This window comes from Thermotoga sp. Cell2 (genome assembly GCF_000789375.1).
Taxonomy (GTDB): domain Bacteria; phylum Thermotogota; class Thermotogae; order Thermotogales; family Thermotogaceae; genus Thermotoga; species Thermotoga petrophila.
Genome location: NZ_CP003409.1, coordinates 1547370 through 1662712, shown reverse-complemented (window position 1 = coordinate 1662712; position 115343 = coordinate 1547370). Strand labels below are relative to the sequence as shown.

Annotated in this window: 116 protein-coding genes, 1 other RNA gene and 3 pseudogenes (2 of these 120 cut by a window edge); 70 read left to right on the top strand and 50 right to left on the bottom strand. The window is 46.9% G+C overall.

Annotated features, from left to right (window positions below; genetic code table 11):
* The 6 genes from CELL2_RS08585 to CELL2_RS08570 all read right to left on the bottom strand — a co-directional run.
* Positions 1 to 1119: the 5' portion of a DUF4038 domain-containing protein gene (locus CELL2_RS08585; protein ID WP_235231226.1), read on the bottom strand. It extends 54 nt beyond the left edge of the window; only the first 1119 of its 1173 coding nucleotides appear in the window; the start codon lies at positions 1117 to 1119; its stop codon lies beyond the left edge, outside the window.
* A 66-nt stretch (positions 1120 to 1185) separates the two neighbouring features.
* The gene (locus tag CELL2_RS09725) at positions 1186 to 1395 is read right to left on the bottom strand and encodes a hypothetical protein (RefSeq protein WP_241208659.1); all 210 of its coding nucleotides are present in this window, start codon (positions 1393 to 1395) and stop codon (positions 1186 to 1188) included.
* A complete protein-coding gene (locus CELL2_RS09720) occupies positions 1382 to 2416 on the bottom strand; it encodes an ABC transporter substrate-binding protein (protein ID WP_241208658.1) in 1035 nt (344 codons plus the stop codon). The genes CELL2_RS09725 and CELL2_RS09720 overlap by 14 nt, the downstream gene beginning before the upstream one ends.
* Positions 2403 to 3149, bottom strand: a complete 747-nt coding sequence (locus CELL2_RS09715) for an ABC transporter substrate-binding protein (RefSeq protein WP_235231224.1) — start codon at positions 3147 to 3149, stop codon at positions 2403 to 2405. The genes CELL2_RS09720 and CELL2_RS09715 overlap by 14 nt, the downstream gene beginning before the upstream one ends.
* A 265-nt stretch (positions 3150 to 3414) precedes the next feature.
* Entirely contained in the window at positions 3415 to 4815 is a 1401-nt protein-coding gene (gene aglA / locus CELL2_RS08575; RefSeq protein WP_039446242.1) for an alpha-glucosidase AglA, read from the bottom strand.
* A gap of 24 nt (positions 4816 to 4839) precedes the next feature.
* Positions 4840 to 5598: a DeoR/GlpR family DNA-binding transcription regulator gene (locus CELL2_RS08570; protein WP_038034182.1), complete on the bottom strand. Its 759-nt coding sequence runs from the start codon at positions 5596 to 5598 to the stop codon at positions 4840 to 4842.
* A gap of 107 nt (positions 5599 to 5705) precedes the next feature.
* Between CELL2_RS08570 and CELL2_RS08565 the strand changes: the two genes are divergently transcribed.
* The 5 genes from CELL2_RS08565 to CELL2_RS08545 are packed head-to-tail and all read left to right on the top strand — an operon-like array spanning position 5706 to position 12283.
* The gene (locus CELL2_RS08565; protein WP_038034185.1) at positions 5706 to 6050 is read left to right on the top strand and encodes a sensory rhodopsin transducer; all 345 of its coding nucleotides are present in this window, start codon (positions 5706 to 5708) and stop codon (positions 6048 to 6050) included.
* 5 nt (positions 6051 to 6055) lie between these two features.
* Positions 6056 to 7198, top strand: coding sequence for an L-rhamnose isomerase (gene rhaI / locus CELL2_RS08560; RefSeq protein ID WP_029682933.1), 1143 nt, complete (start codon positions 6056 to 6058; stop codon positions 7196 to 7198).
* Positions 7195 to 7905, top strand: a complete 711-nt coding sequence (gene rhaD / locus CELL2_RS08555; RefSeq protein ID WP_015919962.1) for a rhamnulose-1-phosphate aldolase — start codon at positions 7195 to 7197, stop codon at positions 7903 to 7905. The genes rhaI and rhaD overlap by 4 nt, the downstream gene beginning before the upstream one ends.
* Positions 7896 to 9326, top strand: a complete 1431-nt coding sequence (locus tag CELL2_RS08550; protein WP_038034187.1) for a rhamnulokinase family protein — start codon at positions 7896 to 7898, stop codon at positions 9324 to 9326. Before rhaD ends, CELL2_RS08550 begins: the two co-directional genes overlap by 10 nt.
* A complete protein-coding gene (locus tag CELL2_RS08545) occupies positions 9323 to 12283 on the top strand; it encodes an alpha-L-rhamnosidase (RefSeq protein WP_038034188.1) in 2961 nt (986 codons plus the stop codon). The genes CELL2_RS08550 and CELL2_RS08545 overlap by 4 nt, the downstream gene beginning before the upstream one ends.
* Before the next feature lie 71 nt (positions 12284 to 12354).
* Here CELL2_RS08545 and CELL2_RS08540 read toward each other — a convergent pair whose 3' ends face one another.
* The 12 genes and pseudogenes from CELL2_RS08540 to metG form a co-directional block, all read right to left on the bottom strand.
* On the bottom strand, positions 12355 to 13266 hold the full coding sequence (locus CELL2_RS08540) for an ATP-dependent sacrificial sulfur transferase LarE (protein WP_011944081.1): 912 nt from the start codon (positions 13264 to 13266) through the stop codon (positions 12355 to 12357).
* A gap of 29 nt (positions 13267 to 13295) precedes the next feature.
* A pseudogene (locus CELL2_RS08535) lies at positions 13296 to 13769 on the bottom strand (metallophosphoesterase family protein).
* A 4-nt stretch (positions 13770 to 13773) separates the two neighbouring features.
* Positions 13774 to 14616 carry a pantoate--beta-alanine ligase gene (gene panC, locus CELL2_RS08530; RefSeq protein ID WP_012311315.1) on the bottom strand — a complete coding sequence of 281 codons (843 nt, stop codon included), beginning with the start codon at positions 14614 to 14616 and terminating at the stop codon, positions 13774 to 13776.
* Positions 14613 to 15125, bottom strand: coding sequence for a DUF501 domain-containing protein (locus CELL2_RS08525; protein ID WP_012311314.1), 513 nt, complete (start codon positions 15123 to 15125; stop codon positions 14613 to 14615). Before CELL2_RS08525 ends, panC begins: the two co-directional genes overlap by 4 nt.
* Complete coding sequence (locus CELL2_RS08520; RefSeq protein WP_012311313.1) at positions 15095 to 15889, bottom strand: 50S ribosomal protein L11 methyltransferase; 795 nt, start codon at positions 15887 to 15889, stop codon at positions 15095 to 15097. The genes CELL2_RS08525 and CELL2_RS08520 overlap by 31 nt, the downstream gene beginning before the upstream one ends.
* Positions 15879 to 16310, bottom strand: a complete 432-nt coding sequence (gene rpiB, locus CELL2_RS08515; protein WP_004080405.1) for a ribose 5-phosphate isomerase B — start codon at positions 16308 to 16310, stop codon at positions 15879 to 15881. The genes CELL2_RS08520 and rpiB overlap by 11 nt, the downstream gene beginning before the upstream one ends.
* On the bottom strand, positions 16307 to 16648 hold the full coding sequence (locus CELL2_RS08510) for an anti-sigma factor antagonist (RefSeq protein ID WP_039446238.1): 342 nt from the start codon (positions 16646 to 16648) through the stop codon (positions 16307 to 16309). Before CELL2_RS08510 ends, rpiB begins: the two co-directional genes overlap by 4 nt.
* Before the next feature lie 11 nt (positions 16649 to 16659).
* Complete coding sequence (lexA, locus tag CELL2_RS08505; protein WP_012311311.1) at positions 16660 to 17253, bottom strand: transcriptional repressor LexA; 594 nt, start codon at positions 17251 to 17253, stop codon at positions 16660 to 16662.
* On the bottom strand, positions 17250 to 17330 hold the full coding sequence (locus CELL2_RS09710; RefSeq protein ID WP_241208702.1) for a hypothetical protein: 81 nt from the start codon (positions 17328 to 17330) through the stop codon (positions 17250 to 17252). The genes lexA and CELL2_RS09710 overlap by 4 nt, the downstream gene beginning before the upstream one ends.
* Positions 17327 to 17623, bottom strand: a complete 297-nt coding sequence (locus tag CELL2_RS08500) for an archease (RefSeq protein WP_241208657.1) — start codon at positions 17621 to 17623, stop codon at positions 17327 to 17329. The genes CELL2_RS09710 and CELL2_RS08500 overlap by 4 nt, the downstream gene beginning before the upstream one ends.
* Positions 17620 to 20034, bottom strand: coding sequence for a DNA gyrase subunit A (gene gyrA / locus CELL2_RS08495; RefSeq protein ID WP_012311309.1), 2415 nt, complete (start codon positions 20032 to 20034; stop codon positions 17620 to 17622). The genes CELL2_RS08500 and gyrA overlap by 4 nt, the downstream gene beginning before the upstream one ends.
* Positions 20035 to 20047: 13 nt before the next feature.
* Positions 20048 to 21937, bottom strand: a complete 1890-nt coding sequence (metG, locus tag CELL2_RS08490; protein WP_038034214.1) for a methionine--tRNA ligase — start codon at positions 21935 to 21937, stop codon at positions 20048 to 20050.
* 60 nt (positions 21938 to 21997) lie between these two features.
* On the opposite strand from metG, the gene CELL2_RS08485 reads away from it, so the two are divergent.
* The 25 genes and pseudogenes from CELL2_RS08485 to CELL2_RS09705 all read left to right on the top strand — a co-directional run bounded on the left by CELL2_RS08485 (position 21998) and on the right by CELL2_RS09705 (position 43868).
* The gene (locus tag CELL2_RS08485; RefSeq protein ID WP_038034216.1) at positions 21998 to 22846 is read left to right on the top strand and encodes a DUF4438 domain-containing protein; all 849 of its coding nucleotides are present in this window, start codon (positions 21998 to 22000) and stop codon (positions 22844 to 22846) included.
* 4 nt (positions 22847 to 22850) lie between these two features.
* A complete protein-coding gene (locus CELL2_RS08480) occupies positions 22851 to 23519 on the top strand; it encodes a rhomboid family intramembrane serine protease (protein WP_038034218.1) in 669 nt (222 codons plus the stop codon).
* Positions 23520 to 23538: 19 nt separating this feature from the next.
* Positions 23539 to 23970 (top strand): TrkA family potassium uptake protein, encoded by a 432-nt coding sequence (locus tag CELL2_RS08475; RefSeq protein ID WP_004080386.1) that lies wholly within the window; start codon positions 23539 to 23541, stop codon positions 23968 to 23970.
* Positions 23967 to 24623, top strand: coding sequence for a TrkA family potassium uptake protein (locus CELL2_RS08470; RefSeq protein ID WP_038034220.1), 657 nt, complete (start codon positions 23967 to 23969; stop codon positions 24621 to 24623). The genes CELL2_RS08475 and CELL2_RS08470 overlap by 4 nt, the downstream gene beginning before the upstream one ends.
* An 18-nt stretch (positions 24624 to 24641) precedes the next feature.
* Positions 24642 to 26129 (top strand): TrkH family potassium uptake protein, encoded by a 1488-nt coding sequence (locus tag CELL2_RS08465; RefSeq protein ID WP_004080375.1) that lies wholly within the window; start codon positions 24642 to 24644, stop codon positions 26127 to 26129.
* Positions 26126 to 27388, top strand: a complete 1263-nt coding sequence (gene hisS, locus CELL2_RS08460; RefSeq protein ID WP_012896599.1) for a histidine--tRNA ligase — start codon at positions 26126 to 26128, stop codon at positions 27386 to 27388. The genes CELL2_RS08465 and hisS overlap by 4 nt, the downstream gene beginning before the upstream one ends.
* Before the next feature lie 27 nt (positions 27389 to 27415).
* Positions 27416 to 27937, top strand: coding sequence for a hypothetical protein (locus CELL2_RS08455; protein ID WP_004080370.1), 522 nt, complete (start codon positions 27416 to 27418; stop codon positions 27935 to 27937).
* A complete protein-coding gene (locus CELL2_RS08450; RefSeq protein WP_038034223.1) occupies positions 27930 to 28760 on the top strand; it encodes a hypothetical protein in 831 nt (276 codons plus the stop codon). The genes CELL2_RS08455 and CELL2_RS08450 overlap by 8 nt, the downstream gene beginning before the upstream one ends.
* 37 nt (positions 28761 to 28797) lie before the next feature.
* On the top strand, positions 28798 to 30438 hold the full coding sequence (gene argS, locus CELL2_RS08445) for an arginine--tRNA ligase (protein ID WP_012311301.1): 1641 nt from the start codon (positions 28798 to 28800) through the stop codon (positions 30436 to 30438).
* A 3-nt stretch (positions 30439 to 30441) separates the two neighbouring features.
* Positions 30442 to 31761, top strand: a complete 1320-nt coding sequence (rlmD, locus tag CELL2_RS08440) for a 23S rRNA (uracil(1939)-C(5))-methyltransferase RlmD (RefSeq protein WP_038034225.1) — start codon at positions 30442 to 30444, stop codon at positions 31759 to 31761.
* 414 nt (positions 31762 to 32175) lie between these two features.
* Positions 32176 to 33471, top strand: coding sequence for an adenylosuccinate lyase (gene purB / locus CELL2_RS08435; RefSeq protein WP_029682909.1), 1296 nt, complete (start codon positions 32176 to 32178; stop codon positions 33469 to 33471).
* 5 nt (positions 33472 to 33476) lie between these two features.
* Positions 33477 to 34670: an adenylosuccinate synthase gene (locus CELL2_RS08430; RefSeq protein ID WP_012311298.1), complete on the top strand. Its 1194-nt coding sequence runs from the start codon at positions 33477 to 33479 to the stop codon at positions 34668 to 34670.
* A 3-nt stretch (positions 34671 to 34673) separates the two neighbouring features.
* Entirely contained in the window at positions 34674 to 35615 is a 942-nt protein-coding gene (gene argF, locus CELL2_RS08425; protein WP_038034227.1) for an ornithine carbamoyltransferase, read from the top strand.
* A gap of 57 nt (positions 35616 to 35672) precedes the next feature.
* A pseudogene (locus CELL2_RS08420) lies at positions 35673 to 36106 on the top strand (type II CAAX prenyl endopeptidase Rce1 family protein); the annotation flags it as partial.
* A 91-nt stretch (positions 36107 to 36197) separates the two neighbouring features.
* Complete coding sequence (tmk, locus tag CELL2_RS08415) at positions 36198 to 36791, top strand: dTMP kinase (RefSeq protein WP_012311296.1); 594 nt, start codon at positions 36198 to 36200, stop codon at positions 36789 to 36791.
* Positions 36784 to 37884, top strand: coding sequence for an ABC transporter permease (locus CELL2_RS08410; protein ID WP_038034230.1), 1101 nt, complete (start codon positions 36784 to 36786; stop codon positions 37882 to 37884). The genes tmk and CELL2_RS08410 overlap by 8 nt, the downstream gene beginning before the upstream one ends.
* A gap of 2 nt (positions 37885 to 37886) precedes the next feature.
* Positions 37887 to 38450 carry a phosphodiesterase gene (gene yfcE / locus CELL2_RS08405; RefSeq protein ID WP_012311294.1) on the top strand — a complete coding sequence of 188 codons (564 nt, stop codon included), beginning with the start codon at positions 37887 to 37889 and terminating at the stop codon, positions 38448 to 38450.
* A complete protein-coding gene (rnc, locus tag CELL2_RS08400) occupies positions 38437 to 39159 on the top strand; it encodes a ribonuclease III (RefSeq protein ID WP_012311293.1) in 723 nt (240 codons plus the stop codon). Before yfcE ends, rnc begins: the two co-directional genes overlap by 14 nt.
* Positions 39156 to 40109 carry an elongator complex protein 3 gene (locus CELL2_RS08395; RefSeq protein WP_012311292.1) on the top strand — a complete coding sequence of 318 codons (954 nt, stop codon included), beginning with the start codon at positions 39156 to 39158 and terminating at the stop codon, positions 40107 to 40109. Before rnc ends, CELL2_RS08395 begins: the two co-directional genes overlap by 4 nt.
* Positions 40094 to 40426: a Na+/H+ antiporter subunit C gene (locus CELL2_RS08390; protein WP_010865264.1), complete on the top strand. Its 333-nt coding sequence runs from the start codon at positions 40094 to 40096 to the stop codon at positions 40424 to 40426. Before CELL2_RS08395 ends, CELL2_RS08390 begins: the two co-directional genes overlap by 16 nt.
* Positions 40423 to 41781, top strand: a complete 1359-nt coding sequence (locus tag CELL2_RS08385) for a cation:proton antiporter (protein WP_012311291.1) — start codon at positions 40423 to 40425, stop codon at positions 41779 to 41781. Before CELL2_RS08390 ends, CELL2_RS08385 begins: the two co-directional genes overlap by 4 nt.
* The gene (locus CELL2_RS08380; protein WP_012311290.1) at positions 41760 to 42131 is read left to right on the top strand and encodes a Na+/H+ antiporter subunit E; all 372 of its coding nucleotides are present in this window, start codon (positions 41760 to 41762) and stop codon (positions 42129 to 42131) included. The genes CELL2_RS08385 and CELL2_RS08380 overlap by 22 nt, the downstream gene beginning before the upstream one ends.
* Entirely contained in the window at positions 42128 to 42370 is a 243-nt protein-coding gene (locus tag CELL2_RS08375; RefSeq protein WP_029682904.1) for a hypothetical protein, read from the top strand. The genes CELL2_RS08380 and CELL2_RS08375 overlap by 4 nt, the downstream gene beginning before the upstream one ends.
* Positions 42367 to 42603: a monovalent cation/H(+) antiporter subunit G gene (locus CELL2_RS08370; protein WP_004080319.1), complete on the top strand. Its 237-nt coding sequence runs from the start codon at positions 42367 to 42369 to the stop codon at positions 42601 to 42603. Before CELL2_RS08375 ends, CELL2_RS08370 begins: the two co-directional genes overlap by 4 nt.
* Entirely contained in the window at positions 42600 to 43868 is a 1269-nt protein-coding gene (locus tag CELL2_RS09705) for an MnhB domain-containing protein (protein ID WP_241208656.1), read from the top strand. The genes CELL2_RS08370 and CELL2_RS09705 overlap by 4 nt, the downstream gene beginning before the upstream one ends.
* Before the next feature lie 32 nt (positions 43869 to 43900).
* On the opposite strand, the gene CELL2_RS08355 is transcribed toward CELL2_RS09705, so the two are convergent.
* The 3 genes from CELL2_RS08355 to CELL2_RS08350 all read right to left on the bottom strand — a co-directional run bounded on the left by CELL2_RS08355 (position 43901) and on the right by CELL2_RS08350 (position 44880).
* Entirely contained in the window at positions 43901 to 44305 is a 405-nt protein-coding gene (locus tag CELL2_RS08355) for a hypothetical protein (RefSeq protein WP_241208655.1), read from the bottom strand.
* Positions 44305 to 44570: signal recognition particle sRNA large type (ffs, locus tag CELL2_RS09190), an RNA gene on the bottom strand. Before ffs ends, CELL2_RS08355 begins: the two co-directional genes overlap by 1 nt.
* Positions 44571 to 44610: 40 nt before the next feature.
* A complete protein-coding gene (locus tag CELL2_RS08350; protein ID WP_012311288.1) occupies positions 44611 to 44880 on the bottom strand; it encodes a cupin domain-containing protein in 270 nt (89 codons plus the stop codon).
* A 129-nt stretch (positions 44881 to 45009) separates the two neighbouring features.
* Between CELL2_RS08350 and CELL2_RS08345 the strand changes: the two genes are divergently transcribed.
* The 6 genes from CELL2_RS08345 to CELL2_RS08320 all read left to right on the top strand — a co-directional run bounded on the left by CELL2_RS08345 (position 45010) and on the right by CELL2_RS08320 (position 51312).
* Positions 45010 to 45948, top strand: coding sequence for a hypothetical protein (locus CELL2_RS08345; RefSeq protein WP_038034234.1), 939 nt, complete (start codon positions 45010 to 45012; stop codon positions 45946 to 45948).
* Between the two features lie 19 nt (positions 45949 to 45967).
* Positions 45968 to 46645 (top strand): hypothetical protein, encoded by a 678-nt coding sequence (locus CELL2_RS08340; RefSeq protein WP_038034236.1) that lies wholly within the window; start codon positions 45968 to 45970, stop codon positions 46643 to 46645.
* A 62-nt stretch (positions 46646 to 46707) separates the two neighbouring features.
* On the top strand, positions 46708 to 47355 hold the full coding sequence (locus tag CELL2_RS08335; protein WP_038034238.1) for a hypothetical protein: 648 nt from the start codon (positions 46708 to 46710) through the stop codon (positions 47353 to 47355).
* A 59-nt stretch (positions 47356 to 47414) separates the two neighbouring features.
* Complete coding sequence (locus CELL2_RS08330; RefSeq protein ID WP_029682896.1) at positions 47415 to 49046, top strand: DUF916 domain-containing protein; 1632 nt, start codon at positions 47415 to 47417, stop codon at positions 49044 to 49046.
* On the top strand, positions 49043 to 50206 hold the full coding sequence (locus CELL2_RS08325) for a type II secretion system protein GspD (protein ID WP_038034240.1): 1164 nt from the start codon (positions 49043 to 49045) through the stop codon (positions 50204 to 50206). The genes CELL2_RS08330 and CELL2_RS08325 overlap by 4 nt, the downstream gene beginning before the upstream one ends.
* Positions 50207 to 50208: 2 nt before the next feature.
* Positions 50209 to 51312, top strand: coding sequence for a hypothetical protein (locus CELL2_RS08320; protein ID WP_038034242.1), 1104 nt, complete (start codon positions 50209 to 50211; stop codon positions 51310 to 51312).
* A 103-nt stretch (positions 51313 to 51415) separates the two neighbouring features.
* Here the strand turns inward: CELL2_RS08320 and CELL2_RS08315 are convergent, their stop codons facing one another.
* A complete protein-coding gene (locus CELL2_RS08315; RefSeq protein WP_012311281.1) occupies positions 51416 to 52465 on the bottom strand; it encodes a BTAD domain-containing putative transcriptional regulator in 1050 nt (349 codons plus the stop codon).
* Positions 52466 to 52697: 232 nt separating this feature from the next.
* Between CELL2_RS08315 and CELL2_RS08310 the strand changes: the two genes are divergently transcribed.
* Genes CELL2_RS08310 through CELL2_RS08300 form a run of 3 tightly spaced genes read left to right on the top strand, consistent with a single transcriptional unit; the run spans position 52698 to position 55764 of the window.
* A complete protein-coding gene (locus tag CELL2_RS08310; RefSeq protein WP_012311280.1) occupies positions 52698 to 54008 on the top strand; it encodes an ABC transporter substrate-binding protein in 1311 nt (436 codons plus the stop codon).
* A gap of 45 nt (positions 54009 to 54053) precedes the next feature.
* Complete coding sequence (locus tag CELL2_RS08305; RefSeq protein WP_012311279.1) at positions 54054 to 54920, top strand: carbohydrate ABC transporter permease; 867 nt, start codon at positions 54054 to 54056, stop codon at positions 54918 to 54920.
* Positions 54921 to 54933: 13 nt separating this feature from the next.
* On the top strand, positions 54934 to 55764 hold the full coding sequence (locus CELL2_RS08300) for a carbohydrate ABC transporter permease (protein WP_012311278.1): 831 nt from the start codon (positions 54934 to 54936) through the stop codon (positions 55762 to 55764).
* On the opposite strand, the gene fliD is transcribed toward CELL2_RS08300, so the two are convergent.
* From fliD to CELL2_RS08275, 5 genes are read right to left on the bottom strand one after another with little or no spacing between them, the layout of a single operon-like run.
* Positions 55765 to 57591 (bottom strand): flagellar filament capping protein FliD, encoded by a 1827-nt coding sequence (fliD, locus tag CELL2_RS08295; protein WP_038034245.1) that lies wholly within the window; start codon positions 57589 to 57591, stop codon positions 55765 to 55767.
* 4 nt (positions 57592 to 57595) lie between these two features.
* Positions 57596 to 57946, bottom strand: coding sequence for a flagellar protein FlaG (locus CELL2_RS08290; protein WP_038034247.1), 351 nt, complete (start codon positions 57944 to 57946; stop codon positions 57596 to 57598).
* A gap of 60 nt (positions 57947 to 58006) precedes the next feature.
* Positions 58007 to 58417, bottom strand: a complete 411-nt coding sequence (locus CELL2_RS08285; protein ID WP_038034250.1) for a hypothetical protein — start codon at positions 58415 to 58417, stop codon at positions 58007 to 58009.
* Position 58418: 1 nt separating this feature from the next.
* Positions 58419 to 60200 carry a hypothetical protein gene (locus tag CELL2_RS08280; RefSeq protein ID WP_038034252.1) on the bottom strand — a complete coding sequence of 594 codons (1782 nt, stop codon included), beginning with the start codon at positions 60198 to 60200 and terminating at the stop codon, positions 58419 to 58421.
* Positions 60201 to 60213: 13 nt separating this feature from the next.
* Positions 60214 to 60714 carry a prepilin-type N-terminal cleavage/methylation domain-containing protein gene (locus tag CELL2_RS08275; RefSeq protein ID WP_012896576.1) on the bottom strand — a complete coding sequence of 167 codons (501 nt, stop codon included), beginning with the start codon at positions 60712 to 60714 and terminating at the stop codon, positions 60214 to 60216.
* 84 nt (positions 60715 to 60798) lie between these two features.
* Here CELL2_RS08275 and CELL2_RS08270 point away from each other — a divergent pair, with 84 nt between their 5' ends.
* Together CELL2_RS08270 and mtnN are read left to right on the top strand one after the other, a co-directional pair.
* Positions 60799 to 61290, top strand: a complete 492-nt coding sequence (locus CELL2_RS08270; protein WP_038034255.1) for a ferritin — start codon at positions 60799 to 60801, stop codon at positions 61288 to 61290.
* 40 nt (positions 61291 to 61330) lie between these two features.
* Complete coding sequence (mtnN, locus tag CELL2_RS08265) at positions 61331 to 61984, top strand: 5'-methylthioadenosine/S-adenosylhomocysteine nucleosidase (protein ID WP_012311267.1); 654 nt, start codon at positions 61331 to 61333, stop codon at positions 61982 to 61984.
* Here mtnN and CELL2_RS08260 read toward each other — a convergent pair.
* Both CELL2_RS08260 and CELL2_RS08255 read right to left on the bottom strand, forming a co-directional pair.
* Entirely contained in the window at positions 61981 to 62865 is an 885-nt protein-coding gene (locus tag CELL2_RS08260; RefSeq protein ID WP_038034257.1) for a phosphate acetyltransferase, read from the bottom strand. The two genes, mtnN and CELL2_RS08260, sit on opposite strands and share 4 nt — an antisense overlap.
* A gap of 11 nt (positions 62866 to 62876) precedes the next feature.
* A complete protein-coding gene (locus CELL2_RS08255; protein ID WP_038034259.1) occupies positions 62877 to 64112 on the bottom strand; it encodes a PLP-dependent aminotransferase family protein in 1236 nt (411 codons plus the stop codon).
* Positions 64113 to 64271: 159 nt separating this feature from the next.
* Here CELL2_RS08255 and CELL2_RS08250 point away from each other — a divergent pair, with 159 nt between their 5' ends.
* The 13 genes from CELL2_RS08250 (at position 64272) to CELL2_RS08195 (ending at position 75915) form a co-directional block, all read left to right on the top strand.
* Positions 64272 to 65189, top strand: a complete 918-nt coding sequence (locus CELL2_RS08250; protein ID WP_012311264.1) for a MoxR family ATPase — start codon at positions 64272 to 64274, stop codon at positions 65187 to 65189.
* A complete protein-coding gene (locus CELL2_RS08245) occupies positions 65186 to 66424 on the top strand; it encodes a DUF58 domain-containing protein (RefSeq protein WP_038034260.1) in 1239 nt (412 codons plus the stop codon). Before CELL2_RS08250 ends, CELL2_RS08245 begins: the two co-directional genes overlap by 4 nt.
* Entirely contained in the window at positions 66414 to 66602 is a 189-nt protein-coding gene (locus tag CELL2_RS09700; protein ID WP_241208654.1) for a hypothetical protein, read from the top strand. Before CELL2_RS08245 ends, CELL2_RS09700 begins: the two co-directional genes overlap by 11 nt.
* A 146-nt stretch (positions 66603 to 66748) precedes the next feature.
* Positions 66749 to 67669 (top strand): hypothetical protein, encoded by a 921-nt coding sequence (locus CELL2_RS08240; RefSeq protein ID WP_241208653.1) that lies wholly within the window; start codon positions 66749 to 66751, stop codon positions 67667 to 67669.
* An 83-nt stretch (positions 67670 to 67752) separates the two neighbouring features.
* The gene (locus CELL2_RS08235; protein WP_038034265.1) at positions 67753 to 68865 is read left to right on the top strand and encodes an ABC transporter substrate-binding protein; all 1113 of its coding nucleotides are present in this window, start codon (positions 67753 to 67755) and stop codon (positions 68863 to 68865) included.
* A 78-nt stretch (positions 68866 to 68943) separates the two neighbouring features.
* On the top strand, positions 68944 to 69843 hold the full coding sequence (locus CELL2_RS08230; protein ID WP_038034267.1) for a branched-chain amino acid ABC transporter permease: 900 nt from the start codon (positions 68944 to 68946) through the stop codon (positions 69841 to 69843).
* Entirely contained in the window at positions 69843 to 70919 is a 1077-nt protein-coding gene (locus CELL2_RS08225) for a branched-chain amino acid ABC transporter permease (protein WP_012311259.1), read from the top strand. Before CELL2_RS08230 ends, CELL2_RS08225 begins: the two co-directional genes overlap by 1 nt.
* Positions 70916 to 71770, top strand: coding sequence for an ABC transporter ATP-binding protein (locus tag CELL2_RS08220; protein WP_038034268.1), 855 nt, complete (start codon positions 70916 to 70918; stop codon positions 71768 to 71770). The genes CELL2_RS08225 and CELL2_RS08220 overlap by 4 nt, the downstream gene beginning before the upstream one ends.
* Entirely contained in the window at positions 71763 to 72482 is a 720-nt protein-coding gene (locus CELL2_RS08215; RefSeq protein ID WP_038034270.1) for an ABC transporter ATP-binding protein, read from the top strand. Before CELL2_RS08220 ends, CELL2_RS08215 begins: the two co-directional genes overlap by 8 nt.
* A gap of 12 nt (positions 72483 to 72494) precedes the next feature.
* Positions 72495 to 73142 carry a CBS and ACT domain-containing protein gene (locus tag CELL2_RS08210; RefSeq protein WP_012311257.1) on the top strand — a complete coding sequence of 216 codons (648 nt, stop codon included), beginning with the start codon at positions 72495 to 72497 and terminating at the stop codon, positions 73140 to 73142.
* 88 nt (positions 73143 to 73230) lie between these two features.
* A complete protein-coding gene (locus tag CELL2_RS08205; RefSeq protein WP_011944019.1) occupies positions 73231 to 73881 on the top strand; it encodes a cytochrome c biogenesis CcdA family protein in 651 nt (216 codons plus the stop codon).
* Between the two features lie 15 nt (positions 73882 to 73896).
* The gene (locus CELL2_RS08200) at positions 73897 to 74556 is read left to right on the top strand and encodes a thioredoxin fold domain-containing protein (RefSeq protein ID WP_011944018.1); all 660 of its coding nucleotides are present in this window, start codon (positions 73897 to 73899) and stop codon (positions 74554 to 74556) included.
* Positions 74557 to 74715: 159 nt separating this feature from the next.
* The gene (locus CELL2_RS08195) at positions 74716 to 75915 is read left to right on the top strand and encodes an NADP-dependent isocitrate dehydrogenase (protein ID WP_012311256.1); all 1200 of its coding nucleotides are present in this window, start codon (positions 74716 to 74718) and stop codon (positions 75913 to 75915) included.
* Between the two features lie 20 nt (positions 75916 to 75935).
* Here CELL2_RS08195 and CELL2_RS08190 read toward each other — a convergent pair whose 3' ends face one another.
* From CELL2_RS08190 to zwf, 7 genes are read right to left on the bottom strand one after another with little or no spacing between them, the layout of a single operon-like run.
* Positions 75936 to 76943, bottom strand: coding sequence for an ABC transporter permease (locus tag CELL2_RS08190; protein WP_011944016.1), 1008 nt, complete (start codon positions 76941 to 76943; stop codon positions 75936 to 75938).
* 42 nt (positions 76944 to 76985) lie between these two features.
* Positions 76986 to 78491, bottom strand: coding sequence for an ABC transporter substrate-binding protein (locus tag CELL2_RS08185; protein ID WP_038034271.1), 1506 nt, complete (start codon positions 78489 to 78491; stop codon positions 76986 to 76988).
* Between the two features lie 15 nt (positions 78492 to 78506).
* Entirely contained in the window at positions 78507 to 79484 is a 978-nt protein-coding gene (locus tag CELL2_RS08180) for an ABC transporter ATP-binding protein (protein ID WP_029682877.1), read from the bottom strand.
* Positions 79471 to 80442: an ABC transporter ATP-binding protein gene (locus tag CELL2_RS08175; RefSeq protein WP_029682876.1), complete on the bottom strand. Its 972-nt coding sequence runs from the start codon at positions 80440 to 80442 to the stop codon at positions 79471 to 79473. Before CELL2_RS08175 ends, CELL2_RS08180 begins: the two co-directional genes overlap by 14 nt.
* A complete protein-coding gene (locus tag CELL2_RS08170) occupies positions 80439 to 81344 on the bottom strand; it encodes an ABC transporter permease (RefSeq protein WP_049749669.1) in 906 nt (301 codons plus the stop codon). The genes CELL2_RS08175 and CELL2_RS08170 overlap by 4 nt, the downstream gene beginning before the upstream one ends.
* A gap of 25 nt (positions 81345 to 81369) precedes the next feature.
* Positions 81370 to 82032, bottom strand: a complete 663-nt coding sequence (gene pgl, locus CELL2_RS08165; protein WP_012311250.1) for a 6-phosphogluconolactonase — start codon at positions 82030 to 82032, stop codon at positions 81370 to 81372.
* Entirely contained in the window at positions 82017 to 83507 is a 1491-nt protein-coding gene (gene zwf / locus CELL2_RS08160; protein ID WP_012311249.1) for a glucose-6-phosphate dehydrogenase, read from the bottom strand. The genes pgl and zwf overlap by 16 nt, the downstream gene beginning before the upstream one ends.
* Positions 83508 to 83595: 88 nt before the next feature.
* Here zwf and CELL2_RS08155 point away from each other — a divergent pair, with 88 nt between their 5' ends.
* The 4 genes from CELL2_RS08155 to CELL2_RS08140 are packed head-to-tail and all read left to right on the top strand — an operon-like array spanning position 83596 to position 86193.
* Positions 83596 to 83979 (top strand): PspC domain-containing protein, encoded by a 384-nt coding sequence (locus CELL2_RS08155; protein WP_004080225.1) that lies wholly within the window; start codon positions 83596 to 83598, stop codon positions 83977 to 83979.
* A complete protein-coding gene (locus tag CELL2_RS08150) occupies positions 83976 to 84773 on the top strand; it encodes a hypothetical protein (protein WP_012311248.1) in 798 nt (265 codons plus the stop codon). Before CELL2_RS08155 ends, CELL2_RS08150 begins: the two co-directional genes overlap by 4 nt.
* 1 nt (position 84774) lies before the next feature.
* Positions 84775 to 85458, top strand: coding sequence for a type 1 glutamine amidotransferase (locus CELL2_RS08145; RefSeq protein ID WP_038034275.1), 684 nt, complete (start codon positions 84775 to 84777; stop codon positions 85456 to 85458).
* 12 nt (positions 85459 to 85470) lie between these two features.
* On the top strand, positions 85471 to 86193 hold the full coding sequence (locus tag CELL2_RS08140) for an arginase family protein (protein ID WP_038034277.1): 723 nt from the start codon (positions 85471 to 85473) through the stop codon (positions 86191 to 86193).
* Here CELL2_RS08140 and CELL2_RS08135 read toward each other — a convergent pair.
* The 3 genes from CELL2_RS08135 to mgtE are packed head-to-tail and all read right to left on the bottom strand — an operon-like array spanning position 86113 to position 89335.
* Positions 86113 to 87057 (bottom strand): hypothetical protein, encoded by a 945-nt coding sequence (locus tag CELL2_RS08135; RefSeq protein ID WP_038034279.1) that lies wholly within the window; start codon positions 87055 to 87057, stop codon positions 86113 to 86115. The two genes, CELL2_RS08140 and CELL2_RS08135, sit on opposite strands and share 81 nt — an antisense overlap.
* 4 nt (positions 87058 to 87061) lie before the next feature.
* On the bottom strand, positions 87062 to 87982 hold the full coding sequence (locus CELL2_RS08130) for an alpha/beta hydrolase (RefSeq protein WP_029682874.1): 921 nt from the start codon (positions 87980 to 87982) through the stop codon (positions 87062 to 87064).
* Between the two features lie 12 nt (positions 87983 to 87994).
* Complete coding sequence (mgtE, locus tag CELL2_RS08125; protein ID WP_038034280.1) at positions 87995 to 89335, bottom strand: magnesium transporter; 1341 nt, start codon at positions 89333 to 89335, stop codon at positions 87995 to 87997.
* 207 nt (positions 89336 to 89542) lie between these two features.
* On the opposite strand from mgtE, the gene CELL2_RS08120 reads away from it, so the two are divergent.
* From CELL2_RS08120 to malP, 7 genes and pseudogenes are all read left to right on the top strand, one after another.
* Positions 89543 to 90223, top strand: a complete 681-nt coding sequence (locus CELL2_RS08120) for a metal-dependent hydrolase (RefSeq protein WP_004080208.1) — start codon at positions 89543 to 89545, stop codon at positions 90221 to 90223.
* A gap of 12 nt (positions 90224 to 90235) precedes the next feature.
* The gene (locus tag CELL2_RS08115; RefSeq protein WP_038034283.1) at positions 90236 to 91708 is read left to right on the top strand and encodes a sensor domain-containing diguanylate cyclase; all 1473 of its coding nucleotides are present in this window, start codon (positions 90236 to 90238) and stop codon (positions 91706 to 91708) included.
* Positions 91705 to 93381 (top strand): annotated as a pseudogene (locus CELL2_RS08110) (2-oxoacid:acceptor oxidoreductase subunit alpha). Before CELL2_RS08115 ends, CELL2_RS08110 begins: the two are co-directional and overlap by 4 nt.
* Positions 93382 to 94230 carry a thiamine pyrophosphate-dependent enzyme gene (locus tag CELL2_RS08105; RefSeq protein ID WP_004080204.1) on the top strand — a complete coding sequence of 283 codons (849 nt, stop codon included), beginning with the start codon at positions 93382 to 93384 and terminating at the stop codon, positions 94228 to 94230.
* Positions 94227 to 95351 carry a radical SAM family heme chaperone HemW gene (gene hemW, locus CELL2_RS08100; RefSeq protein ID WP_038034285.1) on the top strand — a complete coding sequence of 375 codons (1125 nt, stop codon included), beginning with the start codon at positions 94227 to 94229 and terminating at the stop codon, positions 95349 to 95351. Before CELL2_RS08105 ends, hemW begins: the two co-directional genes overlap by 4 nt.
* Complete coding sequence (locus tag CELL2_RS08095; RefSeq protein ID WP_004080202.1) at positions 95348 to 95920, top strand: hypothetical protein; 573 nt, start codon at positions 95348 to 95350, stop codon at positions 95918 to 95920. The genes hemW and CELL2_RS08095 overlap by 4 nt, the downstream gene beginning before the upstream one ends.
* A 160-nt stretch (positions 95921 to 96080) precedes the next feature.
* The gene (gene malP / locus CELL2_RS08090) at positions 96081 to 98549 is read left to right on the top strand and encodes a maltodextrin phosphorylase (protein ID WP_004080201.1); all 2469 of its coding nucleotides are present in this window, start codon (positions 96081 to 96083) and stop codon (positions 98547 to 98549) included.
* 26 nt (positions 98550 to 98575) lie between these two features.
* Here the strand turns inward: malP and CELL2_RS08085 are convergent, their stop codons facing one another.
* The 3 genes from CELL2_RS08085 to CELL2_RS08075 are packed head-to-tail and all read right to left on the bottom strand — an operon-like array spanning position 98576 to position 101740.
* Positions 98576 to 99289, bottom strand: coding sequence for an SDR family oxidoreductase (locus CELL2_RS08085; protein ID WP_004080200.1), 714 nt, complete (start codon positions 99287 to 99289; stop codon positions 98576 to 98578).
* Positions 99267 to 101123, bottom strand: coding sequence for an HD domain-containing phosphohydrolase (locus CELL2_RS08080; protein ID WP_038034288.1), 1857 nt, complete (start codon positions 101121 to 101123; stop codon positions 99267 to 99269). The genes CELL2_RS08085 and CELL2_RS08080 overlap by 23 nt, the downstream gene beginning before the upstream one ends.
* 11 nt (positions 101124 to 101134) lie before the next feature.
* On the bottom strand, positions 101135 to 101740 hold the full coding sequence (locus CELL2_RS08075; RefSeq protein WP_038034290.1) for a Crp/Fnr family transcriptional regulator: 606 nt from the start codon (positions 101738 to 101740) through the stop codon (positions 101135 to 101137).
* An 89-nt stretch (positions 101741 to 101829) separates the two neighbouring features.
* Here CELL2_RS08075 and hcp point away from each other — a divergent pair, with 89 nt between their 5' ends.
* Positions 101830 to 103125, top strand: coding sequence for a hydroxylamine reductase (hcp, locus tag CELL2_RS08070; protein WP_038034293.1), 1296 nt, complete (start codon positions 101830 to 101832; stop codon positions 103123 to 103125).
* A gap of 39 nt (positions 103126 to 103164) precedes the next feature.
* Here the strand turns inward: hcp and CELL2_RS08065 are convergent, their stop codons facing one another.
* Genes CELL2_RS08065 through smc form a run of 6 tightly spaced genes read right to left on the bottom strand, consistent with a single transcriptional unit; the run spans position 103165 to position 109744 of the window.
* The gene (locus CELL2_RS08065; RefSeq protein ID WP_038034295.1) at positions 103165 to 103842 is read right to left on the bottom strand and encodes a YjjG family noncanonical pyrimidine nucleotidase; all 678 of its coding nucleotides are present in this window, start codon (positions 103840 to 103842) and stop codon (positions 103165 to 103167) included.
* Positions 103839 to 104678, bottom strand: a complete 840-nt coding sequence (locus CELL2_RS08060) for an N-acetyltransferase (RefSeq protein ID WP_011943994.1) — start codon at positions 104676 to 104678, stop codon at positions 103839 to 103841. The genes CELL2_RS08065 and CELL2_RS08060 overlap by 4 nt, the downstream gene beginning before the upstream one ends.
* Entirely contained in the window at positions 104675 to 105088 is a 414-nt protein-coding gene (fliS, locus tag CELL2_RS08055; protein ID WP_012311235.1) for a flagellar export chaperone FliS, read from the bottom strand. Before fliS ends, CELL2_RS08060 begins: the two co-directional genes overlap by 4 nt.
* Positions 105089 to 105099: 11 nt before the next feature.
* On the bottom strand, positions 105100 to 105693 hold the full coding sequence (locus CELL2_RS08050) for a hypothetical protein (protein WP_012311234.1): 594 nt from the start codon (positions 105691 to 105693) through the stop codon (positions 105100 to 105102).
* A complete protein-coding gene (locus tag CELL2_RS08045; RefSeq protein ID WP_012311233.1) occupies positions 105690 to 106229 on the bottom strand; it encodes an NUDIX hydrolase in 540 nt (179 codons plus the stop codon). The genes CELL2_RS08050 and CELL2_RS08045 overlap by 4 nt, the downstream gene beginning before the upstream one ends.
* Positions 106230 to 106231: 2 nt before the next feature.
* Positions 106232 to 109744 (bottom strand): chromosome segregation protein SMC, encoded by a 3513-nt coding sequence (gene smc, locus CELL2_RS08040; protein WP_012311232.1) that lies wholly within the window; start codon positions 109742 to 109744, stop codon positions 106232 to 106234.
* Between the two features lie 73 nt (positions 109745 to 109817).
* Between smc and CELL2_RS08035 the strand changes: the two genes are divergently transcribed.
* The 3 genes from CELL2_RS08035 to CELL2_RS08025 are packed head-to-tail and all read left to right on the top strand — an operon-like array spanning position 109818 to position 113378.
* The gene (locus tag CELL2_RS08035; RefSeq protein ID WP_012311231.1) at positions 109818 to 110957 is read left to right on the top strand and encodes an aldo/keto reductase; all 1140 of its coding nucleotides are present in this window, start codon (positions 109818 to 109820) and stop codon (positions 110955 to 110957) included.
* Entirely contained in the window at positions 110954 to 112885 is a 1932-nt protein-coding gene (locus CELL2_RS08030) for a sensor domain-containing diguanylate cyclase (protein WP_038034298.1), read from the top strand. Before CELL2_RS08035 ends, CELL2_RS08030 begins: the two co-directional genes overlap by 4 nt.
* Entirely contained in the window at positions 112878 to 113378 is a 501-nt protein-coding gene (locus tag CELL2_RS08025) for a methylglyoxal synthase (protein WP_004080162.1), read from the top strand. The genes CELL2_RS08030 and CELL2_RS08025 overlap by 8 nt, the downstream gene beginning before the upstream one ends.
* On the opposite strand, the gene CELL2_RS08020 is transcribed toward CELL2_RS08025, so the two are convergent.
* On the bottom strand, positions 113375 to 113581 hold the full coding sequence (locus CELL2_RS08020; RefSeq protein WP_011943987.1) for a zinc ribbon domain-containing protein: 207 nt from the start codon (positions 113579 to 113581) through the stop codon (positions 113375 to 113377). The two genes, CELL2_RS08025 and CELL2_RS08020, sit on opposite strands and share 4 nt — an antisense overlap.
* A gap of 4 nt (positions 113582 to 113585) precedes the next feature.
* The gene (locus CELL2_RS08015) at positions 113586 to 114551 is read right to left on the bottom strand and encodes an AI-2E family transporter (protein WP_011943986.1); all 966 of its coding nucleotides are present in this window, start codon (positions 114549 to 114551) and stop codon (positions 113586 to 113588) included.
* A 43-nt stretch (positions 114552 to 114594) separates the two neighbouring features.
* On the opposite strand from CELL2_RS08015, the gene CELL2_RS08010 reads away from it, so the two are divergent.
* Positions 114595 to 115343, top strand: partial view of an acyltransferase family protein gene (locus tag CELL2_RS08010; protein ID WP_011943985.1) — the 5' portion only. Its footprint extends 262 nt past the window's final position; the window shows 749 of its 1011 coding nt (coding positions 1–749); the start codon lies at positions 114595 to 114597; the stop codon falls past the right edge of the window.

Below are 115343 nucleotides of genomic sequence, written 5' to 3'. Positions count from 1 at the left end.
TGTGTGATTATCTTTCAAATCAACTTTGGGAACGAACAGGTCTCGAGTCTCCATATTTATTCCCCAAACATCCTTTGGACTGATATCAAGAACTATCTTGGTGGCGTATGGGACATAGAGGACACAGTTTCTTTCGTTCTTTGCGACTCGAATCTCAGGATTTTCTGGACTCAGAAGAACTCCCTGAGATGGTTTCAAACCGAAGAAATTGAACTTCTCTATCAACCATCTTGCAAAACAGACATCGTTTGCTCCCTTCATTTTGAGAGCTTCTTTCCATGTAAAAGATGAAAGATGTCTTTCGGTTTCTTCTCCAGCTACTTCACACCAGTTCCAGATTCCGTGAGCCCCATAACCGATTCCAAAAAAAGAACCAGAAAGGAAGCTCTGCCAGAAAGCCTTTCTTACATCGAATGGATTGAACCTGTATCCATCTTTCTTGTACCCAATTCCTTCATAACAGATCTCGGCGTTGATAACGGGTTTTCCTCTTTTGTAAAACTCTTGAGCGAGTTTCCAGGTGAGTTCCTGGTGATGCCTGTCGTGACCAGACTGATATGCGTAAAAATCTATGTACTGATCTATTTCCCTGGGTACATCCGTCCATCCCCTAGCAAGATGTATAGAGACTGGACGGTTTGTGTTTTCTTTTATTGTCTTAGTGATGAGCGAATAGTATTCTATTGCTTCGCCGGACCTGAAATCGACATCTCCGCCTGAAAGGAAGATGGGATTGTACTTGTTGAATCTTCTCACCACTTCCTTGGCAAAATCCTCAAGTATTCGTATTGGTAAAACGTTCGAGGTGTCAGAAACTGTGGCCCATGTTCCGGGAACACAACCACACCAGACAACGACTATAACAGGTGTCATTCCGAGCTCAAAAACCACTCTGACTTTTTCTTCGAGCTGATCGAGAAAGTTGTCTTTCAATATCATTCCGTAATCTTCCCAGGGGGTGAAATTCATCTGAATGGCGTTGAATCCCTGATTCTTTCTTGTTTGAAGATACTCGACCCAATCATCGAAACAAGACTTATAGACCCCTCTCCAGGCGGTATCAGCCAGATAAAGTGTCTTTTTACCGTTGAGAACAAAACAATCCTTGGAAATTTCCATATTGGTCCCTCCCATTTAAAAGGGGGTGGGAAACCCCACCCCCTCCGATTTTCACTGATGATTCCATCATTTGTCCATGTAGTACTGCTCTGCGTGCTGGCCATCTCCTTCGTTTTCCCAGACGTATTCAGGAGAATCAGGCACGTTTTTGAAGTATTCTTTTACAACCACAGGCCAGATCGGTTCTCCAACGGTTCCTATGAAGAAGATGTTCTTCTTGTGGATGTTTATGATTTCTCTGAAGAGCCTGTCTCTTTCTTTCTCATCGACTGTCATTTTGACCTTTTTCCCAGAGTTCGTATATTCTTCTGATGTCGGATCCTTCGGGTGGTTCTTCACCTGCTTTTCCACCAGAGATATACCATCTCGCGTAAAGTGGTGCCCATGGTCCATCCCAGACGGTTCCAAGTAATCTTCCAGGATCACTTAAAACGGCAGCACATCTATCAAAAGACCACACACCTATTTCAGGTTCCCCTGCTTCGCACCTTGTCATGTAGAGTGATCGTTCTTCTGGTTTTAGAATCACTTTGATCCCCAATTTTTCCCAATATTGCTTTACCATCTCCAAAACATCGACGACTGTATCTGTTACAGAATACTCCACTATTAACTCAAATCTTTTACCATCCGGCCTCAACCTATAACCTTCTTCATCGCGTTTTGTGAGACCCATTTCATCCAATAACTTATTTGCTCTTTCTAGATCGTACTCTGCAAATGCCTTTTCCCATTCCGGATCATAAAAAGCAACACCACTTATTAGTGAAGCTTGGCGTGGTTCTCCTAGATTATGGAAAACCAGGGATGCTATTTCTTCACGATTTATTGCCAGCGAAAGGGCATACCTGAATTTCGGGTTTTGGAATATTTCCCTGAGGACCGGGTCCTGGACATTTTGATTCACATAGAAGGTCACAATACTACCAACACCCCAGATCCATCTCAGTACTCTGTAACCTCCTTTCTCTCTGTTTTCGAGCAGTATAGTAAAGTGTTCTGTTCCAAAATGTCTGGTCTGCATATCTATCTCTCCTGCCATGGCCTTCATCAAAGCCATTTGCTTGTCCTGTATTCTATAAAATACAATTTCATCTATGTATGGAAGTTGATTCCCTTCAGGATCTACTTTGAAGTAATACGGATTTCTTTCAATAATGAGCTGTGTATCTGAATACTTTTTCAGCTTCCACGGGTAGAGAACTGGTAACTCTGGATTTGTAATCCATGAATTTGTATTTGAACCCATCGCACCAAACAACTGCCACCAGTGCTCGTATCCTTCATCTTTTGCCATTTTCGCTTAGTTTTTCAAGGGAAACGTATTTCGGATGGTAATTCTTCAAGTAGTGAGATGGAACAACGAAAACATACCCAGCCTGTCCCTGATATGCCAGCTGGTAAAGAAACAGAGGATAAGGTGCTTCAAAGATGACTTTAAACGTGTATTTGTCGATAATCTCTATCTTCAGAGGTTTTCCTCCAGCTGTTAGCCATGTAGGAATTGTAGGAGTCAATTCTTTGTTCATTAATATATCTTCGTACCAGAATCTCACGTCTTCTGTGGTAACCGGTACACCGTCGGACCATTTTAACCCTTCCCTTATCTTGAATGTGAATGTTCTACCATCATTACTGATCTCCCATCTTTCAAAAACATTTGGGAGAATGACTCCTCCCGTTTTATCGAACATTACCAGTTTTTCAACGGCTATTTTGTCAACATTGGGTTGATCTGGTAAACCAAACCACACCCGCCTCCACGTTCCACCGTACTGTCCTATTTCCTCATAGGGTGTCACCACAACAGGATTTTTCGGCAATCTCTTTTCAACAGGAGGCAACAATCCCTTCTCGACCATCTCTTTCAACATGGGAGCCTCGTTGAACTTCGTGATCTTCTTTCCCGTCAGACGTTCGTAATCAGTGAGGTTGTAATACTCTCCGGGAACGATCTCGTTGAGTCCAATGGCAAGAATCTGAACTACAAAGATCACCATGATAAAACCCCACAGGACCTTCCTAAACATCGTACCACCACCTCCCAGTTTTGAAATTGATATCGCTAAAGATCACAAAAAGCAAACTAAAATTATCCAAAGTCTATCAATATGGTATCAATAAATGTGCAATTAAGTCAAACGATTTTGACACCAAATAATTCTGATATCTATCAATTGGAATCGATTTTTCACAATTACATTTGATTATTTTACGTTTCTTCCTTTTTACAACCTCTTACAACAAAAAAGCGCCCCGCTGAAAGGGGCGCTGGGGTTTTTCGAGAGGAAAAACTCATCCTGAATAATGCTTTTTCATTTCCTCGTTAAAAGGCAGGTTGAGGATATCATCGATGACAGCAACGGCCTGTTCGTAAGATCTGGTTCTTGGATCCCTGACGAGGATCTCCTCCAGAACCCTCCTGTCACCAGATATGAACGCCTCAAGTGCCCACTCCATCCTGAGTATCCTTGGAAGAAGATAGAACTTCTTGATCCTGTCTGTAAGATCAGGCTCTATCTTCTCCGGATGTATCCCCTCTTTATCAACTACCACCGGCACCTCCACCACTACATCGTCCGGTATCCCCTTTATCACCCCTCTGTTCTCTACGTTCAATACAAGCCTCGCCTTCTTGTCGTTCACAAGCGCGTTGATGAAAGGTATGTGCTGTTCTACACTCTCACTGCCTGTTGTGAACACCTCAGGCCACACCTTCGTCAGCTCTATCGTCGGATCTTTCTCCACTTCTTTCGCAAGTTCCATCAGCCTCTTCCTCTGCTCCCTCAAACTCTCGTAGAACTTCGGCCTTTCCACTTCGTTGTCTATCCCCCCAAACTTCCCGTACCATCTCTTCTTCGTCTCAAGATCGTAGTGGTATTTCCATGTCCCACTCCTCACCGTGTCCCCTATCGGGTACATCCCGTAGAACCTGTACATGTCTATCGCTGCAGGTGAAAAGTCCACGTCCCATGGATTCTTCGATTCCCACTTCGATGCGTTCTCCTCTATCCATTCGTCCAGCTTCGGATAGAGATCTTCCCCTCTGCATCTGAACCTGTTCATCCATATCGCATGGTTCACCCCTGCTACCTGCCAGTCTAATTCCTCTGGCTCCACACCGAGTACCTTCGCAAGGTGAAACACGTGCGCATATCCGTGACAGAAACCCACTATCCTCGCCTTCGTAAGCCTCTTCACAAGCTGGGTGATCTCAAAAACGGGATTGGCCGTCTGCAGCATCCACGCATTCGGTGCTATCTTCTCCACTGCCTTTGCTATATCAAGACTCATCTTCAGGTGGTTGTAGTTGCTGAGTGTGTAGTAGTCCGAGACCATGTTCAGCTCCTGGCTGTCTATCCCTCTGTAGTAGCCATGCCTTTCCCCTACTTCCCTCATGATCTCGTAGTGTACGTATCCGTCTTCGTGCCCTGGTGCCCTGTAGAGGGCTGTGTTGATGACAAAGTCTGCCCCTTCAAGTGCCTCCTCAAGGCTTGTCGTCTGTTCCACTGTGTACTCTGCATTCAGTTCCCTGAGGTACTTCGTGACGAGAATGTACGTTGCTTTCAACCTTTCTTCGTCGATGTCCATCAATACCAGTCTCGACCCATACAAATCCGGTGCCTTCGCCAGGTCCCCTACCAGCTTGATCGTGTACCTCACACTCCCCGCTCCTACAAATACTATGTTCGACATGTGTGCACCTCCCTGTTGAATTAATCAATAAACAATTTCCACACCTTTTTCCCTGAATATTTCATACTGATTTTCTGGAGGTTTTCTGTCGGTGATGAGATGATCGATTTTTTCTGCGGGTATCAGATGTGCCAGCGATCTTTTTCCTATTTTGCTGAAGTCAGCGAGTACGAAGATCTCTTCCGCTCTTTCCACGAAAATACCCTTTATTCCCATCTCCATTGTGTTTATCTCGTAAGTTCCCTCTTCCGCGGTCACCCCTCTGCAGGAAACGAAGGCCTTTTTCACAGAGAATTTTTTTCCACACTCTATCGTCAAAGAGCCTTCCACAGCCAGGTTCTCCGGATTCACCTTTCCTGTGAGCAGAACAACGCTTATATCGGAGTTCTTCGAGAGCTCCATTGCAGTGAGCAGGTTGTTTGTGATGACATGAACGGACTTTTGAGACGAGGCCAGGTGTTTGGCAAAGATATGCGCAGTGGTGCTTGCGTCCAGAAAGATGATGTCGTTGTCCTCCACAAAGTCCAGTGCGAGCTGGGCGATCTTCTCTTTTGCCTCCCTGTTTATCGAAAGCCTTCTCATGAAATCTGTTTCCTTCTCGAAGTAGTTCACCTTTCTGATACCGCCGTGTACCTTCCTCACCAGATTCCTTTTCACCAGTTCTGCCACGTCTCTTCTCACGGTGATCATCGAAACGCCGAGTTGTTCCTGAAGATCCTTCATGCTGATGAAACCGTTTCTGTCAACGATATCGAGGATTTCCTTCAATCTTTCCTCTTTCATATCAACACCTCCTTTCCTTTCGAAAAATTTTATCACAAACATCGTTGACTTTTGTGATTAATTTATGATAACTTTATGTATGAATTCGTACCCAGAGGTGATGAATAATGAACGGTGCCAGAAAATGGTTCTTTCCAGATGGTTACATTCCAAATGGGAAAAGAGGATATCTTGCTTCCCATGAATCTCTGTGTATCATGAATACGGGTGATGAAACAGCAAAAATAAGGATCACGTTCCTCTTCGAAGACTCTGAACCAGTTGTTCATGAAGTAGAAATTTCACCAATGAAGAGTTTGCACCTGAGACTGGACAAACTTGGTATACCAAAATGTAAGCCTTACAGCATAATGGCGGAAAGCAGTGTGCCGGTTGTTATGCAACTTTCACGCCTTGACGCTGGAAAGGATCACTACACTCTTATGACAACCATCGGTTATTGGGAGGAGTGATGAATATGGAAAAGATTTTTGAAGAACTCGACGAGCTGATGTTCGAACTTCCCTCCTGGGCGTTCAGCGATGCAGGAACGAGGTTTGCCGTCTTCCACGAAGAAGGAGCCGCCCGGAACGTTTTCGAACGAATAGAAGACGCCGCTCTCGTTCATCGTCTCACAGGTTGTTGTCCTTCCGTTGCCCTTCACATTCCCTGGGACAAAGTGGAAAACTGGGAGGAACTGAGAGAGTTTGCTGAAGAGAAAGGCTTGAAGATAGGTGCAATCAACCCGAATCTGTTTCAGGATCCTGATTATAAGTACGGAAGCCTCACGAATCCCAGCGAAAAGATCAGAAAAAAAGCGATCGCTCACGTGATGGAGTGCGTGGACATAGCCGAAAAAACTGGTTCAAAGGTGATCAGTCTGTGGCTCGCGGACGGAACGGACTATCCCGGTCAGGACGATTTCCGCTCCAGGAAGAAAAGGCTCGAAGAGTCCCTGAGGTACATCTACGAGAACATGCCGGCCGACATGTATCTCCTCATAGAGTACAAGTTCTTCGAGCCCGCTTTTTATCACACAGACATTCCAGACTGGGGAATGAGCTATCTCCTTTCGGAAAAATTGGGAGAACGTGCTCTTGTACTCGTCGACCTAGGGCATCATCCCCAAGGAACGAACATAGAGTACATCGTTGCAACACTTCTGTCTGAGAAGAAACTCGGAGGCTTTCATCTGAACAACAGGAAATACGCAGATGACGATCTCACGATCGCCTCCATAAATCCGTACGAGGTGTTTTTGATCTTCAAGGAGATCGTCTTTGCATGGAGAGATCCTGAACTCTCTGATTCTGCAAAGAAGGTGGTTCTCATGTTCGATCAGGCCCACATCACAAAACCGAAGATCCTCGCAACGGTACAATCCGTCGTGATGGCCCAGGAACTCTTTGCGAAGGCACTTCTCATAGATGAAAATCGACTGAGAGAAGCTCAAAAAAAGTGCGATGTGGTGGAGGCCGAGGAGGCTCTGATGGATGCCTTCCGAACGGATGTGAGGCCACTTCTTAGGGAGTACAGAAGACGAAAGAACCTTCCAGAAGATCCGATAAAGGTGTTCAGGGAAGGAAATTACATGGAGAAAAGAAGGAGAGAGAGAAGATGAAGGAGATCGTGAAGGAAATTCAAAAGGTTGCTTACTGGCTCGCTGTAAAGGGTCTTTCTGAGGCGAACGCGGGAAACATCTCTGTCAGGATCGATGAAGTACCATCCAGTTATGAAGTGAAATCCATGGAGGCGTACGGTTTCGAGTACGACGGCCCTGAGATGTACCTTCTGATCACGGCTACAGGGTCGAGAATGAGGGAGATCTTCGAAGATGAAAGTAAGATCTGTCTTCTTCACATCCTTCCTGGAAGGTACTATGAAATCCTGCACGGTGAAGGAAAACCCACCAGTGAATTTCCAACACATCTCATGATCCACGCACGGTTCAAGGAGATGAACTCAGAGAAAAGAGCGATCGTTCACACACACCCGCTAAACCTCCTCACTCTGATGAACTTGAAGGACTTTCAGGACCTTCTTCCAAAGATGATGAAGATTCACCCTGAGGTTCTCATCTTCTTTCCCCAGGGGATTTCCGTTGTCGAGTTTGAAAAACCAGGGAGCGTGGAACTCGGTTTGAAAACCGTCGAAAAAGCTCGGGGAAAGGATGCCGTCCTGTGGGACAAACATGGAGTTGTAGCGTTTGGAAAGGACGTAGCAGAAGCCTACGACAGGGTTGAGATTCTGGAGAAAGCAGCAGAGATCCTTCTGAGGGTGCTCAGCCTTGGAAGGGATCCAACGGGTGTTCCGGAGGGATGGTTGTGAAGGTGCTCGCCGTGGATCTTGGTGCAACGAACGGGAAGATCTACGAGGTGGAACTGAGGGAAAAGTTGACGGTGAGGGAGCTGAAGAGGTTTCGAACGGAGGGGATTTTCCTTCCGGGAAGAGACAGAGATCACTTTTTGTGGAATCTTCCGAAATTCTATGAGGAAATAGAGAGTGTTCTTGAGACCTCCGACACGCAGTCGGTGGGAGTGGACACGTGGGGTGTGGACTTTGCGCTGTTTGACGAGAGGGGAAGGCTCATCTCCCTTCCGTACCATTACAGAGACATAAGAACAGAGGGAGTTATGGAAAAAGTCTTCGATATCATCCCAAAGAAGTACATATTCGAGCGAACGGGGATACAGTTCATGGAGATAAACACCCTCTATCAGCTCTACTCGATGGTTCTTTCGAAAGATCCTTTCCTGAAAGTGGCAAAGAAGATCCTGATGATACCAGACGTGTTCAACTTCTGGCTTTCCGGTGAGGTGGTGAGTGAGTACACGATCGCAAGCACTTCCCAGTGCTACAGTGTGCCGGAGAAAAGATGGGCGTTCGATCTTCTCGAAAAACTTTCCATTCCCACTGAAATCTTCCCGGAGGTGGTCTCACCGGGTACCGTCCTGGGAAAATGCAGGGTAAAAAGGGAAATGAACGTGATCGCCACCACCTGCCACGATACCGCATCCGCCGTTGTGGCCGTGCCGTTCGAAGAGGAAGGGATCTACATCAGTTCTGGAACATGGTTTCTTGTGGGAACGGAACTGGAGGAACCTCTTCTGACGGAAGAGGCGATGGAAAGAAACTTCACAAACGAAGGTGGATACGGAAAGATCAGGTTTCTCAAGAACGCAACCGGTATGTGGCTTCTTGAAGAGTGCAACAGGATGTGGAAAAAGAACTACTCAGAGATCGTGGAGATGGCAGAGAACGCACCTTCTTTCCAGGCGTTTCTCGACCCGGACAGAGAAGAGTTTCTTCACCCCGGGAACATGCTGGAGAGAATCAGATCTTATCTTGAAAAGACAGGACAGAGAACACTGGGGAGAATCGGAGAAATTTCCCGCCTCATCTTCGAGTCCCTTGCGTTCAACAGCAGGTGGATCGTGGATCAGATCGAAGAACTCACCGGCAGAAGGTACGAAAAGATCCACATAGTGGGTGGAGCCGTGAAGAACGATCTTTTGATGGGTTTCATTGCCGATGCAACAGGAAAGATCGTGGTGGCAGGCCCTGTGGATGCAACGCCCATCGGAAACGCCCTCGTTCAGTTCATCGCCATGGGTGAGATAAAAGATCTCGACGAGGCAAGAGAAGTTGTGAGAAAGTCCTTTGAGTTGAAAATCTTCGAGCCGAAGAATCCGGAGTTGTGGAGCGAAAAGTACGAAGAATGGAGAAGGTACAAGGAGATGAGAGTGTGAACCTGAAGGATCTGGAAAACCCTGGAGTGTGGTACAGGCCCGCACCTTTCTGGAGCTGGAACGACAAACTGTGCGAAGAAGAACTCCTGAGACAGATAGACGAGATGCACAAGAAAGGATACGGTGGTTTCTTCATGCATTCGAGAGTAGGGCTTGTGACGGAGTACCTCTCCGATGAATGGATGGCCCTTGTGAAAAGGTGTGCTGAGCATGCTAGAAAACTTGGAATGCTGGCCTGGCTTTACGACGAGGACAAGTGGCCTTCTGGATTTGCCGGTGGAATCGTTCCTCTCGAAAGTGATGAATACCGCCACAGGTTTCTTGTACTTTTGAAGAAAGAGCAGATCGAACCAGGCGACGAGATCTTGAAAAGGATAGAAAGAGGAAATGAAGAACTTTTCGTTGTGAAGCGCACGATGAAACTGGGAGATCCCTGGTTCAACGGGACCTGCTACGTGGATCTTCTCTCGAAGAAGGTCACTGAAGCCTTCATCAGATCGACCCACGAGAAGTACAGAAAGGTGTGTGGTGAGTTCTTTGGCTCTTCGATCCCTGGGATCTTCACTGACGAACCCACCTATCTGAGAGTTCATTACCCGGAAATTCCTACCCTTCCCTGGACGGATCGATTCCCGGAGGAGTTCTTGAAAAGAAAGGGATACGACATCAGGGAACACTTTGAAGAGCTATTTTTCAACACGAAGGACTACATGAAGGTGCGGTACGACTTCTTCGATGTTGCAACTGAACTCTTCATCGAAAATTTCACGATACCATATGCGAAGTGGTGCGAGGAAAACGGTATCTCCATGACGGGCCACTACATGGCCGAAGACACGCTCAGGGGCCAGGTCGAATGGATAGGGGCTGCGATGCCACACTACGAATACATGCAGATACCGGGAGTTGACAAACTCGCACGTCATCTTGAACAGGTGATCACGATAAAGCAGGTCTCATCGGTGGCGGAACAGTTGAGAAAGAAATGGGTGCTCTGTGAAACGTTCGGAACCACGGGTCAGCACGTGAGTTTCCTCCACAGAAAGTGGATTGCAGACTGGCAGGCTGTCCTTGGGATCACCTACATAAATCCACACCTCAGCCTCTACTCGATGAGGGGAGAAAGAAAAAGAGACTACCCACCGAACCTGTTCTATCAACAACCCTGGTGGAAGAATGAAAGATTCCTGTCGGATTACTTTGCAAGACTGAACCACATCGTCACACAGGGAAAGAGAGAGGTCAAAGTGCTCATGATACATCCCATCTCCTCGGCGTGGTGTGTGTATTCTAAGTTCGATGACGAGATCGATAAGCTCAACGAGCTCTTCGATACGATCACAAAGGAACTCGTTGCGAACAAGATAGACTTCCACTTCGGCGACGAGATGATCCTCTCAAAACATGGAAGAGTGAAAGAGGCAAAACTGAGAGTAGGAGAGTACGAATACGAAGTCGTGGTGCTGCCACCGCTCCTGAATCTGAAAAGTTCTACTGTGGAACTTTTGAACTCACTGGCAGAAAACGGTGGTAAGGTCTTTGTTTTGAAGGATTTCAGGTACGGCAGGTTCTTCCCGGAAAGAGTGGAAGGAAAGAAGGGAAGAATCGAATTCCTCAAAAAGGCTCGTGTTTTTGAAACGCTCGAAGATCTCATCGAAGAACTCAAACCCTTCTTTTCTGTGGATGTTCTGGATACGAAAACGAAAGAGAATGCAAAAGCGGTGATCGCGCAGAAGAGAGTGCTGGAAGACGGATCTTATCTTCTCTTTCTTGCGAACACGGACATCGACCGGGAAGTGCACTGCCATCTGGAACTGAAGGAAAAGAGAAAACACACGTACGCGATAGACCTGTTCAATTTCAAATTGGTGGAGCTGAAGGAAAACGAGTTTGTCATGTTCCCAGCGTCGAGTGTTTGTATCTGGGTAACGGACGAGGAGGTTCCTGCGGAAGATGAGAAAGTGGTTTCAACAGGAGTTCTTCTGGAGAAAGAATTCGATTTCGAGACGGCACTGAACGATTTCGAAGTGAAGATGAACTCTTTCAACGTTCTTCCAGTGGACAGGGTGGAGTATTTTGAAGCGGGTGGAAGGGTTTTCAGGAACGAGTTCGTCTCGAAGATCTGGTACGAGTTCTACAGGTTACCGGATGGTACACCGTTCAGGGTGGAGTACTCTTTCGAGGTCAGGAAAAAGCCTCAAAAACTCTTTCTCGTCGTTGAGTGCGCGGAAAATCTTGACAGAATCACGGTGAACGGCCACGAAGCGGTGTTCAAAAAGAAGGGTTGCACTTTCACCGAGGAGGAGTGTTTCCTGGATGTGAACTTCGGAAAGATGGACATTACAGAACTTGTTCAGGTGGGGAAAAACATTGTCGTTCTGGAGGGAAGAAAAGAAAACAACATCACAGGCCCGGGGTGTCACACGAGGGTGAAAGATCCAGAGAATCACAGGCCAACAGAGGTGGAGACGATATATCTTGTGGGAGATTTTTCACTTGTGAACGTGGACGAGACGAGGTACGTGATCGATGCACCCAAGGTACCGGATCACAGGGACATCACACGGGACGGGTACCCGTTCTATGTGGGATCCTTCACGCTCAAAAAGATATTTGAGTGTAAAAAAGACCCGGGGAAAAGATACTTCCTCAAGCTGAACGGTGTGGAGGCGGCCTCGGTCGAGGTGATTCTGAACGGGAAGTTCCTGGGCGTTCTTTTCTGGAGACCTTTCATGATAGATATTACAGATGCTCTGAGAAATGGAAAAAACGAACTCCAACTCGTCCTCACAAACACACTGTTCAACCTCATAGAGGCGAACCACAAGGCAGACGTTCTCGAGGAGACCTTCAGAAGACCGAAGAGCTTCATAGATTTCGAGCACCACACGGACAGATACATCCTGCTGCCCTTCGGCCTGGAAAACGTCGCCGTTCTCAGCTCTTCTTCACGATGAACTTCGGTTTTCTTCTGAACTTGAATATCTTTCTCAGAAAGAGCAGAAGGGGACATCTGAAGGCCATAGTCTCACTCCTTTCTGGCATCGACCACCTGAAAGGTGCGAAGTTTGTTGTTCTTCGATTCTCTCCACTCGATCTCGATGGGGAAGGCGAACTCCGGTTGAAGCCTTCCCTCCTTTATCCACTTTCTTGACTCTTCGTTCCTGTAGATCGCGGGACTGGCCAGAACCACGAGTTTCATAGGGCCATCGACCACGATGACCCCGTCTATCGTCTCTTCTGCGGAGAGCTTTTCGACGATCTCGTTCATCACCTTTTCTGGTGGAAGAGGTTTCACATTCACGAGGGCGATGTTTCTTGAAAGCGGCCCGATGATCTTCACGTTGGCGAGTTCCGGCTTGAAGCCATGTTCTTCGAGAACTCTGAGAAGGATCTCGTTTGCAGTAGAAACAGCTTTTCCGTGGTAATCCGGGTTTATGAGCATCTTCAGAAGGTGTTTCAGTTTGCATCCTTCTCTTCCCGCAGACTCACCGATCTTCTTCACTTCCAGTCCGAGGAACTTCAGCATCTCGTTTATCTCTTCTTTACCGACCCTGCAGAGTGGTGAGTAGACACCGTCGAAGACCTTCAGGCCCGTTTTTCCCCAGCTGTCGGAGGCGTTTGCACCGCTCGCAACGAGGTGACCCTGAGCGTATCTTTTCACCAAAACGGTCTTCACGTCGCGGGTGCAGGCGTTGCAGGATGGACCGTGTCTCCAGACCTTCTCCTGCATCCTGTTGGAAGGAATGAAAGTGTGTTTCAAGCCGTGTTTTTCTGCGAAGTTTCGAACAATCTCTCTCGATCTCTCGTAGGTGTAAGGGCTCCAGTCCACGGTGACGAGCTCCACCCTTTCTTCTCCGAGGGCCATCTTCGCCAGGATTGCCACCAGCGAACTGTCCTTTCCCCCGGAGAAGGCAACGTAGAGCTTTCCGTCTTTCACGGTTTCTCTTATGTCCTCGACGATCTCTTTTACAAGGTCTTCAACTCGAATCGTACTTCACCCCCGTCCAGTTCAAGGACGGCGTAAGAGCCTTCAGCGAGGCTTCCCGGGTTCAGAAATCTCACACCCGCTTTCACCGTGTCCTCCGGTTCGTGGGTGTGTCCGAAGAGTATCACCTAAGGTTTTTCGTTGAAGACCTTCAAAAGACGGTCTTTCAGATCCCACGGGGCACCCCACCCGTGACACATTCCTATGGTGACACCCTCTACAAGCAGGACTTTCGAGAACGGAAGGTGTTCTTTCACGTCTGGATAATCCATGTTTCCGTGAACTCCGTAGAATTCCTTAGAAAATTTCTCAAGAAGGATCACCGTGTCCAGATCCACATAGTCTCCAAGGCCTATCACGCCATCGTACTCTTTCAAAGAGTTCAGTATCTCATCCGGAAGACTGGCCATGCGCACGGGAACGTGTGAGTCGGAGATCAAAAGGAACCTCTTCACGTTCTCACCCCAGGATCGTGTTATCTATGAGTCTTGCATTTCCAACCCAGGCAGCCACCGCGACGATCACCTTTCGATCGATCTTCTCAACCGGCTCCAGAGTCTCCTCGTCCACGATCTCCACGTAGTCTATCTTCACCTTATCGAACCTGGAAAGGTGTTTTATCATCTCTTCTTTTATCTTTTCTGCGTCTCTTTCACCGTTCAGATAGAGATTCTCCGCTATTTTCAGAGACTGATAGAGCGAAAGCGCCTGCTGCCTTTCTTCGGGCGACAGATACACGTTCCTTGAGCTCATCGCGAGGCCATCCGGTTCTCTCACGATGGGACACTCGATCATTTCCACGTCCATGTTCAGATCTCTCACCATCCTCCTCAGAACCCTGAACTGCTGTGCATCTTTTTGACCGAAGTACGCCCTGTGAGGTTTCACGATGTTGAAGAGCTTCGTGACCACGGTGCACACTCCACGGAAGTGTCCAGGACGGGATCTACCACACAGATTTTTTGAAAGCTTCGTTTCTTCAACGTAGGTGGAAAAATCGGGAGGATACATCTCCTCGACTGACGGATGGAAGATGCAGTCCACGTTTTCTTTTTCGAGAAGTTTTCGGTCTCTTTCGAAATCTCTTGGGTACCTCTCGTAGTCTTCGTTGGGACCGAACTGGGTAGGATTCACGAAAATACTCACCACGACCACATCGTTTTCATCCCTTGCTCTTCTCACAAGAGACAGGTGCCCTTCGTGGAGGTATCCCATGGTGGGGACGAATCCTATCGTTTTTTTCTTCTCTCTCATTTCCTCGGAGAATTTCTTCATTTCCTCTATGGTTTCTATGATCTTCATTCTCTCGCCTCCCCGATTTTGCAGAAAACATCATCACAGAATTTCTTTTCGATGAGATTCCACACGGTTTCTCCAACAGGATTTCCAACATCTGCCAGGTAATCCGCCAGGTGAAGGTGGAGGCACTTCACTTTCGAGAAATCTCGAATACCACCTGTTCCTACCTTTTCCAGAATTTCGCGGAAGGGATGTTCCCCGGTGAGGAGCCTTTTTCTTCTCTCTATCACTTCTAAGTGTGCCTTCCTCATCTTTTCTCGAAACGCCACATCGGACGCTATTCGATCTTCGAGTTTCTTTATGAACCCTTCGCTCTCGAGTTTGGATACTTCTCTTCTCAAGTGGGGACAGGTGAGCCAGTAGAGAGTTGGAAAGGGCTTTCCATTCTTGATGGGCAGACTTTCGATCACAACCGGATAGCCGTATGGACAGCGATAAGCCACCCGATTCATGTTCGTGATCTTTCTTCCAATCTGCCACTCTACGATCTTTTCATCACGAGAGTTACCCATTCTCTCTCCTGCTTTCTCTCCAAAACGTTCCATCCGTGTTCACTGGCCTTCCTTTTCACCATGTCTTCTTTCTTGTCAACGATCCCTGAGAGTATGAGCATGGAATCTCTGTGTGTGACACGATTCACATCTTCGAGTAGCTTCACGTGAATCTCAGCCAGAATATTGGACACCACAATATCGAAAGTACCCTCCACATCTGAGAGAAGATCCGACCATTTCACCAGTACGTCGACGTCGTTCTTTCGAACGTTCTCTTCAGCCACCTCGACGGCCTGCTCATCCACATCGACCGCTACCACCTGAGACGCACCGAGTTTTTTGGCAGCGATGGCGAGTATTCCCGTTCCACATCCAACGTCGAGCACAGTGTTTCCTTCCTTCAGATACTTTTTCAGGAAGAAGACGCTCATTCTCGTGGTGGGATGGAGACCTGTGCCAAACGCCACACCGGGAGACAGTTTTATCACGATCGCATCTCTTCTGTTTATCTTTTCAGTTGGATCTATGAATATTCCCTCGACGATTTCAAAGGGTTCGAGCTCGACTATCCAGTCTTTGGGAGTGGTGATCTTCTCATCAACAATCTCCCAATCTTTCAAAAAATCAGGAAGGGGTTCACCCTCCCTAAGGTAGATCTTCAACACCCTCTTTCCCTTTTCATCTTCCTCTATCGCGAAATTGAAGAATCCCTCTTCGTAAAATTTTTCTACGAGTTCTTCCTCTTCGACTCTCAAAGGAAAGATCAGCTCTTTAAACCTCATCGATCTTTCTGATTCTCCTTTCGTGCCTTCCTCCATCGAAGGGTGTTGAGAGGAAGGTATCCACTATCCAGAAAGCGAGCTCTGCTCCGATGAGCCTTCCCGGAAGAACGAGGATGTTTGCATTGTTGTGCGATCTCGCGAGTCTTGCCATGTCCGGGAAAAGACAGAGAGCCGCTCTTATGCCCCTGTACCTGTTTGCGGCGATCGACATCCCGAGTCCTGTACCACACAAAAGGATTCCAAAATCCGCTTCGTTCGACAGAATGGATTGAACGACTTTTTTCGCATAGTCCGGATAATCAACGGATTCCTCGGAGTAGGTACCGTGATCTTCCACTTCTATTCCCTTGCCCAGAAGGTAGTTTTTCACCTTCTCTTTCAGTTCAAAGGCTGCGTGGTCCGATGCAATAGCGATCTTCACTTTCTTCGCACCTCCTCCATGGCCTCCGATATCGTATCGTATATCTTCACTATGCGATCCAGATTCGTCAGAGAGAGGACTCGCTCTACTTTCTCATTTGGAGATATCAGTGCAAAGAAGCCGCCACTGCTGCTGACACTCTTCAAAATGTTTACAATGACACCCAGACTGAAGCTGTCTATGCTCTCCACATCCGAAAGGACCAGAAATATCTTGTTGTAACCATTGTTCAAAAACTCGTCAAAGACCCATTTTTTGAACAGATGTGCGTTCTCTATGTTGAGCTCTTTGTTCGGCATCAATATCACCACATCATCCACAATCTTGTAGGGAAACATCCTATCCCCCCTTAGAGTTTTCTGAAAACTCCCACCACTTTACCCAGGATTTTCACCTTTTCCGCCTTGAAAAACATCGACGACATCTCTCTGTTAGCGGGCCTCAACTCTACCGTATCACCTCTCTGATAGAACTTTTTTAGCGTCACCTCTCCGTCAACCATCGCCGCCACGATATCCCCGTTCTGCGCCCAATCCTGTCTTCTCACAAGAACGAGGTCCCCATCACAGATGTGTTCTTCTATCATGCTTTCTCCTTTTACTTTCAACAAAAAGTGATCGTAACCGCTCGAAAGAAAGCTCTCGGGAATTTCTATGTAATCTTCCAGATATTCGATGGCTTCTCTTTTTTCACCTGCACGAATCTCTCCAATCAGAGGTATTTTGTTCCTTATGCTTTTCGAAACCCTCAGTGCCCGCGGTTTGCCGTTTTTCCTTTCGATGTAACCCTTCTTCTCCAGAGCAATTAGATGGAGAAGAGCGCCGCGCGGGGTGATTCTGAAGCGCCGCGCAATCTCCCTCACCGAGGGGGGATATCCATTTTTCTCTATGAACTCTTCTATGAACAGAAGTACCTTTCTCTGCCTTTCAGTGAGATCTTTCAAGTGTCGAACACCACCTTCGTTTTCAGAACATCGCCATCGTGCTCGAACTTCAGAAGATGGTATGTGAGGGCTTTTATTTCGGTCCCCTCTTTTTTCTGATCTTCCTGAAAGTTACTTTTAGCTCGTTTCCTTCCCTTTTAATCCTCCAGGGAGCCCATCCTTTCGATATCTCAAGAATCCAGTCGTTCACCGTGTCAAAGAAAACGTCTTCCATCTCTTCAAGAGGATAAGTTTTCTCTTTCTCTTCGTTATCGAGGACAATCCCTTCTTCTTCGAAAAGGATGTTCCTCGCTTCTTCCAGAAGTTCTTCGTAAGAGTTCCCGGATATCTCGTAAGCAATGTCAGCAGTGTGCTCTATGGGTTTCCTCAATCTTTCACCACCGCCACCTTCGATATGGTATCGTCTCCAAGTTCGATGAGTTTCACGCCTTTTGTCACACGACCGATGACACCGATTTCAGACACGGGAAATCTGATCATCATGCCGTTTCTTGTGACCACCACTATCTCTTCGTCGCCCCTCACGTATCTCACGGCTACTACGTACCCTGTTTTGTTCACATCGGAGATGTTTCTGAGACCCGTTCCTCCTCTTCTCTGAATCCTGTACAGCTGAACGGGTGTTCTCTTGCCGAATCCCTTCTCTGTCACGGTGAGAATCTCTCCTTCGTCACCTGGAGGTATCACGTCCACACTCACCACTTCGTCTCCTGGCTGAAGTTTTATCGCCTGAACTCCGGCTGCATTTCTTCCCATCCTGCGAACATCGCTCACCGGGAATCTGACGGCCATACCCATCTTCGTTGCCACTATGAGTGTTTCTTTTTCGCTGTTAACAACCCTGGCGCTGACGATCTCATCTCCAGGTTCTATCTTTATGGCTCTGACACCGCGGTTGCTGGTGGCGTTTTCAAACTCTTTGAGAGCGGTTCTTTTGATCTTCCCAGATTTTGTAACGATCACAAGATCATTTCCATCACCGTTCAGAGAAGCGAGTGCTACGATCTTTTCTGTGTCTTCGAGATTCAGAAACGCGGTGATGTGCCTTCCTCTCGTGTTTCTTCCGGTGGTTTCCAGCTGATAATTCTTGAGAACATACGCCCGTCCGAGGTTCGTTATAAACAGGGTCGATGCGGTGTTTTTCGCGACCACAACGAACTCGACCTCGTCATCTTCAGTGAGTTTCGAGACGGTGATTCCTTTACCCCCGCGCTTCTGCGATCTGTAGCTGTTCAGCGGTGTGCTCTTTAAATAGCCGTTATGACTCAATGTTATCACCACGTCTTCTTCGACAATGAGTTCCTCTTCGTTGTACTGGATACTTTGATCTGTTATTTCTGTTCTTCTGGGATCCCCGTATTGTTGCTTCAAGTAGAGGAATTCTTCTTTCATTATCTCCTTTACTTTTTCGTCCTTCTCGAGTATTTCCTTCACTTCTGAGATCTTCCTGACCAGATCGGAGTATTCGTTTTGAAGGTTCTCTATTTCGAGGGAAGTCAGCCTCGAAAGTCTCATGTCGAGAATGGCTTTTGCCTGTTCTTCGGTGATTTCGAGTGTTTCCATGAGTGATTGCTTCGCACTTTCCACATCCTTGCTGTTCCTCACGATGTCCACAACAACACCTATCGCTCTTGCCGCCTTCAGGAGACCCTCGACAACGTGTGCCCTCCTTGTGTACTGTTCGTATTCGTACCTTGCTCTTCTTCTGATGACTTCAAAGCGGTGCTCAAGGAAAGCCTCCATCAATCCTTTCAAATTCATCAACCTGGGTCTTTTGTGTTTGTCTATGACCAGCATCTGAACGTTGAAGTAATCCTGAAGAGCAGTTCTCTTGTAGAGATTGTTTATTATGACCTCTTCGCTGGTGTCCTTCGGGATCTCTATAACTATCCTCATTCCGCGTTTATCGGATTCATCTCTTATGTTCCTGATTGGGAGTGATTCGTCGTCTTTCGCTATTTTTGCTATTTGTTCTATGAGACCCGCTTTACTGACTCCGTACGGAATCTCCGTGATGACGATTCGCTTTACTCTCTTTCCATCCTCGACGTGCACCTTTCCTCTGACGATGATCCTGCCTCTTCCCTCTTCGTAAACCTTCTTCAATTCAGAAGCGTTCACTACCACGGCTCCTGTGGGAAAATCCGGTCCTTTTATGAACTGCATGAGTTCTTCAACCGTGGCTTCTGGATGATCGATCAAATAAATCAGGGCATCCACGGTCTCGGAGAGATTGTGTGGAGGTATGTTTGTGGCCATTCCCACCGCTATACCGGAGGCACCGTTTATTATGAGATTTGGCACCTTGGATGGGAGGACTTCCGGCTCCTTCAGCGTGCCATCGAAATTGTCGACCATGTTCACCGTGTTCTTTTCTATGTCTTCGAGCATTTCTTCGGCAAGCTTCGTGAGTCTCGCTTCCGTGTACCTCATCGCGGCAGGAGGGTCTCTGTCTATGGAACCGAAGTTTCCCTGACCCTCTATGAGTGGATACCTCATCGTGAACGGCTGAGCCATCCTCACGAGGGCATCGTACACGGGTGCGTCACCGTGAGGATGGTACTTACCCATCACTTCACCGACGATTCTCGCACTCTTCTTGGTGGGTGAGTTGTGTTTGAGACCGAGTTCGTACATTCCATAGAGAATTCTCCTCTGAACGGGTTTGAGACCATCCCGAACGTCCGGAATGGCCCTTCCCACTATAACGCTCATCGAGTACAGAAGATAAGACTCAACAAGTTCATCCTCTACGGGTTTGTTTATCAGGATCTCTGGCATTCACATCCCTCCGTCAGGACACCTTCGCACCTGGTGTGATTTCTCCATCTACAGTCAAAAGTCTCAAGGTATCGCCGGACTTTGCGGCGAGGAGCATTCCCTGAGACTCTATGCCCATGAGTTTTGCGGGTTTTAAATTAGCGACAACGACGATCAGTTTTCCTACGAGTTCTTCGGGTTTGTAGTGTTCTGCAATTCCCGCCACTATCTGTCTCTTTTCCGTTCCAAGATCGATTATCAATCTGAGAAGTTTTCTGGAATTTGGAACCTTCTCCGCTTCGAGGACCTTTGCAATTCTGAGATCTACTTTGGAAAAATCATCTATTGTGATCACGTTCTGTTCGACCGACACCGTCTCCACCACCTTTTTGAAGTCTTTCGCGTCGATTTTTCTGAAGAGAGGTTCGCCGTGGATCACTGTGGAACCAGACTTCAGAACTCCCCAGTTTTCCAGATGTTCCTTCGAAGGCTTTTCTTCAAAGGACACTCTCCTGAACACTTCTTTGGAGGTGTCTGGCATCACCGGGAGTGTCATCAGAGCCACCTTGAACACGGCCTCCAGTGAGTTGTACAGCACCGTTCCGAGCCTTTCCATATTTCCCTCTTTTCCAAGTATCCAGGGCTTCGTGTCATTGAAGTACTTGTTCACATCTGCTATGAACTCCCATATCTTGTCCAGGGCTTCTGTGAGCCGGTAGGAATCCATGAGTTCATGGTAAGCGTCTTTTGTTTCGAAGAATCTCTCCTTCAGCCAGCTATCGAGCCCTTCCTGAGCAGAAGGAGAAGGAAGTCTTCCGTTGAAATACTTCTTTATCATAGCCGTGATCCTGTGAAGGAGATTTCCGTAGTCGTTCGCGAGATCGGAATTCAATCTGTGGACGAGCCTTTTCTCCGAGAAATCGCCGTCTTTTCCGAACATGATATCCCGTATCAGGTAATACCTCACCACGTCGTTGCCGTATCTCTTCACGAAGAATCTGGGGTCTATAGCGTTGCCGAGGGACTTACTGATCTTCTGGCCGTTCACCGTGAGCCACCCGTGTGCGAACACCTTTTTTGGAAGTGGGAGTCCAACCGACATGAGCATCGCAGGCCATATGATGGAGTGGAATCTGTTTATTTCTTTTCCTATCAGATGCAAATCTGCAGGCCACCATTTATTGAACATCTCATCGTTCCAGCCGTATCCTATAGCGGATATGTAATTTATGAGCGCGTCCACCCACACGTAGATCACGTGTTCCGGATCGTCCTTCATGGGAACGCCCCATTTGAAGGTCGTCCTGGTGATGCTCAGGTCTTTGAGACCACCTTCGAGAATCTTCAGCATCTCGTTTCTTCTGAAGTCCGGTTCCACAAAATCGGGATGCTCCTCGTAGTACTTCAGGAGAGGATCTCTGTATTTCGAAAGTCTGAAGAAGTAATTCTCTTCCTCCACCCATTTGACGGGTCTTTTACACTCCGGACAGAAACGTTCTTCTCCTTCCTTTATAACCTCGTCCTCGTTCCAGAACGTCTCACAGGGGACACAGTACCATCCCTTGTAGATGCCCTTGTAGACGTCTCCGTTTTCTTTCATCTTCGCAACGAATTCCTGGACGGTTTTCATGTGCATTTCGTCTGTGGTTCGGATGAAATAATCGTTCGTGATCTTCAGTTCTTTCCAGAGCTGTTTGAACTTTTCAGCCAGTTCGTCACAGAATTCCTGCGGGTCCTTTCCAGCCTGCTGGGCTGCCTGCAGGACCTTCTGGCCGTGTTCGTCCGTTCCCGCGAGAAAGAACACATCGTAACCCATGAAACGTTTGTAGCGAGCGATGATATCGGCTACAATAGTGGTGTAGGCACTTCCTATGTGAGGCTCAGAATTCACGTAGTAGATTGGGGTGGTGATGTAAAATTTCAAAGTGTCACCTCCTTGTTTTCCCTATCTACTCAATGATACCACACACTGGAGGTGAGATTTGTGAGAACTAACAAAGACAGACTCGTTCGAATTTCGGTTGTTGGAGAGATCGCTCCAGCGAAAATGAGGTCTCCTTACAGTGTAACAACCGAAGGGACAGTGAGGGTAATTCCAGTGCTTGGGGGCATCACCTACAACGTGAAAGTGGGTGACAGTGCTTACGGATGGGCAGGAGACCACGTAGAACCGGGTGTGTCTGTCATGGCAAGGAATAAGGAAGAGGAAATACCGCTGATGACCCTTTCGTGTATAGGAAACGAAGTGATCGTGATGTCTGGAGACGCGAAGGGAAGCAGAGGGTTCGTCACGGGAAAACACGGAGGTGTGAACCACGTTCTCGTTTATTTCGAAGAAGAAGTACTCGGAAAGCTCATGGTGGGGGATAAGATATTGATAAAGGCCTGGGGGCAGGGACTGAAGCTTCTGGATCATCCGGATGTGAAGGTGATGAACATCGACCCAGATCTCTTCGAAAAACTTGGGATACAGGAAAAGAATGGGAAAATCCATGTACCTGTTGTTGCGAAGATTCCAGCGCACATGATGGGATCCGGGATCGGCGCCTCAAGCAGTGCTTCCACCGACTACGATATAATGGCATCGAATCCTGAGGATCTTGGAGTAGCGGATCTGAAACTTGGAGACATCGTCGCAATTCAGGACCACGACAATTCCTATGGAGTTGGAAAGTACAGAAAAGGGGCAGTATCGATAGGTGTTGTGGTACACTCTGCCTGCGTTTCAGCAGGACACGGTCCGGGTGTGGTTGTGATCATGACGGGAGACGAATCGAAGATATTACCGGAAGTGGTGGAAAGGGCGAACATATCTGATTATCTTGTGAGGTGATATCGTGTTTCCTCTTTACGATGTTCTCCCAAGTAGAAAGAAGCCTTACGTAACGATAGCTTTGATTTTGATAAACGTGGTTGTTTTCGTGTATGAACTCATGTTGAACGACAGAGAACTTCTCCTGTTCATGTACAGATATGGCCTCGTGCCAGCTCGTTACACGGTTGAGAGAGTAAAAGAAGCGCTCGGCTTTTCCCTTCTTCCTTTCATAACTCACATGTTTCTCCACGGAGGGTTCTGGCACATCCTGGGTAACATGTGGTTTCTCTGGATATTCGGAGACAACACAGAAGACGAGATGGGCCATGTTGGCTACACTCTGTTTTATCTATCTGCCGGTATTTTTGCCGCACTCACCCAGTTCGTTTTTACGCTTCATTCAACAACTCCCATGGTCGGAGCTTCCGGTGCTGTTTCGGGAGTCATGGGAGCGTATTTCGTTCTTTTTCCGTACTCACGGATTGTGACACTCTTTCCCTTTTTCTTCTTCCTGACGCTGGTTGAGATTCCAGCCTTCTACTACCTCATGATCTGGTTCTTCATACAGGTGATGAACAGTCTTGTCGGATCTTACGGCGTAGCCTGGTGGGCACACATAGGTGGATTTGTCTACGGGATGATTTGGGGATATATTTTAAGGATGAGAAGGATTCACAGATACAGATATTGAAGGTGAGGGAGTTAACATTATGTCAAAAAAACAAAAAAGCAAGTACATCGTGATATTCGGCTGTGGAAGACTTGGATCGCTGATAGCAAATCTTGCTTCCTCTTCGGGACACAGTGTCGTGGTCGTGGATAAAAACGAATACGCGTTTCACAGGCTCAACTCCGAGTTTTCCGGTTTCACCGTGGTGGGAGATGCCGCGGAGTTTGAAACTCTGAAAGAGTGTGGTATGGAGAAGGCAGACATGGTGTTTGCGTTCACGAACGACGACAGTACGAATTTCTTCATCTCGATGAACGCAAGGTACATGTTCAACGTGGAGAACGTGATCGCCAGGGTCTACGATCCGGAAAAGATAAAGATTTTCGAAGAAAATGGAATAAAAACCATCTGTCCCGCCGTTCTCATGATAGAGAAAGTAAAGGAGTTCATCATAGGGAGTGAAGAAGATTGAAAGTCATAATAATCGGTGGAGAAACGACGGCGTATTACCTTGCGCGTTCCATGCTGTCACGAAAGTACGGTGTAGTGATCATAAACAAAGACAGGGAACTCTGCGAAGAGTTCGCCAAGAAATTGAAGGCGACGATCATACACGGAGATGGAAGTCACAAAGAGATACTCAGGGACGCTGAAATTTCGAAAAGAGACGTGGTGGTGATCCTCACTCCGAGGGATGAAGTCAACCTGTTCATCGCACAGCTTGTTATGAAGGACTTCGGGGTAAAGCGGGTAGTGAGTCTTGTCAACGACCCGGGAAACATGGAAATATTCAAAAAAATGGGTATCACAACCGTCTTGAATCTCACCACTCTCATAACGAACACGGTGGAGGCTCTCATCTTTCCAGATGGGTTCTCCAGCATCATACCGCTGGAACAAGGTATTGAGTTTCTAAGTGTGAACGTGGAAGAAGACAGTCCGGTTGTGGGAAAGAAGTTGAAGGATCTTCCGCTTCCAAGGGATAGTATCATCGCTGCCATCGTCCGCGGTGGAGTGCTTGTGGTTCCGAGAGGAGATACGGAGATCCTCTCCGGTGATAAACTGTACGTGATCGTAAGTGCAGAAGCCAAAGAAACAGTCGAAGAGACACTGCTTGGAAGGTGAGAAAAATTGGAAGACCTAATGACCAGTACCAAATACAGACTCAAGGTGATTTTCTGGTACGTAGGTCAGCTTTTGATATGGTTCCCTGCGATCCTTCTTCTGCCAACAATTTTTGTGATTTTCTATCCTGAAGAGTGGATATACATCGAGTCTTTTTTGGTTCCTTCAATCATTTCCTTTGCCTCTGGTGTTGTTCTTAAAAAAGTTTCAAAATTGAACGAGACTCGTGTAGTGGGGTATCAGGAAGGAGCGGTGATAGTTGTCACAACGTGGTGCGCCGCGGTAGTCCTTTCAGCACTTCCGTTCGTTATAGAGGGTCTTTTGAATTTTCACCAGGCAGTATTCGAGGCCACAAGCGGCTGGACCACAACGGGGCTCACCATGTTTCCTGACGTGGAGAGTCTTCCCCATGTGTTTCTGGTGTGGAGAAGTGTCATGCAGTTCATTGGAGGTGCGGGATTTGCCGTCATAATGCTCGCCACATTGATCGGACCTCTCGGAGCTTCCCTTTACAGTTCCGAAGGTAGGGTGGACAACATACTCCCAAATGTGACCCACTCCACGAAGGTGATCATGGTCATATACGTGGCGTACGCCGCCGCTGGTATGTTCTTTCTTCATATGGCCGGTATGCCCTGGTTCGATGCCTTCAACCATTCTCTCACCGCTCTCGCAACGGGTGGTTTCTCGGTGAAAAACGCGAGTATTGGATACTACGGCAGTGTATCGATAGAAGTGATAACCATCGTTCTCATGCTGCTCGGTGGAACGGGTTTTGGAATCCATTACACCCTCTGGAAGGGAAACTTCAAAGCCTTCGTCAAAAACGGGGAACCCTGGATCATGGGATCCACCATTGTCATCGCATCGCTGTTTCTACTGCGACCAGCCGAAAAGGTTTTTCACGAAAAGGCGCTCAGATACGTGGTGTTTCAGGTAGTCTCTGCAATAACGGGCACCGGGTTCTCCAACGCCGATCTTGTTCCGTGGGTTACTCTCTTTCCAATCGGCGTGTATCTTCTCACCGTTATCATGATGCTCGGTGGAATGATGGATTCAACGGCTGGTGGTTTGAAACAGTTCAGAGTGTTCGTCACACTGAAATTGATATATCGATCTATCATCAATTTCATGGGACCGAGGCGAAAGGTTGAAAAGATCATAGTTTGGAAAGGTGAAAACAGGAAAACCATAGACGATGGGATCATAAAGGACATGTTCGTCTTCTTTGGGGTCTACGCCCTGACCTATCTGGTGGGAACCTTGATCCTCATGAGTTACGGATACGATCCACTGGTTTCCATGTTCGAATTCTCCTCCGCAATGAATGGAGTAGGTCTCTCGGTGGGGCTCACCAGTCCGAATCTTCCGGTGGGTGTAATATGGACCATGACGGTGGGCATGTTCCTTGGAAGACTGGAATTCCTCGTCGTCTTTTACGCGATTGTGAGAATCATAAGAGATGTGAAGATTCTTCTCGAGGAAAGAGGAGGTGTGAATAGTTGAAATACAGAAGGATAAAGGGAACAAACGATATCTTCGGTGAAGAGATATGGTACTGGAGGTACGTCGAGGAAACCTTCAGAAATGTGTGCGAAAGCGCGGGAATAGAGGAGATCAGAACTCCCATATTCGAACAGACGGAACTTTTCGTTAGAAGTGTGGGAGAAGAATCGGACATTGTTCAGAAAGAGATGTACACCTTCCAGGACAAAGCGGGAAGGAGCATCACTCTGAGGCCAGAAGGTACCGCGCCCGTCGTCAGGGCTTTTCTGGAGAATTCTCTGGTAGACAGGGGGTTTCAGCAGAGATACTACTACGTAGGTCCCATGTTCCGATACGAAAAACCACAATCGGGGAGATTGAGACAGTTTCACCAGGTGGGTTTCGAGATCATCGGCCCCGAATCTCCAAAAGCGGATTTCGAAATGATCATACTGGTCGATACCTTCTTGAGAAGGCTCGGACTCACGAAATACAAGATTCACCTGAATTCCATAGGCTGTCCGGTGTGCAGGAAAAACTATCGCGAAGCCCTCAAAGAGTATTACGGTCAAGTTCTGGACAATCTCTGTGACGACTGCAAAAGACGTTACGAGACGAACATTTTGAGACTGCTCGATTGTAAGGTAGACCACGAATACGCTCTGAATGCACCAAAAAGCGTCGACTATCTCTGTGATTCCTGCAGGGCACACTACAAGAAGTTGAAAGAGTACCTCAACACTTTCGAGATCGAATACGTGGAAGATCACACCCTGGTCCGCGGGCTCGACTACTACACCAGAACGGTTTTTGAGGTGAGGCACGAAGGTCTTGGAGCCCAGAACGCCATCGCGGGTGGTGGAAGGTACGATGGCCTTTTTGCGGAACTTGGGGGCTCTTCCGTACCCGCCCTTGGTTTTGCAGGTGGTATAGAGAGAATTATACTCGCTTTAAAAGCAGAGGGAATAGAAATCCCGATGAAAAATGTTCATCTTGTTTACATCGCAACTCTTGGTGAAAAAGCCTTTATGGATGGTGTCCAGCTTGCGGGTGAATTGAGAAAGAAGGGCCTGAGTGTGGATGTGGACATCATGGATAGAAAGCTCTCCGGTCAGCTTAAGCACGCCAGCAGAATGGGATCGAGGTATGCGGTCATTATTGGTGATGAAGAACTGGAAAAAGGAATCGTCATTCTCCGCGACCTCGAGACGGGAGACCAGGTTGAAATCGATCGGGACTTCGCCGCTGACTACATCGCTGAAAGGGTTTCAAAAGATTGATGCTATACTTGAAATGGGTGGATCAAGTTGAAAATTCTGGTTGGATCACCCGTATCTCTTGAGGAGTTTGAAACAATAGACCTTTTCATATCATGGCTGGATGTGATTCCAGACAACGCCAGATTTTCCATTGTGGGTACCAGCAAATTTTTCATCATCGGAAAGAACGGAAGGGAATGGAAGAAAGGTTACGAATTCGGAATCGTAGATGCTGACATAAATATTTTTGTGGTGGGTGGGGATCTTGCTCTCTACCCGGAAGTCTTTTACATTGCAAAAGAGAACGGTGCGAAACTGGTGGTTGGTTTCTGTGAGATTCAAAACTTCATAGATTTTAATTTTGTAAAGGCAAAGTTCTGGGCACACACGCAGGAAACATCTCTGGCCTCCATAGTCTTGTTGAATTTCCTGGGAAAGGTTCACAACAATATCTACTTTCCTCTCGAAAAAACAAAAAACCAAACGGGGGTCGTGGCAGAGGGAGTAGCTCCCGTTTTTCTGGAGTTGAAAAAGAATTTCTTCTCTTCGGAGGAAGCCGAAGATGTTTGAGAACATTCTCTGGAAGATGGTGAAAAAAAGGTTGATCCCGAAAAGAAAAATCTCAAGAGTGCACCGAAGCAGAAAAGGTGTAAAAAGGGTAGTGTGCGTCGCGTTTCCTCTGGACCAGATGTTTAAATCCGCGGACGATTTCATAGATGCTCTGATGGAAATCTTGCAGGAGGATCTTCCTTTTGTGGACCTTCTCATTTTCCCAAGACTGACAGGTAATCTCCTCGCCGGGGTTTTTCCGATAAGAATAGAGAATTTTGAAAAACTCGATCCATTTTACACAGATCTGCTTCGATACATTTCGAAAGGACTGGACGTACCAATTGTCGCTCCAGGTGTGGAGACTTTTCGAACATCTCCCGATGTGCTGGTGATAGAAAACGGTGAAGTGTTACATCGATACACCCTCAGAGAAAGGTTCGCAGTTGCGGATTTTGGGGAATGGTACGCCGCAGTTCTCAGAAAGGAAGACACACTCTCTTCAAAGGCTCTGAGGCCGCTCGTGGAAAAGAACGTCTTTGCTTTCATCCACTTCGATCTGGAAACGGAAGAAAACGACTGGTGGAAAGAGAAAAAAGGTCTATGGGCACGTTCCCAGAGTCTCGAGGTTTTTGGAATCAAAGTTTCTCCAAGAGGAACTTTTCTTGGAAAAACTTACCGAGGGAAAAGCTACGTGAGCGCACCTATCCCGCTCACCCCGAACCTGACGGGTTTTCTGCGACAGGATTGTGGTGTGAAAATGTCCGTGGACCTCGAACTGGATCTTCTAAAGGGAAAGAGGCACAGGATAGATACGGTGAAACACATTCTCTTCAGAGGGTAACAGATCAGCAGAATCCGAAACATGGAGGTGCGGTAGAGTGCTGGTGAACGCGATCAGGCAAAAGGTGTCCGAAGTCATCTCTAAAGCGTACGGTTCAGAAATCGAATTCGAGGTCGAAATTCCACCCAGAAAGGAATTCGGAGATCTGTCCACCAACGTTGCTATGAAGCTCGCAAAAACTTTGAAGAAAAACCCGCGGGAGATAGCTAAAGAGATCGTAAAAAGTCTCGATGAAGATCCCTCGTTTGACAGGATAGAAATCATGGGACCCGGTTTCATAAATTTCTTCCTGTCGAACGAACTGCTCCGTGGAGTGGTTAAAACCGTGCTGGAGAAAAAAGACGAGTACGGGAGAGAAAACGTTGGAAATGGAATGAAGGTGCAGTTCGAATACGGAAGTGCAAACCCAACGGGACCATTCACCGTTGGGCACGGTAGACAGATCATCATAGGTGACGTGCTTTCCGAGGTTTACAAAGAGCTCGGTTACGATGTGACGAGGGAAATGTATATAAACGACGCTGGAAAACAGATAAGGCTTCTCGCTCAGTCGCTCTGGGCAAGGTACAATCAGCTTCTCGGAGTTGAAAAAGAAATTCCCGAAGGGGGCTATCGCGGGGAATACCTCGTGGACATCGCGAGGGATCTGGTGAACGAAATCGGAGATAGATACAAAGATCTGTGGAACGAAGAAGTGGAGGAGTTTTTCAAACAGACAGCGCTGAACAGAATGCTCTCCTCCATGAAAGATACCCTTGAAAAGATTGGTTCTTCGTTCGATGTGTACTTCTCAGAAAAGAGTTTGATAGAGGATGGGACTGTCGAAGAGGTGCTGAAACTCCTCAAGAACAAGGACGTTGTTTACGAAAAAGACGGTGCTGTGTGGTTGAAAGTCTCTGCCTTCATAGATGAGGAAGACAAGGTTCTTGTGAGAAGCGACGGTACATACACGTACTTCATGACGGATATCGCGTATCACTACAAGAAATACAAGAGAGGTTTCAGGAAGGTTTACGACATCTGGGGTAGTGACCATCACGGCCACATACCAAGAATGAAGGCAGCGATGAAAGCCCTCGACATTCCCGACGATTTCTTCAACGTTATACTGCATCAGTTCGTTACTCTGAAACGTGGTGGGGAAATCGTTCGCATGTCCACGCGAGCGGGAGAATTCGTCACTCTGGACGAACTTCTCGACGAAGTGGGAAGAGACGCCACCCGATATTTCTTTGCGATGGTGGACCCCAATACCCACATGGTGTTCGATATCGATCTGGCGAAGGCCAAATCCATGGACAACCCAGTTTACTACGTTCAGTACGCACATGCCAGGATCCACAATCTCTTCTCCAACGCGGAAAAGAAAGGTGTGAAGTTTGAAGAGGGAAAACACCTTGAACTGCTTGGAAACGAAGAAGAAAGGGTTCTGATGAGAAACCTCGGTATGTTCAACACCGCTTTGAAAGAGGTCGCGCAGATGTTCGCACCGAACAGGCTCACGAACTATCTCCAGTCGCTCGCCGAGTCCTTCCACGCGTTCTACACCAAACACGTGATAGTGGATCCTGAGAATCCCGAACTTTCGAACGCGCGACTCAACCTTGCCCTCGCAACGGGTATCGTTTTAAGAAAGGGTCTGAAACTCATAGGAGTTTCCGCACCAGAGAGGATGTGAAAGATGCTGGAGCAGGTGAGGATACAGAAGATGATCAACGGAGGTTACGGCCTTGCCCATCTTTCGAACGGCAAGGTAGTTCTCGTAGAAGGAGCGTATCCCGGTGAGGAAGTCCTGATAAAGACCTACAGAGAGAAAAGGGATTTTTCTTTTGGAAAGGTTGTTTCCCTTCTGAAAGAATCCGAAGATCGAACAAAACCACCCTGCAGGTACTTCGGAAGATGCGGTGGCTGTCACTGGATGGATGTGAAGTATGAAACCCAGCTTCGTTACAAAAAGGAGGTATTGATCGATCTTTTCGAACGCTCAAATCTGAAGGTAGAAGTGGAAGATGTGGAGCCGAGTGATCTTGTTTTTCACTACAGGACGAAAATGGAGTTTCATTTTCAGGGAAGAAAATTGGGGTTGAAAAAGAGAAACTCCGATTTTGTGATTGACATAAAAGACTGTGAGGTGGCACCGGAAGGCACGGGTGAGATTCTGAACACTGTAAAAGAGGCCGTTCAGGTACTCAACATTCCTGTTTACAACTGGGAAACGAGGAAGGGAGTGCTCAAGCACCTCGTGATCAGGTACGCATTCAGCACGGACCAGTTCATGGTGATCTTTGTGACGAAGACGGAATCCTTTCCCTGGGGAAGAGATCTGGTTCGCGCTGTGTTAAAGAGATTTCCAAAGATTCACTCCATCATTCATGTGATGAACTCTAAAGACTCTGTGGTCCTAAGGGGACCGTACAGAACCCTCTACGGTGAAGGAGTAATTGTGGAAGAGTTCGACTGGGAAAGGTTTCAAATTCCACCGACCGCCTTTTTCCAGAGCAACTACTCCATCACATCCAAACTGATAGATCACGTGTACAGAGAACTGGCACTTCAGGGTAACGAGGTGGTGCTGGATCTGTACGCGGGTATCGGTACGTTTTCCGTGAGAACTTCCTTTTCGGCAGCGAGGGTGATCTCCGTTGAATCCAGCAGGGTCGCTGTGAAGGCTGGAAAGGCTAACGCGAACATAAACAGCAGAAGGAACATAGAATACGTGGAACAGGATGTGCTGGACTTTCTGAAAAACTACAGCGGAAGGGCAGACAGGATAATCCTGGACCCACCGAGATCAGGTGCGGGTCCAGAAGCGATGAAAGAAATAGCGAGACTTTCACCCGAAAGGATCGTTTACGTCTCATGTGAGCCTTCTACTCTGGTGAGAGACCTCAAGGTGCTGGTGGAGAACGGCTATTCTATTGTCAGGGTGAAGCCTTTCGACATGTTTCCTCAGACTTACCATGTGGAAACTGCTGTGACTCTCGTGAAAGGGGATCGATGATGTTAGGCCTGGGACTTTCTCTGATCTTCGCTGTTCTCTCCTGGAAAGACAGTACTTTTGTATCGATACTCGCTCTTATTGCTTCTGTTATTTTCTTCTTCACCAGAAGTGAGAGAGAAAAGACCCTGTTTCATGTGAGTCTGATCTTTCTCCTCGTCCTCGAGGGGTTCGAATATTTGAAAGGAACAAATTACGATCGAGCCGAGTTGTTTCTGGTGCTGTCTTTCTTTCCTCTGATCGTCACCAGTTTTGCAAAGAAAAAAGCCGTGAACATACCTCTCAAATCGCTTTTCTGGTTTCTCGTTGCGATGGCGTTGTGGAAGGTGGCGAGTATTAAATATCCAACGGCTTCTTATCTTGTTTTTCCTGTTGTTGCGCTCGTGTTCATAAGAGATCTGTTTGGGAGGGAAAAAGATGGTAGAAAGGTATTCGCTGTCACCGATGAAGGATCTCTGGACGGAGGAAGCGAAGTACAGAAGATGGCTGGAAGTGGAACTGGCAGTGACGAGGGCGTACGAAGAACTGGGAACGATTCCGAAGGGAGTGACAGAGAGAATAAGGAACAACGCTAAGATAGATGTGGAACTGTTCAAAAAGATAGAAGAGAGAACGAACCACGATGTGGTGGCGTTCGTCGAAGGAATCGGATCGATGATAGGAGAAGACTCGAGATTCTTCCACTACGGTCTCACTTCGTCAGATGTTCTCGACACCGCAAATTCCCTCGCTCTCGTGGAAGCGGGGAAAATCCTGTTAGAGTCTCTAAAAGAGTTCTGCGACGTGCTCTGGGAAGTCGCGAATCGATACAAACACACCCCCACCATCGGAAGAACACACGGAGTCCACGCGGAACCCACCTCCTTCGGCTTGAAGGTCCTCGGATGGTATTCCGAGATGAAAAGGAACGTTCAACGCCTTGAGAGGGCGATAGAGGAAGTTTCTTACGGTAAGATCAGTGGAGCTGTTGGAAACTACGCAAACGTACCACCGGAGGTGGAGGAAAAAGCGCTTTCGTACCTGGGCTTGAAACCTGAACCCGTCTCCACACAGGTTGTCCCGAGGGATCGTCACGCTTTCTATCTGTCCACGCTCGCGATCGTGGCAGCGGGGATAGAAAGGATCGCTGTCGAGATCAGACATCTTCAGAGAACGGAAGTGCTCGAGGTGGAGGAACCGTTCAGGAAAGGTCAGAGGGGTTCGAGTGCCATGCCCCACAAGAAGAATCCCATCACCTGCGAGCGACTCACGGGACTTTCCAGAATGATGAGGGCGTACGTCGATCCTTCCCTTGAAAACATCGCGCTCTGGCACGAGAGGGACATTTCTCACTCCTCCGTTGAAAGATACGTTTTTCCCGACGCCACACAGACTCTTTACTACATGATCGTCACGGCCACAAACGTGGTGAGGAACATGAAGGTGAACGAGGAAAGAATGAAGAAGAACATAGATCTCACAAAGGGTCTCGTGTTCTCCCAGAGAGTCCTGCTGAAACTCATAGAGAAAGGACTCACAAGGAAAGAGGCTTACGATATTGTCCAGAGGAACGCTCTGAAAACCTGGAACTCCGAAAAACACTTCCTCGAGTACCTCCTCGAGGATGAAGAGGTTAAGAAACTGGTTACCAAAGAAGAGCTCGAAGAACTCTTCGATATCTCTTACTACTTGAAACACGTGGACCACATCTTCGAACGCTTTGAAAAGGAGTGAAGCGAATGAACCGCGTTGTGGTGGGTCTTCAATGGGGAGACGAAGGAAAGGGCAAGGTGGTAACGTATCTTTCCAGATACCACGATATCGTGGCGAGATTTTCGGGCGGAGCGAATGCCGGGCACACTGTGAATTATGGAAATTTCAAGGTGATACACCACCTCCTCCCTTCGGCCGATTTCACAAAAAACAGAGGAATCGCCATAGGAAGCGGTGTTCTCCTGGATCCTCAGGTGCTGACAGAAGAATTGAGGGAATTGAAAGAGAAATTTCCCGATTATTCAGGTGAAATCTTCATCTCTGAGAGCGCACACGTGGTTCTTCCAGTGCACAAAGAAATGGACAGGATAATAGACGAAGTGTTGAAAATAGGCACTACGAAAAGAGGAATAGGTCCCGCTTGCGCTGACAGGGTTATGAGGGTGAACGTGAGAGTTGCAGAGCTCGGCAACGAAGAAAAACTCAGATATTTCCTCGAAAAGAACCTCTCTTTGAAGAAGATCTACGGGGTGGATTTCGACGCAGAGAAAATGATGGGAGATCTTTCCACCTTCTATGAGACAATAAAAGACTTTGTCGTTTCACCGGTCCAGTTGAAAAGAATCCTCGAAGAGAAGAGCGTTCTCTTCGAAGGAACACAGGGGGTTCTTCTGGATCTGGACGTGGGAACGTACCCGTACGTCACGAGCATGAACTGTTCCTCCTCAGGCGTGAGCGCGGGAATGGGCTTTCCTGTAGAAGTAGATGAAGTTTTAGGTGTCTTCAAGGCGTACACAACACGAGTCGGGGAAGGTCCCTTCCCGACGGAGCTCACAGGAGAAGAAGGAGAGAAGTTGAGAAAAGCGGGACACGAATACGGTTCCACGACCGGTCGGCCGAGGAGATGCGGCTGGCTCGATCTGCCGCTCCTCAGGTACGCCATTGAGATCTCCGGTGTCGACTCTCTGGTCATGACCAAGGCAGATGTGCTGAACGGTTTTGAAAAGATCAAGGTCTGCGTGCGCTACTCCGATGGAAGAGATCTCGTTTCACTCAGAGATCTGGAAAAGAAAGAGCCTGTCTACGAAGTCTTCGATGGCTGGAAATCTCTGGAAGACAAGAACTTCGAGCGCTTTGTTGATTTCATAGAAAGAGAGACAGGAAGACCGGTAAGGTACATATCCACAGGTGAAAAACTCGAGGATATAGTGGAGGTGTGAAGTGTGTCTGTGAATCTGAAAGGGAGATCTCTCCTCACTCTTCTTGATTTTTCTCCTGAAGAGATCAGATACCTTCTCGATATCTCAGAGCAGGTGAAGATGGAAAGCAGATCCAAACTGAGAACCGAAAGGTTCAAAGGAATGACCCTCGCCATGATCTTCGAGAAGAGATCAACGAGAACGAGACTCGCCTTTGAAACCGCTTTTGCAGAAGAAGGAGGACATCCGATCTTTCTCTCACCGAACGACATACACCTTGGAGCGAAAGAATCTCTCGAGGACACCGCACGCGTCCTTGGAAGAATGGTGGACGCCATCATGTTCAGGGGCTACAAACAGGAGACTGTGGAAAAGCTGGCTGAGTACTCCGGTGTTCCCGTGTACAACGGACTCACCGACGAGTTCCACCCAACACAGGCGCTCGCCGACCTGATGACCATAGAGGAGAATTTCGGAAGATTGAAGGGTGTAAAGGTTGTTTTCATGGGGGACACCAGAAACAACGTTGCGACCTCCCTCATGATTGCCTGTGCGAAGATGGGGATGAATTTCGTGGCGTGTGGTCCCGAAGAACTCAAGCCCAGATCTGACATATTCGAAAGGTGTCAGGAGATCGCGAAAGAAACCGATGGGAGCGTTTCTTTCACGTCAAATCTGGAAGAAGCACTCGCAAGTGCCGATGTTATCTACACGGACGTGTGGGCATCCATGGGTGAGGAAGACAAAGAAAAGGAAAGAATGGCTCTTTTAAAACCTTATCAGGTGAACGAGAGAGTGATGGAAATGACGGGTAAATCGGAAACGATTTTCATGCACTGCCTCCCCGCAGTGAAGGGCCAGGAGGTCACCTACGAGGTGATCGAGGGAAAACAGAGCAGGGTCTGGGACGAGGCGGAGAACAGAAAGCACACCATAAAGGCGGTCATGATAGCAACACTGCTGTGAGGTGAAGCCGTGAGCGTTCTTTACTCGATAATAGCCCTTGCTTTGTATCTTGCGTTCATGTTTTCGATAAATCTCTTCAGGATACGCCGATTCGAGAAGGCGATCTTCTATCAGTCCCTGCTGGGACTCGCCGGCGCTGTGACGGTGTGTGTGGCCTTTCGATACGTTCCATCGTTCAGAGTAAGCTTTGTCGATCTACACTGGTTCCTGATTCTCCTCTTCGTGAACGTGTTTTTCTTAGGAGGCAGTGAAGTTCGATTTCCACCCTTCATGAACCGCTTCATCGTGATGGTTTCGGTGGTTTTTCTGTCTCCTTTCTCGGAAGAATTGTTCTTCAGGGGAGTTTTTTTGAAACTGAACGGAAACGACATATGGACCAACGCACTCGTTTTTCTTTCCTTCACCTCTTCAACGTGATCGTGGGCTTCGAAAGATTTTCCTTTGCGAACCTCATATACAGATTCGTCGTCGCACTCATATTCGCTCACAGCGCAGCCGTCAGTGGATCTCTGTTTCCCGCTGTTCTGTACCATATCACCAACAATCTTGTCGCCTTCATCCTTATGACCAGGAGGGGAAGGAATGTTCATAACGTTCGAGGGAATAGACGGATCCGGGAAGAGCACACAGATCCAACTTCTGGCTCAATACCTGGAGAAGAGAGGAAAGAAAGTGATCTTGAAGAGAGAGCCGGGCGGAACGGAGACGGGGGAGAAGATCAGAAAGATTCTTCTGGAGGAAGAAGTAACTCCCAAAGCTGAGCTCTTCCTATTTCTCGCTTCAAGAAATCTTCTTGTGACAGAAATAAAACAGTACCTTTCCGAAGGATACGCCGTTCTTCTTGACAGATACACGGACTCCAGTGTTGCATACCAGGGTTTTGGAAGAAACCTGGGAAAAGAGATCGTGGAGGAGTTGAACGATCTTGCCACGGATGGACTGATTCCTGACCTAACTTTCTACATAGACGTGGACGTCGAAACGGCCCTCAAAAGAAAAGGAGAACTCAACCGCTTTGAAAAAAGAGAGTTTCTCGAACATGTAAGGGAAGGCTACCTCGTGCTTGCCAGAGAACATCCCGAAAGGATCGTGGTGCTGGATGGAAAACGCTCCATAGAGGAAATCCACAGAGACGTGGTGAGGGAAGTTGAAAGAAGGTGGAAACTCGATGTTTAGAATAGCCATTGTGGAACTGAAGAGGATCTTGAAGAAAAGATCTTCACTGATGATGATAATCGCTGCACCCGTTCTGGTTGTGCTGATCTCTCTTCTCTTCATGCAGGGGTACAACCTTCAGACGATGAAGCTCGGAATATACAACGAAGACAACAGCATCTGGTCCTCCCTCGTCATGAGATTCATTGGAACCATCCTGAGACAGGAAAACATAGTGAAAGTCGATCAGAACTACGAAAAACTTCTGAAGGAAGGAAAGCTGAACGCGGTCATAGTGATTCCAAAGGGCTTCGCGGCGAAACTGTATTCCAAACAGCCAACCCAGATGATCTTCATCCCGAGTCCCATCGATCTTCACCTCGCCGCCGCGATATACAACGTTCTCGATTCCGTTCTGGCAGATTTCCAGGGAAGTGCCTTCTTCGATCCCAAGGTGCTCCGGTACATATTCACAGAGTCCGATTATCCCGTACCCAGATTGACATTGAAAGACTCAGAACTCAGATTTTCTGATCTCATCTCCCCTTTCATCGTCTTTTTCACGGCGATTTTGATAACCGTATCACTGGCGAGTGTCTCCACCTTTCTCGACAGAGAGAAAAACCTGCACGAGATGTTCCTCGTGTACAACCTTCCGGCACGGAAATACGCCTGCGGGAAGATACTTGCTTACACCGTCATTGGAGCTTCCGTTTCTTTCATAGCCTACGCCCTGACGGTGATACTGACTGGAGACAACCTGGGCTTCTTCGTTACGTCTGTTCTCATCCTTCTCAACGCTCTTCTTCACACGTCCGTGGGTTTTCTGGTTTCTTCCATTTCTCCCGACAAGAGTCTTGCAAACATACTCGGTGTTTCTGTTATAGGAATATCCCTGTTCTCAAGCGGTTTTGCCATTCCTATAAGCAATTTGCCAGATATCCTCCGAAGAATCGCCATGTCGACGCCCGTGTTCAGAACCATGTACGCCCTCAGGGTATACCAGCTGGAGCACACAATCGATAATCGTTCGATCTTTGTCGTCTCGCTCTGGACAGTTGTTTTGTTCTCCATTTCTGTTCTATCGGGAAAGTTCGTTATCAGGAGGGGTTGACCTTGAGGATTCTTGTGATCTCGGATACCCACGGTTCACTTTCTTGCACAGAGAAAGCTTTGAAAAGTGCGGGGAATTTCGATGAAATCTGGCATCTTGGTGATGTTCTCTACCACGGCCCCAGAAATCCGCTTCCCGAGGGATACAGTCCAAAGGAACTCTCATCACTTTTGAAGAAACACCGTGTGAAGTACATACGCGGAAATTGTGATGCAGATGTGGACATAAGGGTTCTGGAAATTCCGGAAATGCCCAGGATCGGAATGGAATTTTTAGGAGATGTAAAGATACTCCTTGTTCACGGCGACCAGTTCGAATACGAAGGAGGAGATCCTGTGAGTCTGGCACAGGCTCATGGATGCAGTGTAGTTCTTTTCGGTCACACTCACGTTCCTCTGGCAGAAAGGTGCGAAGGGGTGCTGCTTTTGAATCCGGGATCGGTTTCTCTTCCAAAATCTGAGGTCGGTCCGACTTTTGGTATCATCGATACGGATGAGAAAAAATACTACCTCTGCTCGCTGGAAGGTGATGTTTTGAAAGAGGTGATGTTCGTTGAACGAGAGTGAGAGAAAGATCGTGGAGGAGTTTCAGAAAAAAACAGGAATCAACTTCAAGAACGAAGAACTTCTCTTTCGGGCTCTGTGCCACAGTTCTTACGCGAACGAGCAAAATCAAGCGGGAAGAAAGAACGTGGAATCGAACGAAAAGCTGGAGTTTCTGGGGGACGCCGTTCTAGAACTCTTCGTGTGCGAAATACTTTACAAAAAGTATCCGGAAGCGGAAGTGGGGGACCTGGCCCGGGTGAAATCCGCAGCGGCGAGCGAAGAAGTTCTCGCCCTGGTTTCCAGGAAGATGAATCTTGGCAAATTCTTGTTCCTTGGAAAGGGAGAGGAAAAAACTGGTGGACGTGATAGAGATTCCATACTCGCCGACGCGTTCGAAGCGCTTCTGGCTGCCATATACCTCGATCAGGGCTATGAGAAGATAAAGGAGCTATTTGAGCAGGAATTCGAGTTCTACATAGAAAAGATCATGAAGGGTGAAATGCTCTTCGACTACAAAACGGCTCTCCAGGAAATAGTTCAGAGCGAACACAAGGTGCCACCAGAATATGTACTGGTGAGAACAGAAAAAAACGATGGTGACAGGATTTTTGTTGTGGAAGTGAGGGTGGATGGGAAGACCATCGCCACGGGCAGGGGTAGAACAAAGAAAGAAGCGGAAAAGGAGGCTGCAAGAATCGCCTACGAAAAGCTTTTGAAGGAGAGAGCATGAAGATAATTCCCGTTTTTCTTCCGTACGCGGGTTGTAAGAGAAGGTGTGTCTTCTGTGACCAGATAAAAGCCACGGGACAGACAAAAGTCCCGTCTCTCGATGATATCGCACGAATCATAGAAGAGTACTCCAGAACGTCGAATGAATACGAACTGGGATTCTACGGAGGAACGTTCACCGGTCTCTCAGAGGAAAAGATGGAAGAGTACCTGAGATTCGTGAAGAGATTCCCTGTGGTGAAGTCGATCAGAGTCTCGACGCGCCCGGACGAGATAAACGAAAGAAAACTGAAGATTTTGAAGAAATACGGAGTGAACGTGATCGAAATAGGAGTACAGTCTTTCTTGGATGAGGTGCTCGAGAGGTCGAAGAGAGGTTACACCTCCGAAGAAGCTGAGAGAGCCTGCAAACTCATCAAAAAGAACGGATTCGTTCTCAGTGTTCATCTGATGGTAGGACTTCCGGGAAGTGATCGAAGAGGGGAAATCCTGTCCGCGCTGAGGACCGTAGAATGTGGAGCGGATATGGTGAGAATACACCCGACACTCGTTTTCGAAGGGACAGAACTCCACAGGATGATGGAAGAAGGAGAGTACACACCTTTGAATGTCGAAGAAGCGGTAGATATCTGTTCTGATCTCGTCTGCATTTTTGAGGGCTGGGGGACAAAAGTGATCAGAATAGGATATCACGTTCCCGTTGAGCTACGAAAGTACGTGGTCGCGGGTCCCCTCGATCCATCTCTCGGTGACAGTGTGAGGAAAACAACGATGAAGAAGGTAATTGAAAGGTTGAAACCATCGAGAATTGTTGTTCCTGAGAATTACCTTGTCTGGTTCGAGGGAGCAGAACTAGAAGTGGGAGATGAATTCAGGTTCGATGACCTTTCTTACGCGGACGCTCTCTTCTTTACCGGAAAAGAGGTGGTCGAGAGGTGGCTGAACGGTTGACCCTTCTTCTTGTCCTGATTGGGCTGTTAGGAGTTCTGATCAACAGAGATCTGATAAAGAAGATCATCTCGCTCGATATCATGGGAACGGGCGTTGTCAGTTTCTTTGTTCTCATCTCCAGAAGGCAGGGAGAAGCCGTTCCGATACCGTTTCAGCAGAACTCAGCCGACCCTGTCCCACAAGCTCTGATCATCACCTCGATAGTGATAGGGTTCGCCACCGTAGCGCTCCTTGTCACCACCGCGAGCGTGATCGCTTCCAAGTACTCTTCGGTCTCTTCCGACAGGCTCGACAGAGAAGGGGGAAAGAAAGAGTGATCTTTCTTGTTTATAATTTCCTCATTATATCGCTCGGGATTGTCTTTCTTTTCTTAAAGAGGAAAGCTCCCTGGTGGACAGCACTGGTGAATCTTGTTTTCACAGTCACGATGGTGCTTTCTGGATATCGTTTCGATCTTGTTTTGACAGGAAACTTCGGTGTCCACCTTCTGTTAGATCAGACATCATATTTCTTTCTCATCCTCACGGCCGTGGTTCTTCTCGCTGTCTTCACGAAAGACTTGAACGTCAGTCTTTCGAACCTTCTTCTGATACTCCTTGGAGCGCTGAACCTTGCGTTCGTGAGCTACGATCTCTTCAACATATACGTCACGGTTGAGGTGGTATCCCTCATCACTTTCCTTCTCGTCGTAGAGGGAAGAAAGAAGATTCAGTACTGGTCCGCTTTCAAGTATCTGATCCTGGGTACTGTGGGCATGAATCTGTACCTGATAGGAATCGGATTTCTATACGCGGAAAACGGCACACTCTCGATCTCTGACATCTCGAAGGTTGATTCATTCGCCTCCGCTCTCGTCGCGGTTGGACTTCTTTTAAGAGCCGGTGTGTTCCTCTTCAGTATGTGGCTTCCACAGGTTCATTCGGAGGCAGAAACACCCGTTTCAGCAATTCTATCCGGTGTCGTTGTGAAGAGTGCTGTGTACGCACTCGTTCGGCTGGAACACGTGGTGAACTGGGATGTGGTGAAGATCTTTGCCATCTTTTCGGCACTTTCAGGTGTTTTGTTTGCCTTTCTTTCGAAAGATTACAAGAGGATACTTGCCTACAGTACTCTTTCACAGATAGGGATCGTCCTTGCGTCACCGGTTACAGCTCCAGTTTACGCCCTCGCACACGGTGTTTTCAAATCCTGGCTCTTTCTTCTGAAAGATGAACTTCCGGAAAGGGACGTGACGAAGTGGAAAAGGCTTGATTTCTGGACGTGGCTTTCTCTTTCGCTGGCAAGTCTTTCTATCATGGGACTTCCCGGCCTTGCGGGTTTTTCGAAGAATCTGGTTCTCGAACAGCTTCACGGATGGGAGAAGATCTTCATGGAAGTTGTTTTCGTTGGCACCGCGGCTTCCTTCTGGAAATTTCTTCTGAAACCTTTTGAATTCAAAAAGAAGCTACCAGGGATGTACAATCCCGTTCTGCTCATTGCTTCCCTGACGATAGGACTCTACTTTGCCAGCTGGGAAAGAGTTCTTGAAAGCTTTCTCTTAATGGGTGCAGGACTTTTGGTTCATTTCCTCTTCAAGAACTTGAAGATAGAAAAATATCCGCTTGAAGACTTCGAGTCCATGCTCGGGGTCTATCTTTTGGGGGTGGTGGCTTGTCTTTTCTTGTCGCTGTGATAACGGGGACCGTCTTCTTCATGGTCTTGTCTCAGAAAGCAACTCTGACAACGATCTTACTTGGAGTTGTGATGAGTGTTCTCACATACATCTTCACAAGGCCCATTCACTTCGAGAAGTTCCCCGTTCTTGTGTTGAAACTCTTCTACAACGTTCCAAAAGCGGTTTTTGAATCTATCTTGGTTTTGCTCTTCCACAACGGGGCTAAAAGGGCTTACGAAGTTCCGGTGAAAGATGAGTGGGAGGAACTCGAGAAAACACTCACTATCACACTCACTCCGAAAACACTGGTGATCGTCTCAGAGGAAGGTTACATGGTAGTCCACCAGGTGGGGGAGAGAAAAACATGAGATGGCTTCTCGTTTCTCCGTTGATCTTGAGCGTTCTTCAGGTGCTCTTAGGGAAGAATCAATGGGAAAAACTTCTGGGGATTTCGTCGCTCTCGACGAAGGTCGGTGTCTTGATCTACGCCCTTTCGTACCTCGTTCCGGGGCTATCTCAGGCAAGAGATGTCGCGGTGTTCTATCTGCTCGCCGGTGGAAGTGGGGTCATTTTGTTCTCCTACTTTCTGAGGAGGAACAGAGAATGATATACGTCGGTGTGGTTTTGATGTTTCTCGGCACTCTTCTTTCGCTTCTGAAAAAAGACTTCCTTCTGAAAATCCATCTCATAGGAATTTCAGACACGGTGGGATCCCTTTTCATAGTACTCAACTTCTGGGAAGACGTTTCGAGAACGATCCTCATGGTGGTACTCCTTCTCGTATGGGGGCCTTTCGTTTCACACGTTATAGCGCGCATGTACACGGAGGGATCGTCTTGATAGAAAATCTGGTACTGATTCTGATGGTTTCTGTCTCTCTGTACACGATCTTCACCCCGATAAGATTGAACGCGGTCATTGGAAGAACGGCCTTGAGCGTTCTTGCGGTTCTTCTATATACACTTTTTTCTTCTCCCGACGTGGCCATCGCGGAGGCCCTCCTTGGAGCGCTTCTCACCACCCTCGTTTATCTGATCGCTCTGAAATCGAGAGATCGAGTGAAGATCGGTTTTACATCCGTCAGGCTCCTGTTCGAGAAATTGGGAGAAGCGTTCATGGGTTTCGAATACGAACTTCTGAAGAGGTTCTGTGAAAAGTACGACTACAGATCAGAATTCGTCGAGTTTTCCTCTTTGGAAGATCTCCTTGAGGCTTTGAACGATGGAAAGGTGGACGTTGCCTGTGGCGGAGTGTTCAGTGAAGACAAAAAAGGTTATCTGGAAACAAAGATCTTCTACCTCGAGGATGAAAAACTCGATCTGCTGAGGTACACAGAGAGGGTGTACAGAGGCGAGCGATTGAACCACGTCTTACACAGAGATGGGAGTTATCACATTCTTTTTCGCGGACGAGGAGTTGAGAATGAGATTCAGAGAATTTCTCAGAACCGAAAGGGAGTTCGTAGAAGAATTGAAAAAGAAATACTTTGGGGAGGAGATCGGATGAAATGGTTGTGGATCACCATCTTCGTTGTTTTTTGTTTTGCTGTTCTGCTGAACGGTAGTTTTGAAAAGGTTCAGGTGAAATTTGAAAACCCTGTGGTGAAGAATCCCATCACCCAGATCTACCTTCTGAACAGGGTGTACGATACGGTCTTCGAGGTTCTTGTCTTCTCGCTCGCAGTACTCGGAGTCTCCCTCCACATGGCCTACCTTCCCACTCCAGAGGAGATAAGAGGCATATCGGACGTCACGATCAGGATCTTTGCCAGATTCATAGCGTTCTTTCTCCTCGTGGGATCGCTCTACCTCGCGCTCGAAGGCCATGTGAGCCCAGGTGGTGGATTTTCTGCTGGAGTTGCGGGCGGAACGGCGCTCGCTCTGATTGCCATGGTAGAAGATTTTGAAAACTTCGAGAGAAAGTTCGAAAGAACGCGAGCGTACTTTCTGGAAAAGTTCATCATGATCGTTTTTCTTTTCCTCGTTGTTCTGATACTTCCCGGAAGAAACCTCATAGTTCCGGCGAACATGGTGGTGTACCTGAAAGTGATGCTGGGTAGCTGGATCATCGTGTACTACTTCATAAAACACAGAGGGCTACTCTGAGATTCCGAGGTCATAGATAGTGTCCCCTATCATCACGGAGAATACCTTTCCTTCCTGTGAAAAGTGAATTTCCTTTTTGTTTCTATCAGGTAGTTGTTTCCCTCTCCACTCAGGCCGAAACGAACGATTTTGTACAGACCGTCTTTGAACATCACAAGGTAAGAGATTGTACCACTTTTCTTATCGTAGCTCGCGTTAAAACTCAAACTGTTCGATGTGACAGAAACAGAAGGAGACGCTGCGGCTTTAACTTCGTATTCGTGTTTCATAAAATCCACTGCGTAGAATTCGTCGGTTAGAAGATCGATGTCGTAAACAAGACGGGCGCGTGTTTTCATGGCAAGAGATAGTGAAAGAAGACCTATCATCACAACTGTGCAGATGCAGAACATGAGGGCTAACGTTTCAACGAGGGAGTAGCCAAAAGAAAAATGCACCACGCACCCACCGTCGACTTCTCCGGACCGGGGCGTGCGTGATCGGAAAGCTCCAACCGGGCTCCCCCACGGCACACGGAGACACCTGCTTATGGCTGCTCCCTTCCGGGCCTGACCAGGTTCACAGGGCTCCGTTGCGTGGGACCCGGTCTTCATCGCCCCCGAGTCACGCCGTTTCCCGACCCGAAGAGCCTCGGGTGGGAATTCGGCCCCGCGTACGGCGGATTTCGGGTACAGGGGACCGCCAGCCCCCCGCCTAGCGTGGTGCATCAGTATTCTACAACACTTTCCAGAAGGTTTCAAGTTCAAAAGAGGTTGTAGTGCTTTCTGACCGGCTCTATAACCTTCCACCTGCACCTCAAACCCTTCGGAAAGGTGACGAGGTCACCCTTCTCTATGACGTACTTTTTCCCGTCTTCTGTTGTGACTTCCACCTTGCCTTCCAGTATGTAGCAGGTCTCGTTCGTGTCGTAGTACCAGTCGAATTCGCTGACCTCTTTCTCCCAGATGGGCCATTTTTCAACACCGAGTTCCTTGAGTTTCTCGGGTGTGGGCTTTTCTATCTTCACTTCCACGTCTATCACCTCCCATCGGAAGTCTATCAGTTTTTATTGTTTTTTCATTGAACACTCATTGAAAATTTCTTTCAATTTCAACTCTGTTTCATTCATTTGAATAGAGTTTGAAACGTAGGAGGCGGTACCGTGAGAAAGTGGGGATTGGGGATAATCATTGTTTTTCTTTTCGCTTTTTCTTTTTCCACAACGATCTATAAATACAACAAAGAACTCGGGAGGTGGGAAAAAGAGATCAAAGAAGACGTGTTCGTTCTCCCACCTGCTCAGAGACAAACCACAGGAAGCACTGTTGAAATGATCTCCCATCGTGGAAAGGGTCAGTGGTACTACTACATGGAATACGATCTGGGAGATGGGGAGGAACTCTTCAGCTTCTGGGCAGGCCAGGACACAGTGGTGGGAACCGTCACCGTCTGGAACGATTCAGAATACCTCTACGTCAGAGTGGATATCGACGATGAGTGGTATCTGGAAGAAGCACACCTCAACGTTCTCTCCGAAGAACCCGAGGGAAATCAAGCGCCGGGTCAGTTTCCGTTCAAGGAAGAATTCGACTCACCCGTGAGCACCTACACCTTCGAGGTTCCTCTCTCCTTTCTCTTCCAAAACAGTTTCACCAGGTTGAACAGACTGAACAACAAATACTACATCCTCCTTCATGGAGTTGTAAACAGCAGCGGAAGAGAAGAAACCGCATGGGGAGGTAGACTCTCGCATTGCGTAGAGATCCATCTGAGCGGTACAAAGGTCACCTGGTTTGTGAAGAAACCCGGCGTGTACGTTGCGAAAGTGCTCGAAGTTGAAGCAAACACACACCTTTCGATCTACGTGAATTTTCCCGATCCTTCGAACGAGAAAGATAGTGTGGATCTGAAAGTGGCCTATGGTGACGAGATTCCCACAGAGTGGTTCGACGACCTCAGTTTTCTGGAAGACAGCTTCTCTCTGTGGCAAAAAATCAACGTTCCAAAGAGCCTTCCAGCGAACACCTACACCAGCACGGGTGTTATTACTTTCACCATCAACAATTCGAAACTCTACATCGATGTCTCACCTGAAAGGTGAGTAGAAGGAGGGGATTTTTATGAGAAAGTTACTCTGGTTAGTTTTGATGGGAGCACTGTTCACGTTTGCACTGGCACAGTCAGCACTCGAAGTCTGGAAGTACGAGGATGGTGAGTACATCAGTCTGCCTGCAACAAACGATCTGGCGAGGGCATTCAGTGCGTTCCCGGCCGATGGATCCTGTAACAAACCCGAGTGGCAGATTGAGTTCACAACAGAGGTTCAAGTCGCCCAGTGGCTCGAGTGGAGTCTGAGCGCAACGAAGTGGACCTGGTTCGTGAGAAAACCCGGAGATTACTACGCGAACTCTGTTACAGGAACAATCGCGAGCAACGGCGATGTTATTGTGAGCTTCAGCGGCTTCGACGATCCAACCTACACAGGAACAAGCAGTGTCAATCCAGAGATCGAAGCGTATTACACAGTGATGACAACAGAAGGTATGCCAGATCAGAACAGCTGGGTGAGAGCACCAGACATCAACAATCTTTCCTACACACTAACCGACAGCCAGGAACTCCACGATGGTATGCTTTTCTACCTCTGGAACAGAATCAAAGTGGTTAACTGTAACAGTGCGTCCACTTACAGAGACACCGGATACATCTACCTGACACTCCAGAATCAGAAACCATGGATCGACGAGGAAGGAAACTATGTGGGAAATCTGGAAAATTACGTGACCAATGAAAGATGAGAAAGAGGAAGTCAATGATAGGTAATGAACTCTATCGAGGATAATTGAAGGAGGGGATTGGTATGAGAAGACTTTTGTTGATTATGCTGGCTTTGGTAGTGAGTTCCATGTTCTTCGCTGAATTTGTAGACGTTTACGCTTATGATGGAGACCCAAATAACGCGAAAGCGTTCGTCAGTATGGGTGATAGTGGCTACTGCAACAGACACGTATGGGAAATTCCCATGACTCTCGAAGTTCAGGTTGCCCAGTGGGTGCACTGGAATCTCACGGGAACGAAATGGACCTGGTTCGTGAGGAAACCCGGAACGTACGTTGCCAATTGTATCACAGCCACACTTCAGAGCAACAGCGATCTTGAGATCACCTTCAGCGGGTTTGATCACCTGAAGTACGCGACAGGAACGAGCGTCAACGATACCATTGAAGTGGAATACGCGTTTGGCCCACAGCTTCCAATTCCGGAGAATATATGGACACCAGCACCTGATTTGAACAGTGTTGAGCTCCTGGTACCTGACAGCCAAATTCTTCACAATGGAGCAACCTACAAACTCTGGAACAGGATACACGTTGTAAGATGCAACAGCGCATCCACCTATAGAGATTCTGGAATAATAATGCTCACCCTTAAGAATCAGAAGCCGTGGATAGACGACGAAGGAAACTACGCGGATGATCTTGAAAAATACGTGAACAACCAGAGATAAATCTTTCAAAAAAGGAAGGCGAGGGGTCTTCCCTCGCCTTTTATTTTTATGGGAGAGTGATGGGGATGAGAAGGATAAGTTTAATGGTTTTGATTCTGATGAGTGGTGTTTTTCTCGCGCAGGGTATCTCCGTTAGAATGGATCCCATCGTGGTGAGTAAAACCGTGAACCCGGGAACGAGTTTCAATTACGAGATCTTTCTGGAGAACGACAGCGAATTCGAATCCATCACACTGAAAGCGATGGTGATGGACATAACGGAAACTGAGGATGGAGCGTACGACCTGAAACAGCCGGGAAGCACAAAATATTCGATCGCAAGGTGGGTGAAGGTGGAACCCGACACGATCACCGTTCCTCCCAAAGAAACCAAAACGGTCATTGTCACGGTGAACATTCCAAGGGGTGTTTCTGGAGGACTCTACGGTGCCGTTGCCTTCGAAATCCAAACACCTCAATCGCAGGAGACGCAAAGACCCGCCGAAGAGGGAGCATACGGTGAGATCGAATTCAAATACAGGATGGCGAGCTTTTTAGAAGTTGTTCTCTCTGGAACAGGACAAAGGGTGGTAGCATTTCCCGCTTACTTCAAGGTGGAAAGGTCCGATGATATACCTTCCATAAGGATGCAGATAGGAGACGGAGCATTGGTTTTCACTCTTGGAGTTTTGAACAAGAGCAACGCTCACATCGTCACGAAGGGTACACTCACGATAAAGACAAAAGAAGGTCGAACAATAGCAAAGATGCCTCTTGGTGCGGGAAGAGGAGTTGTTCTTCCTGACAGCACGGTCAACATGAGAACGATCACAAGAAGATTCTTTCCTCCTGGGGAATACGTCGCGAGGGCCGTTGTCGATTACGGTGGAAGAAGACCGATCGTGGCAGAGACCACGTTCACAGTAACGTCAGAAAAAGTGGAGACTAAAGAAGAGAAAGAGGAAGCAAATCCTGTGATGATCACAGTGGATCCAGCAGACATTGAAATCAAAGCGGTTCCAGGATCTTACAGATCAGAGATAGTGAAAGTATCGAACCTGGGAGAAGAGACCCTTCAGGTGGAAGGAAAGATTCTGCCCCTGGTTTATGACCTCTACGGAGAGATCCTTCCGGAAGAAGAAAGGGGTACTCCTCCCGAGTGGATCAAACTCACTCCGGCTTCTTTCAGTTTGAGACCTGGACAGTCCAGGAACGTGCGTGTCGCCGTGAGAATTCCAAAAGATTTCACGGGAGGTTACTACGCGGATGTGATCTTCAAAACAGAAGGTGGTTTACAGACGGAAGTGGGGGCGAATCTTCTCGTGTTCGCTGGAAAGGACGAGGATATAACTAAAGAAGCGAGCGCCGATCTGGTTTACACCGTGAAGGAAGATGGTATTTACGCGGACATCGTCTTTGAGAACACGGGGAATTATCATCTTCTGCCAAAGATCACTTTCGGTTTGAACAGGATCACGCCTCAGCAGGTGACGGACGAAGGTCTCATAATACCAGAAAAAGTGGAAAGTCTCATCCAGGAAGAGATCTCGTCGACGAATCCCGTACTTCCAGGAACGAAGAGGATCTTCAGCATCTTCATACCCGTCGTGCTGGAAGAAGGTCAGTACGAACTGCTCGCAAGGTGCGACTACGGTAAGGCACCGATCGTTTTAAGAAAGTCTTTCCAGATGGAAGGGAGGAATGGGGAATGAGAAAACTCGGTTTAGCTTTGTTCGTTTTGATAACAGCGGTGATGACGGCACAGGAGGAACCCCTGGTGAGCAACATATTCCAGGACACCTACATTCTGGATGCTCTCGCTGATATATCCGCGCAGACAGGAATTCCAATCATAGCGGACACGACTGTGACTGGTTTCATCACTATGGAGCTAAACGAAGTACCCCTGGAACAGGCACTGAAGATGATCCTCATGCCTGGAGGATACGTTTTCAAGAAGATGGACGGCTTTTATTTTGTGGGATCACCGGACCCAGCGAATCCTGCCTTCAGATACCTTGCAGTTACAAAGACCTACAAGCTGAAATACATAACCACAGCCGACGCACAGGAACTTCTACCAGCAGTTTACAAGAGCTACGTCAAATTCAACGAGAAGAACAACATGGTAACCATCACAGCACCTGAAGAGATCATACAGGAGTTCGAAGAAGATCTCAAAAAGATAGACATCCCGATACCGCAGGTGAAAATCAGCGTGATCGTCACAGAAGTTTCCAAAGATTACTCGAACGAACTGGGGTTGAACAGTTTAGATTACTCCTTCGGCTCTGGTCAGGAATTCAACGAGAACTGGTCGGCTACTCTCGGTCTGGTAACAGGTCTCATCAACGTTCAGACAGACGTCTTCGGACAGATTCTAGCTCAGTTGAAACTCCTCGAAGAAGATCAAAAGGCGAAGATCACAGCCGATCCCTGGATCATTGTGAAGAGCGGAGAAAAGGCTTCTCTCTTCTTGGGAGAAAGACAGGTTGTTCTCCTTCAGGCTGAAGGAGCGGTGAGCAGGATCGAGTCCATAGACGTTGGGGTGAGCATCGACATTCAGCCACGTGTGATGGACAAAGAGGAACTCGAGCTCACACTCTCACCAAAGGTCAGTCACTTCGCAGGAGAAAAACTCGGAACATTCGCTGTAAAACAGAACGAACTCTCTACAACACTTTTCCTGAAAAACGGACAAACCGTTGTGATCTCCGGTGCCACCATCGAAGACAACGCCCAGACCAACTCCGGAGTGCCCATACTGAACAAGATTCCACTCATAAGATACCTCTTCGGTGGTACGATGAAAAAAGATTCCCAAAAAGAACTCTACATATTCATCAAGGCGGAAATCCAGGGAAGTGAGTGATCATGAAATGGTCGCTGATGATCTTTCTGGTTTTCGCTGTTGCAACGGTGTTCTCGGAACCCATGATCATGTATCAGTTCGTGATGGCAGAGGTGAAAGAAAGCACTGGAACTGGAGTTTCTCTGGAGGAGCTCTATCTCAGTACCGATGAGTCCAACGAGGGTTCGATACACTACTCGAGTGATACGGTAGAGTTGAAGCTTTTTCCACTCTCTATAAAGGCGAAATTTCCCGTGATACGCGATTCCTACAGAATTCTTTCAAAACCCTGGATCCTCACTGTCCTCGGGAAATCGGCCGTTGTACGTGTAGGAAGGGAGGAGATCCTCACAGTAACACAGGGGATGACAACGGTCCAGGAGATGTACCTTTCGATAACACCACAGCAACTGGATAAAAAAAGCGTTCTATCTGATATCGAAATGAAACTGGATGGTGCGCATCTTCGAACAAAACTCTGGATCTCCCAGGAAGATTTCCAGCCGATAGCCTACTCCAAATTCAAAACGGATGAGAAAGAACACAGAATGATCGTTTTCTGCAGGGCTCTCGTTGTAGAAAAACCTCCTGAAGAAAAAGTCTTCGTTGCGGGAAATGTTTCTGGACTTGAGGAGTTCATGGGTAAAGAAGAAGAAAAGCCTGAAGAGAGTTTCATACTGCTTTCCTCTTACCCAGAAGCCAGAATAAGTCTCTGGTTGAACAAAAACATCCATTTTTCCGCTTCTTTTCCCGATGGACTTCTCATAGAAACGAAACTGTTTGGAGAAGAATTGAAACTCGGGGCTATCTACTGGCGGTTCAGATATTTGGGAGTAGGATTTTCAGATCGTACCAGTGTGGGAAACCTTTCACTTTCAGCTGGTGTGTACGCACTCTTCGATCTCACAAAATTCTCCGGAATACTCTGGTGGGGTAGGGGAGATCTGAAACTCAGCAGATTTTCTGTGAGCCTTTCTTTCAGAAGTCATTGGACACTCGAGGAAACGCCGTGGGAGGTGTCTCTAAGTGCAGGGTATGATCTCAGCAAGAATATAACTGTTCTTTTAGGAGCATCATATGACTCTACAAACTACAAGATTTTCGTTGGGGTGAGGTACTCATTTTGATCCTTCTCTATCCCCATTTCTCCCGATACATTCATTAACCACATTTCTTTGAGCGTCGCTGCTTCAAATGCGAGACAGCGGCGCTATTTTTTGATCTGTGTTTTCAGGAAATTTCGTACTGACCTTTCTTCACTCCAACTTTCTCGAGGACGTCTGCTACACGTTTTTCCATTGTTGGACGACGCTGTTCGGGACAGTGGAAGAGAATTCGGATAGTTTCACCTGAGAAGGTCATCACGTCTCCCTTTCGAAGATGAGATGCTACCCTTTGGGAGACATCTTCAGTGCTGATACTCTTATTCATCAGTTTCACCTCGACGAGGACAAAAGACTTTTCTCTCCTTCGACTCTCCAGAAAGAGGAAACTTTCAAAAAGCTTTTCATCAACCACCACTGCCTTGTTACCGTTCAGCATGAATTCTGAGCCTCTTTTGGAGAGAAAATCATCGAATTTCAATCGAGGTTTGATCCCTATCTCCATAAGATGACTCGAGAGCTTGTCGTATACGCGTTTTGCCCTTGTGATATCACCCTTTTTCAGAAGGACCTCTATTGCTTTGTAGTACATATCCTCGTCGTAAGGCTCTCTCTGAAAATAAGCGTTTACCATCTCGAGGGCGGCGTCGTAATCTTTTTTTGCCAGATACAATTTGAAGAGCTCTTTTAAAACATCTGAGTACCACGATTCGTAGATTTCTCTGATTTCCTGCACCCATTCTGCGAAAATGTCTTCGATTAGAAACGGTCCTGCATAAATCTCGAACATCCTCTTAAGAAGTTTTTCATGTTCAATATCCGATGTGGCTTTCATCAGATTTCTGTGGCACTCTTCGAAAATATCTGCGTCTATGGTGATTTTGTCTCCCGGGAAGAAACAGCAGAGATCTCCTTTCACAAAGAGTTCTTCGCTCGTTATTCCGGTGGTTCTCCTTATAATATGGAGTGTGGTGTTCAGATTTGATTTCGCGAATGTGTCGTCCATGTCTTCCCAAAAGAGGTTGTAGATCTCTTCGACGGACACTTCTTCGTTCCTTCTGAAAATGAGATACCTGAACAGGGCAAACGCTTTTTGCGATGGCCAGTCTCTTGCGTTCACGATATCATTGTTCTTGATAACTCTTGTCCCGCCAAAGGTTTTCACGAAAATACTCATAATCCCCTCTCCCGTCTATTTAAAATAATTTGAAATTTTTTTAGAGTTATTTTACTATCATTATATCACAGATAGAGTATTTTTTGTGTTTCTCTACGAAGAAACATATTATTGACATGGCAATCTCTGCGTTGTAAAATACTAAGGCACGGGGGGAGAACTAGAGAAGCAACCCTGGATGGATTGCTTTTTGTTTTTTCAAAATCAATCCTATTCAAAGGGGGGATATGTTATGAAGAAGTTTTTTGTTCTTCTGATGATTCTTCTCGTAGTTATCAGTTTAGCGAAGGTCAAGATTCAGTTCTGGCACGCCATGGGAGGATGGAGGATCGAACTTCTTCAAAACATGGCGGAGGACTTCATGAAGACCCATCCAGACATTGAAGTAGAAGTTCAGTACACCGGAAGCTACAGAGATACTCTGAACAAACTCGTAGCAGCTGTACAGGGAGGAACCCCTCCACACGTTGTTCAGATATACGAAATTGGCACTCAGTTCATGATTGACAGTGGTATAGCCGTCCCAATTGGTGATTTGATCGAGAAAGATCCCTCCTTCGATGTTGGAAAATTCCTTCCACAGGTTCTGGACTACTACAGAGTGAAGGGGAAACTCTACTCGATGCCGTTCAACTCTTCAAATCCGATTCTCTACTACAACAAAACCCTCTTCAAAGAAGTGGGTCTCGATCCAAACAAACCTCCCAGGACATTCAATGAGTTAATAGAATACTGCAGAAAACTCACGGTTAAAGATGAAAAAGGAAATATCGTTCGTGCTGGCATCACTTGGCCACTCCACAGCTGGTTCTTCGAACAGTTCGTAGCTCTTCAGAATGCTCCTTTAGTTGACAACGAAAATGGAAGAGCGGGAAGAGCAACAAAGGCAGTTTTCAACCACAAAGCGGCGCTCAGGTTCCTCAAACTCTGGAATACACTTACGAAAGAGGGTCTTATGATCAACACAACAAAAGAAGACTGGACAGGAGCAAGACAGCTCTTTATTTCTCAAAAAGTTGCCATGCTTATCACCTCTACCTCTGACGTGAAACTGATGATGGACGCTGCCAAGGAAAACGGATTCGAGCTCGGAACAGCATTCCTTCCGAAACCAGAGGGAGTTGAGCTTGGAGGAACACCAATAGGTGGTGGAAGCTTGTGGATCATAGGAGGCCATCCAGAAGAGGAGATAAAAGCGGCCTGGGAGTTCGTAAAATGGATGGCGGAGCCAGAACAACAGATACGCTGGCACCTTGGAACAGGCTACTTCCCGGTAAGAAAAGACGCAGTAGAGACACTTCTCTACCAGGGTTACTACTCTGAATATCCTCATCATCTCACTGCGCTTTTGCAGCTTCTGCTGTCGGTTCAAACACCGAACACCAGAGGAGCTGTTATAGGACCGTTCCCAGAGGTGAGAGACATAATAGAAACCGCTATTGAAAAAATGATTAATGGAGAAATGACGCCCGAAGAAGCTCTCGCCTGGGCTGAAAAAGAAGCTACAAGGGCCATCAGAGAATACAATGAACTCTATGAGTGAGGGGTGTTCCCCCTCACTCCTTATCATTTTTCTGGGGGGATTAAATTGAAAAGAGTTCTCCCGTACTTGCTCCTTCTTCCAACTTTTGTGATCATTACTCTTTTTATTTACTGGCCTGCTGTTTATTCTTTGAGGTTGAGTTTTTACAGAATTACTCCGTTTGGAAACAGAATGGTGTTTGTTGGTCTTAGAAACTTTCAGAGGTTGTTCCAAAGTCCAGAGTACTTAAACGCCATAAAAGTGACAGTTGTTTACGTTCTTGCCTCTCTCTTTCTGACCATATTTCTTGCATTCTTTATAGCCCTGCTTCTGAATATGAACCTCCCTGGGAACAGAATTTTCAGGGCATTGATTTTCACTCCTTATGCTATTTCTCCAGCGATAGCAGGTGTTCTCTGGTCTTTTCTGCTTAACCCTGTTGTAGGACATGTCAACTACATTCTTTCTAAACTTTTTGGACTGCAGGTGGAGTGGCTTACCACAAAGCCGTACGCACTCATAGCAGTTATAATAGCTACTGTCTGGAAAACACTTCCTTTCGATATTATCTTTTATCTTGCAGGTCTTCAGGATATTCCTCAGGAATTGATAGAGGCCTCTCTTGTAGAAGGAGCCAATTCCTGGGCTAGAACCTGGAAAATCGTCTTTCCGCTTCTTTCACCGATCACTTTCTATCTTGTTATTATGAACCTTGTAAGTTTTATGTTTTCCTCCTTTGCTATCATCGATGTCACCACAAAAGGTGGACCGGGAAACTACACGACCACATTGATATACAGATTGTATCTCGACGCCTTCGCCTTCCAGAAAATAGGACCAGCAGCGGCACAGAGTGTAATTCTCTTTCTGATAATGGCGATCGTTACGATCTTCTATTTCAAATTCGGTGAAAAAAGGGTCCACTATCAATGATGGGGGAGAGAACGTGAGGAGAAAAAGATCCATCACAATCCTCTACGAAATAATTCTTGTAATGGTGACTTTCATAATGGCTCTGCCATTGTTTCTTGCGATAACCATAAGTTTTCAAAAACCTGAGGCTGTATTTTCATACCCTCCGAAGTTTTTTCCAACGAGTTTTTACTGGAAGAATTATGTAGAAGCTTTCAAATATGTTCCGCTGGCAAGACTTTTTTTGAACAGCTTGATTGTTGCATCACTGATAACACTTGGAAAACTTGCCACCGGAGCGCTCGCAGGTTTCGCTTTTTCTCATTTCAATTTCAAGGGTAAAAAGGTCATGTTCGCAGCTTTGTTTGCTACCCTATTCCTTCCCGCAGAAACCGTTATGATTCTCCCTTTGTTTTTGATCATGAAAACTTTCGGCTGGGTCAATACTTACTGGGCTCTGACAATTCCTTTCATGGCAAGCGCAACAAACACCTTTCTCATGAGACAGCATTTTCTCACAATTCCAAGAGAACTCCAAGATGCTGCACTCATAGACGGAGCGAGTTACATGCAATTTTTCTGGAAAGTGCTGATCCCCCTCTCAAAACATATGCTGGCAGGTGCCTCTATAATAAACTTCGTCTATGCCTGGAACATGTATCTCTGGCCTTTGATAGTGAGTATGGAAGACAAAATGAAAACGGTCCAGGTAGGAGTGAAGATGCTCATGCAGGCTGAATCAGCCAACAACTGGGGTGTAATAATGGCGGGTACCGTGGTTGCTCTAGCGCCAACCGTTGTGATGTTTCTCGCTCTTCAGAACCTGTTTGTGAAAAGTCTTGTGAGAAGTGGCATGAAAGGGTAATCACTTGTTGTTACTGCCCTGCAACGCTTGAGAGATCCAGCTTCCCTGGGACTGAAGCTGAGAGATCACTTCCTCCATGGCCGAAAACTTCCTCCAGAGTTCCTGTTCTCTCTTGGAGAGCCTTTCGATCCAGCTCGCTATCTGTGTGGCGAGGAATCTCTGTTCTCTTTCTATTCGACCGCTTATTCCCGCGACCTGATCGATCCTGCCGTTGAATTTCACCAGTTCCCATAGATAATCGTCGAGCTGTGTGGCAAAACCGTTCTCCCCACCGAAGAATTCCCACACCTTGTCTGGATCCTCTTCCACTATCTGCCTCAGTTTCTCCTCATCCACTTCGAGATGACCCTTCATCATGTTCTCGTATCCGGTTCCTATGTCTCCTGTGCTGATCCCAAGTTCCCAGAGGTAGTTTATGTCTCCTTCAACTTTATACGTGATGAATCCTCTGAGACGGGAGAAGATCTCTTCTAACAGATCGTCTCCTTTCAGAACCCCTTTCATCTTCTCTTCTTCTGTCATCTCTTCTTCGGATTTATCGGTTATCGGCTCTTCTGTGAGCTTTTTGTTCAGATAATCCATTACTTCGTTCCATTTATCCACAAACTCTTTGATTTTTTCAACTATGGCATCCGCATCGATTTTCACATCAACGGTGATCGTCTCGGATGTCATTCCAGAGATGTGGAAAGTGACACCGTTGTACTCCACGTCATTCGTGTCTGAATACACATCCGCCCAGTTCGTGCCGTCCATACTGATCTGAAGATGAGCCTTCTGACCCACGTAGAGACTGTGATTTTCTATTCCAAGAAGCGAGAACAAACCCGTCCCGTATGTGTCTTCCAGGGTGATGGCCTCGGGACCAGAGGTCTTTGAAATGATCACAACTCTGTTCGCATGGTAATCATAACTGGCGGTAACCCCGGCTTCGCTGTCGTTTATCTTCTCTATAAGAGAAGACAACGTGTCGTTCTGATCCACATCTATCTCCACACCGTTTATCTTCACCTTTCCGCTTATTATGGTCTTTGAAGTGTACGTAGCAATCTGCTGAAGAGTTTTCGCTGTGGAAAGCCCGCTCACAGAGGCGGTGCTGGTGAAAGAATAATTTCCTCCACTGTAGTTCAGACTGGCTTCATCCAGATGAAATACCTTCGTGAAGTTTCCTGTGATGTCAACGAGCGAGAAATTCTTATCGGAAGTGATGCTGATTTTGCCGGTGCTGGTATCGTAGCTGACGCTTCCCGTTATTCCAGCAGAGGAAAGAGCGGTGTTCAACTTATTGACAATATCGTCTATGGTATCTGTGGAGAGAACCTGGACTTCCACGTAGTTTCCCGTTTCGTTGTTGTACAGTCTTACAGTTCCTTCCTGAGGTGTGTACATGTAATCGAGTTCCCCAAACGTCTTCGTTGAATCGGGAGGTGGAACAACTTCACTCGCTCCAGCCAACGTGGTGTAAGTTGCGGTCTGAACGATCTTCACATGGTATACACCCGTGACGGCCACAGAGGAAGCCTCAGCTGAAAGAAGAGAGCTGGAAGAAACGGCTGTTTTCTGGACAACGGTACTCTGGAGTTTGAAACTGTAGACCAGATCTCTGAACTCTCTGAGTTTGGTCTTCACTTCTGTGTAGGCTTCTTGCATGAGCTCGTACTTTTCGTACTTTTCTGTGAGATTTTGAAGCGGCTGGCTTTCTGCTTCGAGAATAGCGTTTATGATGGACTGGGTGTCGAGTCCGCTGACAGCTCCCCCCACCTGGAAACCACCCAGCTGTGAGTAATATCTCATATTTATGGTGCTCGCTATTTTACTCAGGTCCATGCGATCACACCCTTTCGTCTACGAGGATCCCAAGCAGCTCGTTTATACTCTTTGCGATCTTCATCATCACCTCAGGAGGGATTTGTCTTATGATCTCTCCCGTTTCGGTGTCTTTTATCTTCACGATCACCATGTTCAATTCGCCGTCGTACCTGAATTCGGCTTCTCCTCTGAAGATTTTTTTCAGTTTTTCCAGTTTTTTTGAGAATTCTTCTATGGCTTTCTGGACATCTTCTTCCTGTTGTCTTTTCATCTCGGAAACGGAAGGTGACTGCTCATTCACGTGGAGTTCCTTTTTTGTTATTTCTCCATGAAGCAAAGTATTTCCTTTCCCGTCCGTGGGGTCTATTCTCATTGTGGATCCCTCCAGAACTTCTTTTCTCACTCTTTAATATCGACCATCGGTTGCGAGTCTTTAGTCACCTATTATCACCACACGTGTTATTGTGTCTTGCTCATCGGTTCTTATTGTTAGAGTGATTTTCTTATAAGTTATCGTTCCGTTCGATGTTGGAAGTGCAATGTTCTCCTCCTGAAGGTTTTCAATGTAGGGAAATGGGGGATTTCCGTCACTCCATCTATCGTTCCAGAAACCCTTGTTCATGTTTTCAACCACATTGTATTCACTCTCGAGGATTTTATGCTCCACCCTGAATTTGGAAAGATAATCGTACGCAAAGTTCACCAGGAGAAACGCCTTTGTAGACCTTTCTGTGTTTGCTGTATTTTTTATCACCACCAAAATCATGGTCATGAAGATCGCTATGACCAGAAGGATCAAAATCAGACTGATCAGGGTTTCTATCATTAGGCTTCCTTTTTTCACGTTAATACACCTCTCTTATACTGAGAATCATTGACTCTTCTTCTATAGTGGGTGTTCCAAACACTGAGATACCTTTCAGTATTCTCCAGTCGTATATGTAGTTCTTTCGGTAGCCTGTTTCGATCTCGGGCTTTCCATTTTTTGTCCAATGAAAGGTTCCCACCGGTCCTCTGACATACTGCATGAGAGAGCCAAAGATGGTGAGTTCTCCTTTAGGATCCCCACTGTTATAACCTTCCACATAGAAACTTCCATCGAAGGCGTATATACTGGCAAAGATCTTCATATTTTTCCTTTTTTCTTTCACCACCACGTCGTTGAATGAAACCAGGTTGAGGAAGTCGTCGGATTCATGATTTTTGATCATCTCTGCGTATTCTTCCGTTTTGACATCACCGTTTTCATCGAGAGGTCTTATCTCAACCTCTGCGATTTTTTGATCAGAGTTTCCTTTTATTCCCTCCAGATCAGCTATCGTTTCCAGAACCTCTCTGTAATCGTTGTAAATGATGGGATCTTCTATGTAGATGTTTTTAGCAACGATGGTGTATTTCCCGTCAACGAACATGGGCTTTCCTCTTCCTTCACTCATGTTCCCCAGGTAAACATCGCTGTCTGTTTTGATCACACCGTTGAAATAGATATCGTACTCGTTTCTGTCAAGACCAAGAAGTTTCTTTGCCTCGTTCCCCTGAATGACGAGGTGATACAGATCGCTGTTTGGCTTGGGTTTGATGTGGAAAAGGTTAAATTCCTTTCCCTCAGTTTCCCCAACGAAGTACCAGTTGAAGTACCATACATATTTCCTGTACATTTCTTTGTACTTCACTTTTATCAAATAGTCGTTTTCACTGTTGCCCCTTGGAGTATTGAATTCGATTATATAAGCCGTTTCTAACTGTATTTTATAAAAGTAACCATTCTCAACTATCTTGGCTGCAGGAAGCTCTATTCCCACCGGCTCAACCGAGTTGACCGCTTCGCTGGCGGGTTTTACGATTTTTTCGATCTCTCTTGCGTAATAGTCTTTTATCTTACTCATTTTGTACTTTTCTATGTCTTCATCGGTTAAATACTTTGGAGGAGGATTTTCGTATCTTGGCCCATTTCCCGCTTCCACTTCGATGCCTTTAAACTCCACACTCGCCTTGAACAACGGCTCTCCTTTCACATGTATCACGTCGTTCGACCTGAAAGGACCATCTATGGTATCCTGGGTGATGAAGTATATCTTATCTCCATCCGGTCTTGTTTCTTTTTCTGTGAAATACGCGTACTTGTTCAGAAAGTCTGAAGAAAGAACAGCGTATTTGTAAACCACAGCCTTTCCGACTTGTGCTCTTACAACAAGCAGAGCAAAGAACGGGTTGTTCTCGAACGGAATGGCTACTGCTTCAAAGTTAGAAAATCCCAATTTTGATGCTTCAGTAGAGAAATCGATGTCTGAAGAAAGATTGTAGTATTTTTCTGTGTCCAGCAATGAGAAAACATTCTCCCAGGCATCTCCATCTGACTGAAGCAGAACTCTCTTTCTGAAATCATCAAACCATGTCACACTTCCAGTGGACCAGTTGATTTCCATTCCTGAAAAACCGAAGTGCTTTTTTAGACAGGCAACACCGAGACTCAGGATATTTGAAGCTCTGTAAGTAGCCTCCAGTCTCTGAGCGGTCAATCCCACATTTTCACGATATTGATTGAACGCGAAGAACACAGAGATTCCCAGAACGGAAACGATGACCAGAATTATCACAGTGGTCACAAGAATGGAACCATTCCTCATAAAGATCACCCCTTCACTTCAGATTGGGAAGGGCTACGCTCATGAAATAGGTTCTTTCGATGTTGTGTTTTTCTTTTCCTATAACAAAGGAGACAGTACCGGCACCCGCCAAAAATGTGCAGGTTGAAACATCCGTTACGAGTATCCTCGTATCTGTGCTGTTCGAATCTTCCTGGAAGATGTACAATTTGATGTCCGGTTTTTCAAATGTGATAGTGTATGTGTAGTTCCTGGAATAGTACTTTTCTCCACCGAAAGGAACATTCACAAGGAAAGAAATTTTTTCAGGATTCTCCGGATCAAAATAAATCTGATCCGCTCTAGGTCCAGCTTTCAGGATTTCCTTTCTTATTTCCATCGCTGCCTTCAAAAGATCGTCCGCTAACTCGATCGTGGTAAACGACTGAACAGTGGCAACAATTGTTCTCGTTGTGAATCCCAGAACCAAGAGTATTCCGATGAGAAGAACAGCTATAGTTATCAAAAGCTCCACGATCGTGAAACCATTCCTCATAATTTCACCTCCATTTCGATTATTAACAGAAAAATGTGGCAAAACTGTGGCAAGTGGTAGAATTGTACAGTAGGAGGTGAGATGATGGTTATCTCAGAAAAAGTGAGAAAAGCGCTCAACGATCAGTTGAACAGGGAGATCTACTCTTCCTATCTCTATCTTTCGATGGCAACTTACTTCGACGCAGAAGGATTCAAGGGTTTTGCCAACTGGATGAAAAAGCAAGCGCAGGAAGAACTAACTCACGCGATGAAGTTCTACGAATACATCTACGAAAGAGGAGGAAGGGTCGAACTCGAAGCCATAGAGAAGCCACCTTCGAATTGGAACGGAATAAAAGACGCCTTTGAAGCGGCTCTGAAACACGAAGAATTCGTCACCCAGTCGATTTACAACATCCTGGAACTCGCTTTGGAAGAGAAAGATCACGCCACCGTGAGTTTCCTCAAATGGTTCGTTGACGAGCAGGTGGAAGAAGAAGACCAGGTGAGAGAAATCCTCGATCTTTTAGAAAAGGCAAATGGTCAGATGTCTGTGATCTTCCAGCTCGACAGGTATCTTGGACAGAGAGAGTGAAGGGGCACTGCGCCCCTTTTTCTCATCTGGAGGTGGGAACGTGATCCTGGTTCTCGGTGTGTTCAAGATAGAAGTGGAACCCATGCTTAAAGAGATGGAAGTCCTGGAAAAAGGACGTCTCTTGAAAAGATACTACCAGCGGGGAGTTGTAGGAAGAAACGAGGTGGTCGTGAGCTACGGTTTCATCGGGAAGGTCGAAGCCGCGCTCGTTACTCAGGCTTTTCTGGACAGGTTCAACATAGATGCTGTTTTCTTGACGGGAAACGCCGGTGGTCTGGAAGGTGTTGAAGTTGGGGATGTCGTGATAGGAGATTCCTACGTCGAGTACGATTTCGAAACGGCCCTTGGTGATGAAGGAATCATCGTCTCGGGCAGTGAAGATCTCGAAGACAAGGTGATCGCTTATTCAAACAGAGAAATCAAGACAGGACTGATAGCAAGCGGAGACGCCTTTGTGACAGCGAAGGAGAAAGCCGAGGAGATAAAAAGAAGAACGGGAGCCCTCTGTGTCGATATGGACTCCGCCGCTGTGGCAAAAGTGTGCCACGAGAACGAGAAGAAGTTCCTCGCCATAAAGACGATCGTTGACATATGTGGAAAGGAAACGGAAGAAGAGTTCAGAAAAAACTACGAGAGATATGGCTTCCTCTCCAACCTGATCCTCCTCGACGTTCTGAAAAAGTGTGTCTTCTAAGCGAAGACCGCCGAGAGGGCTATGGAATAAAACTTCGTTTCTTCCGAGTCTGCACGTGATGTGAGAACTACAGGGACTTTCCCACCAAGAATGATAGATGCGGATTTCGCTTTAGCAAGAAAAACCAGAGCTTTGTACAGAATGTTCGCCGCCTCTATATCTGGCAGTATCAAGATGTCGGCCTTTCCCGCCACAGGGCTTTGTATCCCTTTCTTTTTCGCCGCTTCTTCCGACACAACGTTGTCCAGCGCGAAGGGCCCATCGACGATACACCCTTTTATTTGCCCTCTCTGGTTCATCTTCGAGAGAACGGCCGCTTCCGTCGTGATGGGCATCTTTGGATTCACGACTTCTATGGCACCGACAACGGCAACTTTCGGTGTTTCTAAACCCATGACGTTTGCCACTCGAACACAGTGTTCTATCATGTCAACCTTCTGTTCCAGAGTGGGGCTTATCAGCATACCGGGATCGGAGATTATGAGAGGCCTCGGGAAATCGGGTATCTCCATCACGCTCACCATCGCCATCGTTTTTCCCGTTCGAAGTCCGTACCTTTCGTCCAGATAGATCTTCATCAAATCTCCTGTCTTTATCTTTCCCTTCATCAGAAAATCGCATTCTCCCTTTGAAACGGCCTCCACAGCGAGTCTTCCCGCTTCTTCTGGGGGACAATCTACGATTTGGGGCGTCTTCCATTCAGGGACGAGTTCCTCGATGATCCTGGTGATCTCTTCCTCTGGACCGAACAGAACGGGCTCGCACACTCTCTCTTTCCAAGCCCTGCAGACAGCTTCTATCACGTGATCATCGTTCGCAGCCGCAACTGCGAGCTTTTTTCCCTTTCCTTGAGCCATCTCAACCAGTTTTTCCAGAAACATTCTATCACTCCTCACAGAAGACCTTTTTCCTTGCCGTACTCGAGGACAACTTCCTTGAGCCTTTTGATCCCTTCAACGATCTTTTCATCTGGCGGCAGACAGAAGGAAAGCCTCATAGAGGGACTCGGCTCGTCGTATACTTTGAAAACCCTTCCAGGAACGTAAAACACCTTCTTTCTCTTCGCGTACTCGAACATCTCCCAGGTGTCGAAACCCTCGGGAAGGGTGAGCCAGATGAAGAGACCACCTTCCGATTTCACCCATTTCACGCCTGGTATGTCGGAGAAGTACTCTTCGAGGGCGTTGAGCATCACCGTTCTCTTTCTTCTGTAGAGTTCGATGGTGGGTTCCAACTGCTCGAGAAGATCGTACCTCTCCAAATAACGGGCAGCGAGACGATGAGTGATAGCGGGGCTGCACAGATCCGCAGACTGCTTCGCCTGGACGATCTTTCTGATGAACTCCTTGCTTCCCGCCACCATTCCTATTCTGAGACCCGGTGCCAAGACTTTGCTGAACGTGTTGAGAAGAACCACCCTTTCTGGTCCACCTATCTTGAAGATGGGATCCACAGTTTCTCCTTCGTACCTCAAAGCACCGTAGGGATCGTCTTCCACTATGAATAGGTCGTACTTTTCTGCGATTTCGACGAGCGCTTTTCTCTTCTCCAGAGAAGTCGTGACTCCAGCTGGGTTGTGGAAGTTCGAAACAACGTAGATGAACTTCACCTGTTTTATCTTCCCGTTTTTGTCGAATTCAGCAAGCTTTCTTTCCAGAACATTGAGATCCATTCCGTCGTCTTCGAGTGGGACCACCACGAAGTTCGCAAGGTACTGTCTGAACGCGTTTATGGCTCCGAGGTATGCGGGATCATCGAGGACGCAGTAACTCTCATCGTCGAGGAAGAGCTTTCCAATGAGATCCAGCGCCTGCTGGGATCCAACAGTGAATACCAGATTGTCTTCGTCGAGTCCTGTGATACCGTACATCTTCTCCAGAAGTTTCAAAATTTGCTGTTTAAGAACGGGATCGCCTTCCGTTGTGGAGTACTGAAGGGTGTAATGGTACTCTTTCTCTATGATTTCCTTTGCGATTTCTGCAAGTTCTTTCCTCGGAAAAGTCTCAGGATCGGGCACTCCCCCTCCGAAAGAAATGGCATCTTTGTCCGCAGCAAATTTGAGAATTTCCCTGATGATGGAGGATTTCATGTTTCGGCCTATCTTTGAGATCTTGTCTTCTAGATTCACAACAACACCTCCTGGGGTATTTTTTCTTCTGAAGAATTATACACCAGTACTGGTGAAATTTCTGCATTAAAATTCAACGTGTATTCTAAAAATTGAGAATTTGATAGAAAAACTGGTATACTTTGAAGTATGCAAACACTATTCTGGAGGGATCCTGGGTTGATAGAGCGGGTGATAAACAACATCGAAAAGGTGATAAAAGGAAAGAGAGAAGCCATCGAAGTTGTTGTCGCAGCGCTTCTCGCAAAAGGGCATGTTCTCATGGAAGATGTGCCAGGAGTTGGAAAGACGATGCTTGCAAGAGCCCTTGCGCTATCCCTTGGAGTGGACTTCAGACGAGTTCAGTTCACACCGGACCTCCTTCCAACAGATCTCACCGGTCTGTACATATACGATAGAAAGAAAGAAGACTTTGTCTTTAAAAAGGGGCCCGTGTTCACCGATGTTCTCCTCGCGGACGAGATAAACAGGGCAACGCCGAGAACACAATCTGCGCTCCTTGAGGCAATGGCAGAAGGTCAGGTGACTGTGGATGGAATCACACACAGGCTTTCTGAGAGATTCTTCGTGATCGCCACGCAAAACCCAATCGAGTACGAAGGGACCTTCCCCCTCCCGGAAGCTCAGCTCGACCGCTTCATGATCTGCGTGAAGATGGGGTATCCCGATGAAGAAGCAGAGATTCAGATGCTCACATCCCAGGAAAAAGAACATCCCATAAGTCAGCTGGAACCGGTCATGAACCCTGATGAGCTTTCAGAACTTCAAAAAAAGGTGAGGAATGTTTTTGTGAGTGATGAAGTGAAGAAATACATCGTCGATATAGCCAGTGCCACAAGAAATCATCCGTCGCTTCTTTTGGGCATGAGCCCCCGTGGAAGTATAGCCCTCATGCACTTCTCCATGGCTCTCGCTTTCATGGATGGGAGAGATTTTGTCCTTCCAGACGACGTGAAAAGAGCCGCTGTGTACGTGATACCCCACAGAGTGATCCAGTCTGCGGAGTCCAAACTCAAAAGGGAGAAAAAGGAGGATATAGTGAGAGAAATTCTCGACCGCGTGAAGGTGGTCAAATGAGGGTAAGGAAGAAACCACTTGTGATTCTCACAATCTTTTCCGTTGCAGTATGGATCCTCACACAGAACAACATTTTTCTTCTGATGGTTTTCTTTACCGCAACAAGGTGGTTGGATCTCTTCTTGACTCTGAAAGCCATTCCAAGGATAAAGGTAGAAAGACACATCACAAAAACCAGACTCTTCGTGGATGAAAAAGCAGAGATGATCTACGAGATCAGCTATTCCGGCCTCTTGCGGATTTCGATGAAACTCAATCCGAGTCTTTCTCCCGTCAGGTTTTTCAAAAAAGATACCGAAGAAATTTCTCTGAGACCATCTTCTTCGGAAAAGCTGGTGTTCATTTTCTCGTTTGGAACACGTGGAAGAAAGATCCTGAAGGGATTTTCCATAAAAATCGAAGACACGTTCGCAACTTTTTCTGTGGAAAAGGAGTTCAACGCAGAGGACGAGGTGATCGTTTTTCCCGAGTACGTGCCGATCGAATTCTACAAAGAGGCCCTGAAAGAACTCCTACCGGGTAGAAAAAGTCCCCAGAGGCTTCTCGACGACAACACGATGCTGAAGGGACTCAGAGATTACAACGGAGAACCGATGAACAGAATACACTGGAAGGCCTCCGCGAGATATGGAAGGTTGCTCGTGAAAGAACACGATCACACCGCGCTGGGAAGGGTGAAGATTTTTCTCGATTTGAACCTTCCAAAAGATGTCCAGCTGGGAGAAGTCTGGAAAGAACTGAGGAGGTACTACGAAGATGAAGCGGTGCGGTTTGTAGCGAGCGTGGTGAAAGACCTGAAAGAACGTCACACACCTGTGGAATTAACAGTCATAGGTGAAGAAATCTGGAAAAATCACGATCGAGACTGGGTGATGGATTTTGAACTGCTCGCCACCGTGAGAGGAACGGACAATTCTCGTTTCGATACGAAGAGTGTCCTGGAGACGGTCGTATTTGATCCTTCAGATACTGTTCTCCTTTTCTGCGTACACCTGACGGAGCAGGAGCTTCCCTTACTTCTCAGAGTGAGGTCTCAGGTTTCAAAATTGATAGTATTTGTCATACCATACGGTTTACGCGATCCAAACACGAAGCCTTTCAGGAGCTATCTCCTCATGAGGAAAGATCTCCTCGATCTTCTGGAAAAGGTGAAGCTACTCGAAGAGAACCACGTGATCGTGAGAGGAGTGCGGGAGAACATGACCGTTCAGGAGGTTGTAGAAAGTGTTCCATGATGTGTTGTTTGGTAGCGCTTTACTTCTGGTTCTGATGAAAGATATCAACATCTACTCTCTGTGGCTCCTTTCAGGCTCAGCGGTAGCAGCGATATTAAAGAGAATCTCCAGAGCCTACTTGATCGTTCTTCCGATCGCAGGGATCCTCCTCTGGATACTTTCAAAAGAAAAGACTTGATTTTCGCATCTCTCATAGTTACTTTCTTTCTTGTATTTTCAGACTTCGAAAGTGAAAGGTCAAAAGTGTATTCGCTGGTCTTCTTTTTCGTGCTTTCGTTGATATTTGAGAAAAATCCATCTTCATTCCTTTTTGCCTCCGGAACTATGGCCCTCTTTTTCCTTTATGAGAAGAAGTTCCTCTACGCTTCTGTGGTTCCACTCCTGGCTTTTGTTCCAGAATTCAGACTTCCATTCCTTCTTCCAGAAACGCATCAGCCAGAAAGTGGTGTATCAGTTCAACAGATGGTGAGGAACGTTGTGGTCGTGATAGAAAAATTCACCCAGAGTGGAAGCTCTGCCATGAAACTTCTCTGGGAAGTCATTTTCTGGGTCGCTGTGGCAGGTGTGGTGCTACTCGTTGCTGTTTTCTTCAAAGAGTTTCGAATGAATTTAAAGGTGTCACATTATGTCCTTGCTGCTCTCGGTGTTTTTGTGGTCAGTTTTTATCTGTTCGTGTTGTTTGTAAACATGGTGGTTCAGAACGTGAACCTCGACGTAGGAATTCCAGAACTCACACCAGTAGGTCAGATGCTTTCGTCCACTCCTTCCGCTTCCGTAACTATCGTTGAAATCGAAAGAAATCCTTCATGGAATTTGGTAAGATGGATCCTAACCGTTGTTTCTCTTTTCGTGGCTTTGTTGTTCTTCCACACCACTTTGAAGCTCTTCCTTAGAACGTTGAAAACGTCGAGCGAAGAAATTGAAACGGAAGAATCGAGAGAGGAAGAAAAAGAAGATGTTGAAAAAAAGGAACATCGCACTGAACGGAAAGAAATACACACGTTAGAAGACGCGTACCTCTTCCTGAGGTGGAAATATTTTCCAGGGAAGGAACATCTCACTCCGTACGAGTTGATATCCGGGAAAAAGTTTCGACACTTTAGAGGTTTGACCGAGCTGTACGTCGAAAGTAAATATGCAGGAAAAGGAATAAAACTGCCTGAGAAAGAAATAGCAAAGATTTTCTCGGAATCAGAGAAAGAACTGAAAAAGGCAAACATTAACCCCCAGAAAAATCTGCATTAAGATTCAAAAGGATTTCTTGACCGTTTTATGGTGAGCCTGTAAAATACTTATAAAAATCATTCTTGTGAGGGGAGGGAAGAGATATGAGGAAGGTACTGGTAACGGTTCTTCTTGTATTTACGGTTTTGAGTCTTTTCTCGGCCGTTAGGATCGCTGTGATTCTTCCAATGACGGGTGGTATTTCCGCTTTTGGAAGAATGGTGTGGGAAGGAATTCAGATCGCTCACGAAGAGAAACCAACAGTTTTGGGAGAAGAGGTAGAACTCGTTCTCCTCGACACCAGAAGTGAAAAAACAGAAGCAGCGAACGCAGCAGCAAGAGCCATTGACAAAGAAAAGGTCCTCGCAATAATCGGTGAAGTGGCCAGTGCACATTCTCTTGCCGTAGCACCTATTGCAGAAGAGAACAAAGTTCCTATGGTGACTCCTGCCTCCACGAATCCACTCGTAACACAGGGAAGAAAGTTCGTATCCAGGGTTTGTTTCATCGACCCGTTCCAGGGATCAGCCATGGCAGTATTCGCTTACAAAAATCTGGGTGCAAAAAGAGTGGCTGTGTTCACGGATGTCGAGCAGGACTACAGCGTCGGACTCTCTAATTTCTTCAAAGACAAGTTCACTGAACTCGGCGGACAGGTGAAGAGCGTGCTCTTCAGAAGCGGTGATCAGGACTTTTCCGCACAGCTTTCCGTTGCGATGTCGTTCAACCCGGATGCAATCTACATAACAGGGTACTACCCGGAGATCGCCCTCATCTCCAAACAGGCAAGACAGCTTGGATTCACCGGTTACATTCTGGCAGGTGATGGTGCAGACGCACCGGAACTCATAGAAATCGGTGGAGAAGCAGTGGAAGGACTCCTCTTCACCACACACTACCATCCGAAGGCAGCCAGCAACCCTGTTGCAAAGAAGTTCGTTGAAGTGTACAAGGAGAAATACGGAAAAGAACCAGCTGCGCTCAACGCTCTCGGATACGATGCTTACATGGTGCTTCTCGACGCGATCGAAAGGGCAGGAAGCTTTGACAGGGAAAAGATCGCTGAAGAGATCAGAAAAACAGAGAATTTCAACGGTGCCAGCGGTATCATAAACATCGACAAGAACGGAGACGCCATCAAATCCGTCGTTGTAAACGTTGTGAAGAACGGTTCAGTTGACTTTGAGGCTGTCATCAATCCTGATGATCTCAAGTAAAAATTTCCATTAAAACAAGCAAAAGCGAGGCCCCTCAGGGGCTTCGCTTTCTTTGATTGAAGAAAGGAAGGTGAAAGAGTGGTATTCTTCCTCCAGAATCTCTTCAACGGAATCATGCTCGGAGGTTTGTACGCACTCATAGCGATCGGCTACACCATGGTTTATGGTATTCTGAGGCTCATTAATTTCGCCCATGGCGATGTTATGATGATGGGTGTTTACTTCGCCTTCTACGCTGCTACTCTTCTTTCTCTGAATCCACTTTTTTCTGCCATCGTAGCGATCCTCGGAGCAGCGCTATTGGGTTTTCTCATAGACAGAGTTGCTTACAAACCTCTGAGAAACGCTCCCAGGATTTCCGCTCTTATCACCGCTATCGGTGTTTCTTTCTTCCTTGAGAGTCTCGCTGTGGTCGTGTTCGGTGCCATTCCCAAGTCTTTTCTGAAGGTCTTCAAGGACAGGACCATACTGAACAAGGTACTGACTGTAGCGGGAGCCAGAATACCACTCCTCACGTTTCTCGTGATTTTCATCACCGTCGTCATTCTGATAGTTTTGTCCTTCATCGTTTACAGAACGAAGATCGGTATGGCTATGAGAGCGATTTCCATGGATATTCCAACGACTGCTCTCATGGGTGTCAACGTGGACGCCGTCATCGGTTTTACGTTTGCCCTCGGTTCGGCACTCGCTGCTGCGAGTGGGATCATGTGGGCAATGAGATTTCCAAATGTACATCCTTACATGGGTTTCATGCCAGGTCTCAAGGCTTTCATTGCGGCGGTGTTTGGAGGAATAGGTTCGATCCCCGGAGCTGTTCTCGGTGGTGTTCTTCTCGGTCTCATTGAGATATTCCTCGCAGCTTATTTTCCGGCTTTTATGGGTTACAGGGACGCGTTCGCTTTCATCATTCTGATCGTCATACTGCTCGTCAAACCTTCAGGACTTCTCGGTAAAAAAATCGTGGAAAAGGTGTGATGAAGATGGAGAAGAAACTATCTGCACGAACGAATTTCATTCTCACGGTTGTTTTCCTGATCTTCGTGGCCCTTCTTCTCTATCTGGCCGATAGATACATGGACAGCTACAAGCTGAGAGTAGTGAGGCTCATCGCCATATACGGTATCATGGCGGTGAGTTTGAACTTGATAAACGGTATCACGGGTATCTTTTCTCTTGGACACGCCGGTTTCATCCTGATAGGTGCTTACACGGCGTCTCTTCTCACACTTTCACCAGAGCAGAAAGCGATGTCTTTCATAATAGAGCCGATCGTTCCCTGGCTTGCGAACGCGCACACCGACTTCTTCACCGCCACAGTGGCAGGCGGTGTTCTGGCAGCCGTCTTCGCTTTTTTCATAGGGTGGCCGGTTTTGAGGCTTTCCGGTGATTACCTCGCGATAGCGTCCCTTGGGTTCGCAGAGGTGATAAGGATCATCGCCCTCAACGCCATCAGCATCACAAACGGCCCTCTCGGTCTCAAGGGAATTCCGGAATACTCAAATATTTGGTGGTGTTACGGCTGGCTGTTTGTAACGGTTCTGTTCATGGCAAGCCTTGTGAACAGTAGCTACGGAAGGGCTTTGAAGGCCATCAGAGAAGACCGAATAGCAGCCGAAGCCATGGGAATAAATGTTTTCAAACATCAGCTTCTCTCTTTCGTCATAGGAGCCTTCTTTGCGGGTGTTTCTGGTTCGCTCTACGCGCACTGGCTCACCACGATAGATCCCAGAACGACCACACTCGGTCCCATGCTCACCTTCTACGTTCTCATCATGATAGTTCTGGGTGGACTCGGCAGCATATCGGGTTCGCTCATAGGAGCCGCTCTCTTCGCCATACTCTTCGAGTGGCTCAGGGATCTGGAAGAGCCTTTCACGTTCTTCGGCATACACGTTCCCGGTATAAAGGGAATGAGGATCCTCGTGATATCCGCCATTTTTATCCTTGTGATGATCTTCTGGCAGAGGGGTATCATGGGAAGGGAAGAACTCACCTGGAACAACCTTTACAGATGGCTCTTTGCTCGTCGCAAGGGTGGTGAAGAGAAATGACGGTCACGGATCTTTCCAAGAAACCTCTCCTCCTTCTGGATCATGTGACAATGCAGTTTGGTGGACTCTTAGCGGTGGACGATTTCACCAACGAGATCAGAGAAGGAGAACTCGTCGGACTCATAGGACCAAACGGTGCGGGAAAAACAACCGTGTTCAACGTGATAACGGGCATATACACTCCCACAAAGGGTAGAATCATCTTCGATGGAATCGACATCACTGGCCTGAAGCCCTATCAGATCACACACCTTGGAATTGCAAGGACCTTCCAGAACATCAGGCTCTTCTCCGACATGACTGTCCTGGAAAACGTCCTTGTGGCACAGCACCATATCCTTTCCAACCCGGACGCAGACAGGATCCTGGTGAAACATGGAAAAAAGAAGAAGGGAGAAGGACGTTTCTGGTTCTGGAGGGCTGTCACGAAAATCGGATATTTGAAGAAAGAAAAAGAAATGGTGGAAAGAGCCAAAGACCTCATCAAGAGGGTAGGACTCGAAAAGGTGATGTACGAGAAGGCTTCCTCGCTTCCGTATGGAGAGCAGAGAAAACTGGAGATAGCCCGCGCCCTTGCAACGAAGCCGAAACTGATCCTCCTCGATGAACCCGCCGCGGGTATGAACCCGAAGGAAACAGAGGACCTCATGGAGTTCATAAAACAGATCAGAAAGGACTTCAACCTAACGGTGCTTCTCATAGAGCACGATATGAAAGTGGTCATGGGAATTTGTGAGAGAATCATAGTGATGGACTACGGTAGAATCATAGCGGAAGGAACGCCGAAGGAGATTCAGAACGATCCACGTGTGATAGAGGCGTACCTCGGAAGGGAGTGGGAGAGTGTCTGACATCGTCCTTGAAGTCCAGTCTCTCCACGTTTACTACGGTGCGATCCACGCCATCAAGGGAATAGACCTGAAAGTCCCGAGAGGTCAGATCGTAACGCTGATCGGAGCAAACGGTGCGGGAAAAACAACCACCCTCTCTGCCATCGCGGGGCTTGTGAAGGCTCAGAAGGGAAAGATCATCTTCAACGGTCAGGACATCACGAACAAGCCTGCCCATGTGATAAACAAAATGGGGATAGCCCTCGTTCCGGAGGGAAGAAGGATCTTTCCAGAACTCACAGTGTACGAAAACCTCATGATGGGAGCGTACAACAGAAAAGACAAGGACGGTATAAAACGGGACCTCGAGTGGATCTTTTCTCTCTTTCCAAGGCTGAAGGAAAGACTGAAGCAGCTGGGAGGAACTCTCTCGGGTGGAGAACAGCAGATGCTTGCGATCGGAAGAGCGCTGATGAGCAGACCAAAACTTCTGATGATGGACGAGCCATCACTGGGACTTGCTCCCATCCTGGTCTCCGAAGTTTTCGAGGTCATCCAGAAGATCAACCAGGAGGGAACCACGATTCTTCTTGTGGAACAGAACGCCCTTGGTGCTTTGAAGGTTGCCCACTACGGTTACGTCCTCGAGACTGGACAGATCGTTCTCGAAGGAAAAGCCAGTGAGCTTCTGGACAACGAAATGGTCAGAAAGGCCTATCTCGGTGTTGCATAAAGGGGGGAAAACATGCTTGTCAAGGATTTCATGACGAGAAATCCCATCACCATCGCTCCAGAGACCTCTTTTTCTGAGGCCCTCAAACTCATGAAACAGAACAAAATCAAACGCCTCATAGTGATGAAGGATGAAAAGATCGTCGGTATCGTGACAGAAAAGGACCTTCTCTACGCATCTCCCTCTAAAGCCACGACACTAAACATCTGGGAACTCCACTATCTTCTTTCCAAGCTCAAAATCGAGGAGATCATGACAAAAGATGTCGTCACAGTGAACGAAAACACACCGATAGAAGACGCGGCAAGGATAATGGAGGAGAAGGATATAAGTGGACTCCCCGTAGTTGACGATGCGGGACATCTTGTTGGAATCATCACACAGACTGATATCTTCAAGGTCTTCGTAGAGATATTCGGAACCAAGAGGGAAGGAACCATAAGGTACACAATGGAAATGCCAGACAAACCGGGTGAACTTCTCGAAGTGGCAAAGAGAATCTACGAAGCAGGCGGGAACATCATCTCCATCGCAACACTTTTCGAAGAAGGGAAGGATTCTTACCTTGCCACACTCAGGGTGGAAAACATCGACCATGAAAAGTTCGTGAAATCCCTCGATGAAATCGATGTGAAGCTTCTGTACTACCATTCAAACTGAATCGTTAGCCCCCTCGCTGTGAGGGGGTGTTTCTGTGTTATAATTATTTTGGGCTTTTTCAGTAGAAAAAATGAAGAGGAGAGAGAACATGAGTTTCGCCGTCGCAGAAGTGAGTTACTGGATGGCTCTCGGATATGGCTTTCTCGCATTTTTCAGTCCGTGTGTCCTGCCCCTGATCCCCGCTTTTCTTGGCGTACTCTTTGCCTCGAAAGGAGATTTCCTGAAGATCATAGGTTTTTTCGTGGGAATATCTTCTCTCTTTTCAGTCATAGGAGTCCTTTTTGGACTGTTTGGAAATTTCATTCCTACTTACATACTCACGTGGATTTCCGGGCTTGCTCTCGTAGTCTTTGGATTGTTTTACCTGTTCGATGTTGAACTTGTGAAGATGAAAAAGAATCCCAACGTGTGGCGCTACAAAGGGGAAGGATTCCTGAATGGTTTCTTACTCGGTGGTAGTGTGGGACTCGTGTGGATTCCCTGCTCGAGTCCTATACTGGGGAGTATCCTCGCGATAGTGGCGAGTGGAAGAGAACCGGTGAAGGGAGGAGTACTTCTTTTCCTTTACTCTCTGGGTATTTCGATTCCGTTCATACTGATGGGAGGATTCGTCAACAGACTTTTGAACCGCGTCAGTTTCAAAAAACCTGTGTGGATGAATGTTCTCAAAGTAGTGGGTTCTCTCTCACTCGTTCTCGTTGGAGTGCTCATTCTCACGGGGAGGTTCATCACATACTGATGGGAGGATGGTACTGTGAAAAGGTTCTTAATCATCGCGATTTTGGCTTTGAGTGTGATCTCACTGGCCCTCACTTTAGATGATGCCTACAGACTCGCAAACATCACCCAGAGAAAGCTGATCATGATGTTCTCGAGTCCAACCTGTTACTACTGTAATCTGTTCAAGAAAGAAGTATTCCCGAAAGAAGATTTCCAGGAAATTCTGATTCCAAACTTCGTCTTCGTTGAGCTGTACGCCACAGATGAAAAAACCACACTCTTTGCGAAGGAAGTTCTGGGAGAGGAATCGGTTAGCTACAGGGATCTCTTCGCTGGATTTGGTGTGAGAGGAACGCCTACGTTTTTCTTTTTCAAGGGAAAAGAAGGTCTGGGATACCTTCCTGGCTACGTGGACAAAGACAACTTCATAAAGATTCTGAAATACGTCGCTCAGGAGTTGAAAGAAGACTTCCAGACCTACCTGAAGAAAGACGATCCGTTCGTGGGTGAGCCGTTGATCATCGAAATTTCCAAAGAAGACGCAGATTTCGTTCTGAAAAAAGATAAAAACGCTGTGAAAGTGGATACCGTACCGAACGAAGTGAGAAGAGACAGGATATACGTGACGGATTCGCCAGATGTTGCAAAGACCCTTCAGGAAAAAGGCGCTCTCCGTGTTCTGCTCGTTAAATGAAAGAGGGTGCTTCCGCACCCTTTTACTTTTTGCAACGATTTCCTCTTGAGTCAAATTTCACGAAAGCGTTAAATGAAACGATGAAACTCCACATCTGAAGTCCAAAAAAGGATGGTATCATTAATAATAGCAACGATCACAGAAAAGGAGGTACGAAGAGTGGAGAAGATCAAGGTTAAAAACCCCATTGTCGAACTCGACGGTGACGAGATGGCACGCGTGATGTGGAAGATGATCAAAGAAAAACTCATCCTTCCCTATCTCGACATCCAGCTGGTTTACTTCGATCTCGGAATAGAGAAGAGAGATGAAACAGACGATCAGATCACGATCGAAGCGGCAAAGGCCATCAAAAAGTACGGTGTCGGTGTCAAGTGCGCAACGATCACCCCAGATGCGGAAAGAGTGAAGGAATACAACCTGAAGAAAGCCTGGAAGAGTCCAAATGCCACCATCAGAGCGTACCTCGATGGAACGGTTTTCAGAAAGCCCATCATGGTGAAGAACGTGCCACCGTTAGTGAAGCGCTGGAAGAAACCGATCATCATAGGAAGGCACGCCTACGGTGACATATACAACGCTGTGGAAGCAAAAGTAGAAGGCCCAGCAGAAGTGGAACTTGTGGTGAGAAACAAAGAAAACAAAACACTCCTCGTACACAAATTCGAAGGAAACGGTGTTGTCATGGCGATGCACAACCTGGAGAAATCGATCAGAAGTTTCGCTCAGTCGTGTATAAACTATGCTATCTCTGAAAAGGTCGACATCTGGTTTGCAACGAAAGACACGATCTCCAAGGTGTACCACGCGTACTTCAAAGACATATTCCAGGAAGAGGTCGACAAAAGAAAAGAAGAACTCGAAAAAGCCGGAGTGAACTACAGATACATGCTCATAGATGATGCGGCTGCGCAGATTTTGAGAAGTGAGGGCGGCATGCTCTGGGCCTGCATGAACTACGAAGGGGACATCATGTCCGATATGATCGCCTCAGGTTTCGGCAGTCTCGGTCTCATGACGTCGGTTCTCGTCTCTCCCGATGGGATCTACGAGTTCGAGGCAGCCCACGGCACGGTGAGAAGACACTACTACAGATATTTGAAGGGAGAAAAGACCTCGACGAATCCAACCGCATCGATCTTCGCGTGGACAGGTGCTATAAGGAAGAGGGGAGAACTCGACGGAACACCGGAGGTGTGTGAATTCGCAGACAAACTGGAGAAGGCTGTGATAAACACCATAGAATCCGATGTGATCACAAAGGACCTTCAGCCTTTCACAGAACCACCGATCGACAAGTATGTCACTCTCGAAGAGTTCATAGACGAAGTGAAGAAGAATCTCGAAAAATTACTGTGAGCGGGGCCTTCCCGCTCTTTTCAATATCTCACCCTGGGATCTATCAGAGCGTTGATCACATCGACGAGAATGCTTATCACCACCACGATCAAAGCGAAGAAAACGACCGTGCCCTGTATGGCAGGAAAGTCCCTGTATCTGATCTTCATCACAAGATAACTTCCAAGACCAGGCCAGGAGAAAGTGGTTTCTGTGAGGACCGCACCTCCCAGAAGGAGTGCAAACTGAAGTCCCATCATCGTGAAGATGGGTACCAGAGCGTTTTTCAGGGCGTACCTGAACAGAATTACCCTCTCCTTCAAACCGCGGGCACGAGCCGCCTTCACGAAATCCTGGGCCAGTGTTAGAACGGTGTTGTTCCTCACCATACGGACAAAGACGCTGGAGATCACGAGTCCGAGTGTGAGTCCCGGAAGTAAGAGATGTTCGAAGACGTCTTTCAGTGCTTCCCAATTTCCTGTGAAAAGCGCATCTATCGAATAGATACCCGTTATCACTTTCAAATTCATAGTGGGTGACAATCGCCCACCAACGGGAAGCCATCTCAAGATAACTCCGAAGATGTACTGCATCATCAAACCGAACCAGAAAACCGGAACCGCGTACATCACCATTGAAAACATCCTGGCACCTATATCAACACCGCTGTCTCTTTTGTACGCAGCGAAGCTCCCCCAAAAGATACCTATGAGGACGGCTACGATGAAAGCGAAGAGTGTCAGTTCCAAAGTCGCGGGAAATCTCTCCTTTATTTCTTCCCAAACGGGTCTTCCCGTCAGTGTAGATTTTCCCAGATCACCTTTGAGAAGATCTCCAATGTAATCGAAAAACTGGACGATGATGGGTTTATCGAGACCGAGCTCGTGTCTCTTCTGTTCGATGACTTCCTTCGGTGCTTTTCCTCCGAGAATAGCGAGCACCGGATCCCCGGGTATGATCCTGAGCACCAGGAATATGAGTGCCAGAAGAATGAATATCATGGGAACAGCAAGGAGGATTCTTGTTATCACGTAGTTTTTAAGGGACATCACGGCACCTCCGAAAGCCGCCCCGGGAAGGGGCGGCGGAGTTCAATCTTCCCAGTAGAGTATGTAGTATCTGAATATCTGTGTGGGTTCAAGCAGAATTCCTTTCACCTGTTTTTTCGCTGCACAGGTTGCAACTCCCTGCCAGAGCGGTATGTAAGGAACATCCCTTGCAAGGATCTCTTGGACTTTGTAGTAGATTTCTGTTCTCTTTTCCAGATCAGTGAATTTCCTTGCTTCTATCATCAGGTTTTCTACCTCAGGATTCGAGTAGAAGCTACCGAGGGATTTTGCACCGCTTTCACTGAGGAACGGCCACACGTAATCGTCCGGATCAAGGTAATCGGGGTACCATCCGAGGAGGAAGAAACCCATCGTTCCGTTCAGGAAGTACTCCACGTAGGTGGACCACTCTGCGTACTTGAGATTCACTTTTATGACACCCGTTTCTTCGAACGATTCCTTCAACACCTGGGCAACATCCGCTTCTGTCGTTCCGTAGTGTGAAGGTGTGTACCACAGGTCTATCACAAGAGGATTTTTCTCGTCATAGCCTGCTTCTTTGAGAAGAGCTTTCGCTTTTTCGAGCTCCCTCTTCGGGAATACGTCCTTGTGTCCCCACATGCCTTCCGGGATCATCGAGTACAACGGTTTTGCAAGCCCCACGAACACGTCTTCAACTATGATGTCTCTGTTCACCGCATAAGCTAGTGCCTGCCTCACCTTCACGTTGTCGAACGGGGGCTGTGTGACGTTGATCACCAGATATCTGATCTGTGGACTGTTACCTTTGTAAACGACGATGTCTTCTCTTCCCTCGAGATCGATAACATCTCTGGGGTCGAGATGTCTGTAAGCAACATCGATTTCTCCCGTCTCGAGTGCCAATCTGAGTGTGGAAGCGTTCTCGTAGAAATTGATCACGATGGTCTTTGTCTTTGGCTTTTCACCAAAGTAGTTCGGATTCGCTTCGAGAACGATTCTCACATCTCTGATCCATTCTTTGACCCTGTAGGGTCCAGAAGCTGATGGAATACCTTCGTAGAAGGAATCGACTGGATAGACCTTCGGGTTCACCGGATACGCAACGGTGTAACCGAGGACAGAGACGAACGCGGAGAATGGGTACTTCAGAGTTACACGGAAGGTGTAGTCATCCACTACTTCTGTTTTTTCGACGACATCAGAGAGTAAGAATGCCGGATCTCCATTCAGTTTCATCACTCTGTCGAAAGAGTACTTAAAGACGTGAGCATCGATGGGTGTTCCATCCTCGAACTTTGCATCCTTTCTCAGATAGAACGTGTAAACCGTTCCTGTTTCATCGACTTCCCATCTCTCCGCCAGAACGGGTTTGAGAACGCTTGTTCCTATTTCGTAATCAACCAATCCAACCATGACGTTTTGAAGGATGTTGGAAGAAAAGTAATCGTAACAGTTGGCAGGATCGAGAGTTCTGATTTTGTCCGTTGTACCCACCACGATGATGTCTTTTGCCGCGAAGGAGAGCGTTACTGTCAGGATCAAAAACAACCAGACTAACTTTTTCATACCCACTACCTCCCTTCAGTTGTAAAGATGACATGCCACCTTGTGATTTTCCTCCACAACCTTGAGTTGAGGTTCTTCTTTCATACAGATATCCATTCTGTAAGGGCAGCGCGGGTGGAACCTGCATCCAGATGGCACGTCTATCGGGTTTGGTGTTTCTCCCTCAGGGATGAACTTCTTTTTCTTCTTGAGAGAAGGTTCCGGTACGGCGGATATAAGAGCCTGTGTGTAAGGATGCTTTGGATTGAGGTATATGTCCTCAAAATCACCGACCTCCACGATCTTTCCGAGGTACATCACCGCGATTTCATCGCAGACGTATTTTGTCGTGGCGAGATCGTGTGTGATGAAGAGCATGGTGAGGTTGAATTCCTTTCTGAGGTCCTGAAGGAGTCTCAGCAGTTGTGATCTCACGGAAACATCGAGCATAGCCACCGCTTCATCGGCTATCACAAGGCGGGGTTTCAAAATCAAAGCACGGGCGATGACTACCCTCTGCCTCTGACCACCAGAAAGCTCCCTCGGATACCTTCTGTAGATATCCTCCGCGGGTTCCAGATTCACTCTCCTCAACATCTCAAACACCATCTCTTTTCTCGACGATCTGTCTCCGATTCCGTGAATTTCAAGGGCGTGTTCTATGGCTTTTCCCACCCTCATGTATGGGTTCAGAGAGGCCATTGGATCTTGAAAGATGATCTGCATCTCTTTTCTCAGCTTCCTCATTTCTTCTTTTGAGAGTTTTGTGATGTCTCTACCATCAAAAATGATTTTGCCATCGGTGGGTTCTTCAAGTCTCAGAATGACTCTTCCCGTTGTGGTTTTTCCGGATCCCGACTCCCCCACCAGCCCCAGACTCTTTCCTTCATCAATCTGAAAATTCACACCATCCACCGCTTTCACAAACTTCCTGGGTTTTCTCAAAAGCACATCTATTGGTCCCTGTTTCACAGGGAAATACTTTTTAAGGTTCTGCACTTCAATCAGTGCCATTCTGATCTCCTCCGTAAAGCCAGCATTTCACGCGCGTTCCATCTATTTCAAACTCCGGTGGTTCTTTCTCCCAGCAAATTTTCATTGCCTTCTCACATCTTGGAGCGAACCTGCAACCTTCAGGGGGATTCGAAAGATCAGGGGGAGAGCCGGGAATGTATCTCAGTTCTCTATCGTTCACATCCGTGTTCGGAATAGACCTCAGAAGACCAACGGTATATGGATGAAGAGGATTGGTGAATATCCTCTCTTTCGATGCGAGTTCCACGAGGTGCCCTGCGTACATCACACCTATTCTGTCTGCGGCTTCCGCGACCAGCCCCATATCGTGGGTGATCAGAATCATGGCGGTTTTGTGCTCTTTCGTCAGCTTCTCGAGCAGTTCCATTATCTGAGCCTGAACTATCACATCCAAAGATGTGGTGGGTTCATCGGCGATCAAAACAGCGGGATTGAGAACTATGGAGAGGGCGATCATCACCCTCTGTCTCATTCCTCCACTGAACTGAAACGGGTAATCCTTCAGTCTGTTTCTGTTTATTCCAACATCTTCCAGGGCCTTCGCTGCGAGTTCTCTGGCGTCTTCTTTGCTCAGTTCAGGTCTGTGGGTGAGGATCATCTCCACAAAATGATCCTCTATTCTGAGAATCGGATTGAGCGACGTCATCGGATCCTGGAAAATCATCGCAACTTTTGAACCTCTTATCTGTCTCATTTCCTCGTCCGAAAGAGATGAAATATCTGTCCCTTCGATTTTTATGCTTCCATCAATCTTCGTTCCCTTTGGAAGAAGTCGCATTATGGAAAAACCGAGGGTAGACTTTCCACAACCGGATTCACCGACGAGACCCAGGGTTTCTCCTTTCTCCAGGTGAAAGGAAACGTTTTCGACGGCGTTCACAGTTTTTTCTTCAGTTTTGTATCTCACGCTCACGTTTTCCAGCTCGAGCACCTTCATTTGCTTCTCTCCCCGATATTCGGATTGAGAATTTCGCTCAACCCTTCACTGAACATGGAAAAACCAAGAACGGAAGTGATGATTGCAAGGCCGGGGAACAACACACCCCACCAGGCTCTGCTCAGGATGAACCTCTGGCCGTTGCTGAGGTCGAATCCCCAGTCCGGAGTGGGAGGAGCTATTCCAAGCCCAAGAAAACTGAGACCCGCTTCTGTCATGATTGCATCGGCGAGGTTCATGGAGAGAACCACCACTATCGATGGGAAAACGTTGGGAAGCACGTACTTAACAAGGATTTCCCAATCTTTCGCACCGAGTGCCCTTGCCGCTTCCACGTAGAGTTCGTTTTTCACGCTCGTGACCTGGTTTCTCACCACTCTAAAATACGTGGGCGCATAAACAACGGCGATCGAAACGGCTATGTTCATCATTCCGGGCCCCAAAACCGCTGCAACTGCTATGGCAAGAATCAAACCCGGGAAAGAGTAAACGGCGTCCATCACAAGAGTTAAAACGCGGTCGAAGATACCTCCAACGTAACCAGAGATCAAACCGAGGGGAATACCTATCGCAGCCGCTATAACAACAGCGAGAAACGCCACCATCAGGGCGATTCTCGAACCGTAGATCACTCTGCTGAAGATATCCCTTCCAAGGTTGTCGGTGCCGAATAGATGCTTTTCCGAAGGAGGTTGCAAAGATCTTCCCACCCGTACGGTAGGATCGTAGGGAGCAAGAACTGGGGCGAAGATGGCCAAAAAGATGTAAAACAAAAGAATGATCATTCCGACGAAAGCCAAAACACCTGTTCTTCGTCTGAACAGCTTGAAGACCGGCCTGAAGACTCTCTCAGAGACCACAACCTTCGACCTCGCTTCTCTTTTTTTATAATAATACCACATAATGGAATAAGTTTCAATTTCCGAATTATTTTCCCACAAACCAGACGGTTTTCTCTTTGCCTCTCACGGAGTAAGCGGGAAGGGGTGTATCTCTTAAGATCTCCGTTAGTCTGTTTATCTTTTCTTTCCCCCTGATGAGAAAGAACACGTACCGTGATGTGTTCAGTGCACGAAACGTCAGGGTGACTCTGGGAACCTTAGGATCACCGGAAGGATCCGTGAAAGTCACAAGGCCGTCTTTATTTCCCGTTTCCAAGTCGAATATGGACGCGACATGGCCATCGGGACCCATTCCAAGAATAGCGAGGTCGAACTGGTCAGTAGCTGATCTTATTCCCCTCTCATATTTCTCACAGGCTTTTTCAACAGGAAGAGAAGTGTCAACGTAGTGAACATTACTTGAAGGGATCTTTGCTCTGCTGAAAAGGACCTCGTTTATGTTCCTGAAATTGCTTTGATCTGAGTCGAGAGGTACGTACCGCTCGTCGCTCAAAAAGAAGTGGATGCGATCCCATGGGAGCTTCTGTTCTGCCAGTTTCTCGTAAACGGGAAGAGGTGTTTTCCCACCGGCAAGAATGACGAAGATCTTATCCTTTTCCTCGAGAAGTTTTTCCATCTTTGTGCGAATTTTCTCGACTACAAAATCAACGTACCCATCTTCGAGCAGGTATATCACAGTTTTCTCCATTTTCTACCGTCCCTCTCTATGAGTAGATCGGCTTCTCTCGGTCCCCACGTTCCCGCCGGATACACATGCGGTGAAAAGCGAATAGGATCGTTTTCCCAGGCCTTGAGAACGGGATCGAGAAGTTCCCAGGAAACCTCGAGGTCGTCTCTTCTCATGAAAAGTGTAGGATCTCCAAGTATCACGTCCAGAAGGAGTCTTTCGTAAGCGTCGGGCAGTTTCACTCCAAAGTAATCCTCGTACCTGAAGTCCATACTGAGAAGCTGTGGAAACATGCCGGGACAGGGCCTTTTCACCTGAAACTCAAGAGAGATTCCCTCGTTTGGCTGCAAGGTGAAAACTATCGTGTTCGGCTCCAGTTCATCAGAAGGTACACCGGCAAAGATCGAATGAGGAATCTTCTTGAAGACAACAGCAACCTCGGTTATTTTCCTGGGAAGTCTCTTCCCGGCTCTCAGATAGAAAGGTACACCGCTCCACCTCCAGTTGTCTATGAAGAGTTTCATGGCAACGAAGGTCTCAACGTTGGAGTCTTCATCCACTCCTGGTTCTTCCCTGTAAGCCGGCACTTCTTTTCCGTTCACAACCCCTCTTCCATACTGGCCTCTGACGATCCAGTTTCCCATTTCCTCCACAGGGAACGGTCTGATCGATCTGAGAAGTTTCACCCGCTCGTTTCTGAAATTCTCTCCATTGAAAGAAGAAGGAGGTTCCATGGCGATCAGTGCGAGGACCTGAAGCATGTGGTTCTGGAAGATATCCCTGAGGAGTCCCACGTTTTCGAAGTATCCTGCTCTGTGTTCAACACCTATGTCTTCGGCCATCGTGATCTGAACGTGATCCACGAACTTGTTGTTCCAGATCTCCTCGAATATGAAGTTGGCAAACCTGAACACCAGTATGTTCTGAACGGTTTCTTTTCCAAGGTAATGATCGATTCTGAAAATCTGATCTTCCTGGAAGTACTTCTTAAGAGTTTCTTCCAGTCTTCTGGCCGATTCCAGGTCTTTCCCGAACGGTTTCTCAATCACAACGCGCGCAGGTTTTTCGTTCAACCCAGATTTCGAGAGATTTTCCAGAATAGGAATGTAAAGATCCGGAGGAACAGCGAGATAGAAGACCAGATTGTTGGAATCGATCCTTTTCATGAGAGTCTCGATGGTGTTTTTCAACTGTTTGAAGCTCTCAGGATCCTGATAATCCACGCTGATGTAACTGCAATGTTCCAAAAAATCAGGGTTGGCATCGAATCTGGATCTGAATTTCTTATCGTCCATTTTCGTTCGTGCCGCACCGAGAACGAAAAAGCGTTCGGGCAGAATACCTGCCTCGAACAACCTGTTCAAAGCGGGAATGAGCTTTCTTTTTGTGAGGTCACCAGAAGCACCGAAGATCACAATTCCGAAAGGTTGTTCGATCTTTGGAAAACACCGGAGGGTATCATCCGGACATTTCTCCAATCCCAGACTGCACTTCATGATCTCACCTGCCTTTCTGGATTTTTACCACGAAATGAGGAATAACTAATTTCCTTTGTGTTAAAATTCCTTAAAAGGGGGGATGTTCATGAAACAGCTCAGACGATCAAGAAAGAACAGGATCATAGCGGGTGTTTGTGGAGGATTTGCAGAGTACTTCGGTGTCGATCCGACCCTTGTAAGACTGATCTGGGTTCTCATCACACTCGCGTGGGGAGCGGGTCTTCTGCTATACATCATCGCCTGGTTGATCATGCCTGAAGAAGAGGGAGAAACAGAGAGCGAAAAAAAACCACTTCAGAACACAGAAGGATTGAAAGTATTGGTCGGTGGCCTTCTCATCTTCCTGGGAATCGTCTTTCTCGTGTCCGCTTTCTTTCCAATCTTCTTTGGAGTGGCATGGAAGGTGGTTCTTGCCCTTCTGTTAGTGATTTTTGGTGTGCTCCTTCTTTTGAGGAGAGATGAAAAATGAAGATAATATTCGGTATCTTTCTCATTTTCATTGGAACTCTGCTCCTTACAACGATTTTTCTGGATGTCTTTTCTCTTTCATTCCTCACAAGGATATTCCACAATCTCGGCCTCTTCTGGCCTCTGATACTGATAACTTTCGGTGTTTATTTCATCTATCTCAGCGTGAGGAAAAGATGGTTGTACTTTTTGAGTGTGGGTGTGTTTTCTGCTTTTCTTATATTACTTCTTGTGTGGCCATACGAATCTGTTTCAACACCCGGGAAATATCAAGTTTTCACTGGTGTGAAGAGAATCTCGTTCAAGAGCGGAGGGTTCACCGTCAGGTTCATTGAAGGTGAAGAACTCAGAGTGTACGCGTCCAGCGGAATAGAAGTATCAAAACTCGGTTCAGATCTGATCGTGAAGGGTTCTCTCTGGAGAAAACTCGGTCCAAAGATAGTGGAGATCGAGTTTCCGAGGGACATTTTCGAACTTTCTTTCGAAAACGGTGCTTTCACGGTGAAGGGTGAATTCGAAGAAAACAGATTCACGCGAATTGAAACAAAAGACAGCGTTTTGAATATAAGATTCAATTTCCAAAAGATGAACGTTCCGCTTTATTTCGAGGCAGAAGATTGCGTTCTGGAGGTCCTGTTCAGACTACCCACTGGGGTCTCTTACTTCATCGATAAAAAAGACGGACTTCTTTTGAAGACCATCGAAGGGAATATAGTTGAATCGGATTTCAATCCTGATCTCTTCTTCAAACTGAAAGACGGTGTCTTTCGAGTTCATCTTGAAGGAGGAATATAGTGTGAGAGTGCTCGCTATTAGACACGTCGAGATAGAGGACCTTGGAATGATGGAAGATATCTTCAGGGAGAAGAACTGGAGTTTCGATTATCTGGACACTCCAAAAGGGGAAAAACTCGAAAGGCCTCTCGAAGAGTATTCTCTCGTGGTGCTTCTTGGAGGGTATATGGGAGCCTACGAGGAAGAGAAATACCCTTTCTTGAAGTACGAATTTCAGTTGATAGAAGAGATCCTGAAAAAAGAAATCCCGTTCCCTGGAATATGTCTGGGTTCTCAGATGCTCGCTAAAGTCCTTGGGGCGAGTGTCTACAGAGGAAAAAACGGAGAAGAAATAGGCTGGTATTTTGTTGAAAAGGTCTCCGACAATAAGTTTTTCAGAGAATTTCCAGACAGACTGCGGGTGTTTCAGTGGCATGGAGATACTTTCGATCTTCCACGCAGAGCAACCAGGGTCTTTACTTCTGAAAAGTATGAAAACCAGGGATTCGTCTATGGCAAGGCTGTGGGGCTCCAGTTCCATATAGAAGTGGGAGCCAGAACCATGAAACGCTGGATAGAGGCATACAAAGATGAACTTGAAAAAAAGAAGATAGATCCCAGGCTTCTCCTTGAAACGGCGGAGAGGGAGGAAAAAGTCCTGAAAGGCCTCTTGAGGTCTCTTTTGGAAAGGATGGTGGAAAGCTGAGGAGGTGTTATTGTGATACCTCCTCACATCCACATCCTCGATTTCAATGGAGTTTACGAAGAACAGCGGACTCTAAAATCTCTCGCTGAGTTTGTGTTTTCCAAAAAAATCGAAGGCATCAGGTACATGGTCCTTCCCGAAAAGATTCCTGAAATTGAAAACATCCTTCCTTCACATCCGGGAGTGACGTTTCTGGGCGATGGAGAGTTCCACCACCTCACCTACTTCATCATCAAGAAAATAAAGAGACCTTTCGTACTGGTTGTTTTCGACAATCACCTCGATGCCAGAGAGGAAGAGTTCCTCACCTGCGACAGCTGGATCAGAAAAGCTCTGAAGCTGAAACATCTGGTGAAAGTGGTGGTTGTTGGCACTCAGGAACAGGAAAAGATCCACAGAGTGTTTTACTCTGAAACGGATCCGCAGAAGATCCTGAAACTCCTCGGAAGACATCCGGTGTATCTGAGTATTGACAAAGATGTTCTGGATATCGGGATAACGGGATGGGAGAGCGGGAGAGTTTCGCTGGAAGATCTTCTCAACGTGCTCCGTCACATCCCCTTGAGAAAGATCCTGGGAGCGGACATCTGCGGTGAACCGGATCCTTCGGAATTCTGGAAGATGAAAGAAAGTGAGAAGGTGAATCTTTCAATTCTAAGCGCTTTGTTCTTTGAGAAGCTTCATTATGTACCTGGCAGCGAGCACCTGGAAGGGAAGCCAGCTCACGTGACTTGATGGAACCTTTATCCTTTTGGGCTTTCCAAGATGCTCCCATAGAATGTCTCTTGTGCTCTTTGGGAGCGCTTTATCGAACATCGCTTCCAGCATCACGATCCGTGAGGTATCCACGAACTTCGCGTAAGCGAGCGGATCGAGTTTCAAAAGGGGATGTATGTTTGAACTCAACATCTCCTGCACCGAGGAAAATTCCTTCAGCCTCTCCAGATCGCTCCTGTAGACATCGTAGAAATTCTCCTCGTTCGTCATTCCGTGTTCTTCTCCCTTTCCGCTTTTCAATTCACGTCTCACAAAGGACAGAGTGGGTGACTTCCAGAACAGAGTGGCAAAGTCACCACCCGCCATCATGATGATCGTCTTTTTGAAATCACTGCTCAGTGCGTTGAGTAAAACAGCGATCATGCCTCCAAGGCAGTATCCAAAGAGGCAGTTTCTCTCGTGCCACATCTTCTTAACTTTCAAAAGTTCCAAAAGACTGAGAAGATCTGTGAGAGCGTGTTCCCAGAACCTGGTCATCTTCCCCAGATCGGAGGAAAAATAATCCTTTCCGCTCACAGAACCGTGTGCTACACGGGTGAAGTTTCCCGGCAAAACGGGAACTACCGCCTCTATCTTCCTTTTGGAAAGGTAGTAGGCCATCCGAAGAAGATACAGAACGTTTCGGCTTCCAAGTCCTTGAAGTATCATCACCGATCCTACTTTTCTCCTCTTCGGAGAGAAGATGTACACCTCCACAGGGTCCGTTCCTTTTTCTGCGTCTTGATAGGGTGACTTGAACTTCAGAATGGAAATTCGGACGTTCTTTGTCCTGTGAACATATCCGAAGGAATAATCGGAAGGCATCCTTACATGTTCAAACACACTTTCACCTCTTCAAAAACGAGACCGTTTCGTAGAGGATCTTCACCGTCAAAGGATCTTTCAGAACGAACTCGAAGCCGTGTTTCCCTTCCGGATGAAGTCTCAGTTTTGCTTCCACTCCGTTTTCTCTGAGCTTTTTGTACATTTTAACAGATGAGATGTAGGGTACAACGTCGTCTTTCATGCCGTGAACCAGCATGGTGGAAGGTGCCTTCGGGTTCACCCAGGCTACAGGAGAGTAGAACACATAATCTTCTTTTTTTCGTACAGGAAACCCTTTCAATGTTGTGGCAACGGAGAACCTCGCAAAGAGAGAGGATGTCTCCATGCTCCACAGGTCGAGAAGATCGCAGGGGGCGTACCAGGCTACCACGTTACCATCGAAATCTTTTTCCCCTTCCTTAGAAGATCTCATCGCGTGGTACAAAACGAGATGTCCTCCCGCTGAAAGTCCCATGAGATTCAGATTTTTAATCAACAGATGCTCCCTGTTTTCGTTCAAAAACGATATCGCACTTTTCAGATCTTCCAGAATATCTTCGATGTAATGAAAGTAGCCGTATCTGTAATCAAACGTCGCTACAGCGAAACCGTTTGCATTGAGGAATCTGTACCAGGAAACGTTGTTGGGTTGTCTCCTGTATCCGGAGATCCATCCCCCACCGTGTGCAAAAAGCACGAACGGGTAACTCTCTCTCTTCACAGATGGATAATACACGTCCATTTTCAGGCTGTTTTTGTATTCGTAGGTGTAGACGTTGCCCGTTACCGATTTTTTTAGCTTTATCGGAAGTCTTCCCAGAACGGCGTTTCTCACCACAGGAAGGGAAAGCAGGAAAAAGAAAAGAAGCCCCAGAAGGGCATTTGAAAACAGCACAACGAAGGAGATTATTATCAAGCCAAACTTGATTATCAGCTTAACCATGGTCTCCCCTCTTCAACTCAAGAAGCTGTGCACCACGTAGAAATATATCATGATGCCTGTCACGTCGACGATCGTGGTGAGAAGAGGCCCTGCCATGAAGGCCGGGTCGATTTTGAAAATACGGGCGATGAACGGAAGCAGCGCTCCCATGATGTTCGCGTAAAGAATCAACACGAGCAAGGCCGTTGCTACGGCGAAATTCAGTGTGGGATCAGAAGAGATCAGAAAAGCCCTCAGGTAGAGAACACCCGCAAGAATCAAACCCAAGGTGGAACCTATCAGAGATTCCCTCAACAGAACCTTCCACCAGTCTTTCAAACTTATCTCGTTCAGTGTGAATCCTCTTATCATGAGTGCAGATATCTGCGCTCCTGTGTCACCCGCAGAACCTATCATTGTCGGTATGAAAGCTGCTATGATCGGTATTGAGGCGAGAAATTTCTCGTAGCTTGATATGATGTTCCCGTTGACGCTCTCGAGGAGAAGGAGTACCACAAGCCATGGAGATCTTTTGAGGATGAGTTTCCACGCGGGAGTGTGAAAATAAGACGTGTACGTAGCACTCATTGAGGCCATCTTCTGTATGTCTTCCGTTGCCTCTTCTTCGATGACGTCAACGAGATCGTCGAAAGTGATCACACCTATCAATCTCTCTTCGCTGTCAACCACCGGTAGTATGATCAGGTCGTACTTCTTCATGAGTTCTGCCGCGAGTTCCTGGTCATCGATGGCGTGAACAAAAACAGGATCTTTGTTCATGATTTCTGATACCTTCTGATCGGGATCGGCAACTATCAGGTCTCTGAGTTCAACGGTTCCCTTGAGCTTTCTCGTTCTATCTATCACCATGAGAGAGTAGATATTCTCTTTTTTCTTTCCTTCTTTTCTCACCTTTTCCAGCGCTTCTCTGACGGTCATATCCTCGAAAAGCTCTACGTATTCCGTAGTGGCGAGTCTTGCCGCAGAATCTTCAGGATAATTCAGGATGTAAAGAAGTTCCTCCCTTTCCTGTGGAGGAAGGTACGAAAGGAGTTTTTTCACCACGTTTGCGGGCATCTCTTCGAGTAGTTCCACTCTGTCGTCCGGATCCATCGATTCGAAGATCTCTTTCAGGCGTTCCTCTCTGAAAAGCTTTATGAGTTCCAGCTGATCGTCGGGTTCGAGTTCACTGAACACTTCAGCAGCTTTATCTTTGGGAAGGAGCCTGAAAACAACCACTTTCAGGTCGGGCGGGAGCTTTTCGATCATCTCTTTCACATCGGCGGGATCCTGCTGTTCGAGAACCCTTTTGAGCGTCTTGAAGTCTCCTTTTTCGATCAATTCCTGAAGATCGATCTCTACCTTGATCTTCATTTTCACACCTCCTCGGACCGCTTTTTTACGGAGGAAGACTGGTGCTTTCCACTTAGAAATCACCTCCCGAAAAAGCATCTGCGTAGAACTATTCTAACATCACACCGGAAGAAACACCAGTACAGAAAGAAAAATTTTTCAACGAACACATTCCTTCTTCAACGTTAATTTCCGAAAAGAGTATAATCTAAAATGGGAGGTGGTAACATGAAAGTCACATTCTTAGGACACGCCGTGGTGCTGATAGAGGGAAAGAAAAACATCATCATCGATCCTTTCATTTCAGGGAATCCCGTCTGTCCCGTAAAGCTGGAGGGACTTCCAAAGATCGATTACATACTCGTGACACACGGACACGGTGATCATCTCGGTGATGCCGTGGAAATAGCGAAGAAAAACGATGCCACGGTGATATCCAACTACGAAATCTGCCATTATCTCGGAAAAAAGGGTGTGAAGACCCATGCCATGCACATCGGTGGAAGCTATCTCTTCGACTTCGGAAGGGTGAAGATGACACCTGCCGTTCATGGCTCCGGAATTCTCGATGGTGACAGTATGATCTACGGAGGGAATCCCAGTGGTTTTCTCATCACAATTGAGGGAAAGAAGATATACCACGCAGGAGACACCGGTTTAACCAGGGAGATGGAACTTCTCGCTGAGGAGAACGTGGATGTTGCGTTTCTTCCGATCGGTGGAAATTTCGTCATGGACGTGGAGGACGCCGTGAGGGCGGCAGTGATGATAAAACCGAAGAAGGTTGTTCCCATGCACTACGGAACCTGGGAACTCATCTTTGCGGATGTAGAGCTGTTCAAGAAAAAGGTCGAGGAAAAGGGTGTTGAATGTGTGATTCTTGAGCCGGGAGAATCATTAGAATTGTGAGGGGGAAATAGTTTGCAAGTTTTTTTCTACGTTGTCTCGTTCGGATTTCTTGTGTTTGCGCTTTATCTTTTCTGTCATGTGAGAAAGAAGATCGAGTATTACAGACGGCTGGAAAAGAGCTTCGATACCATAGTTGATGGACTTTCAAAACTCGATCCGAATTCACCCGAAGAAGAGTTCTTTCAGAAAATTCTGAATATCGCGATGGAAGTTGTTCCGGAAGCAGTAAAAGGGAGCGTCTCCAGGATCACACCATCGGGGGACTGGATCTTTGTTGCCTCGAGGGGACACATCGTAGATTTGCTTGGAAAGAGATTTCCATCCAGATACTTGTTCAGAGCTGGAAGAGATCCAGTAGAAGTGAATTTTCTCGATTATGACAGAGATCTTTTTCCAGACGACATGTGGAAATTCTTTGAAAGGACTCTTCGGGGTACAAAAAAGAGCCTTGTTGTGGGTATTTTTTCTGGAGACGAATTCGTGGGAAACATCGCTCTCGACAGTCCGTACTCTGGTTTTTCAGAACTTTCAAAAAAGGTCTTGAAATCACTGGGAAACCTTGCGAGCACTTATCTTCTCATGAGGAAAACACTGGCAAACGAACAGCAGCTTCAAAAGGTCATGAGCACTATATTCACTCTCTTGCTTCTCTTCAGAAAATCCATCTCCGTTGAAGAATTCCTCAAGGAAGCCCTGCAGAAGATCGTTGAAGCGAGCAATGTCTTCACAGGCGGAATCGTATTCGAAGGGAACATTCCCGTGTTTCATACGGATCTGGAAGAGATACCGGAATTCGATTTTGAAGAATCAAAAGAAGAGGAAAAAATAGAAAAATTAGTAAAAAACGGTGTTCATTACATTGTCGTACATCTGGACTATAAAGATATGCCCTCTTACCATATGGTCTTTCTGTCAAACGAAGACATAGCACCCTCTTTCTTCAGTGTTCTCAATACGTTCGCGGAAGTAGTTTCTCTCTATCTGAGAGAGTACCATCTTCATCAAAAGTACCGTGAACTCGCACTGAAAGATCCTTTAACCGAAGCTTATTCAAGGCACTACTTCAACGAGTGGATATTCTCCCACATGGCGTGGCTCAGGCGAAATCAGAAGAAATCCGTTCTGGTGATCATGGATGTGGACGGTTTGAAAATGATAAACGACACTTACGGCCACCTCATGGGGGACAAAGCACTCGTCGAATTCGTCAAAACCCTGAAGAGAACCGTTCGAGAGTCGGATCTTGTTTTCAGATACGGTGGTGACGAGTTCCTTCTGGTACTCGTCGATAGCACCAAAGATAACGCTGCCAGTGTTTTGAAGAGAGTTGAAGAAAACCTTAAAGATGTAGACCTGCCCTTCAAAATAGAATTCTCCTTTGGTTATGAAGAGATAGACGGTTTCATGCCGATAGAAAGAGCGCTCGCGAGAGCGGACGATCTTCTCTACAAAAACAAGTTCGAAAAGAGAGGTGGTTCAGAATGAAAGACGTGAGCATCGTCCTGAGCGGAGAAGCGGGACAGGGAATACAAACGGTCGAGAACGTTCTGACACGGGTTTTAAAAGACTCCGGATTCCATGTGTTTGCCACCAAAGAGTACATGTCGAGAGTGAGAGGAGGAAACAACACCACGGAGATCCGGGTTTCATCGAGAAGGGTTCGTTCCTTCGTTGACAGAATAGACGTGCTCATACCCCTGGGAAAGGGGGCCACAGAAAGGCTGAAGAATCGTATCACGGAAAAAACACTGGTCATCGGAGAGGAAGAGTTCATCAAAGAATCACCCGGAGAAAAGATCGTGATTCCATTCCTGAACATAGCAAAACAGATTGGAAAGAGCATATACGCGAATTCAGTTGCCATAGGTTTTCTCTCTGGACTGCTCGGCGCCGATGAATCCGCTCTGAAAGACCAGATCACCAGACAGTTCAGCAGTAAAGGTGAAGACATCGTGAACGACAACATCCGCGCTGCGCTGGAAGGATACTAGAAAGGTCAAGAACTCTCTCAGAAAATCGAATTCGACGTTGAAAAGGATCCATCGATAAAGAATGAAGTTCTTCTGAATGGGGCGGAGGCTGTGGGACTTGGAGCGATCGCTGGAGGCTGTAATTTTGTCTCCTCCTATCCCATGTCTCCTTCCACCTCCGTGCTTGTTTTCCTTGCCCAGCACAAGAACGACTTCGGAATAGTGGTGGAGCAGGCAGAAGACGAAATCGCCGCCATGAACATGATCATCGGAGCGTGGTACGCCGGTGCGAGAGGTCTTGTCACCACATCGGGTGGAGGCTTTGCCCTCATGGAAGAGGCACTCAGTCTTGCAGGAATGATAGAATCGCCCGCTGTGATCCATCTGGCACAGAGACCTGGACCCGCTACCGGCCTTCCCACAAGAACGGAGCAGGGAGATCTGAACCTGGCTCTGTACGCCGGACACGGAGATTTTCCAAGGGTCATTTATGCTCCCGGAAACGTGGAAGAGGCTTTTTATCTGACGCAGAAAGCTTTCAACGTCGCCGACAAATATCAGGTGCCTGTCTTCGTCCTGACGGATCAGTACCTCGTTGACTCGTATTACAATCTTCCCGGTTTTGATCTGAACGAATTGAAAGTAGAAAAACACTTCATAAAAACAACCAGGGATTACATCAGATACGCCATCACCGAAGACGGTATCTCTCCAAGAGGAATTCCCGGATACGGTGAGGGTCTTGTGAGGGTCGACAGCGACGAGCACGACGAGTTCGGTCACATAACTGAAGACTTCAATACCCGTGTGAGGATGGTCAACAAGAGACTCAGAAAAGGGGAAACTCTGAAAAAAGAAATTGTGAAACCAAAACTGATCGGTGATGAAAACTACCGCGTTCTCCTGGTGGCATGGGGCTCCACTCTGGAGCCGATAAAGGAAGCGATAGAAGGCCTTGACGGTGTGGCGCTCCTTCATTTCTCTCAGGTCTGGCCGATCGATGAGTCCGTCGCGACATACTTCGAAAAGGCCGAGAAAGTTGTGGCAGTGGAAGGAAACGCGACAGGGCAGTTCGCGAATCTGATCCGCCAGGTGACGGGTTTCCATATAAAGGACAGAATCCTAAAGTACAACGGTCTTCAGTTCTCCGTCGAAGAGCTGAAAGAGAAAATAGCGGAGGTGTTGTGAATGAGGCTGGATGAATACATAAGCAGGGACATCGCCTGGTGTCCGGGGTGCGGAAACTTCGGAATAAGGACCGCTCTCATGAAGGCGCTGGAGGAACTGAACGTCGATCCACGACAGGTGGTCATAGTATCGGGTATAGGCCAGGCGGCGAAGATGCCCCAGTACGTTGGAGTTAACATGTTCAACGGACTTCACGGAAGGGCACTTCCCGTGGCAACGGCGATAAAGACGACGAATCCGAACCTTCTCGTGATCGCAGAGAGTGGAGATGGATGTATGTACGGTGAAGGTGGAAACCACTTCATACACACGATCAGAAGAAACCCGGATATCGTGAACATAGTCCACGACAACCAGGTTTACGGTCTCACGAAGGGTCAGGCTTCTCCCACGAGTCTGAAAGGTTTCAAAACACCAGTGCAGGTGGACGGTGTGATTCTGGAACCGTTCAATCCTCTGGCTGTTGCCATAGCGCTCGATGCTTCCTTCGTTGCAAGAACTTTCATAGGAGACATAGAGTTCACAAAAGACATACTGAAGGAAGCGATGAAACACAAGGGATACGCTTTGGTGGACATTCTTCAGCCCTGTGTCACCTTCAACAAGTTGAACACCTACGAATGGTACAGGGAAAACACGTACTATCTGAAAGACCACGACCCCACAGACAGAGAACTCGCCTTCAAAAGAGCCATTGAAACTGAAAAACTCCCGCTTGGAATATTCTACGTGAACAAGAACAAAGAGACCTTCGAGGAACTTGCAAGAAAAGGTGACAGGACACCTCTCTACGAGTACGAAGTGAATTTTGAAAAACTGAAGGAGCTGATCGAAAGCAAAAAGTCATGAAACTCGCTGTTTACGTCCATGTTCCCTTTTGCAAGAGCAAGTGTGTGTACTGCGATTTTTACTCTGTTGTCTCTGAAAAATTTGACGAGTATTTCTCTCATCTCCTGAGAGAAATCGATCTCTACGAAGAAGTACTCAGCGAAAGCGAGATAAAAACCGTCTACTTCGGTGGAGGGACTCCTTCCGTTGTCCCTCCTTCTTTTTTGAAAATGGTTTTGGAAAAACTGGAGAGAGTCTCCAGAGGTTTCACACCAGATGAAATAACCATCGAGGTCAACCCGGAGTCTGTTGAAACAGAGAAACTGAAAATCTACAAACAAATCGGAATCAACAGAATCAGTCTCGGTGTTCAGGCCTGCGATGACACTGTGCTGAAGAACGCTGGAAGGCTCTACAAAGAAGAAACCCTCAAGAAAAAAGCGAAGATAGTTCTGGAACAGTTCGAAAACGTGAATTTCGATTTTATTCTTGGACTTCCTGGTGAGACCGACATCACACTGAAGAAAGACTTCCGTTTCCTTGAAGAATTTCCCCCTCAGCACGTTTCGCTATATCTCCTCGAGGTAGACGAAAGAACAAGACTTTTCGATCTCATTCAGAAAGGTCTTGTAGAACTCCCCGAAGAAGACGATGTGGAAAGGAGGCACGACCTTTTCGTTGAATTTCTGAAAGAACGAGGATTTCTCAGATACGAGATCTCGAACTTTGCCAAACCAGGGAAGAAATCTCTTCACAACCTCTTCTACTGGAGAAATGAAAACTATCTGGGACTCGGTGTTTCCGCAGGTGGGCACATCGGAAGGCTTCGATACGTGAACGCCTCTGATCTTAAAGAGTACGAGGAAAAAATCACCAAAGGAGAATTACCTTACGAATACGTGCACGAAAACACAGAAGAAGAGGAAGCGCTGGAGACAGTCTTCATGGGTTTGAGGATAAAGGAAGGAGTAGAGTTAAACCGGGTGAAAATTCTCCTTCCCCTGCTAGAAAAGTTACAGAAAAAGTACCCTTGTTATCTGAAGGTGAAAAATGGTAAAATTTTTTTAAGCGAGGATGGTATGAATTTCTCAAAGAAGATACTCTCTGATCTCATCGAATGGTACAGGGAGGGCGGGAGATGACACACATAGTTCACAAAGGACTCGATTTCTTTGTAAAACCACAGAAGGTTTCACTCAACCTGAACATGAAAATTGGAAGCTTGAAAGTTCATCCCGAAGATTTGAAACTCCTGATGAAAAAGGTGCCGGTTTTTATGATGAGTTACTACGACAACAAGGCTTTCATGGAAAGGGAACTCGAGATCTCATCGGCGGATTTTCCAAACGGCGTGGTCTTTTTTTCTTATTATGAACCGGTACCCGCAGAGCTCAACTGGGACGTGGACAAAAAACTCATCTCTCAGCTCACAAAGTACTTCCATCTCTACGATTTGGTTCACTCTATAAATTCTCTCATAGACGAAACAGAAGGTTCTTCACTGCACATCGGTGTTTATGAGGAGTGGCTTGACAGAATAATGGTGAAAGTTCCAAGCGAAAACACGGAAGAGCTCAGAAACATGCTTTCCAGATTCTCTCTTCTCTACACGACAAAGATCCTGTGGAAAATCTTCCGTGGAAACTTCGAGGAACTGAAGAAGAGAACACACGAGATAGCCTACAAACTCTACGAAGTGGCTGGGTTCTGAATTTTCTTCATCACCCTCCCCTGAGGAGTCTGTCCTTTTCAGATTTCCTTTCATTAATCATGTCTATATTCTGGTTTACAGAAATATTTTTTAATTGACGCCATCTTATAATCAACGTAGAATACTTCTGAAAGAAACCTCTCTGAGAGGAGGAGAAATTGTGCTGGAGAAACTTCCCGAGAACCTGAAAGAGCTCGAGAGCCTTGCCTACAACCTCTGGTGGAGCTGGTCCAGACCTGCTCAGAGACTCTGGAGAATGATCGATTCAGAAAAGTGGGAGGAACACAGAAATCCCGTCAAAATACTGAGAGAAGTCTCAAAGGAAAGACTGGAAGAACTATCGAAAGACGAGGACTTCATCGCTCTCTACGAACTGACGCTCGAGAGATTCACAGACTACATGGAAAGGGAAGACACCTGGTTCAACGTGAACTATCCCGAATGGGACGAAAAGATAGTTTACATGTGTATGGAATACGGACTGACGAAAGCACTTCCGATCTACTCTGGAGGACTCGGTATCCTTGCCGGAGACCACCTCAAATCAGCCAGTGATCTTGGCCTTCCTCTCATAGCCGTAGGTCTTCTTTACAAACACGGGTATTTCACTCAACAGATAGACAGTGACGGAAGACAGATCGAGATCTTTCCAGAATACGACATCGAAGAACTCCCGATGAAACCTCTCAGGGATGAAGACGGAAACCAGGTGATCGTAGAAGTACCCATAGACAACGATACTGTAAAAGCGCGTGTGTTCGAGGTACAGGTCGGAAGGGTGAAACTGTATCTTCTCGACACTGACTTCGAGGAAAACGAGGATAGATTCAGAAAGATCTGCGACTATCTCTACAATCCCGAGCCTGATGTGAGAGTTTCCCAGGAAATTCTGCTCGGCATTGGTGGAATGAAACTCCTGAAGACTCTCAAGATAAAACCTGGAGTCATCCACCTGAACGAAGGTCATCCCGCTTTTTCATCCCTCGAAAGGATAAAGAGCTACATGGAAGAAGGATATTCCTTCACCGAGGCCCTTGAGATCGTCAGACAGACCACAGTTTTCACGACACACACCCCCGTCCCCGCAGGTCACGACAGGTTCCCGTTCGATTTCGTGGAAAAGAAGCTGACAAAGTTCTTCGAAGGATTCGAATCCAAAGAACTGCTTATGAACCTTGGAAAAGACGAAGACGGAAATTTCAACATGACGTATCTTGCTTTGAGAACCTCCTCCTTTATAAACGGAGTGAGCAAACTTCACGCTGACGTATCGAGAAGGATGTTCAAAAATGTCTGGAAGGGAGTTCCGGTGGAGGAGATCCCCATTGAAGGCATCACGAATGGTGTCCACATGGGAACCTGGATCAACCGCGAGATGAGAAAACTGTTCGACAGGTACCTCGGTAGAGTCTGGAGGGAACACACTGACCTCGAAGGAATATGGTACGGAGTTGACAGAATACCCGATGAAGAACTCTGGGAAGCGCATCTGAACGCAAAGAAACGATTCATAGATTACATAAGAGAATCCATCAAAAGGAGAAACGAAAGGCTTGGAATCAACGAACCACTGCCGGAGATCAGTGAAAACGTGCTCATCATAGGTTTTGCCAGAAGGTTCGCAACTTACAAGAGAGCCGTCCTGCTCTTCAGCGATCTGGAAAGACTCAAGAGAATTGTCAATAATTCCGAGAGGCCGGTTTACATTGTGTACGCTGGAAAGGCCCACCCGAGAGACGAAGGTGGAAAGGAGTTTCTCAGAAGGATCTACGAAGTTTCACAGATGCCCGATTTCAAGAACAAAATCATCGTACTCGAAAACTATGACATCGGAATGGCTCGACTCATGGTGTCGGGTGTTGACGTGTGGTTGAACAATCCAAGGAGGCCCATGGAGGCAAGCGGGACAAGTGGTATGAAAGCTGCAGCGAACGGTGTTCTGAACGCGAGTGTATACGATGGCTGGTGGGTTGAGGGATACAACGGCAGAAACGGATGGGTGATAGGTGATGAAAGCGTGCTTCCAGAAACAGAAGCGGATGATCCAAAGGATGCCGAGGCTCTGTATGAGCTTCTCGAAAACGAAATAATCCCCACCTACTACGAAAACAGAGAAAAGTGGATCTTCATGATGAAAGAAAGCATAAAGAGCGTGGCTCCAAAATTCAGCACCACCCGCATGCTCAAAGAGTACACGGAGAAATTCTACATAAAGGGACTTGTGAACAGGGAATGGCTGGAGAGAAGAGAAAACGTCGAAAAAATCGGAGCCTGGAAAGAAAGAATCCTCAAGAACTGGGAGAATGTTTCCATAGAGCGCATCGTTCTTGAAGATTCGAAGAGCGTAGAAGTAACTGTAAAACTGGGCGATCTCACACCGAACGACGTGATAGTCGAACTTGTGGCTGGAAGAGGAGAGGGAATGGAAGATCTCGAAGTGTGGAAAGTGATACACATCAGAAGGTACAGGAAAGAGAACGATCTATTCGTTTACACTTACACCAATGGTGTTCTTGGTCATCTTGGATCTCCCGGATGGTTCTACGCGGTGAGAGTCATACCGTACCATCCCAGGCTTCCCATCAAGTTCCTGCCCGAAGTACCGGTTGTCTGGAAGAAGGTTCTCTGACGGGGGGCTCTGCCCCTCTTTTTTCTTTAGAGCGGAAATTTGGAAAGCCCACCATCCACAACAATGGTTTGTCCAGTTAGATAAGAGGCCTTTTCGGAACAGAGAAATGCCACAACACTGGCTATCTCTTCGGGTTTTGCCATCCTTCTCATGGGGATCTGAGATTCCACCTGTTTTTTCTTTTCTTCACTGAGAAGCTCTTTCACCCTCTCTGTCTCCGTCCAGCCCGGTGCCACACAGTTCACTGTGATACCGTACGGTGCCACCTCAAAAGAGAGTGTCTTTAGAAATCCGGTGAGGGCCATCCTCGCAGAATTGGATGTGTAGAGATTTTCTATCGGTGAGATCACGGAGAAAGAAGTGATGGCTACGATCCTTCCCCAGCCCTTTTCTTTCATCGCTGGAAGATAGTTTCTCACAATTTTGATCATGTTCAAAAAGAGGCTGTCGATCGCTTCTTTGAAATCTTCATTCGTAAGTTCATCGAAGAATCCCGCTTTTGGTCCTCCTGCGTTCAGAACGAGGATGTCCACCTCTTTCACCTTTTCGAACAGTAGATCCAGATCCTTCCTGAGATCGCAGACGACGTATCTGTGGCCGCTTCTCTTCAAAAGTTCTTCATTTCTCGCACAGATGGTAACTTCCGCTCCTTCCTGGCTCAAAACATCCGCTACAGCTCTTCCAATACCCCTGCTCGCCGCAAGAACGAGTACTCCCTTATCCCTGATGCCCAGTTCCAAGGTCTCCTCCCCCTTCCAAAAACTCTATGAACTTCTCCACGATGACGGGGTCGAACTGCCGTCCCGCATTTCTTCTCAGCTCTTGAATCGATTCTTCGACGCTCTTTCCTCTCTTGTAGGGCCTGTCGCTTCTCATCGCCTGATAGGAATCCGCCACACACAGAACACGGGCTTCGAAGGGTATTTCTTCACCTTTGAGACCGTCCGGGTAACCTTTTCCGTCCCATCTTTCGTGGTGATGCCTTATCCAGATTGCAACATCTTCAAAACCCTCGATCTCCTTGACCAGCTCGTATCCCTTAACGGGATGTATCTTTATCAGCTCAAATTCTCGTTCGTCGAGTTTACTTGTTTTGTTCAAAACAACCTGGGGTACGTAGATCTTCCCGATATCGTGCAGAAGGCCTGCCCAGTAGAGTTTTTCCAGCTTTTCATCGCCCAAGTCAAACATCCTTCCGATCTCAACAGCGTAATAAGCTACCTCTTCCGAATGCCCTTTCGTGTAATAGTCGTAATACTCGAGAGCTTTCACCCAGGTTTTCACGATGTCTCTGTAGAGTTTTCTTTCTCTGCTTATCAACTTTCTGTACGTGTATATGGCAGAGACAATGGTTAGAAGCGACTCGAGAACTCCTTTTTCATCTTCGCTGAGATCGCCTTCCAGCACAATGTAACCGTGTTTTTCATTTGAATGGGATATTTCAAATACCGTTCCTTCGACTTTTTCAGGTGCACGATCATCGAGGATCACTTTCAAGTTTTTCACGTTCAGAAGGTATTTCACAATTTGTCCCACTTCGAAAAAGAATCTGGACTTATCTTCAATGAAAACCAGTTTGGCTATTTTCCTCACCGATTCTCTGAACCACTCGTTGAGCTCTCTGATCTCACCGTAGAGCTTCTCGAGTTCTTCCTGGTTCGCGGAGACCTCCTGATAGAGGGCTTCTATCTCTTCGTTCTGGGCTTTCAATTCTTCGTTTGCTTCTTTCAGCTGAAGGGTTCTTTTCTCAACTTTTCTTCTCAACAAATAGATGAACGTCAGGGCAATGCCAAAAGATATCACGAAAGCTGCAGTTCCATAAAAGACCACCCTCAAGAACCACAGAGGTGTCACGAGGACAAGCGGTATGTAGTTTCTGATGATATCATTCTTTTCTCCCTCAGAAATACGGTTCAGTCCAGAATTTATGAGCGATAGAACGCTTTCATTACCCTTCAAAACGGCAACGTGGAGATAATTCGTCTCAAGATGAAGAGTTCTGAACTCTGGAAGGAGGTCCTCCTTCGAGAGGTAGTACCTTGCCACTATATCATCACCAAGGAAAACCGATATTTTCTTCTCTTTCAACGCCTTCGCGATGGAGGAATAATCGTCGAAGAACTCGAATTCCACATCCGGATTTTTCTCACGAAGAGTTTTCACAGCACCTTCTCCTCTGAGAGCGCCGACAACGTAAGAAGACAGGTCCGAAAAATCTCTTATGGGAAGGTCTTTCCTGAAGAACACACAGGATCTCATTTCGAATATGGGTCTGGAAAAGGAGAGGGCTTCTTCTCTCTCGGGTGTTTTAAAGATCTGATCGATCGCGTCTATCTTTCCTTCAGTCAGCAATTCCTGCGTCCTGTACCACTTCACGGGTACAAGCTCGACTTCCACACCAGTTTTCTCTGAAAAAAGCTTCCAGAAATCGACGGAGATCCCGACAAGATTTCCGCTTTCATCGTAAAAGGAAAATGGTGCGTAGTCTTCATCGAGGGCTATCCGAAGGGGCTGAGAAAAGATCGAAATCGATAAAATCAGAAAGAGAAGAACAATCCCCCTGATCCCTATCACCCTCTTTCTGTTCAGATTCTATCATGTTCGAAAGGATTTTTGAGAACCTTTATCCTCCTTCCATGCTTCTCTATGTAGCCTTCCCTCTCCAGTTCCTGAAAGACCCTCGAAAGTGCCGGCCTGGCACAGCCAAAGAGCCTGGAGAGCTCTTCCAGGGTGACAGGGAGTGTCAATTCTCTCTTTTCGTTCATGTGACGCACCAGGAAGTTCATCAACTTTTCTCTGAGCGTCTTTGTGGTGAGGAAAAAGAGCTTCTCAGAGACTACCCTGAAGTGTTCCGATACGTCTTTCAAAAAGAAAAGAAGAAGCTCTCTGTCTTTCATCAGAAGATCGAGAAAAACCTCTTTCGATATCGAGAGAATCTTTGAGTTCTCTCCTGCCACCACGTTCACCGGGAATCTGGGTTCACTGGAGAAGATGAAGCCGGATGCAATGATCTGAACGGGTTTTATCTCGTCAACCTCGAGTGTTTTTCCGTTTTCAGAGACGTGTTCCGTTTTCAGAGTTCCTTCCAGGAGAATGAGCACATCTTCTATCGGATCATCCTGGTGTTTCACGATTTCACCTTTCCTGAACACTATAACCCGCCCACAAGGAAGCAGTTTTTTCAGATCCACTCTCTCACCCCGTAACAATTGTTACAGACAGGATTATTCCAACCTAATTATACTTCATAGTGGAAAGCCCAGAAAAAGGAGGGAAAAACATGCAGATGTTCTGTTACCAGTGTTCACAGACCGCGAATGGTACCGGTTGTACAGAGTACGGTGTTTGTGGGAAGAGCCCGACAGTTGCAAGACTACAGGACAACCTCGTCTTCGCAATAAAAGGAATTTCCGCCTACTACTACCACGCGAGAGAACTCGGTTACGACGATCCAGAGATCGCCGGTTTCCTCGATGAGGCGCTCTACAGCACTCTCACCAACGTGAACTTCGACGCACAGTCCTTCGTGGAGTACGCACTCGAAGCAGGCCGAATGAATCTGAAAGCGATGCAGCTTCTGAAAAAGGCACACATCGAAACCTACGGAGAACCCACCCCCGTCGAAGTGGAAACCGGAACGAAGAAGGGAAAGGGAATTATCGTGACGGGACACAACCTGAAAGCCCTCGAAGAACTTCTGAAACAGGTCGAAGGAACGAACGTCTACGTTTACACCCACTCCGAGATGCTCCCAGCGCACGGATACCCCGGTCTGAGAAAGTACAAGAATCTCGTTGGAAACCTGGGGAAAGCCTGGTACGATCAGAGAAAGCTGTTCGCAGAGTACTCCGTTGCCATCCTGGGAACTTCGAACTGTGTCCTGATTCCCTCTGAATCTTACAGAGACAGGATGTTCACAACGAGCATCGCTAGACTCCCCGGTGTAAAGCACATAGATGGATACGACTACACCGAGGTGATAGAGAAGGCAAAGAGCCTGCCAGATCTTGAAGAAAAACCGGGAAGCTACAAACTCAGGACAGGATTTTCCACGTCTGTTGTGGTTTCTCTCGCGGACAAAATAAAAGAACTCGTGGAGGCCGGGAAGATAAAACACTTCCTCGTCGTAGGAGGATGCGATGTGCCGTTCAAGAGGAACGAATACTACAGAGAGTTCGTTCAGAAACTCCCGAAAGAAACCGTTGTGATCACGCTCGCGTGCGGAAAGTTCAGGATAAACGACCTTGATCTTGGGGACATCGAGGGCATCCCGAGACTCATCGATGTGGGACAGTGTAACGACACGATCGTCGCGATAGAGATCGCTCAGGCACTCGCGAAAGTTTTCGGTGTGGAAGTCACAGAGCTTCCTCTCACACTCGTTCTCACCTGGATGGAGCAGAAGGCAGTTGCGATCCTGTGGACACTTCTTGCACTCGGCCTGAAAAACATATACGTTGGTCCTGTTCTTCCCGCGTGGGTGAACGAGGACATTCTGAAAGTGCTCACCGCAGAATTCGGATTGAAGACGATCTCGGAACCGGAAAAGGACATAAAAGAAATACTGAAAGTGTGACTTTCCCCGCCGCCCGGCGGGTTTTTTACTTCACGAATCTCACAGAAGCTCTTCTACTATCTTCTCCAGTTCTTCGAAATTCCTTGCAACCGGGAAATCTCCAGAGGAGTCACCGTCAGGTGAGAAAAGCACGAAATCTATCCCGGCGTTTCTAGCACCCTTGAGGTCACTGTTGAGATCGTCTCCAACGTAGAGGACTTCTTCTTTTTTCAAGTTCATTCTTTCGAGTGCCATCCAGAAGATGTGTGGATCTGGTTTTTCGACTCCCGCTTCTTCGGAGGTGAGGACGAACTCGAAGAATCTGTCGAGTTTCAGTTTTCTGCTTCTTTTTTCCTGAACGAACCTGACTCCGTTCGTCACAGCAGCCATTCGAAGATCTTTCTTCTTCAGCCTTTCGAGGAATTCTTCTGCACCTGGAAGGAAATGAGCTTCTTCAGAGAGAAACTCCAGATAATCTTTTGCAACCTCTTTTGGATCCAGTGGGATGTTCAGCGTTTTCAGAAATTCTTCGAATCTGGCAACAACAACGACATCTTTCGACACCTTGCCTTCTGCAAGCAGCTTCCACCATTTCCTGTTTATTTCTCTGTACAAAAACACCTGATCCTCGGTGAGAGGAATTCCGTACTTCAGGAAGGTTCTTTTCAGAGCCTGATCTTCGCTCTTTTCAAAATCCAGAATCGTTCCGTCTAAATCGAACAGAACTCCCTTTTTCAACTCAATTTCAACTCCATTTCGTACTGTACGAGAACTCTCTGAAAGCCGTTCACTTCGAGTGAACGAGAAAGGGGATCGTCTTCAGGCACCGCGGTGCACGTCACAGCCGTTTTTCCGCTCTCTTTCTGGATGTGATCCACACACTCTCTTATGAACTCGTCCATGCTTCCACGCAGGGCAAAAGCGTCCACTATGAAGCCACTCTGGGGAGTCTCACCCCAGACCAGATAACCTTCTCCGTCTCTCCAGCTTGCCCTTTCCATTCGATACCGTCCATCTGCGAGAAGAAGAGTGGTACACTCCCTCTGCCAGTTCGGGTTTCTTTTAAAATCCGTTCTCGCCTTGAGGGCATACATGTGGATCCTCTTTTCGTCCGTTTCGAAGAACTTCACCGAACCCGTTCCATCTATTCTTCTGTCGAAGAAATAACTGTAGAGCTCTCTTCTCTTTTTGAAACCGTTCTTCTCGTAAAATCGAACCGCCCTTTGATCATCCGCCACAACCTCAAGAACAACGCTTTTTACACCTTTCCACATGAGATGTTCCAGTGCATGCTTCAAAATCATATCCGCAAGTCCCGTTCCTCTCTTCGGTTTGATCACACCCATGGAGTCTATTCTGCCCCTGTCTTTCCTTATGCACAGTAGGATGAATCCCACCGGAACATCATTTTCAAAAAACACGAAAGAATCGTCAAGAGAGATCGAATTTTCTCTCACGTCGAGGTTGAAGTTGTAAACATCCCAGTTCACAGGCACCGCATAATCCTTGAAAATCTCATTCACGAGGTTCACAAGATCTATCACAGAAACTTCGCTCGCTTTCTTTATGGTCACCCCATGAGATTCAACCCCCCTTGCTTCTTTTCGGGAGGAGTCACGTTCCCTGCTTTCTTCATAGCTTCTTTCCAGACTTCGAGCAGTTCTTCGAGCATCCCGCGAACTTCCTTGATTTTCTCCACATCCTTTTTCACGTTCCCCTCTACGAGCCTCTGGAACATGTAGTTGTAGAGAGCTCTCAGATTCTGCGCGATCGTTCCTCCCTTTTCCATGTCGAGGGAGAGGTTGAGCTCGGTGATGATGTCCTGCGCCCTCGTCACCTTCTCGTTGAATTCAACAAATTTTTTATCGGCCAGCAAATTCTCGGCCTCTTTCAGAACCTCTACCGCCTTCTCGTAGAGCATCTGAACGAGTTTGGCAGGACTTGCGGTCATCACCATCTTTTCAAGATAGGTGTTTTCCTTCATCTTTTCACCTCTCAGGACGGTTCTTTCTGAAGCAACTCTTCAACCCTCTTGAAAAACTCTTCGTAATATTCAAAAACGTCTTTGAGCTCTCCATCTATGAGATCCGCTATTTTCACCAGATCTTTGCTTTGAAGAGCGTTCACAAAGTCCGTGAGGATACGAACCAGATTCTCCTCTTCGACTTTCAGCCCGAGTTCCTTCGAGTTGATTCCAGTGATTCTCACAGTGTTCATGCGGACGTTCTCCATCGCGTTCAGCCCTTCGGCAAGATCGTTTATACTCCTGTATCCCTCTGTGGTTCCAGCAACAACCGCGTCCGCCACCTTACCGAGGAGAGGTTTCACCCGTTTTATATACCTGAGCACCTCTTCAATCGTTTCGAGGAGAAAATCCCTCAACGGGGAGAGTTCCAGTTCGATCTCCATTTCCTCGTTTATTTCCATCTGTTTCAGGTCTTCCAGGCTGGACAGAGGTTGTTCTTCATGGTCTATAACTATTCTCTTCACAACGAGATTCTCTTTGTTTTCTCTCACCCGATTCAGAAGCTCTCCCAGGGTTTGGACCCCTTCAACGACTATCTCCTCTCCGTTCACGATCACCTTCATCGAATCACTCCCTTCGCAAAGAAAAATCGTGTTAGCGCACAGATGGTTTTGGAATCTTCTATCTCCGCGTTCTTGAGCAGAGAAAGTGCTTCTTCAATGGACACTTCTTTAACATCGATGAATTCATCTGGGTCTGTGTTCTGAGCGGTCTTTTCCAGGTCTTCGGCAGCGAATATGTGTATCACTTCCGTGGTGAAACCCGGTGTGGTGAAGATCTTTCCAAGATAAGAAAGCTTCTTCGCCTTGTAGCCCGTTTCCTCCTCGAGCTCTCTTTTTGCACATTCTTCCGGTGACTCCCCAGGATCCAGTTTTCCCGCGGGAAGCTCCAGAAGGACCTGCTCGATGGGATACCTGTACTGTTCAACGAACAGAATCTTCTCACCGAGCACGGGAACGATCACCACGGCACCGGGGTGATCCACCACTTCACGAGTGGATTCCTTGCCGTCTGGAAGCCTCACGCGGTCCACCCTCACATTTATCATCTTTCCCTCGAAGACTCTTCTGCTGTCTATCTTCTCTTCGTAGAACTTCATCGCTACACCTCCAGTATTTTCTCCACCTCTACCGGAACGATGGCCGACACACCGTTCACCATGGTCACCCCATGTAGAAGATCGGCCGCTTCCATCACGATTTTATTGTGCGTGATCACGATGAACTGGGTGTGCTTCGAGTTCTCTTTGAGGAGCCTCTTGAACCTCTCTGCGTTGTAGTCATCGAGGGGAGAATCAACCTCGTCGAGCACGTAGAAGGGACTCGGTTTTATCTCCATGAGAGCGAAAAGCAAAGCCAGTCCCACGAGCGCCTTCTCGCCACCCGAAAGAAGACTCAACTTCTGATCTCTTCTTCCCGGCTTTCTTATGGATATTTCAAAACCCGCATCGAGAATGCTCTTGGCTTCAGAAACGATGTTGAGTCTTCCTTCGCCACCGAAGAAGAGCAGAGAAATGAACCTGTTGAAACTCTCATTCACCTTCTGGTAAACGTCAAAGAGCAAGCTCTCCGCTTCTCGATCCGTTTTTTCTATGATCTCTTCAAGTTTTCGTTTTGCTTCCTCAAGATCCTCTTTCTGTTTTAATATTTCCTCGTACTCTTCGCGGAGTTTCTCGTACTCGTCTATAGCCGTGAGATCAACAGGACCTAGGTACTTTATCTTGTTTTCCAGATCTTTTATCTGTCTGTAGACCTCCTCGAGTTGTTCTTCGCCGAGTTCTTCAACGTCCTCTTCGTTTCCGGAGAACTCTTCCAAGAGGTTTGCTATCTTCAACCTGGTTTCCTGGAGAGCCAGATCTATCTGGTGGAGGTGATTTCTCAATCTTTCCTTCTCTTCTTTCAGTTCGTTCATCCTGTTTTCTACTTCCTGAAGCTCTCGCATCTTTTCTTCTTTACCTGATCTGTGAAGTTTCATGGCTTCAAACACACTGTCCATTTCTTTCTTCAAATGCTCGATTTCTCTCTCGTGTTCTCTTATGAACTTTCTGTAGTTTTCCATCTCTTCTTCGAGGCTCGTCATCTGCAGTTTTATGTCTTCTGTTTCTCGGGCAATGCGTTCTATCATTTTTCCCGTGTCGCGCATTTCCTTTTCGTATCGATCTTTTGTTTCCAGAAGATTTCCAACCTCTGCCCTGAGCGTGAAGATCTTTTCGTTGAGTTCATCGAGAATCTTCTTTTCTTTCTCGAGTTCTTCGGAGTATTCGGTCAGCGATTTTTGAAGGTTTTCTCTGTTCTGCTTCAGCTCGTCGATCTCCTCGAAGATCTTTTCTCTTCTCGCGTTCAGTCCTTCTTCTTTTGCCCTGTACTCAACCAGGAGCTTCTCCAGATTTTCCACCTCTTCCTGAAGCTGATTGATAGATCTCAAGATCTCGGACAGAACGGTTTTAGTCGAAGACGATTTCCTGGAGAGTTCGAACAGTTCCCTCTGAACGAGCTTTTCCTGATTTTTCAGGTTTTCCTGTTCTGTCTTCAGGCTGGCCAGTTCGTCCCTCTTTTCTTCGATTTGTTTCTCTGTTTCTTCCATCTCCTGCTCCAGATGCTTCAGCTTTATGCGTCTTTCAAACACGTTGCTCGATCTTTCTTCTCTTCCTCCTGTTATGGCTCCTCTTCCGCTTATGAGTTCACCATCGAGAGTAGCGATCCTGGTGTTCAATCGGTATTTTTTCTTCATTCTGATAGCGTCGTCTAGTGTTTCCACCACCACGGAATTCCCAAAGAGAAATCCTCCCAGAACTTCCAATTCCGAAGGAAGTTTCACCAGATCAACAGCGTACCCCACAAATCCTCTTTCGTTTTCCAGACCGGATATCCTGTTGAATGAACCGTCTATCAAATCGAGTGGAAGAATGGTCACCCTTCCCGCTTCGTTCTGTTTCAAAAACTCCACGATCGCTTTCGCCGTATCCACATTTCTCACCACGATGTTCTGAGCCGTCCCACCGAGAAGCACGCTCACAGCGAGGGAGTACTTTTCATCCACCTCTATCAGATTCGAAACCACGTCCACAAGTCCGGGAAAGCGCTCCTTTTCCTCGAAGACTACCTTCACTGCTTTTGAGAATCCACGGTACTCTCGCATATCGCGCTCGATCATTTCTTTTTCGAACTGTATCTCTCTCAATCTCTTCTCTTTCGCGTCTATTTCCAGATTGACCCTTCTGATCTCTCCCTCGATCTCCTCCAGTCTTTCACGAACAGCGTTCAATTCTTCAGTCAATTTTCTCTCCTCTTCATCGAGTTCTTCTACACGCTTGGATATCTCTTTGAACTCGCTCTTTTTATCTTCGAGCTCTCTTCTCCTCGTTAGTATCTGATTTTCCGTTATTTTCCTTCTCTTTTCAAGGTCTTCGAGAGTTTCTCCTATCCTCAAAAGTTCGTTCTCAAGTTTGAGTATCTGTTTTTCTAACTTGGAGATCTCGTCTCTGACTCTCAAAAACTCTTTCTCTTTCTCGCTGAATCTCGAAAGGAGATTCTCTTTTTCTTTTTCGAACTCTTCGAGCTCTTTCGCTTTCCTCTCGTAGTCTCCCATCACTCCTTTGAATATGTACTCCATCTCTTCAAGACGTTTTTTGTACTCTTCTCTTCGCTTCTCCAGTTCATCGAGCCTGGTGGACAATTCCACGTACCTGTTTTCACTGTCTGCGAGCTTTGAAGAGTAGAATCCTTTCATCTCCACAAGGTCGTTCTGTCTTTTCTTGTAGTCTTCAAGGAGTTTCGTGTAGCGTTCTATTTCCTGGTCCATCTCCCCAAACTCGCTTCTCAGGGTGCTCCACTTCGTTTCCAGCTCCACCAGTTCTTTCTGGATGTTCTTTATCTTCTCGTTTGTCTTCTTTTCTTCTTCCTGGTAGAATTCCAGTTTTTTTCTTTCTCTCTTAAAAACGTTTCCGTAGTAGATCTTTTGAAGTTCCTCGAGCTGGGCCGTGTACTCCTTGAACCTTTCAGCGCGCTTGGCTTTGAGGTAGAGAGATTTCATCTGCCTTTCGCGCTCAAACAGAACGTCCTTCACCCTGTCGAGGTTCGCCTTCGTCCTTTCGAGGTTCAGTTCTGTTTCCTTTTTCTTCTCTCTGTATATGGAAACACCCGCCGCCTCTTCCAGCAGTAATCTCAGTTCTTCCGGTGAGGCATTAACGATTCTGTCTATCTGTCCCTGTCCCACGATGGAGTAGAAGTCCACTCCAAGACCGGTACCCGCGAAGCGATCCCTGATGTCTTTCAATCTAACCGAGCTTCCGTTGAGGTAGTAAGTGTTCTCTCCCGTTCTCTTTAACTCACGGGCCACGGTTATTTCCTCTCCGTTTTCTTCAAAGACAAGCTCCACATAGGCAGAACCAGCCGGTGGAAGGTTCTCCGATCCAGCGAAGATCATATCGAACTTTTCACTCGCACGGAGCTCTTTCTTCGATTGTTCACCGAACACCCATTTTATGGCATCTATGATGTTGGATTTCCCGCTACCGTTGGGGCCAACGATAGCGGTCACGCGATCGGAGAAACCTATCAGGGAAGGTCTTCCAAAGGATTTAAAACCTTTTAAGTAGAGTTTTTTCAATCTCAAACCGATCCCCTCCCACACGTTAGATTTTATCATTGTGGAGTGATAAAATTGATAACTGTAAGGAGGTGAAAATATGCAGTACAGAGATTTCGGAAAAACCGGAGTGAAGACGTCGCTCCTCGGTTTTGGAGCCATGCGACTCCCCGTCATTGGAGAGGATCATTCAAACATCGACGAAGAGAAAGCCATCGAAATGATCCGTTACGCCATCGATCACGGTGTGAACTATGTCGATACGGCCTATCCTTACCACGGAGGAAACAGTGAAAAAGTCGTGGGAAAAGCTCTGAAAGACGGATACCGTGAAAAAGTTTTCCTCGCAACCAAATCTCCCGTCTGGCAGGTGGAAAAACACGAAGATTTTGAGAGAATTCTCGACGAACAGCTGGAGAAACTCCAGACGGATCACGTTGATATGTACCTCATGCACGCACTGAACAAAGAAAGATGGGAGAAGATCAAGAATCTGAGATTCTTCGATTTCTTCGAGAAAGCGAAAGCAAAAGGGAAGATAAGATTTGCGGGCTTTTCGTTCCACGACAGCTATCCAGTTTTTAAAGAGATCGTCGATGGGTACGACTGGGACTTCTGCCAGATACAGCTCAACTACATGGACGTGAACTACCAGGCAGGACTGAGAGGGTTGAAATACGCTGGATCAAAGGGACTTGCCGTTGTGATCATGGAACCACTCAAAGGTGGAAAGCTCGCAAGACTTCCAGAGAAGGTCATGGAAATTCTTAGGAAATACAACAAGGACTGGTCTCCGGTAGAACTGAGCTTCAGATGGATTGGACATCACCCGGAGGTTTCCACCATATTGAGTGGAATGAGCACCCTCGAACAGGTGGAACAGAACGTAAAGATCATGAGCAATATCACTCCCGGCAATCTCACAGACGAAGACATGAAGATGATAGAAGAGGTAAGAAAAACCCTTGAGTCTTTTGCTGTGATAAACTGCACCCAGTGTGGATACTGCATGCCGTGTCCGAACGGTGTGGATATCCCCGGAAACTTCCGTCTGTACAACGAAACCATCATGTTCGAAGATTGGGAAGGTGGAAGAAGAACGTACAAATGGTTTGAAAGTCAAAAATCCGCCGCTTCCTTCTGTGTTGAATGCGGCGAATGTCTCAGTAAGTGTCCGCAAAAGCTCGACATACCGAACCTTCTGAAGAAAGTTCACAGGGAGTTAGCGGAGGTCAAATGAAAAAACTCATCTGGCCGGTGCTCCTCGTGGGCACCGTACTTTTAATCATTTATTCTTTCCTGATCGGCACCCCTCTTGAAATTCACTTAGCGACTCGCTGGGAAATTGCCCTTCCCAGAGTTCTTTTTCTTCTCGGATCTTTTTTGCTGAACACTTTGTTTTCCCTGACAGGATCGTACGTGGTTCTTTTTGGAAGCGTTTCTTTGTTTCTCGGCGCGCTGATGAATCTTCTGGAATTTTTCTTCGCTTTTCCTTCTTTTTTCTATACAGTCAAATTGATCTTTTACGTGGCCGGTTCTCTTCTGCTTCTAATTGGAATCTTCAGAGTATTTTTAAAACTGAAAAGATTCACCCTGATGTTCAGAGGACTCTTCGAGGAAAACAACGACATGGTGATATACTACGACCCATCTGGAAAGATCGTTGATGTGAATCCAGCCGCTGAGAAATTCCTGGGATACACTCGCATCGAGCTTCTCGGAAAAACCATAGAGGAGATTTCTAAGCCAGGTGAAGAAAGGGTATTGTTTCAAATCTTGAATTTTTCACAGAATGGTATAAAGACTCTGGAAAGGGAACTTCTCTCAAAGGATGGAAGAACCGTTCTGTGCGAGTGTAAATTGGCTCCGGTATATGAAGGAAAGAAGATCGCTATGATTCAGGAAATCGCACGCCCCATCGATGATATAAGGAAAATAGAGGATCAGATCAGAAGAGAAAGAAAAAGATTCCTCACTTATTTCAACAACATTCCCGTTTTGAGTGTGATTCTGAGAGAAGATGGAACGGTTGAAGACGTGAACGAAGCAGGTTGCAAACTTCTTGGAGTGAACAGAGAACAGCTTCTGAACAAAAACTGGTTCGACATGTTCCACGAAAGTTTTCCACACGAAACTTTTGAAAGATCCTTCAAAGAAAAAATGGTGCACGAAGGTACCATAGATGGAAGAATCATAAGATGGGTGTTCATACCCCTTGAGGAGAACAGAGTGATGGTAACAGGCCTTGACATCACTGAGTTAAAGGAAAATCTCACCTCTCTGGAAGAAGACAAAAAATTCTATCAGCTTCTTCTGGATCTTTCAAAAAGCCTTCTATCGCCCGGATGGAACGATTTCGTGTTCAAACAGTATCTTTTATCACTCGGTGAAGTGTTCGGTTCAAAGAGTGTGGCTCTGTACGAAAAAAAGAACGGGGATTTCGTTCTGACAGCCTCTCTCAACGGTTCTTTCGAAGAGATTTTGTCCAGGATACCGGAAGACATAGATTGTGAGAATAGAATGTTGAGAATTCCTCTTGAGTACGAAACAGATACTTTTGCAGTACTCCTCATCGGCTGTGGAAAAACCGATGAGAGACTTTTTGAGATGGCCAGACTTTTGAAAAATCACCTAGAACTCATCTACTGGAAATTGAAGGGGGAGGAGAGGATCCTCTGGCTCGCTGAACGCGATTCCCTAACTGGTGTGTACAACCGAGAAGCGTTCGAAAGTAGACTCGCTTACCTCATCAACCTTTCAAAGAGGTACAGCAGAAAACTCTCCTTCGTCTTCATCGATCTTGATGATTTCAAGCGTATAAACGATTCAAAGGGCCACCTGGTTGGAGATCGAGTTCTGAAAGAGTTTGTAAACAGACTCACCTCACTTCTGAGAAAATCGGATGTAGTTGGTAGACTCGGGGGTGACGAATTCGGTATCATACTCCCTGAAACGGATCGAACAGGAGCGGAAATTCTCATGAAGAGAATAGAAGAGCACTTCAGAGAATCTGTTCCAGTGGATGGAGAATTGTTTTCAGTGAATTTCAGTTATGGTATCAGCGTGTTCCCCGAAGACGGAGAAAGTGTGGAAGAACTCCTGAAGGTCGCAGACGAAAGGATGTACATGAATAAATTCAGCAAGAAGAGGGGGAGAGAGAATGTCTGACAGACCAAGAAGGTACAAGATCTTTATGGATAAAAAGAAGAGGATCGCTCTCATTGCACACGATAGGAGAAAGAGAGATCTTCTTGAGTGGGTGAGCTTCAATCTTGGAACGCTCTCCAAACACGAGCTTTACGCTACAGGTACGACCGGTGCTCTCCTTCAGGAAAAACTCGGTCTCAAAGTACACCGACTGAAAAGCGGACCCCTCGGTGGAGATCAGCAGATCGGTGCGATGATCGCTGAAGGAAAGATAGACGTGCTCATATTCTTCTGGGATCCTCTGGAACCCCAAGCTCACGATGTGGATGTGAAAGCACTCATCAGGATAGCCACAGTGTACAACATTCCCGTCGCCATCACAAGATCCACAGCGGACTTCTTAATCTCCTCACCGCTCATGAACGATGTGTACGAGAAGATTCAGATAGACTACGAAGAAGAACTGGAAAGAAGGATCAGAAAAGTAGTGGAGGGTGAGGAAGAAGAGACTTAGCTACATCCTGAACATCCTCCACAGCTTCCACCGCACGAGGAGGAAGAAGAACCACCCTGCACGGAGAAGGAAATCTTCCTGTACACTCTTTCCTTCTCTTTTGAGTCACACTTAGGACATCTCACCTCGTCTATTTTGCTGTAAGAGGTGAATACCGTGTATTCTTCCCCACACTTTTTACACCTGAACGTGTAAGTGGGCATCGTTTCAGCCTCCCATTACGTACTGCTTCCAGAAGTTTTTCAGGAATATCAGAAACGGAAGCGCAATTAGAACGCCACCGAAACTGAAAAGATCGCCGAGGATGAGTATAGTGATCAGAATGATGAACCAGTGAACGTTCAAGGTGTTGCTCTGTATCTTTGGAGCGAGCACCCACATTTCCAGTTGATTCGCCGCGACGAGGATGATCGTTCCTATGAGAAGACCGCTCAGACCATGAACAGAGAAGGCAAGCATCAGAAGAGGAATAGCAGATATCACCACCCCAAGATACGGAACGAAATCCGTTACGAAAGCAAGCATTCCTAAAAAGAACGCACTCGGTATTTTGAAAATGAAAGCACCAAAGCCAACAAACAGACCGACGAATATCGCAACGAGCACCTGACCACCCACAAACCTTTCGAACTCGGTGTAAGTAGTTTTCAGGAACTCTTTACCGTCACTGGGATTTGTGGGAAACAGGTAGTGTACATTTTCTTTTATGAGTCTCTTCAACGAGGACACGATAAAGGCCGTGATCACTATGAGTATGGCAGCCGTTATGAAAGAAGGAACGTAGCCTATGATTTTGTTCACAAGCGAGAGTGCCCCTTCTGAGAAGGATGCGCTGATGCTGTTCAATATAGAAGACAACCATCCGGGTATGTCGATGTTCTCCAAACCCGATCTTATTCTGTCTATCTCAGTGAAGACCTTCTGCGCTTCTCTTACGATCACCGGAAAGAAATTAACAGCCGAATAGGCTGTCGTGAGGAAGACAAGAACGTTTGATATCACGCGGGGAAGAACGCGCGGTTTTTTTACGAGTATTCCCAAAAATCGCGCAACGTAATCGATAATTATCGAAAGATACAGCCCCATTATCAGAGCGGTTATAATGAAAGGGGAAAGTTTTGCGAGTACTAAAAACAGAACAAGATACAGCAGGGCAAAGTGTTTGTTCTTCAAGTTCTTCACTCCTTTCGATATTATTTTAGCAGAGGTGGGACCGTTGGAATCGTTGAGGGGACTTTTGATTCTGTTCGTTTTAATGGGTCACGCTATCGTGGGGGTGTACAGAGACCTCACTTTTCTCGTTCCACTGCTCAGATTCGTGAGTCCTTCCGTTTTCGTCTTCGTGTATCTGTTCGGATATTCACAGGGAAGAGTGAAAAAGAACCCTTTGAAGATTCTCCAGAAGGCTTCTTCTTTCTTTCATTTCTATCTCTTCTGGGCTTCCCTTTCTTTCATTGCTTATGTGTTGTTGGATGGAGAATATACGAACGTCTGGGTGACGAAGAGGGTTTTCAGCGTTGATGATTCAATACTCAAAAAATATCTGATCACCATCTTTTCTTTCACAGGATCGTGGCAGTACTATTTCGTACTGGTTGTAATGATTCTGCTGTTGATATCGATTTTCATAAAAGATCCCCGGAAGATTCTGCCGTTTTCCTTCGCCGGAGCTGTTGTTAACTCCTCTTTTGTGAGTTTTTGGTTCCTCACGAAGGACAGACTCCTTCCTCCCATAGAAGGTGCGTTGATCACTTATCTCAATCCTGTTCACTGGCTTTTTCCATTTCTGATGGGATACAAAGATGCTGTCGAGAGAAAGAAGAGAGAACCACGAAAGCTATCTTTGTTCCTATACGTCTTTCTCTTTGCGATCGGATCTCTGGAGTACTGGAACGCGTACGGAAAATTCCACACACTTTTGGGAGTCGATCAGTTTTCTCTCACAGGAGTACTTCTGGGAATCTA

What these genes read in the sequence shown, in the direction of transcription:
- CELL2_RS08280 (WP_038034252.1), bottom strand. Translation starts at nt 60,200, where the DNA reads ATGAGGAATGGTTCCATTCTTGTGACCACTGTGATAATTCTGGTCATC.
- fliD (WP_038034245.1), bottom strand. Translation starts at nt 57,591, where the DNA reads ATGGACCTGAGTAAAATAGCGAGCACCATAAATATGAGATATTACTCA.
- CELL2_RS09725 (WP_241208659.1), bottom strand. Translation starts at nt 1,395, where the DNA reads ATGACAGTCGATGAGAAAGAAAGAGACAGGCTCTTCAGAGAAATCATA.
- CELL2_RS08475 (WP_004080386.1), top strand. Translation starts at nt 23,539, where the DNA reads ATGTCAAAAAAACAAAAAAGCAAGTACATCGTGATATTCGGCTGTGGA.
- panC (WP_012311315.1), bottom strand. Translation starts at nt 14,616, where the DNA reads ATGAAGATCATAGAAACCATAGAGGAAATGAAGAAATTCTCCGAGGAA.
- CELL2_RS08240 (WP_241208653.1), top strand. Translation starts at nt 66,749, where the DNA reads ATGGCCCTCTTTTTCCTTTATGAGAAGAAGTTCCTCTACGCTTCTGTG.
- CELL2_RS08095 (WP_004080202.1), top strand. Translation starts at nt 95,348, where the DNA reads ATGACACACATAGTTCACAAAGGACTCGATTTCTTTGTAAAACCACAG.
- CELL2_RS08020 (WP_011943987.1), bottom strand. Translation starts at nt 113,581, where the DNA reads ATGCCCACTTACACGTTCAGGTGTAAAAAGTGTGGGGAAGAATACACG.
- CELL2_RS08370 (WP_004080319.1), top strand. Translation starts at nt 42,367, where the DNA reads ATGATATACGTCGGTGTGGTTTTGATGTTTCTCGGCACTCTTCTTTCG.
- CELL2_RS08190 (WP_011944016.1), bottom strand. Translation starts at nt 76,943, where the DNA reads ATGTCCCTTAAAAACTACGTGATAACAAGAATCCTCCTTGCTGTTCCC.
- CELL2_RS08220 (WP_038034268.1), top strand. Translation starts at nt 70,916, where the DNA reads ATGACGGTCACGGATCTTTCCAAGAAACCTCTCCTCCTTCTGGATCAT.
- CELL2_RS08150 (WP_012311248.1), top strand. Translation starts at nt 83,976, where the DNA reads ATGAAGATAATATTCGGTATCTTTCTCATTTTCATTGGAACTCTGCTC.
- CELL2_RS08260 (WP_038034257.1), bottom strand. Translation starts at nt 62,865, where the DNA reads ATGTTTCTGGAAAAACTGGTTGAGATGGCTCAAGGAAAGGGAAAAAAG.
- rhaI (WP_029682933.1), top strand. Translation starts at nt 6,056, where the DNA reads ATGGAAAAGATTTTTGAAGAACTCGACGAGCTGATGTTCGAACTTCCC.
- CELL2_RS08235 (WP_038034265.1), top strand. Translation starts at nt 67,753, where the DNA reads ATGAGGAAGGTACTGGTAACGGTTCTTCTTGTATTTACGGTTTTGAGT.
- CELL2_RS08185 (WP_038034271.1), bottom strand. Translation starts at nt 78,491, where the DNA reads ATGAAAAAGTTAGTCTGGTTGTTTTTGATCCTGACAGTAACGCTCTCC.
- CELL2_RS08275 (WP_012896576.1), bottom strand. Translation starts at nt 60,714, where the DNA reads ATGAGGAATGGTTTCACGATCGTGGAGCTTTTGATAACTATAGCTGTT.
- purB (WP_029682909.1), top strand. Translation starts at nt 32,176, where the DNA reads ATGGTAGAAAGGTATTCGCTGTCACCGATGAAGGATCTCTGGACGGAG.
- CELL2_RS08290 (WP_038034247.1), bottom strand. Translation starts at nt 57,946, where the DNA reads ATGAGAATAGACCCCACGGACGGGAAAGGAAATACTTTGCTTCATGGA.
- CELL2_RS08120 (WP_004080208.1), top strand. Translation starts at nt 89,543, where the DNA reads ATGAAAGTCACATTCTTAGGACACGCCGTGGTGCTGATAGAGGGAAAG.
- CELL2_RS08340 (WP_038034236.1), top strand. Translation starts at nt 45,968, where the DNA reads ATGAGAAAGTTACTCTGGTTAGTTTTGATGGGAGCACTGTTCACGTTT.
- CELL2_RS08180 (WP_029682877.1), bottom strand. Translation starts at nt 79,484, where the DNA reads ATGGCACTGATTGAAGTGCAGAACCTTAAAAAGTATTTCCCTGTGAAA.
- CELL2_RS08325 (WP_038034240.1), top strand. Translation starts at nt 49,043, where the DNA reads ATGAGAAAACTCGGTTTAGCTTTGTTCGTTTTGATAACAGCGGTGATG.
- aglA (WP_039446242.1), bottom strand. Translation starts at nt 4,815, where the DNA reads ATGTCGAACATAGTATTTGTAGGAGCGGGGAGTGTGAGGTACACGATC.
- CELL2_RS08050 (WP_012311234.1), bottom strand. Translation starts at nt 105,693, where the DNA reads ATGAAGGTGATCGTGAACGGAGAGGAGATAGTCGTTGAAGGGGTCCAA.
- CELL2_RS08205 (WP_011944019.1), top strand. Translation starts at nt 73,231, where the DNA reads ATGAGTTTCGCCGTCGCAGAAGTGAGTTACTGGATGGCTCTCGGATAT.
- tmk (WP_012311296.1), top strand. Translation starts at nt 36,198, where the DNA reads ATGTTCATAACGTTCGAGGGAATAGACGGATCCGGGAAGAGCACACAG.
- hemW (WP_038034285.1), top strand. Translation starts at nt 94,227, where the DNA reads ATGAAACTCGCTGTTTACGTCCATGTTCCCTTTTGCAAGAGCAAGTGT.
- CELL2_RS08025 (WP_004080162.1), top strand. Translation starts at nt 112,878, where the DNA reads ATGTCTGACAGACCAAGAAGGTACAAGATCTTTATGGATAAAAAGAAG.
- CELL2_RS08510 (WP_039446238.1), bottom strand. Translation starts at nt 16,648, where the DNA reads ATGTTTCCCTACAAGATTGTGGATGATGTGGTGATATTGATGCCGAAC.
- CELL2_RS08335 (WP_038034238.1), top strand. Translation starts at nt 46,708, where the DNA reads ATGAGAAGACTTTTGTTGATTATGCTGGCTTTGGTAGTGAGTTCCATG.
- CELL2_RS08245 (WP_038034260.1), top strand. Translation starts at nt 65,186, where the DNA reads ATGAGGGTAAGGAAGAAACCACTTGTGATTCTCACAATCTTTTCCGTT.
- CELL2_RS08570 (WP_038034182.1), bottom strand. Translation starts at nt 5,598, where the DNA reads ATGAAAGAGGAAAGATTGAAGGAAATCCTCGATATCGTTGACAGAAAC.
- CELL2_RS08155 (WP_004080225.1), top strand. Translation starts at nt 83,596, where the DNA reads ATGAAACAGCTCAGACGATCAAGAAAGAACAGGATCATAGCGGGTGTT.
- rhaD (WP_015919962.1), top strand. Translation starts at nt 7,195, where the DNA reads ATGAAGGAGATCGTGAAGGAAATTCAAAAGGTTGCTTACTGGCTCGCT.
- CELL2_RS08520 (WP_012311313.1), bottom strand. Translation starts at nt 15,889, where the DNA reads ATGAGGTTTAAAGAGCTGATCTTTCCTTTGAGAGTCGAAGAGGAAGAA.
- CELL2_RS08310 (WP_012311280.1), top strand. Translation starts at nt 52,698, where the DNA reads ATGAAGAAGTTTTTTGTTCTTCTGATGATTCTTCTCGTAGTTATCAGT.
- CELL2_RS08395 (WP_012311292.1), top strand. Translation starts at nt 39,156, where the DNA reads ATGAAGATAATTCCCGTTTTTCTTCCGTACGCGGGTTGTAAGAGAAGG.
- CELL2_RS08525 (WP_012311314.1), bottom strand. Translation starts at nt 15,125, where the DNA reads ATGGGTAACTCTCGTGATGAAAAGATCGTAGAGTGGCAGATTGGAAGA.
- hcp (WP_038034293.1), top strand. Translation starts at nt 101,830, where the DNA reads ATGCAGATGTTCTGTTACCAGTGTTCACAGACCGCGAATGGTACCGGT.
- CELL2_RS08225 (WP_012311259.1), top strand. Translation starts at nt 69,843, where the DNA reads ATGAAGATGGAGAAGAAACTATCTGCACGAACGAATTTCATTCTCACG.
- pgl (WP_012311250.1), bottom strand. Translation starts at nt 82,032, where the DNA reads ATGGAGAAAACTGTGATATACCTGCTCGAAGATGGGTACGTTGATTTT.
- CELL2_RS08550 (WP_038034187.1), top strand. Translation starts at nt 7,896, where the DNA reads ATGGTTGTGAAGGTGCTCGCCGTGGATCTTGGTGCAACGAACGGGAAG.
- mgtE (WP_038034280.1), bottom strand. Translation starts at nt 89,335, where the DNA reads ATGAAGATCAAGGTAGAGATCGATCTTCAGGAATTGATCGAAAAAGGA.
- CELL2_RS08315 (WP_012311281.1), bottom strand. Translation starts at nt 52,465, where the DNA reads ATGAGTATTTTCGTGAAAACCTTTGGCGGGACAAGAGTTATCAAGAAC.
- CELL2_RS09715 (WP_235231224.1), bottom strand. Translation starts at nt 3,149, where the DNA reads ATGTTTAGGAAGGTCCTGTGGGGTTTTATCATGGTGATCTTTGTAGTT.
- CELL2_RS08410 (WP_038034230.1), top strand. Translation starts at nt 36,784, where the DNA reads ATGTTTAGAATAGCCATTGTGGAACTGAAGAGGATCTTGAAGAAAAGA.
- CELL2_RS09720 (WP_241208658.1), bottom strand. Translation starts at nt 2,416, where the DNA reads ATGGCAAAAGATGAAGGATACGAGCACTGGTGGCAGTTGTTTGGTGCG.
- CELL2_RS08330 (WP_029682896.1), top strand. Translation starts at nt 47,415, where the DNA reads ATGGGGATGAGAAGGATAAGTTTAATGGTTTTGATTCTGATGAGTGGT.
- fliS (WP_012311235.1), bottom strand. Translation starts at nt 105,088, where the DNA reads ATGAAGGAAAACACCTATCTTGAAAAGATGGTGATGACCGCAAGTCCT.
- rlmD (WP_038034225.1), top strand. Translation starts at nt 30,442, where the DNA reads ATGCTGGAGCAGGTGAGGATACAGAAGATGATCAACGGAGGTTACGGC.
- CELL2_RS08375 (WP_029682904.1), top strand. Translation starts at nt 42,128, where the DNA reads ATGAGATGGCTTCTCGTTTCTCCGTTGATCTTGAGCGTTCTTCAGGTG.
- CELL2_RS08320 (WP_038034242.1), top strand. Translation starts at nt 50,209, where the DNA reads ATGAAATGGTCGCTGATGATCTTTCTGGTTTTCGCTGTTGCAACGGTG.
- CELL2_RS08170 (WP_049749669.1), bottom strand. Translation starts at nt 81,344, where the DNA reads ATGTGGTATTATTATAAAAAAAGAGAAGCGAGGTCGAAGGTTGTGGTC.
- CELL2_RS08045 (WP_012311233.1), bottom strand. Translation starts at nt 106,229, where the DNA reads ATGAAGTTCTACGAAGAGAAGATAGACAGCAGAAGAGTCTTCGAGGGA.
- CELL2_RS08175 (WP_029682876.1), bottom strand. Translation starts at nt 80,442, where the DNA reads ATGAAGGTGCTCGAGCTGGAAAACGTGAGCGTGAGATACAAAACTGAA.
- CELL2_RS08565 (WP_038034185.1), top strand. Translation starts at nt 5,706, where the DNA reads ATGAACGGTGCCAGAAAATGGTTCTTTCCAGATGGTTACATTCCAAAT.
- CELL2_RS08450 (WP_038034223.1), top strand. Translation starts at nt 27,930, where the DNA reads ATGTTTGAGAACATTCTCTGGAAGATGGTGAAAAAAAGGTTGATCCCG.
- CELL2_RS08465 (WP_004080375.1), top strand. Translation starts at nt 24,642, where the DNA reads ATGACCAGTACCAAATACAGACTCAAGGTGATTTTCTGGTACGTAGGT.
- CELL2_RS08035 (WP_012311231.1), top strand. Translation starts at nt 109,818, where the DNA reads ATGCAGTACAGAGATTTCGGAAAAACCGGAGTGAAGACGTCGCTCCTC.
- gyrA (WP_012311309.1), bottom strand. Translation starts at nt 20,034, where the DNA reads ATGCCAGAGATCCTGATAAACAAACCCGTAGAGGATGAACTTGTTGAG.
- CELL2_RS08210 (WP_012311257.1), top strand. Translation starts at nt 72,495, where the DNA reads ATGCTTGTCAAGGATTTCATGACGAGAAATCCCATCACCATCGCTCCA.
- CELL2_RS08130 (WP_029682874.1), bottom strand. Translation starts at nt 87,982, where the DNA reads ATGGTTAAGCTGATAATCAAGTTTGGCTTGATAATAATCTCCTTCGTT.
- CELL2_RS08430 (WP_012311298.1), top strand. Translation starts at nt 33,477, where the DNA reads ATGAACCGCGTTGTGGTGGGTCTTCAATGGGGAGACGAAGGAAAGGGC.
- CELL2_RS08030 (WP_038034298.1), top strand. Translation starts at nt 110,954, where the DNA reads ATGAAAAAACTCATCTGGCCGGTGCTCCTCGTGGGCACCGTACTTTTA.
- zwf (WP_012311249.1), bottom strand. Translation starts at nt 83,507, where the DNA reads ATGAAGTGCAGTCTGGGATTGGAGAAATGTCCGGATGATACCCTCCGG.
- CELL2_RS08270 (WP_038034255.1), top strand. Translation starts at nt 60,799, where the DNA reads ATGGTTATCTCAGAAAAAGTGAGAAAAGCGCTCAACGATCAGTTGAAC.
- CELL2_RS08105 (WP_004080204.1), top strand. Translation starts at nt 93,382, where the DNA reads ATGAGGCTGGATGAATACATAAGCAGGGACATCGCCTGGTGTCCGGGG.